Origin of the sequence: Paenibacillus sp. FSL M7-0420, assembly GCF_038002345.1 — a bacterium.
Classification (GTDB): Bacteria; Bacillota; Bacilli; order Paenibacillales; family Paenibacillaceae; genus Paenibacillus_AQ.
Window position 1 is genome coordinate 1095756 of record NZ_JBBOCJ010000001.1, and the last position, 114959, is coordinate 1210714.

Here is a 114959-nt window from a genome sequence, read left to right on the forward strand (position 1 = left end):
CAGATGAATATTTCGGCGGGCAGGATCTCGGCAAGTTCTGGGTAGAGAAGGTGTTCCCGAACATGAAGTCCAAAGCGGTGACCAAATACGACCAGGATATCTATAGCTCCTCTGAGCTGGTGCTGCAGGTTATGGCGCAGGATAACAGCTTCGATGCCAAGCAGGCCCTGGATAAGTGGGAAGAGCAGCTGAAGAAGAACCACCCTGAGCTGACATTTGAATAATGATGCAGAAATCTAAAGGAATCAGCAGTAAAAATAAATGGCCGTATCTGTTCATCACGCCTTATTTCTTATCCTACGCCGTACTGAGCTTGTTCCCAATCCTCTTCACTCTATATATCAGTCTTACAGACTGGGATTTGTACGGCAACCGGAATTTCATCGGATTCAGCAACTACACGCAGTTATTTTTCCATGATGCCTTCTTCTGGAAATCCCTGCTCAATGTCATGATCTTCATGGCGGTATACCTTCCGGCCCTTGTCCTTATGGGCATGCTGGTAGCCAGCCTCATCGAGAGCAAGCTGATCCGCCGCAAAACCTTGTTCCGGCTCAGCGTATTCAGTGCCTATATGACGACGCCGGTCGCGGTCGGGATTATCTTCTCCCTGTTGTTCGACTGGCAGGGCGGATTCTTCAATAATATGCTGATGGAGCTGGGCCTCATTCAGGAGAAGATCAATTGGCTGGGCTCGGCCAGTTCCTCCCGCTGGGTAGTCATTCTGATGGTCTTCTGGAAAAACCTCGGGTATTTCGTCATGTTCTACACGGCGGGGATGGCCAGTATTGATACTTCCATCTATGAGGCCGCAGTCATTGACGGAGCCTCTTCCAAAGATGTGTTCACGCGCATTACGATTCCGCTGCTGAAGCCGATCAACCTGTTCCTGATTATTACCTCTATTATCAGCGGCCTGCAGCTGGTGGAAGAACCGATGCTGCTGTTCAGCGGCTGGGCTTCCGGCTCCAGTATGGTAGGGGGGCCAGACGGGTCCACCTTCACACCGATCTGGTACATGTTCGATGCTTCCTTCAACGGCAGTGCGTTCAAGTATGGTAAAGGGGCAGCGATTGCTTACGGCACCTTCCTGTTCATCGCCTTGTTCTCAGTAGTTGGCATGAAATGGATCAACAGGGACGGTGACGACAAATGAGAGCGAAGAAATTTTTTACCGTATTGCTGCTTAGTCTGATCGCGATCGCGTTCCTGTTCCCGTTCTATATGATGATTGTGATGGGAACCTACTATTCCGAGGACCTGTTCAAGCAGCTTCCGATTCTGCCCAGCGGCTATCTGCTGGAGAATCTGCAGACGATCATGTCCGCCAGCTTCCTGCGGAATTATTGGAACAGCTTCTATGTTGCCGTGTTGTTCACCCTGGTGACGGTTGGGGTGGCCTCGATTACCGGGTTTGCTTTTGCCAAATATGAATTCAAGGGTAAAAATGCGCTGTACGGCTTCATTCTGCTGACGATGATGATTCCCGGACACCTGGGCCTGATTGCTTATGTCATGGAGATGAAGTGGTTCCACCTGAACAACACCCATGCGCCGCTGATTCTGGCCGGACTGAATAATGCCTTCGGCGTATTCTTCATGACCCAGTTCATCCGCTCCTCCGTCCCGACAGAAGTCATTGAGAGCGCGCGGATCGACGGCTGCTCGGAACCGGCTATTCTCACAAGAATTGTTGTTCCGTTCCTCATGCCGGCCATCAGCACCCTGGGACTGATCTCCTTCCTCGGGTCCTGGAACGGTTATCTGCTGCCGCTGGTCACGATCAACAAGCCGGAGCTGTACACGCTGCCGCTGGGCATTGCCAATCTGTCCACCGTCTTCCGCACGGATTATTCAGCCAGTATCTTGGGTCTGACCCTCGGTACGCTTCCGCTGATTATTCTCTTCCTGTTCGGCTCGAAGACCCTGGTCAGAGGACTTACCGGCGGAGCGGTTAAAGGTTGAACACAATGAATCGGTAATCAATCGGAAATAACAGGAAAGAAACCTCTCTAGTGGTGAAATGGAGTACACTCAGCCATTTCACCGGAGAGGTTTTTTTGTGTATGAATAGAGTGCGCGGGAAAAGAAGGATTTTGCCAAGATAAGGTAGAATAACAGTAGCTACAAGAAGAATAATTGCCGGTCGGCCTAAACATGGAGAACTGCTGCACCAACTGGAACTAAGATGGCGGCAGATTCAATAATTCAGCGACTTGACGGCGGTATCTGTCTGCCTTGCGTGTACCGTGAATCAGGTTGGACAGCCGATAGGGTGGGATGTCATGTAATTCACAGAATTTCTTCTGATCCAAGTGCAGTTCTGCCAGACGCTGCTTAATGGCCCAGCCGTAGGCAGTAATAGGGCGTTTGCTGTTCAGATTGCTCACCTCGTATCGACTATCCAGCCGGTATGATATAAAATAGGTAAAGATATAATAATAGTTAATTATATACTTTTTTACGTCATTTTTCAATAAAAAATAACGTTTTTGCGTATTATATTTTTTGGGGGAGGCAGTTGACTGATGCAATCCATCTATGAACGTATTGAACTATTGATTAAACGGCAAGGAATTACGAAGAAATCCTTCTGTGCACAGCTCGGAATCAGCACCGGCAATATGGGAGACTGGAAGCGTGGCAAATCTACGCCTGGCACACATAAGCTGATTGAGATTGCTGCATTTTTTCATGTGAGCTTAGATTGGCTGATCCTGGGCAAACAGCCCCAAACGATTCAGGAAAGCGGCGAGGATTATTTTTTTGGCCAAATGCGGCAATTGAATTGCCAAACCGAGGAATTGCTGCCGGAGGAAAAGAACTTTATTAAGGAATATCTGGCCTTCACCAAGTACCGCAAGGATCAGGACAAGGATCAGGATACGAAAGGCGAAAATTCTTAAGCGGGTATCTTTACTTTTGAGCGCAACCGATTTATAATATTGAATGTTGGCCTCAAACAATGCTTCAACGTTAGACACACCGCGCGGTAGTGGTGGAATGGCAGACACGCTATCTTGAGGGGGTAGTGGGTGTATACCCGTGGAGGTTCGAGTCCTCTCTACCGCATATTTTTTCATAAAAGCTGAGATCCTTGATCATTCAAGGGTTTCGGCTTTTTTTGAACACAAAAACACCCTTCGTACGGAGTTAATCCGGGTTAGAAGGGTGTTTTTGTTGAATCCGCTCTAGCGCAGCAGCTTCTCGATATCCTCTTCAATCTGATCCGGTGTTGTCTGCGGGGCGAACCGCTTCAGCACACGGCCTTCCTGGTCCACCAGGAACTTGGTGAAGTTCCATTTGATACTCTTCGAGCCGAGTACTCCCGGTGCCTCTTTGGACAGATACTTGAACAGGGGATGGGCGTCGGCGCCTTTGACGTTGATTTTCTCGTACATCGGGAAGGATACACCGTAATTAATCTCGCAGAACTCGGCAATATCCTCGCTCTCACCCGGCTCCTGTCCGGCAAACTGATTGCTGGGGAAGCCCAGAATCTCAAAACCACGGTCTTTGAATTTATCGTACACTTCCTGGAGACCCTTATATTGCGGGGTGAGTCCGCACTTGCTGGCTGTATTCACGACGAGCAGAACCTTGCCTTTGTACTTGGAGAGTGATTCTTCCTGGCCCCGCAGGGTGTTGGCTTCAAAATCATGGACATTCATGAATGATTCCTCCCGAACATTGATTTATCACAATTTAATTGTACACTATTCACCGCCGGAAGCAAGTTTTAAAAGGTAATAATGTGCCTGATCGTTTCAAAAATGTGAGGTTGTTTAAGTTAAGGATAAGTGTTCTTACAAAATTTGTGTTAAAAAAGGAGAAGATTAAAGATGAGTACAGTGAAACTGAAACCCCTATATACTGCTACAGCCAAGGTTCGCGGAGGCCGTGAAGGTTCGGTGGAATCGTCCGACGGAGCGCTGAAGCATGATCTCAAAATTCCGAAGGAGCTTGGAGGTCCTGGCGGTGCAGGGACAAATCCGGAGCAGCTGTTCGCGGCAGGTTATGGTGCATGCTATGAGAGTGCCCTTGCTAATATTGCCCGTAAAGAAGGCGTAAAGCTGCAGGATGTCGAGATTACCTCGAATGTGCTGATCGGCAAGGACGAGAGCGACGGAGGCTTCAAGCTGGCCGTGAAGCTTGATGTGAAGCTGCCGGGTATTGAGCGCTCTGTGGCAGAGGATCTGGCTAAGAAAGCCCATGATTTCTGCCCGTATTCCAAGGCGACCCGGGGAAATATCGAGGTTGAACTGAACGTTCTGTAGAGATAGATAGCAATGTTCGATTGAATAGCATGCTTATCTGAAAGACCAGACATTGGATGTCTGGTCTTTCATTATGTTGAGTGCAGAACCACGGGTAGGAATGGACAAAGCTGGGAATAATGGCTAAATAGAGTCTGAGAAGGCCGGAAGTGTTGTAAATAGCGTGCAGGAGCCTGTACTTTGGTTGACATCACCCCGGAAATTCTTTAATATGTCTAAGTATCTGTTAATGTCGCGCGTGCTATTAACTACCAAAAATTTAAATAATGGGTGATGAGATGTCTTACAAACCGAGTATTACGAATGTGACCAAAGCCAGCAGCAATGATAAGGAAGGATTGTACGAGTTCATTATCAAGCTTGCTGACGGAACGGAGTGCCGCGCGTTCTACAACCGGTTTCCGGAATGGAAAATGACGAACATCAGTCGCCTGCTCAAGACTCCTTGTCCGGTATGCCGCAAAGATTTCATCTGCAAATGCATGGAATCCTTCACTGCTGATTTCGAAGAGCAAATGACCGGGGACGAATGGATCAACAAGGCTATTGCTGAATAATTAGACGAACGGACGTTGTAGGCGCGGGAGCTATCCCGCGTTTTTTGTTTTTTTTTCAAAAGGGGATAGGAATGTTACACTATGCTTAAGAGGAAGGGGGCGGTGATGTGGCTGAGGAGCGTGGGGAAATGCAGGGCCAATCTATTGTGCTGATCGATGGGGTCTGTCATCTGTGCCAGAGAATTGTCCGGTTCATTATTCCGCGTGATCCCAAGGCGCACTTCAAATTCGCCTCCTTGCAGAGTGAAGCGGCCCGGGAACTGCTTAAGGCCGGTGGTCTGCCTGAGCAGCAATTAGACACTGTGGTGCTGATAGAGGACGGCAAGTATTATACGAAATCGGCTGCAGTGCTGCGGATTGCCCGCAGACTCCGGTTCCCGTGGCCCGCCGCCTATGTGTTCATCCTGATTCCGGGGCCGCTGCGTAATGCTATGTACAGGATTGTGGCCAGGAACCGCTACCGCTGGTTCGGCCGGGATGAGCAGTGTCTGCTGCCGACACCGGATATGAAGCGCAGATTTCTGTAGCCGGTAAGGGGGATTCTGAGGGATTCTCTCAAATAGTGGTGAAAAAGATATTGCTGACTTCTTATATATATGCTACTATAGCAGTAAATTACAGGAACAGTAACGGAAGCACCGTTCAATGACCGTATTCACGGTTATTGGCGGTGCTTTTTTGCTGTTCTTTTTCCCATGTATTTAAGAGAGGAGGAGGAATTCATGACGGCAAGAATCGTGCTTGCAGTCCGGGAGAGCCAGTATATTGAACCGCTGCTTCATTACCTGCATCATAGCGAATATGGGGAGATGCTGCGGATTACGGCTTTCAGCAGACTGGACGCTTTTATGGAATTTATGACAGGTGACGAGCTGCCGGATGCGGTTGCTGGTGACCCGTCCTTCATTGAAGCCTGGCTGGTGGAAGGGAGAAGTACGGTTCCTTGGGCTGTCTTAAGTGAAGGCGGAGAATTGCCGAATGGCCGGGACCTGGCTGGGGGAAGGCATATTGCCAAGTATCAGGCACTGCCATCGCTGCTGGAAGCGATTCTCCAGCTGAGTGATCTGAAGCGGGTCCGGACAGCTTCTCTGCCTAAGGAAGCAACGCTGCTGCTCGGGATCGTCTCAGCCAGCGGCGGCAGCGGCAAAACCACGGTAGCGTTGAACATGGCGAAGCAGCTTGGAGCGGTGGGCCTGTCCGTGTTCTATTTGAACCTGGAGAGTGTGGACAGCAGCGGCTTCATCCTGCGTATGCCGGGGAGCCATGTTCCCGGTCTGGAGCGGCTCTTGTATGAGCTTAAGGCCGGAGGGCCAGAGAATAAGGGGGGAAGAGGGCAACCGAAATGGACTGATTATGCGTTCAGACATGACAGTCTGCGGTGTGATGCCTTCCGGCCTGTGGAGAATTTCAAGGAGATGCTCCAGATGTCCCGGCAGGACACGCTGGATCTACTGGAGGGGCTGGCCGGAGCCGGAAGCTATGATGTGGTTATTGTAGACACCGGCGCTATTGAGGAAGAACGGGCCCAGGCTGTTCTGAACAGGTGCGGCATTCTGCTGTGGGTGCTGAAGAATGATCAGGCAAATATCCGCAAAACCGAACGCTGGCTCGATTATATTGCAAGTCCGCACTCCGGCATGCAGCCGGAGCTGGTGAACAGGAGCCGATTCGTCATGAACGGCTGCACCGGAGCTGAGAATGAAGGGCCGCTATCCGCAGCACTCAGGCTGGATGCTGTACTTCCGTATATTCCATCCTGGGGGTTACAGCACTATGGAGAACTCTGTCTAAGCTCTCCCCAATTCATCGACGGAATTCAGCAGCTCTCCAGAGCTATAGTAGAGCCTGAGTTGCCTGGGGTGTTCACCGGGATTCCTGTATGAATGAAGAGATGTTCCGCGCTCTGCGCAGCGACATCCGGGCAGGGCTGGATGTGACCTCGGTCATCGGGAATGATGAGCTGGCTGCTTATATCGAACGGATCATTCTGGAGCGGGAACAATTACGCCTCCTGACTGCTCAGGAGAAACACGAGCTGGTGAAGAAGCTGTTCGATTCCTTCCGGGGGCTGGATATTCTCCAGCCGCTGGTGGATAATCCGGCGATCACCGAGATTATGATCAACAGCCACGAGGAGATCTTTATTGAGGAAGAGGGGATGATCCGCAGGCTGCCGCTGGCTTTTGAATCGGGGAGTAGGCTGGAGGATATCATTCAGATTATTGTCTCCGGCGTCAACCGTGTGGTTAATGAATCCTCGCCGATTGTGGATGCGCGGCTGCAGGACGGCTCACGTGTCAATATCGTACTGCCGCCTGCGGCGCTGAAGGGCCCAGCCATGACCATCCGCAAATTTCCGGAGACACCGATGACGATGGCGGAGCTGGTGCGGCGTGAAGCGCTCTCGGAGGAAGCGGCTGAGCTGCTGCGGATTCTGGTTGCTGCCAAATACAATATTTTTATCAGCGGGGGTACAGGCTCGGGCAAAACAACCTTCCTGAATGCCCTGTCGCAGTTCATCCCGCCGCAGGAGCGTGTCATTACGGTGGAGGATTCGGCAGAGCTGCAGATCGTTACGGTTCCGAATCTGGTCTCCCTGGAGACCCGGAATGCTAACACAGAGAGGCGGGGTGAGATCACGATCCGTGATCTGATCCGCACTTCGCTGCGGATGCGCCCGAACCGTATTGTCGTCGGCGAGGTGCGGGGAGCGGAGTGTCTGGATATGCTTCAGGCGATGAACACCGGCCATGACGGGAGCTTGTCAACGGGGCATTCGAACAGTGCGCTGGACATGCTCAGCCGCCTGGAGACCATGGTGCTTAGCGCTGCTGATCTGCCAGTAACCGTCGTCCGTCAGCAGATCAGCTCAGCGATCAATATATTCGTGCATCTGTCGCGGCTGCGTGACCGTTCACGCCGGGTGATGGAGATCAGTGAAGTTGCTGGTATCCGCAGTGGTGAGGTCATCCTGAATCCTCTATATGAATTTCGGGAATCAGGCGAACAGGATGGCCGGGTGCAGGGGAGGCTTGAGGTGTGCGGCAACCCTCTTCTGCATACAGACAAGCTGCGGATGGCCGGAATCCTTGATTATCCGCTCAAGCAGTATGAGAGTAGAAGCTCTGCTGAGGAGGAGAATGTACCTTGAACGTCATGAAGAAGAGAGACCGGCATCCCCCTGTAAGGCAGAACAAAGGGTTCATGAAGAGGACACCGCCCGTGCTGCCGGTTAGCGCATCTCAAGGGGGAGAGCAGGTACTGTTGCCGGATTATACCGTATACGAGTTGACCTCCCTGCAAAGAATGCTGGTCATTCTGGGTGCCGGAGTCCTGTTGTTCGGTATTGGTTACCTGTTCTATCACCGGCTGCTCCTGGCGGCACTGCTTGTCCCCGGAAGCGCCTATGGGCCGCGGCTGCTGCACGAATATCTGCTGCAGCGCCGCCGGGCTGCGCTGAATCTGCAATTCAAGCAAATGCTATTCTCGCTCTCTTCGTCGCTCTCCGCCGGACGTTCGGTGGAGAATGCCTTCCGTGAGGCTGTGCAGGATCTGCGGATGCTTGACCCGGAGGGCGCAAGTGACATGATCTCCGAGCTGAATATTATCTGTGCCCGGATGGAGAACGGGGAGCCGATTGAAGATGCGCTCTATGAATTCAGCAAAAGAGCAGGAATGGAGGATGTGGAGCGCTTCGCAGATGTGTTCATGGTCTGCAAGCGTACCGGCGGGGATCTGGTTGAGATCGTACGCCGCACCTCATCGATCATCGGCGAGAAGCTGGATATCCAGCAGGATATAGCCGTCAGTATCTCCCAGAAGAAATTCGAGGCGAAGGCGCTGCTGGTCTCTCCGCTGATGATGGTGATGTTCATGAGTCTGAGCGCCGGAGACTATATGGAACCTATGTATACTGGTGCAGGAATAGCGGTGTCCACACTGGCGCTGATTGCACTATTCCTCTGTTACCTCTGGACCAACAAGATCATGGATATTCCGCTGTGAGGGAGGGGGAGTGAAGGGGATGTCATTGATCTGCGGTGCGATTCTGCTTCTGCTCGCAGCGGGCTGGCTCATTCTAAGGATGAGATGCGGCAGCCGCTACGCTGCACTGCGGGAGCTGCCTATGGAAGGCCTGCGGCTGCGGCGGCTGGGTGAGCCTCTATTGTTAGTAGTCGAGAAGGGAAGAATCGCCAGTTATCTCCCGTCCGTGATGTTCAGGATACAACGTTCGCTGCAGCGGATCTATGGTATGCGCTACAGTGCAGAACGGACCTTACTGTTCATGGGGGAGATGCTTAGCTACAGCTGGCTGCTTGCCGCAGGCGGAAGTGCACTGACAAGCTTTACGGGAGAGCAGGCGGGAATCATCCTCGGAGGGCTCTTGGCAGTTGCACTCCCGGTGGCGATGGTTAGCGATCTGCACAAAAAGGTGCGTGTACGGGAGCAGAATATTATGCTGGAGCTTCCTGAGCTGCTGAACAGTATTGTTCTGCTGGTCGGCGCAGGTGAGACCGTTCAGCGGGCGATTGTCCGCTGTGTGAACAGCCGTCATGGGGATAGCGCTCATCCGCTCTACGCTGAATTAATGAAGATGACAGCTGAATGGGACGGCGGTTACTCCTTCCAGCAGGCGTTCGAGAACTTCAGTAAACGTTGTGCTGTACAGGAGGTCTCCATCTTCACAACTACAGTGCTGCTTAATTACCGCAGAGGCGGGGCCGACTTTGTTCTGTCGCTGCGGGATCTGTCACGGATGCTCTGGGAGAAGCGCAAGGCGATCAGCCGCACACGCGGCGAACAGGCATCGTCGAAGCTGGTTTTTCCGATGGTGGTTATCTTCTTGATTGTGATTGTGCTGGTGGGAACACCGGCGATTATGATGTTAAAAATGTAGGAGGTAGAGGTGTATGTTAACACAGATGGCAGAAGGAGCAAAAAGCTTTTGGAGAGATGAGGAGGGGCTGGGGACGCTCGAGATGATCCTGATCATTGCTGTACTAATTGCGGTCGTTCTGGTATTCCGTGAGGAGATTGTAAAGGTGGTTAAGGATCTGATCGGTACTGCCGGAGATAAGAGCCAGGAAGTCTTTGAGTGATTCCGCTGCGGGAGGATGAGGGGAGCTTCACTATCGAGGCTTCGCTTCTGCTGCCGATTCTTATGGGGATTACGATGGTGCTGCTATTCTTCTCCCTGTACAGCTATCAGAAGTCGATGCTGCTGCAGATTGCCTCAGTTACTGCGGAGCGGGCTGCTTATAACTGGGAGAATAGTAACCGGGCGGTAAGCGGAGAATTCCAGACTGGAAATGTTGATCCGCTGTACTGGAGAATCGGTGAGGATGGACTGTTGGCTTCGCTATTTGGTTCAGAAGCAGACAATGGCAGTACGGCCATTACGCTGCCTGGTAATGCTGAAGAAGGAGGGCCCCTGCCGGTAGTGAAGCTGCGCCGGGCATCTCAGATGGTGCCTGCCGGATTACAGGGAGAAATGAGCTATGTCTACGGATTGACTGGCCGCAGAATCAGTACGGAGCTGAAGAAAGTGCTACATCTGCCTGTTCTGGACAATCTCCTGGCCGATAGAGCCGCACCTGAGGTATATGCCCGCTCCTACGTTACGGAGCCTGTTGAATTCATAAGAACAGTAGATCTTATGCGTTACTACGGGTCGAAGTTCAAACAGCATTCCTCCGCCGGTAAGGAGGGCAGCGGCATGGAGAAAAAGCAGGCAGCCCTTATGCTGGATAAGCTGAGGTAAGAGCTGCCGGTGAGAAGGCATCCAGTGCCGGGGGTGTTGAGGGAACGAGGGTAAGGGGGAAGTTCGGATGCGTATTTTCAGTCACAGCAGGTTCTTAAGCAAATCTCCTGGCGGGAGCCGCTGCATGGATTACAGTGGTGATCCTATTAGCAGTAGTACATCCCAAGGAATAGGCAAATGGTCACCGGAATATATTGTCAGATGTCTTCGCTCAGCGGAAGGTTCGGTATCGGTCTTTCTTATTATGGTGCTGGCGTTTGTGTTTCTGTTTAATGCTGTGCTGATCGATTACGCACGGATGGCGGCGGTGAATGTGCAAGAGGAACGTCTGGCGAGAGCCGCTATACGCTCTGTAATGTCGGCATATGACATTGAGCTGCGCGAGAACTACGGCTTATTCGCCTACGGCGGCGGGGACGGCAATCAGCTGCTGTCGAAGGTGCTTAACGACAATCTGTACGAGAGCGGACGGGGAGATGCCTTTAACCTGCTGCCCGTGATGGTGGATTCCTCTTCGCTGGACTGGAGCCGCCCGCTGGGCACCTATGAGGTCTTCCGGCGGCAGATTATAGAAGAGATGAAATACAAAGCGCCGGTTGATTTCGCCCTGGAGCTGGCAGGCAAGCTTAAGCCGTTATCGGCAGCGATGACTGAGGCTTCACGGACAACAGAGATACTGGGTGATTTGCAGCCTTTATATGATCAGCGTGAGGAAGCGCTGGATCTCATGCTGAAGAAGCGCAAGGAAGCTGCTGACAGTGCACAGAACCTGCAGAAGCTGCTGATGAGTCCTCCGGGTGACAGTATTCCGGCGCGTTCGCTTGCATCCTTGGCCGCAAGCTCCGATATCCCGGCGATGTACGGGGATTATGTGAACAAGTATTATGACGATTATTACCGTCCCCCCAAGACATGGCCAAAGTACACGGCAGTGCTATCACAGTATCAGGTTCAGATTGGCGAAATAACAGGCAAGATACCAGTAGTTCTGGCTGACTTCCAGGAGAAAAACAGCCGTCTGCTGGATGAAGCAGAGGCTGCCCTTAAGCAGGTGAATGCGCTGAATCTTCAGATGCAGAATGTCATTGATCAGGCAGAGGCGGATGCCAGTGCTGCGGGGGATGATCCTGCCCATAACTGGGACATTCCGGACACGGCCGGAGAGCTTAGCTCAGAACCTCTTAAGAAGCTGAGAGCACAGGTGGAGGGACTTATCCTTCCTCCAGCTGAGCTTAGCGGGCTGGGGAATAACATCGGGGTACAGCGAAGTGCCGCGCTTCCCTTGGAGCCGCTGGTCTCCGGCTTGCCGGCTTTATTAAGTACAGCATCCGGGCTGTATGCTGACTATTCTCTTATGAGCGCAGGGGTTCTTAATGCTTCCCGGGCAGTGCACGGCTATATAAGCAGCTACGGGCAACACGGTACTGTTATAACACAGGAAGCGGAACAGATTGAGAGCCGCCGCACTGCTGACAGCCAGCGCAAGCAGATAGAAGGGCAGGCAAAGAAGAAGCTTGGCGATGCGATGAAGCTGCTGGATCAGATCCGCGCGCTGGGAAGCAGCGCACAGGAAGCGATGGAGCAGTATGGTAGTCTGCGTCAATACTACCAGCAGACTGTCGTCTTTAACGAAGGTCTGGAGCAGGAGCCGGGGGCTGCTGTGAATACTGGCGATCAATACGCTGCAGGCAAGTCGTCCATGAAAGATATGGATGGGATCTATGCAGAAGTGGGCAGTGTGCTGGCAGGAGCAAGAGACCGGCTGTACCAGACGGAGTACTCTGCGATGTATTTCCGGCATTTCGATCTGTCTGCGCTAACCTCCTTGGCTTCCGGGTCTGCTGATGGATTCGGCGAGCAGCTGGGAGAGCAGCTGAAGCCGCAGGCGCAAGAGCTTGAATATATTTTGTACGGATTCTATAATCCTGCAGGCAACGTGGCAGCAGCTTATGGAGAGATCTTTGCTCTGCGGCTGGCTGTGCGGACGATGGAAGGCCTGATTGAGAAAGCCGGTATGGGTAATCCGCTTGTCGTCCTGGCTGCTGCACTGCTGTACGGCATTGAGCAGGCTATCCTGGATATGATACAGCTCTGCACCAAGGGGGAGATTCCCTTATCCAAATACATAACCGCACAGCTCAGCTATCGTGACTATCTTCGGCTGTTCCTTCTGCTGCATGGGGGAGGGGAAGAACAGTTGTCCCGGATGCTTGCGCTGATCCGTCTGAATACCGGAATCAATCCGGCAGAGAAATATACATATGCCTCTGCCGGGATCACGATGGGGATGCAGCTTTGGTTTCTGCCGGGTGTAGTGAAGCTGGTGAATTACAGTGCCGGACTGCCAGGAGATGTACGGGGCAAAGTTTATTTCAGACAAGCAGCGGCTGACTTTTCTTACTAAGGGGGAGGGTAGAATGAAGCGGTGGCTGAGGAAATCGCCGGACCCTAATGATGAAGGCAGCATGGTTGTGGAGGCGGCACTGATTCTGCCTGTGTTCCTGCTATTTGTCCTGTTCCTCATCTTTATTATTCAAATGACCTTGTATTCAACAGCGCTGCAGAGTACGGCTTCTGACACTGTCAAAATAATCTCAACCCATATGTATCCAGCAGCTCTGGCAATGCAGCAGCAGGAGGGGGGAGGTGGGGAGGAAGCCGGAGAAGCAGGTGAGGCTGAGCACTCAGATGATGCGGACTCCTCCACCATCTGGAGCATACCGCGCCTGTCGATAACGGAATGGAGTGAGGATTACGTGGAGAAGCTTCCGCAGCCGATGGAATCCTGGGTCAAGGCTGTGGTCCGGGAGGGAGAAGGGCCGCTGCAGAAGGTGCAGGCGGGAGCATCCGAGGCTGCACTGGATCTGGTGCTTAAGCCGATGCTCCGGCCATATCTATCATCGGATTGGCTTGAATATAGCAGAATTCATGTATCTAATGTCACTGTACCTGATCTGAGGCAAGGGATGCATCCGTATTTCGGTATGGTAGTCAGCTATGAGCTGCCCATGAGAGTCCCGTTCCTGAATGAAAAAATCGTGCTGGAGGCCAGCGCAGTTGAACGCTTATGGGTCGGCAACACCGATTCTTCCGGGGAAGGTGATCCGGCTGAGCCTGCTGAGGAGACCGGGACCATTATGATCCTGGAGAAGCCGAATCCGGGAGTAGCGAATCACCAGGGCATTATCAAGGTGAAGGTGCCTCCCGGGGCATCGGCCAATCTGTCGATCTTTTACAAGAGCGGCCAGAGTACTGCCAAGTATCTGGGCTGGAAGCAGGCAGATGAACAAGGGTACATCGAATGGGAATGGAAGATCGGTGTGAATACTACGCCGGGCACCTGGCCCTTTGTGGTTAGTCTGGCTGATGGAGCTACGCTTCAGGCGACTTTTACAGTGGTGAACAAATAATAGAGTAGAGAAAAGGGGAAGGCAGATGACGGAATGGGCGCTATGGGGCTGCATGCCGTTCCTGACAGCGGCATTATTCACAGATATACGCTGGATGAGAATTCCTAACTGGATTACACTGCCCGCGCTGATTGGCGGACTGCTCCTGCAGTGGATGATCAATGGCTGGCAGGGGCTGCTGTTTTCACTTTGCGGCAGCGGAGCAGGCTTCCTGCTCCTGCTGATTATGTATTTTATCGGAGCGGTGGGGGCTGGTGATGTGAAGCTCTTTGCGGCTATCGGCGCTTGGACAGGAGTGCTTTTCTCGCTTCAGGTTATTGTCTATTCGGTGCTCTTGGGGGCAGTTGTAGGCTGGATTATCATTCTCTACAGAAGGGAGACAGGGCGTAGGCTGCGCAGCATGATAAGCAGAACAGCGGGGTTCCTGCTGCTTCGTAATATGAGTCTGGCCAAGGGCCGGGAGGGGGAGTTGCTCCGGTTTCCCTTTATGCTGGCCGTATTCCCGGGCTTCATCTGTGCTTATATTTATTTCTGACTTGGAGCTTATCGTTGACGCTTAGGAGGTGAAGAGACTTGTATGGACTGGAACGGGATTTCATCCAGCAGGATGGAATAACGATGCTGCTGGGCAGATCCGGGGGACTGAGCGCAGGAGAGCTGAATATGGTGCAGGCCCGGATGCTGATGACCAGCGGGATACCGCATCATTTACGCTTGCTGCTTAGAGAAATAGATCTGAAGGTCACACTGGAATACACGGTGGCAAGACGTAAAATGCTGGGAGCCCTACTTAAGAGCGGGAAGCTGAGCATGACGGAATTCTTCGGGCTGATGCTGCAGATCGCTGCCGGGATGGAGGAGGGGCAGCTCTATATGCTGCGTACAGAGCAGTATGCGCTTCATGAGGACTTTATCTTTATCGAAGGTACGCTCAGCAGCGGCAAAGTCTTCCTCACTTATATTCCGTTGGAACTCACAGAGCCTGCACAGAAGCCGGGAGAAGCCTTGAAATCGCTGATCATGGTCTTCATGGGAGCCATTCAGGAGTTATCGGGTGACGGGATTCAGCGGCTGCTGCAATATTGCGGTGAAGACGCTTTTAGCCCGGCGGGGCTGAAGGCGCTGCTCGCAGAAATGCTTACGGAGGTTACACCCCATAAGGCCCATGCTGAAGGAGCGGAGCCTGCACATGTAAGTCCGGTTGCTGGCCCAGGCACTTCTGCCGCTGTACCAGGAACAAGGATAGACTGGGCGCAGTCTACGGCTCGCAGGCTGGAGGGCCCGGGCAGGGAAAGGTCCGCAGCCGCATCGTTCTCCCATGTAATTGGAGATAAGGAGGCGCAGCCTTCGGGTTCGATGCTTAATCCCACGCCTTGGATGGGTGCTTCACCACCGTTGAAGCGAAAGGATGGATTATCAGGGATTCAGACAACAATGGATGCAACACTTGGACCTGTTCAGGCTGAGGACAAGCAGAGTCCTTACAGGACATATATATTGCTGGGGGCATTATTAGGTGATGCGTTACTATGGAAGTTTCTCTATCTGAATGACCCCCGGACACTCTGGCTGGCGGTTTGTGCTGCGGTAACTCTGATACTTGCGGCTGTATGCTGGCTGGTATGGAGTGGAAGGCTGGCTTGGGGCGAAGCTGAGGAAGAGATGGACACTCTGGAGGAGGGGGCAGAGGATTATAACAGTACAGCCTGGAACCGTAAGCAGAGAAGCGATCTGGAGTGGGATTTCGGCAGGAATCCGGTAGATCGGCATTGTCCTCCTGCCCCGGTCTACACTCCTAAGCAACAAGAAGCAACTGCGGCAGTCAACGGCTTCACAGCCACACCGGCTGGCAGACAACAGGCTCAGCCGGGGATGGCCGCCAGCAGTCCGCAGAAGAAGGAAGCGGCGATGGCTACAGCGCTGCTGACCCGGGAACCCGTTCAGGCTACAGGCAGCAGTCTTCCCCAGGCCGGAAGGACAGTGCCTTATCTGGAAAGAAGCGACCCGGATGACGTTGGAGCTATTGAGAGAATTGAGCTGAACCGGCCCAGCTTCATTATTGGACGCTCCTCTGAAGTGGCCCAGTACATTGAGAAATCGGAGGGTGCTTCACGGGTTCATGCTGAAATCTCCAGAGCCTCAGGAGGATACATTCTGAAGGATCTGGATTCCAGGAACGGGACGCTGCTTGCAGGCGAAGCTATGGTTCCCTACAAAGAATACCCGCTGACCGAAGGCACCGTATTCACCATTGTTAAGGGTACCTACACCTTTCGCACAGCTTAGCAGAGACAGATGGGATGGATAGACGGGTGCGTTTCCAGCAGCCTACTGATTTTTCAGCTGCTCCAGTGCAGGCTGTAGGGTGGGATAGTTGAAGGTGAAGCCGTGGTTAATTGCTTTGGAAGGAAGCACACGCTGGCCTTCCAGCAGAATCTCTGACAGCTCGCCAACAGCGGTTTTTAGCAGAAACGCCGGAATCGGGAACCAATGCGGACGATGGTAGACTTTGCCGATCATCCGTCCGAACTGTTCATTGGTGACCGGCTGTGGAGCGGTGGCATTAACGGGACCCTCAATCTCAGGCTGAAGGATGCAGAATTCGATCAGGCGCACAATGTCTGTAAGGTGAATCCAGGACATCCACTGCTTGCCGGTGCCGATTTTGCCGCCGAAGCCAAGCGAGTAAGGCAGCTTCATTTTGGGAAAAGCACCGCTCTCATTGCCAAGCACAATCCCTGTGCGCAGCTTGACCATTCGGATACCGGCATAGGCCTCATCTGCAGCCTCCTCCCAGGTCTTGACCACCTCGGAAGGGAAATCGATCACCCGGGTCTCGGAAGCTTCGGTGTAGGTGTCCTGCACAGATGTACCATAAATGGCGACGGCTGAGGACTGGACGATCACGCTTGGCTTATGCTGGAGTGAATTTAGCAGCTTCCCGGCAGCGGTAACGGTTTCAAGACGCGATTCCATAATCGCCTGCTTCCCCTTAGGGGTCCAGCGCTGGCTAAGCGAAGCTCCGGCAAGATTAATCAGCGCATCTGCGCCTTCTGCCGCTTCAGGATGGGCTGCCAGGCTGTCCCAGGTGAGATAGCTAAGCCCCGGATGATCCAGCTTGTTCTCGGGGTTCTTGCGGCCGACACTGATGATCTGATGTCCGCTGTGCAGCCAATATCCGGTAAGCTCGCTGCCAATGAATCCGCTGCCTCCGCAAATGATATATTTCATAGGGCTTGCTCCTATTCTGGACGCCTGTGGCGGCGTGAGTAGATAAATTCATTTGACCAGGTGCTTGTAAGGCGCATAATCAATACCGTTCTTCTCCAGGAAGGTGATCAGGAACCTGTTGTCACGCCGGGGCGTGGCAATAATGTACCCTTGGATACAGTGCTCACGGGTAACCTCCGTTGCATGGCTCTCTACAGCCAGCTTGCCGATCTCGGCAGCGATAGAATGCTTGGCAATGTCGCGGAATGGACTAGGCACCGGCTGTACAAGCTGGTCCAGAAAAGACTTCATCTCGTCGCTCCACAGCGGACGGCTGCGTTCCACCCAGTAGTTCTGCCAGTCCAGCTTGGATTTGCCGTCAGCCTTGGGCAGCACCTTCAGAAATTTGCGGAACATAAAGTAGCCGCCGATACACATGCAGCCCAGCAGTAAAAAAGTCCAAAATGCGATGGAGTTCATAAACCAGTTGCTTGGAGACGTGGACAATAAGCTTGAGGGTAAATGGAAATGCATGAATACACCGCCTTTGACAATGATGATTGTCACTTTCCTTTTGCTCCTCTTGAGTATAGCGTATTTCCTTAGGTTTGCGAAGCGGAAGCGGCCTTTCGGGGCTTGCCTAGATTTATTCTTCCGATCACGGTAGAATAAGGGTTAATTCGTGAAGGAAAGAGGGAAATTAAGCATGCTGAAAATAGGTTCACATGTGTCCTGCGCGGACAAGGGTCTCCTGAGCGCGGCCAATGAAGCAAATGAGTACGGATCTACCTCGTTTATGATATATACGGGAGCGCCGCAAAATACGCGCCGGAAGCCGATTGAATCGATGTTCCCCGAGGAAGGCAAGCAGAAGATGCGGGAGAATGGCGTCGGAGAGATTGTGGTTCACGCCCCTTACATTATTAACCTGGGCTCCTATAAGGAGAATACCTACCAGCTGGCAGTAGATTTCCTGCAGGAGGAGATCCGCCGGACCCATGCGCTTGAGGTTAAGCATATCGTCCTGCATCCGGGTGCATTCACTGATAAGGATGCTGATTACGGCATTCAGCGTATTGCAGACGGCCTGAATGAGGTGCTGGGCGGTACGAATGAGACCGATGTGCATATCGCACTGGAGACGATGGCTGGTAAAGGCACAGAGATCGGCCGCACCTTCGAGGAGCTTGCCTCCATTATAGATAAGGTCGAATTTAATCAGCGGCTATCGATCTGTCTTGACACCTGTCACATTCATGATGCCGGATATGACATCGTGAACGATCTGGATGGGGTGCTGAAGAAGTTCGATGATACCATCGGCTTGGAGCGGCTCGGCGTGATCCATCTTAATGACAGCAAGAACCCGCGCGGAGCGGGCAAAGACCGTCATACACCGATTGGCTCCGGCTACATAGGATTCGAGACGATCAACAATGTAGTCCAGCATGAAGCACTCGCAGGTCTGCCGTTTATTCTGGAGACACCCTGGATCGGCAAGGATGCCAAGAAGCTCCGTCCCATGTATGAAGTAGAAATCGCCCTGCTGCGAGGCAATGTTGCTGAACGCTTCGGAGCGGAATTCCTGCAGGAGCTGGAAGAGCTGCATGCCTTTTTTGCCAAGCAGGAGCTGGATTCCCGCCGTTATGTGCTGGATGTGTGGGAGCTGCTCAAGAATGACGCCAAGGCTAAGAAGGCAGATCCCCGTGAACCGCTGGAGCGTCTCTATGATCAAGTCATAGCTGCCGGACTATTCCCTCAGCTTAGTGAGGAAGCCGTTAATCACCGGCTGATCGCCTGGCTGGCAGGCAAACAACTGCTCGTGAAGGCATAGACCCGCATAGATAACGCAAGCAGATGAGAGGATGAACCGAGAACTATGGAATTACATGTGAAGAGAGAGCATTCAACAGGCAGACCCTACCCGGAGCGGGCGCGTATGCTCATATCTTGTCCTGACGGACCTGGGATTGTAGCGGCGGTATCGCATTTTTTGTATCAGCATGGCGCGAACATTGTGCAGTCGGACCAATATACGATGGACCCGGACGGCGGAATGTTCTTCATGAGAGTAGAGTTTGATCTGCCTAAGCTGGATGAGCGGCTGGAAGAGGTACGTAACATCTTCGGCGGTGTTGCCGAACGCTTCAAGATGAACTGGCAGATTTTCAAGGTAAGCCATAAGAAGCGGCTGGCGATCTTCGTCTCCAAGGAGGACCATTGTCTGGTGGAGCTGCTCTGGCAGTGGCAGGCGGGTGACCTGGATGCAGATATCGCGCTTGTGGTCAGCAACCACACTGATATGCAGGGTTATGTGGAATCTTTCGGCATTCCGTTCCATCACATTCCGGTTACCGCAGAGACGAAGGCTGAAGCTGAAGCGCGTCAACTGGAGGTTATCGGTGAAGATATCGATGTCATTATACTGGCCCGGTACATGCAGATTATTTCCCCTTCATTCATCGAGCATTACCGGCACCGGATCATCAATATCCATCATTCGTTCCTGCCTGCCTTCGTCGGTGGTAAGCCGTACGCACAGGCCTATCAGCGCGGAGTCAAGATCATCGGGGCGACTGCCCATTACGTGACCGAGGAGCTGGACGGCGGGCCGATTATCGAGCAGGACGTTCAGCGGGTCAGCCACAGTGATGATGTGAATGAGCTGAAGCGCATTGGACGTACCATTGAGCGGGTGGTTCTGGCCCGTGCCGTCAAATGGCATATTGAGGACAGAATCCTCGTGCATCACAATAAAACAGTAGTATTTAATTAATCAGCTAATCTTGCCTTAACCATTACAACCACTCCGGTAAAAGTCAGCAATCCTGCGTAACGCAGGGGATATGGAACATCGTTCTGGCCTGGCTTTTACCGGCATTCATCTTCAGCGGGAGCTTCCCGCAGCCTCAGGCTTCACAACCTCACAAGGATAATCTAATACACTTCTCAACCACTAAGGTAAAAAAGCATTTTACCGGCATTTTGGACACACGCGCCAAAGTGTATTTTGCTATGTGCAGAAATCACATTCAAAGGGGGTAAAGGGCTTGTCAACAAAACGCGGACGTCTATTAAAACGCAATTATTTCTTCGCCGGACTCATCCTGCTCATCGGCTTCGGCGGACTACTCGGCTATGATCTGTATTTCAAGCCTTATGTACTGTCACAGACCGTCGTCAAAATCAAGGTGGAAGGCGGGGGCTTCCTGCCGAAGAACCATGAGCTGACAGCGGAGAATCTCTATCTGGATTCCGTACAGACCAAAGACATCCCGGCAGGGGTCGTCCGTAGGCTGGAGCAGGTGGAACAGAAGATTACGAATGTTAATCTGACGGATGGCAGCATTCTGACCGAGTCGCTGGTGGATGTAAGCGAGCTGGAGCCACAGCAGGACGAGGGGATTTTCCCGATTCCCAAAGACGCGATCTATGCCATCAACGGTTCTCTCCGCAGCAGGGATAAGGTAGATATCTATTTGGTAGAAGGAGACTTACGCGCAAAAGAACGCAGAGGATACAGTCCGGCTGCTGCTGCATCTGTAGCTACTCCCGGAGGGGAAAAGGCCACAGACGCTTCCTCCCTGTTGGAAGCAGAGGTTCCGCCCGAGGTACCTGCGCGCAAAGTATTCTTAAGCGGAGTGACCGTAAACTACGTGCGTACGGAAGATAACAACGACGTACTCGACTCGGAGAACGGCAATAACAATAACCGTTTTACTTCAACCGGGAAGGTGGCAGCCCCGGAGCTGAAGCTGAAGAAGAGCGACGGTGAGCTGCTGGGAGCTTATCTCGAGCAGGGCAAGAAGCTATGGATTGTCCGGGTGGAGTAGAAGAGCAGACAGAAAGGAGGAGGAATAAACTTGAGAATATTCAGTCTGGGTATAGATCAGTTGACGATTAATGAGATTAAGCTGGCAGGCTTCACCGTTATTGCCCAAAGTGTGCTGCCGGAGCCTGTGCATGCCGGAGGGCATCTGTTAATGGTAACGAGCGAGCAGGTGCCGGTAGCAGAATTAAGAGAGCTGAGAGGGAGGTATCCAGACTCTTCAATTTTGTACATCTATCTGCAAAAGGGGGTGCGGGGTTACCAGGCCATACATATGCAGTGTGAGAGTCTGGGCATATTCTTCATGCCTCCGCGCTGCACCTCAGCGGCAATCATCGATAAGCTGCGCTATATGCTTGAAGATGAGCACAAGGAGAGCGGTAATCTGGTAGGCTTCTTCGGCTCGGGGCCAGGGATTGGCTGCACGAGTATTGCCAAGCTGTTCGCCAGGAGGATTGCCGCTTCAGGGCTGCGGGTGATTATGCTCGGTCTCGACCTGTACGATCCGGGCTATGACCGGAAGGCAGCGGTTAGTCTGGACAGGCTGCGGCCGCGAATTACCGGTAAAATGCTGCATGATGAGGACTTCAGCGCGCTGGTGAAGCAGGAAGGCTATGCCTATCTGCCCGGGAACTTCGATTATCTAAGCGCCCAGGATTATCAGGAGGAGGAAATCGAATATCTGCTGGCGAGAGCAAGTGAAAGTGCTGATGTGGTGATCGCGGATTTCGGTTCGATTCCCGAGAGTGCCGCGTGGTATGTGGGGATGCAGAAGTCGGTGCTGCGCATGATCGTTACACACCCGCGGCATGAACACAGGCTGCAGCCCCTGATGGAGCTGGCCGGACATATGGACCTGCATCCGCAGGACTTCCAGTGGATAATCAACCGCAGCAATGTGGAGGAGCTAACATCACCGAAGAGCCTGGCCCTGCGTTTTGGCAGCGAGCTTCTGCTGGAGCTTCCGTATTATCCATCTTTTCCGGAGAGCCTGCCACTGGGCAAAAAAGAGCTTCAGCAAGTGGACGATAAGGTCCACGCATTGCTTGTATCACTGGGCCTCGCCCAGGAAACCCGCAAGAAGGGGATATTTCAATGATGAACAACAAGGATGACAGCTTGCCGTTACAGCAGAGGCGGGTGCTGTCCGGATGGACTCCGCTGGACCCTGAGCAGGGCAGGCGGCAGGAACAACAGGATGAGAGCTTACAGGCGGTGCCTGGACTCGCGGACGGAACGCAGAGCAGACGGCTATTCTCACTGAAGCAGAGTGTACTGCGTACCAGCAAGCCCGGCAAAGAGGACTTCTACAGCTTCCTGCACACCATGAAAAGTGAAATGAACGCCGGGCTGGAGCGTGAGGATGACGGCTATTTCGAACTGAATGCGAAGGCGCTGGTTGGTGATCCGCAGGCGGTCAGCTTTTTCATGAACGAGATTGAGAAATACCTGCGCCGGACCCCGTTTACCGGAAAAGTGCCGGAGGCTTACCGCACAGCCGCTGAAGCGCTGTTTCATGAATGGAAGGGCTTCGGCCCCGCCTACCGCTGGTTCACAGACCGAGCCTATAGCGAATCCACCGGACTGCAGATGATCGGGCGGCAAATTTTTTATAACCATCAAGGCAGGTTCGTGGCGTATCCCTATGAGATGCCTTCGCTGGACCGGGTGGAGCAGCTTAAGCGTTCTCTTCTCAAAAGTGATCCGGGCAAGAAGCTTAACAAGGATAATCCTTCTGTTGAATTCAAAATGGATGATCCTCTCTGGCCCGGCCGGTTCATTCGTCTAGCCATCTGGGTCTCCCCGCGGGTATGGGAGGGCTTCACTACTATCTCACTGCGGCGGCAGGTCGTTGAATTTCTGGATCTGGATGAGCAGGCTGGCACGGAATGTATTCCTGCGGAAGCGATTGAGCTGATCCGTGCACTTACCGGGACGTTTCGCAACACGATTATCGCGGGGGCGGTAGGCTCAGGCAAAACCACTTTTGCCAACACGATCGTCGGCGAGCAGCTGCTCGGCTCCTCTTCCTGCATGGGCGTCGTGATGATCGAGAAGCATCCGGAGTCGATTTTACCGTATCAGATCAAAGGTCACCGGATTATTCCCATCCAAGCTTCCAACGAAGAATTGATGGAGGTCGGAGTGGAATCGCTGCGGCATGACCCGAACATTCTCTATATGACGGAGATGCGTTATATCGAGTGGGAATTCTATCTGTGGAGCGGGGAGAAGGGCTATGACGGCATTACGGGTACCTTTCATACCGTAGATTCAGAGGATATTCCCTATCAGGGCGCGTTCGCTGTATCTACACGGATCGGCGGCAGCCTGAAAGGGCATTTAATCTCAGCGCTGAAATCCTGTGAGCTGGTATTCATTCTGGAGAGTGTCCCGGATGGGAAGAAACGGCTGGCGCGTATCTCCGAGGTCTTTTATGAAGAGGCCAGTAATTCAGTCTTCGCCAATGATCTGATGCGCTGGGAACCGGAGCAGGCGGACTGGACCTATAATGACAAGCTGACCCAGGCGCTGATCGATAAGATGAAGAAGAAGAATGCCAGAGCGGCACGGATGCTGCTGCAGGAGCTTGGACATCTCGCTGCGCAGAAGCCGATGATTGACCCGCTGAAGGAAAGTCTGAAGTCCAAAATCGTTTTGAACGAATGAGAGGAGGGAGAGCCTGTGGGGCTGCTGTTCTATATCATCCAGTTTGTGCTTCACTTACTCGTTGCAGGCGGACTCTGGCTGCTGGTCAAGCCGCTGATTGAGCGGCATCTATGGCAGTGGGGTCAGAAGCTGGATCTGCGGATGAATCTACGAATGAGCTTGTTCGGCCACAAGGTCAGCAGCGCGAAGAGGAAAATGTGGCTGTACCGCCATCTGGATGATCTGCTGTATTTTGCCCATAAGCGATATGAGCCGGGGATCAGTGTGCTGCGCTTCGTCACCCGTTCGGGGATGCTGTTCCTCGGGGTATTCCTATCGAGCCTGCTGACTCTTAAAGAGCTGCCGGGGCAGATGAGCTTCAGCAATCCTTTTCTGGAAGGCATGGTGTTGAATGACGGCGTACCTGTGGCGAATGCCTGGCGGCTTCCGCTGTTTCTGGCAGTGCTCTCCGCCTGTATTCCTTATCTGCGAATGAGATATTCCTATGCCCAGCGCAAGGTGCGGGGGAGCTACGATCTGCTCGATGTGATCAAAATCGCCACCAAATTCACGCATTTGTCTGCGGATTCCATTTTGTCCAAGACCAGTGACTTGCTGCCGGTGGAGAATGTGCTGAAGACGCCCTTGAGGCTGCTGGGGGCAGCGTTCGCTGGCTATAGCAATGAACGGGAGCTGAACGAGGAAGCCGGGCGTTTTGCCGGAGCGATTGGCACGACGTTTGCCGTAGAATTCGTATCGGACCTGCTCTATTGCGAGAAGGAGGGCACCCGTTATCTCAAAAGCTCGCTCATGACGCTTAACCGCTCCATGGAGCTGCAACGGGAGACTATTCTGACGGTGAAGGCCAGCAGCCGGGATACAATCAGCCTGGGACTGTACGGTAATCTGATAGTGCTGGTATCTTCTGTGGGAACGTTCATGTACATGCTGAAGCCGGATGTGTATTTCAAATTGCAGTTCGAGACAACGATTGGACTTACATTTATGATGGTGATCCTGACGGGCCTATTCATCTCGTTCATGATCAGTACCATCCTCGCCAGACCCAGACTGGACTACCATTAAGGTGATGAATGATGGATAGATTACTACTTTTGATAGCTGTAACAGGTATTGTGTATCTTGCCTTACTGGTCTTTGTCAGCAGCAGCAGCCGTCAGGAACGGTATGTGCTCCGTCTGGGCCAGCAGTGGAAGGCTTTAGGGGAACGTGTGCACAATGAGCGGCTGCAGCAATTGCTCAATCAGAGCGGACTCTCTATATCCGCAGCCAGAATCACCCTGTTCCGATATGCGGCGGCTTTCCTCTATCTGCTGGCCCAGGTAACGGGAGACTTCTTACGTTCAGAGCCGATGTCCATATACGATCCTCTGATTGCTCTGCTGATTCTCGTAATTACCAGCCCGCAGCGGGCGCTGCCGTTCGGTTGGGTGCTGAGCTGGCTGCATCAGAAGACACTGATTCAAAAAGACGGGGAGCTGATCTCCTTCATTCGTCTCTATGAGAACAACCGTCTGCGCAAGCGGGGGTATGTGGAATTTGGCGCCTTCTGCGCCGGGACGGCCAACCATTTCAGTTACATCCGCCAGGATCTGTATGAGTTGTCGGAGCGGGCGGTGGATGAGGGGACGGAGCGGGCCATTGAATGGTTTTGCAGCAAATTCCCGGAGAACCACATGTTTATCAACGATATCCGCTCGATTCTGCTTGCGACAGAAGGGATGGATGATGACCATGAAGCAGCGAAGTATCTGCAGGAGCAGGGCAAAATTATTACCAAAATCTCAAGTGATCAATATCTGAAGAAGTGGTCCTTTATCGGGGACATTTCCACGATCATCAATGTCATTCCGTCGATCGCCACCTTTCTGATGATTGTGTCGCTGGCGATGCAGTACATTATGCTGATCAAAGGGAATTTTAACGGCGTAGGGATGTTCCAATGATCAATTTAGGCAAGCTGGCAGCAAGAAAATGAACGAAGTGAAATTTTTGTTATATTCAAGAATCATTTTAAAATATACAATCAAAAGGGAGATATTAACAATGAAAAAAGACGCTATTTCTACCGGGTTATTTATCGCTATCGGATTTCTGTGTGTGGCTATCGTAATTGCCGTATTGATTCCTGTGGTACGGGACGTAATCGATAAAGCAGATGACAACAGACCTGATATTCCGGCGGTTAGTATGATTCAGCCCGCAGTTTCTGTGGAAGCGGCAGTAACGTATACGATCGCCAGTCCGTTGGTGTAACAGAGATGAAGAAGGACTCGATTTCCGTCGCGCTGTTTCTGGCTATTGGCTTTGTGGTTGCCGGAATTTTTATCGCTGGGGCTACAAGCATGATCGGCGGCAGCCAGGATGATATTATTACCCATGTCAAAGCTGTCGAGAAGTATTAAAAGGAGGCGCTGCGCTTGAAGGCAACCGTCCTCCGGGCCTTGTTCATGTGGCTGGTGTTGTTCATTATCCTGCAGCCGATTTTTACGTACATCGATTATTTGCTCGACCTGCAGGTCAAAGCCAACACCTCGTATATCACGCAAAAGGCAGCAACAGAAGGGATGGTCACTGCCTCCATGAAGGCTGAGGTCATCTCTAACCTGAAGGCTGTAGGATTTCCCGAAGGCTCGATCAAAATAACCAGTGGAACAGAAGTGATCCTAGAGCGCAAACAGCGGATTGATGTGTATGTAACCGCACCGCGGGTGAACCTGTTCCCCTACAATTTCTCCGGCGTATCCCAGCCGACACAGTACTATGGACATGGCTCGATCATGAGTGAATATCTCGATTAATTAAGGGATGAAGCTAACCTATGGATTATATTATCAAACTGGCCTTTGTCCTCTTGATCTTTATTTATTCCTGGTTTTTTCAGATTCAGAATCAGGAATGGGACCAGGTGCGCAGCATGCTTAAGGATGCCAATAATATGGCCGTCCATGACGCATCACAGGAGTTGAACGAAGCAGCGAAGGCCCAAGGCCGTCTGGTCATTGACCCCGCTGAGGCTTATGCCACCTTCCGCCACACCCTGCAGAGTAATCTGGGACTGGATGACGGCTTATCCCCCATAGCGGGGAGCCGGCTTCAGGCTCAAGTGAAGATCGTCAAGTTCGACATCGTGGATGAATCTACGGGCGATACTTTTCCGCTGCTCTATGAGGACAGTACTTACGGCATCACCAAATACATACAAGGTCCTTCGGTCATTGCCGTGATTCAAACGCAGCACCCGGTGCTGATCTCCAGAAGCAAGGTTCAAGAGGCGATCACGGTACCGGCGGTTCAGGAGTATAAATTTAATATGTAAATCAGGATAATTGCGGCCAGCCCTTAGGCGAACCTTAGCAGGCCGCACAAACTACTAAAGGAGAGATTTACATGAAAAAGATAATGATGAAAGCAATGTTAGCAACCACACTGTTGGCGGGTTCGATTCTAGGGCAAGTGGGATCTGCACAGGCAGCTGCTGCGGCGAAGCCGGCAGCCCCAATTATGAGAGACAACCTTTCTAAGTATGGGTTGGTGAAGGATGTGGAGCTGCCGGTTACAGTTACGGCCGGGGGGCTGAGCTATACGCTGGAGAAGATTATGATCTTTGATTCCAAGTCGAAGGATGCTCAGGCACTGGCTAAACAATATGGTTACAACTTAGATGGATTTCAGTATTTTGTTTGGACGAAAATCACTGTAGAGAATAAAAGCACGAAAGTTATTCAAAGAAACTCAAAGGATTTGAGTGAAAAGTGGCGTTTGAACTTCGGAGATCTTTCCACAGGAGAAGCATTTAGCATTTTGCCAGAAAGTAGTTACTACAGTGTGAACAATAAAAATGCGCTTTGGACATGGGTATTGAAACCAGGGGAAAAGTTGAGTTCGTACCAGGGGTATTTATACAGTGGCAAGTTCAACTATTTTAAATTGAGTGCAGATTACAATGGTCAATTTGTTTCAAAATACATTGTAGAGCCGGAAGCGTAAGGGGACAAGTAGATGAAAACTAAACAACTTTGGATTGCTGCATTGGCTATCCTGTTAGCTTTTGGGCTACTTGTGCCAACTCTCACCTATTCTGCAGAGAGTACAGGGGCCAAGCAAGGCAGCGTCAGCATACCGGTGACAACCGGGTTAACCGGCTCAGGAAATAGCGCGAAGACGTTCTATCTGGATATGCCCAGCGGGGTTACTGGCCCCGCGATTAAGGCAGGGACATTGAAATATTCAGGAAACAATAGTGTTGTAGGGGCCCTCACTATCGAGAACGGGAAGATCAAGGTTACGCTGAAGGGTAACGTGAAGGATGAGAGCTTTCCTGTGAAGGGGACAAAGAGTGGATTTGAAGATCCTTTTGTGAGCACCCCTGGCAATTCAATCTGGCGCTATGCAGATGGACGGCGTTGGCAGATCAATGATTACAAAGAGGACAAGGGGTACAACGAAAGCTACAACAAAAACGCAGAAGATTACGGAATGCCCTCTGCTAATCCACCTAAAACAACGGTTTCAACGAAGTCTGATCCCAAGAGTCCTAGTGCAGCAACTTGGTATAAGCTGGATCAAACTCCGGTTCCATATAGTAGTGTGATTCAATCTAGCATCAAGCTTCATCCTGGTGATCTTTTAGGCGATACTGGAAAAGTCAGTGTTAAGAACGGTAAATTCGTAGTTACGTATGAGGTTCCTTCTAGAAATAAAAATCCCGAACAAGTGTCTGATAACTTTCCTAAAGGACAGTGGGTAGAGGGACGGTTGTATTACGTAACCCTCCCGTATTACTTCGACGCCGAAGCCAAAGTCACATCCTACAGCTACGCCGGTTCGGTCACCTTCGATTACGCCCCACCAGACCAAGCAACTTTAAACGGCACGGCCACCCTAGAGAAGCCAAGCCCGAATCCAATCAAACTGGAGGGCAGCAAGGTCGATGTGAAGATCAACGTTAAAGGCGAGCTGCTGGGTTACACGAATTCCTCTAACATCGAGGAATGGGTATTCTATGCCCGTGAAAAGGATGGGTCCGCTAAAGCTGATATGAAGAAAGAATACGGTAAAATGCTCACCGCATCGAAAAGCTTTGACTTCCAGATCCCGGCCAGCCGGGTGACCGGTGACAGCTTCAAGCAGGATTACGCGCTGACAGTGATTATTCGGTTCAAGAATCCGGTGGTTACCAAGTCCGGTTCGATAACCTCCCTGGAACAGAAAATGGAAGTCTCGGCCGGGGTGTATAAGAAGGACAACCCCATTACCTATCCATCCATACCGGGCACACCGAGCAAGCCGGAAGGCAAACCACCGATTGCCCGCATCAGCGCACCCAAGTACGTCAAGGCTGGTTCTGACATGATGATCTACGGGGGAGCTTCCTCCGATCCGGACGGCTACATTACGGACTATGCCTGGGGAACTCCTGGAGCAGAGGGCGGGATTGAAAATACAGCCAGAGGCTATGTGTGGTACACACGGGATAAGGTTGGACAGACATTCCCCATAATGCTTACCGTTGTCGATAATGACGGGTTGATCGGGAGCACCAGCACCGAGGTAACGGTCATTGAGCCGACCCCATCCGCAAGCCTGGAGATCACCGGGGCGCTGAAGCAGAATCGCAAAACCACGCTCACCAACAGCAGTACCAGCCCGAACCGGTTCCCGATCATTAAGTCCAAAACCCAGGTCACGATCAGCGCCGTCAGCGGCGGAACCAATGCAGACATCAAATACAGTGGTAGTCTGGCCGAACTGGAGAGTAAGGATGTACTCTTCCGGAAGCCGGGCAAATACAAAGCGACCATTCACGTAGAGAATACAGCCGGCTATGGTGCAGATGGTGAAATCACGTTCGATATTGCACCGGATGAAGTACCAAGTGTGTATTTTGACATTCCCCAAAAAATGTATCGCGACCCGGAGAAGGGGAACAAAGCAATCCTACAAATTATGGACAGATCCTTCTCAACAGACAAGGACGACCTGAACCGGCGAATCTGGGAGTACCGTTATGACTCCAATAATGACGGGCGGTTTACCGATGAGAATTGGGAGATCTTCAATAATGGAAATGAGATTAATCCTAAGCTGGAATTGACTCAGGTAGGGAGATATGAAATCCGGCTGACGGTCTTTGAAGAGTTTGGCCAGCCGACCATTGAGGATTACGTGACGGAAGCGGACCGGCGCTCTGCAGATTCGTATACCGATCCCATCAAGCAAGCATTGGTGGAGCGGACGATAGAGATCGATAACCGCGCGCCGGAAGTCGATTGGGATTTGTAAGGGGGAGACACGCAGACCATGAAGAGGATTCATTTTTTCAAAAGAAGCATCATATTACTTATGACCTATCTGCTGCTGATTCCCGCACTTCCGCAGCCTGCAGTCGAAATGACAGGGCTGGTTAGTACAGTGCAGGCTGCAGAGGACAATTTCATTTATTACCGGGATATTATCTTTGAAGCCGGGCGAGGGGGACATGGCAATCAACAAGATAGGGTTGTTATCGACTTCCCTGCGCTGAAGGTGACCAATCTTAAATTTAATAAAACGACCAAAAGAATGACCTATGATATTGTTCCAGGATCTAACTTACATGTCACCTATACAACGGGAAGACCTGACGGTGGCGGATATACTGAGCCCATGGAAATCGAAATGTGTAGTTCCATTTATACCAAAGAGGCGTACCAGTATGAATTAAACAGAAATGCTTATGGTGATGATAATAACTGGAGCTGTAATGATCCTAGAACACCTGACTATTATGGTATGTATTATAACTGGTCAGCAGATTGGGGAAAGTTACACATCAATGCAGTAGCCTCTCCGGGATTTTACATGCCTGCAGTTCTCGATTTAGATATGTCCAACCTACGGAACTTAATGGCGAACCCCTATCCTAATGAATATGCACAAGGATATAACTATTATCAGCCAAGTGATTATACTCCAGGACTGGATAAAGATCCAGAAATGTTCCGCATTCGAGTGTTGGCTTGGACAAAAACCTATTGGTGGTCGCCGTACATGACTAGAGTAGCTCAATTGATACCCAATTATGCCCCTAGCCTGTCGGTAGGAACAGCAAATGGAATTACCCTGGTTAATGCTCCGGGCCTCAGCGGAATCAACATAGAGGGGTATGTCAGCGATCCAGATAACGAGGACGTTACCGTCACGGCTGAGATCCCTGGTGTCTTCTACAAGAAGACGGTGGTCCCTCAAGCCAAGATGTCCAAACCATTCAATATCCCGCTGGATGTGCTGCAAGACTCGATACCGCCGGGAACCTACACCATGAACATCACAGCCTCCGACCCGTCGGGGATGACCGCGAAGGCTGCGCTTACGATCAATGTCAGACAGCAGATGAGGAACAAGTCCTTTGTCCTGGTCAATACCCCTGTAGAAACCAGAACGAAATTCTTTGACTCGGAATGGGACCCTAAACGGGAAGAGCGGTACAGATTTGATCATGACCCCTACTTCTTTGACAATTCGATGGGGATCATTTGGGATTCCGGATTATGGCGAAGTTCATCCTACACGACCTTCCCGTTTAGCGGTTCCTACGTGGCCACGTTCCAGGGGCGTGACAATCCCAAGGATGACGACCGGTTCGATGTGTACCGGAAATGGAGCCGGAATAACCTGTCTTCGATGACCTTCCATGTACACCGGAAGCCGATTGCTTTGTTCAGTGCCAGGCTGTCAGGCGGATGGCTGCAGATCACGGACAGCTCCTACGACTTGGATCATGTCACCGCCTCTAATAAAGGGATCATGGACTGGCAATGGCAATATAAGAAGACGGAAGGGCAAGTCTGGACGGATGGATATCCGCCGGCACAGCTACCGACCAATGACCAGTACGATATCCGGCTAAGAGTGCGGGACATCGATGGCGAGAACGGGGTTGGCGTCTGGAGTGACTGGTCACAGCAAACGGTGGGTGCGGCCGGCAATCTGCCGCCGGTAGCGCTGTTTACCGTAGAGCCCAACATCGTATCGTACCGCAAAGTTACCACCATCACTGATAAGTCCTTCGACCCGGATAATGATCCACTCGATGTGTATAACTGGACGGTGATCAAAGATGGCTGGCAACAGGTATGGAGTCATTCGGGTGGTGCGGCGGTGCCGCCGAATATCGCAGCCTATGGCGTGGGGACGTATCAGTTAACCCTTCAGGTCCATGATAACCGCGGGCTATGGTCGCAGCCCTACAGCCAAACGGTACAAGTCCTGAATCACCCGCCAGCAGCTGCCTTCAATATGCCGGTGGAAGTGTACCGGGATACGGTCATTACGATGGAGAATATGACACCAGACCCGGATGAGGATGGGGATTGGCTAAGCTATGCCTGGAACGCCCGGATCAATAGCAGCCCGTACTATTATGCCGGAGGTAACCGAAACCAGGTGATGACCATCCGGGATCTGATCGCGCGTAGCGGCATTGCACCACAACAAGCTATTTCAGATGGCTGGGAAATGCGCCTGACAGCTTCAGACGGGTCGCTTTCCTCTAATGCGACACGGACGTTCAAAGTCCTAAACCATGTGCCTACGGCCGCCATTAATGGTCCTGCAACGGCGTATCAGTTTGATACGAAGCAGTTCACATCATCTGATAATGATGGAGATCCATCGGATATCGCCAGTCTTCAATATTTTTGGAAGGTGACAGACAGCGACAGCACCACCAAATTATATAAGACGCCCAGCATCGAAATCAGCTTCCCGGAACCGGGGATATATACCCTGGAGCATTGGGCGGTGGACCAGATCGGAGCGAAGTCCAACATCGACACGCTAAAAGTGAATGTAATCAAAAACGAAGCCCCGTCCATGACAATTACTTCTCCTCCAGGTACAGTCGCGAGCCCAACGGTCCTGGATGCAGAAAAGCAGGGGGACCCGTTGATTCAGTGGACCTACTCCGATCCGGAGAATGATCCTCAGGAAAAGTACAGGCTTGAATTTTTCACCAAAGAAGGGTTATCGGAAAAAACGGTAGAGAATGCAGATGGCAGCGGATCGATCCGTCAGTATCAAATGCCTAACCTGACATTTAATCGCTTCGAGTATTTTACAGTGTTGGGACGATCCTACTCCAAAGGCTCCTGGTCTGAAATCTCCAACGAAAAAGCCTTCATCATCGACAATCCGCCCCAGCCGGGATTCACCCTCATTACGGATACCGGAAAGGATGCGGCGAAGGTACCGATCTACCGGACGGATGTTCTGAACATTCAAAGCACAGCAACAGATGCAGATATTCCGAAAGGAGACACCATAAGTCATCAGTATTTCTTGAAACCGGCGGCTGGTGTAGAGGGGCTTGTGAGCACAGAAGGCGATTTTAACAAAAAGTTTACTACAAACGGTACCTTTACGTATCGGCAGCTTGTTACGGACTCTCTGGGACTGTTCAGAGAGCTGTCCCATAGCATTACCGTGTTGAACCGGTTGCCCAAGGTCTCAATTACCTATCCGACAAGTGACAGCCCCAACAAGCCTACTATTGCCAGCACGCTGACACCAATCATCAAGTGGGATTATCAGGATGAGGACGGGGATCAGCAGCAGCGCTTCCGGGTGCGGATAATTAATCTGGCCACAGGTGCGGTTAAGGTACAGTCCGGTGACCAGGGTTCAAGTTCAAAACAATGGAAGGTACCGGATGGAGCCTTAGCAGAGTACGAAAAATATGCTGTAGAAGTTGAGGTCTTCGATGGATTTGATTGGAGTGTTGTGTCCGCAAGAAAGTACTTTATGGTTAACCTGCTTAGCATCAAGGGGGCTGTCCGTCATACAGAGGAGTGGAATGGCAATCGTCAGGCGTACAATATGAAGCAGAGCGGCTCGCCTGAAAGTCCGCGGGGGTATAGTGTCTATTGGGCTGGCGAGAAATTTGTGCTGCAGGGGACAGCTACCGGACTGCCGGATACCGTGCAAGTCACAATGACTGGAGGATACACGGCTGCGCTGAGTCCGACCGGGAGTGACAAGACCTTATGGACGGGTGAGCTGGCCGACCCATCGTTCGAACAGCTGCCGGATGGTCCGGTTACTTTTACCTTTACCGCAACCAATGAGTATCAGACCAAGGTGGATACAGTGGCGGTAACGATTCTCGGAGATTGGACAGAATATTATCAGAGCCATCGTGTAAAATAACGCGGGACGCAATCCTTATGCCTTATGCGCTACTGTAATTTTGTTTTACTTGGCATCAAGCGGGCGGAGGGTGATCGTTCAGACGATTCCCTCGGTCCGTTCTTCATGCAGCCGCAGTCTCGGAGCCGCAAAATCTGCCGGATTAGTAGCTTGGGGGTTATGTAGACTGGAACCTCGGAGGGCCGCAGAATGACTCCGGTGCATATAGTAGGAGAGTTTGCCGCTGAATATTTTGTGAGCGCATAGAGATAAAGCGAAATCCTCCGGAGTTACGAAGCAGGAGGGCTTGGCTACCGGATGAACAGTAGTTTCCTCCAATACAGAGGCGACGAACTGGGAGCAGAAAAAGGCGTTCTCCCGGTCAATCCGGACGTTTAGCAGTACACCGACCAGACCGAGCAGATGATATTTATAACGCTCCTGATTCTGCATCATGCCCTGGACATGATTATACATGGTATTATATTCGTCTTCACTGACTCTGAGCTGGTAGATGGCACAGTCTGCACTGCTGTAGAACGGGTGAATGAAGTTCTCATGAATAAGTCCGGCGATGAACGGGTTGTACACTTTTTTCCGGCCGAAGCTGTAGACCTCACGCAGCTCACTGTCAAAGGCAATCGAGGCATGGTTCAGCTCTGCTTTGGTGAACCATTTAATAATTCCGCTGAAGGCCGTGCCTGTTCCGGTGAGCACAATATAAATATCTCTGTTTGCAGTCATCTTCTGAATTCCTTTCTGCTGGAAGTTATGGATAATCCGGCTAAAATTCCGCTGAGGTACCTCCATCTTACTGTATAAACCTGCTTTGTAAAACAAACTTTAGTCTTAATTAGAAACTAGACTTAAGGCTAAGTTTCTGGATTCCCCTCCGTATCTCCAAAAAGAACCTCCTGAAGCACCGTGAATCTGGCACAGGCGTGCATAGACCCGGCAGAAGCCGCTAAATATAAGCTGCGGCAAAAACAATTGGAAATGCTTCCACTTCCGTGATACAATAATAGTCAAAATGACATTCTTGATTCGAGGAGGATTATTGTAATGACTGAACAAGCAAAAGATCAAGCCATTCATAAAGCAGAAAACTCAACGGTGGACAACCTGGCCATCACTACAATCCGTACACTTGCCATTGATGCCATTGAAAAGGCAAACTCCGGACATCCGGGTATGCCGATGGGCTCCGCACCTATGGGATACCAATTGTTCGCCAAGACGATGAATCATAACCCGGACCACCCGACTTGGGTCAACCGTGACCGCTTCGTGTTGTCTGCCGGACATGGCTCCATGCTCCTCTACAGCCTGCTGCACCTCAGCGGCTATGATCTGCCTATGGAAGAATTGAAGCAGTTCCGCCAATGGGGCAGCTTAACTCCGGGACATCCGGAAGTCGGCCACACGGCCGGTGTAGATGCAACAACCGGACCGCTTGGACAAGGTATCGGTATGGCTGTAGGTATGGCAATGGCTGAAGCGCAGCTGGGTGCCACTTACAATAAAGATGAACATAACGTGATTGACCATTATACGTACGCCATCTGCGGCGACGGCGATTTGATGGAAGGGATCTCTTCCGAGTCTGCTTCACTTGCCGGACACCTGAAGCTGGGCAAGCTGATTGTAATGTACGATTCGAATGATATCTCCCTGGACGGCAAGCTGAACCTTGCATTCTCCGAGAATGTTGCTAAGCGTTTTGAAGCTTACGGCTGGCAGGTTCTGCGCGTAGAAGACGGTAACGATCTTCCTGCACTGGCTAAGGCTCTTGAAGAGGCTCAAGCAGACAGCAGCAAGCCTACGCTGATCGAAGTGAAGACGGTCATCGGCTACGGCAGCCCGAACAAGCAAGGTAAAGGCGGCCACGGCGGTACCCACGGCTCTCCGCTGGGTGCTGATGAAACGAAGCTGACGAAGGAATACTACAAATGGGTATATGAAGAAGATTTCTATGTACCGGATGAAGTCCGTGCCAGCTTCGCTGAAGTGAAGGCCAAAGGAATCGCCGCTAACAAAGCATGGGATGAGAAATTTGCAGCCTACAAAAAAGCATACCCTGAGCTTGCTGCACAGCTCGAAACTGCACTGAACGGTGAGCTTCCTGCAGGCTGGGATGCTAATCTGCCATTCTACAAAGCAGAAGACAAAGCTGTATCTACCCGTGTGGCTTCCGGTAATGCACTGAACGGCTTGACTGGCGGTATCCCGCAACTGGTTGGGGGTTCTGCCGACCTGGAGAGCTCGACCATGACGCACTTGAACGGTCTGTCCCAATTCACCTCCGAATCCTATGACGGCCGTAATATCTACTTCGGCGTACGTGAATTCGGAATGGCTGCAGCTATGAACGGGATTGCACTTCACACCGGTCTTAAGGTATTCGGCGGTACGTTCTTCGTCTTCACAGATTACTTGCGTCCGGCTGTCCGTCTGGCTTCCATCATGAAGCTGCCGGTAACCTATGTGCTTACCCATGACAGTATCGCTGTCGGGGAAGACGGTCCTACCCATGAGCCGATTGAACAGCTTGCTTCCCTGCGTATCATTCCGGGTCTTACGGTCATTCGTCCGGCTGATGCCAACGAAACCTCTGCAGCTTGGGCATACGCTATGGAGAATACCGCCAATCCGGTAGCACTGGTCCTGACCCGTCAGAACCTGCCGATCCTGGCTGGAACCGTAGACGGTGTACGCGATAACATCAAACGCGGCGGGTATGTGGTCTCCGACTCCAAGAACGGCACTCCACAGGCACAGATCATTGCTACAGGCTCTGAAGTACAGCTGGCGGTTAAGGCTCAGGCTGCGCTTGCCGAAGAAGGCATTGATGTTCGTGTCATCAGCTTGCCGAGCTGGGATCTGTTCGAGAAGCAGGATAAAGCATACCGCGATTCCGTTATCCTGCCTGAAGTGAAAGCCCGTCTGGCTATCGAAATGGCGCAAACCTTCGGCTGGGAACGTTATACAGGCGATCAGGGCGACATTCTGGGAATCACTACATTTGGCGCTTCCGCCCCTGGCGACACCGTAATCAGAGAATATGGCTTCACTGTAGAAAATGTAGTCAGCCGCGTAAAAGCGCTGCTATAATAGACGGATCTAACAAGTTTTGAACAAAGGGGAGAATAAGCATATGAGTCAGTTCACCAACGCGACAATTCAAAAAGCAGCCAATATTTATTACGACGGAAAAGTGACCAGCCGTACAGTTACACTGGAAGACGGCACTAAGGTGACACTCGGCATTATGCTGCCTGGCGTATACGAATTCGGCACCGATGGCCCCGAGACGATGGAGATTCTCTCCGGCAAGCTCAAGGTGCTGCTTCCCGGCACTGAAGTGTGGAAGGACATTGACGGAGCGGAAACTTTCCATGTTCCCGGCAACTCCAAGTTTGCCCTGGAAGTATTCGCTTTAACTGATTATTGCTGTTCTTACCCGATTGTGTAAAAAAAGTGATAGAAAAAAGCACCCCTGGAAGATTCATGGTCCCGGGGTGCTTTTTTTTTGTATTGTCAGCTTCAGCGGAGCTTAGCTCCCCGTGCTTTTGTAATGCCTCACGCCTATGCGCCATACCAGCAGAGACGCTCCGAGGAAGGCAGCTCCGGAGGGAAGCGAGAGGAAGCCCAGCCAGCGGGGATAATCCCAGCCGCAGACAGTGGCCGCCGGATAGAAGCTGATGAACAGCATGGGGAGCAGGAAGCTGAACACAGATTTCAGGACACGGGGCATATAGGGCTCCGGGCAGCGGGTAATCTGGTAGCTGGCGTTGGTCAGCAGAAAGATCCAGTCCAGCCCTTTAATCGTGAAAAAAGCAAGACCTGAGGTTAGCACGAACACTCCGCAGTACATCAGACAGCCTCCGGCCAGCGCCATCGCCAGAATGCCGAGTCTGCCGGGCGTCAAGGGAACGCCGAGCTGTCCCAGCGCCCAGCCCGCAGCACAGATCCCTGTAAACGGCCGGACCAGCCGGTGCAGATGGAATCTGGAAGCGGCGACCTGCACGAACAGGGACCGCGGGCGGAGCAGCAGCCGGTCGAAATCACCGGAGCGCAGCAGATGCCACGGGAAATAATCAAAGCCGCGGCATACGCTCTCGGCAAGTCCGAAGGAAGCCATCGCCAGCGAGTACACCAGAATGATATGGGCGACGGTCCATTCGCCGATATTGCCAAAGCGGGAGAACAGCAGGACGGTGGCTATGGGATCGGAGACCACCACAGTAAGCACCTGAATCAGCATCAGCCACCAGCCCTTGTATTCCATGCCGGACAGGAGATGCATCCGCAAGTATTTGCAATAAATTTTACCTTCAGCAAGCATACGGTACTCTCACCCTCCCTGGACGATAATGCTGTGCAATCTGCGTTTCATGATCATCCGGCCCGCCGAGATAAAGATAAGGCTCCAGAGGAGCTGTAAGCCGATACCGGGCAATGCGGCGGCAGGAGCTACGCTACCTATATATAGCTGCAGAGGGATGTCGGCGAATCCGCCAAACGGCTGCAGGTACAGGAAGGTCTGCATGAAATCAGGCCACAGCCGCAGGGGGAGGTAGGTGCCGGACAATATGCCGCTTAGCAGTAGAAGCATATAGGTCGGTCCGTCCCCCCAAGTGATATTCAGCCGGATCGCAGTTACAAGCATAGCGAAGGCCGAGCACAGCACAAACGCCATAACCGCCGACAGAAGGAAATAGAATAATGCAGGCAATGAGGCGGGGCCCCCTAGGGCATATCCGGCAGGCATCAGTAGCCCGGCGAGTACGGTGGCCAGCCCCCTGATCCAACTGGTGCCGAGCTTGCCGGCCGAGCTTTTGACAAACCAGTGGGTGTACAGGTTCATGGGCCGGCACAGCTCGATGCCGACGTCACCGTTGTTGATTTTGCCCATAATTTCGCTGTCGATGTTCATACTCTGGAGTACAAACAGCCCCTGAGCCAACCAAACATAGGATATGGCCTGAGGAAGGCTGAGTCCGTTATTGTTCCAGAAGCCATTCTCGCTGTATGTATAGAACACGGTGAACAGCACACATTCTATAAGCGCCCAGAACACACCGACCATCGTGCCAGATATGGCGGACACCCGGTACTGGAGCCCTTCTGCCATGCGGATTCGGAAGAGGGAGCTGCAGGCCCGCCATGTATTTCTAAAATTCATTGTGCACCTCCTGATAGGCTTAACCCAAAGCCAAGTCATTGTACATAGCCGCAATCATCGCATCCGTGTTCACTTTCTTGACGACCTCCGGCGCATATTTCTGCTGCAGACCTGAGAGCTGCCCGTCATAGAGCAGTTGGCCGTGCCCGATCACCATGACCCGCTGGCATAATGCCTCAATATCGTCCATATCATGTGTGGTCAGCAGCATCGTAATCCCGTACTTACGGTTCTCTTCCTTCAGAAAATTGCGCAGCGCGAGCTTGGATACCGCATCAAGTCCGATGGTTGGCTCATCCAGAAAGAGAAGCTTCGGCCGGTGCAGCAGCGCTGCTACCAGCTCACAGCGCATCCGCTGTCCGAGCGAAAGCTGTCTCACCGGGGTCCTTAAGAGGGCTTCCACACCAAGTGTTGCCGATAGCTCGGATAATCTTAAGCGGTAGTCGCCTGGAGGAATGGCATAAATATCCTTCAGCACGTCAAAAGAGTCTGCCACCGGAACATCCCACCATAACTGTGAGCGCTGGCCAAACACGACGCCGATCCGGGATACATGCTCTATGCGGTGCTTCCATGGAATCTTGCCCAAGATGGTGCATTCTCCGCTGTCGGGTGTCAGGATGCCGCTCATTACCTTGACGGAGGTGGATTTGCCGGCGCCGTTCGGGCCAATGTAACCTACCAGTTCACCCTCTTCAATATCAAAGCTGATGCCGCCGAGTGCGTCCACCTGGGTAACATTGCGCACGAACGCTCCTCTCAGCAGTCCCCATCTTCCTTCGGGCCGTTTGTACACCCTGAAGCTTTTGCGGATATCTCTCAGTCTAATTTGCATTTCAGTCGCCTCCTTCGCGCAGAAGATCATATCATCAGAGGAGGAGAGGGGGACAGCCGCGTCGGGCGCCTTGTTGATCCTTGCTGCCAGGCTGACAGGGGGAGAAGCATTTGTTTTCTTCATTTTCCATAAAAATGCTTGTTATGTTGACATTTCTGTGCTATATTAATTTTATAGTTAACGCAAGGAAAACGTATGTTTTTTTGTATACGTTCTGTAAAATAAACTTCTCGTACCGGTGATGAAATCACCGGTATTTTTGCGTTCTCACTCCTGACAAGAAGGCCGTGCTCGCATAGTAAAAGGGCGCAGCCGATACTGCCTGGCTGCGCCCTGATTACGAGTTACATATGCAGAAAGGTGCCCTGGAATTCCAGGGCACCTTATCTATGGGGTGAGGGCAGAGTGTATGCGAAAAACCGAACACAATAGGCTGTGCATCGGCACATGGCCCAAATGTATGCGAGTACATTCTTAGATGTGGCATAACATATCGGGTGGTTCACCCGATAGGCTAATTCTGCTCTAAACGGCCCGCTTCTGTGAGCGGACTTGTCCGCTCATATTCCCAAATGCTCTGGCTGCTCTCTGCATCATAGATCTCTCCGGTACGGATGAATCCGTGCTTCTCATAGAAGTGATGATTCCGGACGGCCCACGAAGGGGTATCCAGCGTCCAGCGCTTGGCCCTAGGGTACTTTGCCAATAATCATAAACAGATTCTGGAAAAGTCGCCGTTACATTAGTTACCTTCGCCGATCTTCCGGCCGATCCAGTCCTCGTAGGATTTGACCACAGCGGACAGGTCCTCGTCGCCATAGCCGTGGTTGAAGCCTGCCTGGAACATGCTCTTGGCTACGCCGAGCATAGGGGAAGGGACGCCGGTGGAATCACTGAGCGAGGACGCCAGCTTGAGATCCTTGAGCATCAGGGCAAGGGAGAACTGGTTGCTGAAGTCGTTATCAATGATCTTCTGGCCCTTCAGCTCGGCCTGTTTGCTGCCTGCTGATCCGTTCTTCACCAGCTCCAGGAACTTATCTGCGGGTACCCCGGACTTCACCGCAATGGAGAAGCCCTCGGCGAGCGCGACATTGTGAATGCCGACCATGGCATTGTGAGCCAGCTTGGCTACAGCGCCGCTGCCGTTAGCACCCATATGCAGCAGCAGACGGCCCATGGAGTCGAAGAGATCCCGGTGCTTCTCAATCACTTCGGCATGTCCGCCGACCATGAAGACCAGTGTGCCGTCGATAGCTGCCGGCTTGCTGCCGGTTACAGGAGCATCAAGGAAGCTGCCGCCCCGTGCTTCAACTTCAGCAGCGATCTCCTTGGCAAGGCCGGGGGAGATGGTGCTGGAATCGATTACGGTTGTTCCCGGCTGAAGGGTGGCGAGAAAGCCATGATCACCGTAGAAGACTTCACGGATCGAATCATCGTTGCTGATCATGGTAATAATAACATCCTTGCCTTCCGCTGCTGCCTGCGGTGTGGCGGCTGTCTTCGCACCTTCCTGTTCCAAAGGTTTGCATTTCTCTGCTGTACGGTTGTACACCGTAACCTCAAAGCCGCTTCGCAGCAGGTTCGACGCCATAGGTGCTCCCATTGTTCCGAGTCCGATAAAGCCGATGTGCTTCATTTCAATTCCACCTTTGCTTTCCTGAGATCATATTATAGAAACTAAGTTTGCCTTCATTCTATCAGAAGGTTACGGCCTGTTCCACAGAACAGGTCTGCTTGTCTGCTTAGTAACCGCTTTCAGTTATTTTTCATAAACAGGGCTCCAAAGCCGGGGATATGCCTTAAGACCTTGCCAGTCAAGGCAAATTAAAGTATTCTAGATTATAATGTTGCAACACACGGTGTCAAATCTAAAGAGATAAACAGGAGGCTACCATTACCGATGTCCAAGAAGATTAATTTTGACTACACCAAAGCCCTTTCCTTCTTCAGCCAGACCGAGATCGACTACTTCGCCGCTCCGGTGAAGCTGGCCCACGAACAATTGCATAACAAGAGCGGAGCAGGCTCCGATTACCTGGGCTGGATTGATCTCCCTACAGCGTATGACAAGGAAGAGTTCGCCCGCATTCAGCAGGCCGCCAAGAAGATTCAGAGTGATTCCGAAGTGCTGATCGTGATTGGTATCGGCGGCTCTTATCTGGGGGCACGCGCAGCTATTGAGGCGCTTTCGCATTCCTTCTACAATAACCTGTCCAAGGACAAGCGCAAGACACCGGAGGTTTATTTTGCCGGTAATAACATCAGCTCTACCTACATCACGCATCTGCTTGATCTGGTAGAAGGCAAAGACTTCTCCGTGAACGTAATCTCCAAATCTGGTACAACTACCGAGCCGGCTATTGCCTTCCGTATCTTCCGTGCAGCACTGGAGAAGAAATACGGTAAGGAAGAAGCACGCAAACGGATCTACGCTACAACAGACAAGGAGAAGGGCGCACTTAAGAAGCTGGCTAACGAAGAAGGCTATGAGTCGTTCATCATCCCTGATGATGTAGGCGGACGTTATTCCGTACTGACACCGGTAGGCCTTCTGCCTATCGCCGTAGCGGGAATTAACATTGAAGAAATGATGCAAGGGGCCGCAGCCGCAGCCGATGAGTTCAACAACCCCGATGTGGCTACGAACCAGAGCTATCAATATGCTGCAGTACGTAACGCGCTCTACCGCAAAGGCAAAACAACGGAAATCCTCGTGAACTACGAGCCGTCCCTGCACTTTGTCTCTGAATGGTGGAAGCAGCTGTACGGCGAAAGCGAAGGCAAGGACTTCAAGGGAATCTATCCGTCTTCGGTGGACTTCTCGACTGACCTGCACTCCATGGGCCAATTCATTCAGGAGGGTAACCGCAACATCTTCGAGACGGTTATTCAAGTGGAGAAGGTACAGCACCATGTAACGATCGAGAATGATCCGGACGATCTGGACGGCCTCAACTTCCTGACTGGCCAGACCATGGACTTCGTGAACAAGAAGGCGTTCCAGGGAACTATGCTGGCGCATACCGATGGACAGGTGCCGAACCTGATCGTTACCATTCCTGACCAGACGCCGTATACTTTCGGCTATCTGGTGTACTTCTTCGAGAAGGCTTGCGGGATCAGCGGATACCTGCTGGGTGTGAATCCGTTCGACCAGCCGGGTGTTGAAGCCTACAAGAAGAACATGTTCGCACTGCTGGGCAAACCAGGCTACGAGAAAGAAAAGGCAGAGCTTGAAGCAAGACTTACCGAATAGTCCCACTCTAACCGCAGATCATTCAACCTAATGTAAGTCATCAGGGAGCAGTCCATAGGTAACCACTACCAGGGCTGCTCCTAATATATATCAAGTCATCACATGTAGAGTAAGGAATGGACAACAATGCTGGAACAATACCGGACGGTACGTACCCCCGGCTCGCGGGAGGTCGTAATCCGTAAATCACGCTTTATCGGGCATGTTATGCCGGTGGAGAACGAGGAAGAAGCTGTGCAATTTATCGATTCGATCAAGAAGCAGCACTGGAATGCAACGCATAACTGCTCTGCTTATATGATCGGAGAGAGGGATGAGATCCAGAGACAGTCGGATGACGGGGAACCGAGTGGAACGGCCGGGAAACCGATTTTGGAAGTAATCCGCAGCCAACAGGTGAAGAATGTCGCTATTGTAGTTACCCGTTATTTCGGAGGCATTATGCTGGGTGCAGGCGGGCTGATCCGGGCTTATACCGATGGCGCTGTACTGGCGCTTGCGGCCGGAGAGGTCATTACACGTGTGCTGAGGCGGGAGGTATTCGTGGAAATCGAGTACACTTGGCTGGGCAAGGTGGAGAATGCACTGCGGGGCCGGAATATTCAGACCGGAGAGACTTTGTTTACGGATAAAGTTACACTGCTGTGTCTTCCGCGCAATGATGAAGGTGACGCATTTATCGCATGGATAACCGATCTTACGGAGGGGCAATCCCTGATTACGGAAGGGCGGCGGCTTTACTACAGCGAAGGGGAATAGATTATGGCAAGAAGAGCAGTGGAACAGGAGTTGTCGAGAGAAAGAATTCTGGAGGCGGCGAGGCATCTTTTCATCACCAAAGGGTACCGTGCCATTTCGATGCGCAGCATTGGCCAGCACCTGGGTTACAGCCACGGCTCCCTATATTACCATTTCAAAGAGAAGGCCGAACTTTTCTACGCCATTGTAGTTGAGGATTTCAATCATGTGGCTTCGCTGCTGAATCAAGCTATGACCACTCCGCCTGAAGAGGGAATGACCCGGGTGGAGCAGCTGATTATGGAGTTCATCCGGTTCGGGCTGAACCATCCGTATCAGTATGAGATCATGTTCATGATCCGCGACGAAGAGCTGCTGGCTTATTGCCGGGCAGAACAGGGCCGATGTTTCGAGTTATTTGCAAGCATTGTCCGCCGTCATATGAAGGAAGAGGGATATGTATCGGAGGACTGGCAGAACGTGCCGTTGACCTTATTCTTATCTGCTCACGGATTCATTTCGTATTATATTCAGGATAAAGTGTTGTTCGAGGATGTGAAGCAAGCTGCCCTGACACATGTCAAGGTATTAAGCCGCAGTTTATAAAAAGCTGTTTTTTTTAACAGCTCGTACTTTAGAGCGTTGCATTGGTATAACTTTGCATGGTGAAAGTGTTACAGGAACTATAAAATGTATAGAGAGCAGCTTCGCGGTTCATGCGCAGCTGCTCTTCTACAAGGGCAGGCAGTGCTAGCCTTCCATAATTTTGAGGTGGCACTGGCGTTGCCTTGGACCATCGAACTCGCAAAAATAGATGCCCTGCCAGCGGCCCAGCAGCACAGCTCCTTCATGAATTATAAGGGTCTGCGAAGGACCGGCCGTAATGGATTTCAGGTGGGAAGCCGTATTGCCCTCCGCATGGCGGTATTTAGGATGCTCCCAGGGATAGACCTCATCCAGACGCATCAACACATCACGCTTCACATCAGGATCGGCGTTCTCGTTAATCGCAATCCCTGCGGTGGTGTGCGGGCAATAGACAATCAGCAGTCCGTTAAGTACCCCGCTATTCTTCACATAAGCCTGAACCTCGCGGGTAATATCCCGCATTTCATCCCGTTTGCTGGTGGTGATCTCCATAGTATGCAGCATCATGAACAGCCCCTCTCTGATTTGGATGCAACGAGTGCTACTTATACTTTAACCCAAAAACTAACAAAGTAATTGACGGCAGCAAGCGGTATTTGGTAAAGTAGGAATAACTTTAAACCAAGTATATTAATAGGAATAATCAAACCTTAAAGTTGAGTATACCGACCGGTTATCCGGAGGTGGGAGGTTGACCATTGAATTCGCTGATCAGGCACAAGGGCTGGACCTGGGGATTTAGATCAACAGTTGTACTGTATTTTGTCATTCTGATTGTGCTGCCGATCCTCGGGGTCTATTACAATTCATTCTCATCCGGGCTGGGAAGCTTCACTGAAAGTGTGAGCGATCCGATTGCCTGGAAGTCGGTCCTGTTAACACTCAAGCTGGCGGTCATTGCGGCTCTTACGAATGTGCTGCTGGGCACGATGATCGCCTGGGTCCTTATCCGTTATAAGTTCCGGGGCAGGGCGCTGCTGAACAGCCTCGTCGATCTCCCCTTTGCCCTGCCTACTGCGGTGGGCGGACTGATGATTCTGCTGCTGCTGGGTCCGGGAAGCCTGATCGGGGATCTTGCGGAATCACTGGGATTCACAATTGTTTTTCACCAGCCTGCGATTGTGATTGCGATGGTCTTCGTCACATTCCCCTTCGTCATCCGGGCAGTGCAGCCGCTGCTGGAGGAGTTGGACGCTTCGGAAGAAGAGGCAGCCTATACGATGGGAGCGAAGCCGAGCAGAGTCTTCCTCCAGGTCATCTTACCGTCTATGGCACCTGGCATGATCGGCGGCGGGATGCTGGCCTTCTCGCGAGCGCTTGCTGAATTCGGTGCGGTTGTCCTCGTGGCAGGCAATATTCCGGGGCGCACGCTAGTGTCTTCTGTTTATATTTTCGGTGAGGTCGAAAGTGATAACCCGGCGGGAGCCGCTGCGGTGTCGATCATTCTGTTGACCTTATCCTTCCTGATCCTCTGGCTGATCAGCCTCATGCAGATGCGGGGGAAAAGATCATGAGAAGATTGTGGATTGGACTGACCTACCTCGTGTTCTTCGTCCTGATCGCAGCTCCGCTTGGCAGGATGACAATGGGGGCCTTCAGCGAAGGCTGGAGCGGCTTCTGGAACGCCCTGACCCGGCCCGAGGCACTGCATGCACTGCTGATGACCGGATACGTTGTAGTGGTTGTGACGCTGCTGAATACGCTGTTTGGGATCATGACGGCCCTGTATCTGGTACGGGCGAATTGGCTGGGCCGGCGCCTCAAAAGCCTGCTGAACAGCATCGTGGATCTGCCTTATGCGGTATCGCCGGTTATCGGCGGGCTGATGATCGTTCTGCTGCTCGGGCCGGACAGTGCGCTGGGTGCGTTGTTTGAGCAAATCGGAGTGAAGATTGTGTATGCTTTTCCGGGAATGGTGATTGCTACGCTGTTCGTGACGTTCCCGCTAATGGTGCGTGAGGTGATGCCGGTACTGCAAGAGATCGGGTCCCAGCAGGAAGAGGCCGCGTCCACACTCGGCGCATATGGCTGGACGACCTTCTGGAAGGTGACCTGGCCGTCTATCCGCTGGGCGGTCATCTATGGAGTGATTCTGACGGTGGCCCGTTCGCTGGGTGAGTTCGGTGCGGTGCTCGTCGTCTCAGGCAATATTATGAACCGGACCCAGACGGCTACCACACTGGTCTATCAGGATGTCGAGAATTTCAATGTTACGGCTGCGGGCGGGATAGCACTGGTGCTGGCCGCATTCTCCGCAGGACTGCTGCTGCTTATGGAATGGAGCAAGAGAAGAAAGGGAGGGCACTAATTATGCATGTAGAGGTCCGTGGACTCGATAAGCATTTTGGCGATTTTCATGCGGTGAAGGATGTCCATTTCGGCATTACCAAAGGCCATCTGATCGGGCTGCTCGGCCCAAGCGGCGGTGGCAAAACCTCCATCCTGCGGATGCTGGCGGGCCTTGAGACGCCGGATAGCGGCGAGATTATCTTCCACGGCCGGGCGGTGAACCATCTTCCGCCGCAGGAGCGTGAGATCGGCTTCGTCTTCCAGAATTATGCGCTGTTCAAGCATATGACGGTGTTCGAGAATATCGCCTTTGGCCTGAAAGTGAAGAAAGCCAGTAAGGCTGTCATCCGTGACCGTGTCACCGAGCTGGTGGAGCTGACCGGTCTGAAGGGCTTCGAGAACCGGTATCCGCATCAGCTGTCCGGGGGGCAGCGCCAGCGGGTGGCTTTTGCCCGGGCGCTGGCCCCTGAGCCGCAGCTGCTGCTGCTGGATGAACCGTTCGCCGCGATTGATGCGAAGATCCGCCAGGAGCTCCGTTCCTGGCTGCGGGAGCTGATCGAACGTGTCGGGATCACCTCGATCTTCGTCACCCACGACCAGGATGAGGCGATTGAAGTAGCGGATGAGATAATGATCATTAACCAGGGGCGGCTGGAGCAGAAGGGTACGCCTTGGGATATCTATAAAGAGCCGAAGACACCGTTCGTGGCCACCTTCATCGGGGAATCTACGCTGATCGAGAGTGCTTCCGAGCTGAAGGGCTTCGAGGGCGCAGGTGACGGTAAGCCGACCAAGGCGCTGATCCGTCCCGAGTACATTGAGGTAGGCCATCTGCATGAATTCAAAATGGCTTCCGCTACGGAGCAAGGTACGGTCAAGCATCTGCATTTCCGCGGAAGTGAATGGCTCGTGGAGGTTGAGGTAAAGGGACATAAGCTGGTCACCTACCGCTCCCTGGAAAAAGAAACGCTGACTCCGGGCCAGGAAATATCCGTGCTGGTACACCGTGCTTACCTGTTTAATGAGGAGCGGAGCTGGATTCAGGAGAATGGACTTAAGAAAGATCCGATGCCTGTATTTATCTAAAAAATAAATGATGTGGGATGTGTCGCCGGTATGAGGCTTATCAGAAGGAGCAGACAACTGCACGGATGGCTGACGGTCTTACTGCTGGTGGTGTTCACCCTGACCGCATCGGGCTGCGGGAATGAGCAGCCGGATGCAGGAGAGGCAGGTGCACCGCCGCAGGGAGATCTAACGCTTGTGGTGGGTGCCTACAGCGTGGTGAAGGATGCCATGGGCGAGATTCTCCCCAGGTTCGCGGAGAAGTGGAAGGCGGATACCGGTCAAACTATCGTATTCCAGCAGTCCTATGAGGCTTCCGGAACCCAGGCGCGGGCGATCGCCGGCGGCTTCGAGGCGGATGTCACGCTGCTTGCCATGGAAGGCGATGTCGGGAAGCTGGTCAAGGCGGGTCTTGTGGAGAAGGACTGGAAGCAGCGCGGCGGCGAGGCGGGCATGGTGACACGGTCGGTTGTGGCCCTGGGAACGCGGGAGGGCAATCCGAAGGGAATTCATGATTTTGCCGATCTGGCGAAGCCGGGGGTGAAGGTGCTCTACCCTAATCCGAAGACCTCCGGCGGTGCCCAGTGGGACATCAACGCGATCTACGGGGCCGGCCTGAAGCGTTCTGAGGAGCAGGAGGGGGCGAAGGACCCTGCGGCGGCCAAGGCATTCCTGGAGAGCATACACAGCAACGTCGAATCTCTGGATAAAAGCGGGCGGGCATCCATGGCTGCCTTCGAGTACGGGGTGGGCGATGTGATCGTCACTTATGAGAATGAGCTGCTGGCGCGGATTGCCGAGGGTGTGAAGTATGAGGTAGTCATCCCGAAGAATACGATTCTGATCGAGAATCCTGCGGCCGTAGTGGATAAATACGCGGATAAGCATGGTACCCGTGCGGCCGCAGAAGCGCTGGTCGATTATCTGACGACGCCTGAGGCACAGGAGATATTCGCCAAGTTCGGCTTCCGTCCCGTGAACCAGCAGGTCTATGCGGCACATGAGAGCCAGTATCCGGTTCCTGCCGGGCTGTTCGATATCAGCTATCTTGGCGGCTGGGAGGAAGTCCGCACCACGTTATACTCCAAGCGGGGCATATGGTATCAGGTGCTGGCCGGGATCTAGGCGGTAGATGAGGTGGAATAGGATTAGAAGACACTTGCTTAGTGTGGAGTGCGAAGGATTAAGGGAGCTGTTCTCCGGCCGGATGAGGCTGAAGGACGGCTTTTTGCCGTTCTTATGGGCCAGTATGCAAAGGGCCGGCTGCTGTTCTATAATGAACTGACGGATATTCGAGAAAAAAGACGATGAGGTGGGCATGCATATGGATACATTAGTGTTCCTCGGAACAGGGGATGCCATGGGCGTCCCCCGGGTCTACTGTGATTGTGAGACCTGTACGGAAGCAAGAACCACCGGGCGCAATAACCGCCTGCGTTCTTCTGTGCTTATAGATAACGGCAGCGGCTTCCTGGCGATTGACTGCGGACCGGACTGGCGGCGGCAGATGGAGCTGCAGGGGCACCGCACCATGAAGCGTCTGCTCGTGACACATGCGCATTTCGATCATATTGGCGGGCTGCCGGAATGGGCGGACAGCTGCCGCTGGATGGGCTTCCGGGGAGAGCTGTACGCTCCGGCGGAGGTCATTCCCGTCATCCAGCGGCAATACCCGTGGCTTACCGGGCATATCGACATGATCCCTTGCGATGACGGCATTACGCTGGATGGCTGGCAGATTAGCACATGGCGGGTGAACCATGGCAAGAATGGTTACTCCTATGCCTACAGGCTGGAGAAGGAGGAATATGTCTGGGTGTACTGCCCGGACTCGATCTCTCTGACCACGGAGGAAACCAGGCAGATGCATGGAGCGGACCTGCTGGTGCTGGGAACCAGCTTTTATTACGAGGCAGCTGAGTTGTCTACCCGCTCTGTGTATGATATGACCGAAGCCGCCGATCTGCTGGAGACCGTTCAGCCGAGCCGTGCGGTATACACGCATATGTCGCATGATATCAATCTGGACAAGGATTATATTCTGCCGGAGAAGGTTACGCTGGCCGTTACGGGCATGAGGCTTCCGCTGTGCCGGGAGGAGATCTGAGCAGCATAGTAGTCCGGGACTTGTGTGTGTCACTTAGGGTATGTGCAATTTGAAGCAGTGAGTTCGATTCCCGGGAGGAGCTGGTTGTGATGATCAAAGGTTTCGGAGGAATTTTCTGGAGAACCGGAAATCTTGAAGCGGTGAAGAAATGGTACAGTGAGGCACTGAAGCTTGAAATTGACAGTTGGAACGGGACTGTAATCAGACCCGGGTCAGGCAATGAGACGATCTTGTCCTTCTTCACTGAGGATGATCCTTATTTCCCGGCAGAGCAACAGATGATGTTGAATTTCCAGGTCCATGATCTGGACGAGGTTATCAAGCATCTGGAGCAGATAGGCGTACCGCTTGCCAAGAACAAAGAGAGCAGCGAATTCGGACAATTTGTTTGGATTACAGACCCTGACGGGCGGCTGGTTGAGCTTTGGGAGAAATAATGCCGAAATACGCTCCTCATAGAGCAGACAGGTTTGATTACTGCTGCTGTATGGGGAGTTTTTATTATGCTTTTCATTCCCAAGACCGATCCGGGAATCCGCCCCCCGGCGCTGGGTCCCTTGCCAGGGGGCTAGTAAACTATAGGCATTGGAGCCGCAGAGAGTGAGCCCACTACGAGCCCGACTTCCATTTTTATGTATATGATGCGTATTTTTCTTTATTTTCAAAAAGGGAAGGAGGTACTATACTATAACGATGTGCCGGTGGGGATGGTATTCTCCGCAAAAGCACCCGTGAGTCGGACGGGGAACTCCATGACTGCAAGGTATATGCCAAGGTACGGGGTGCGGAATTCTAAAGGGGAGCTGATGATGTGAAGAAGAAAGGTGCTTTTGCCAGATTAAGTACATATATGCTAAGACATAAGCTAATCTATGCTGTACTGCTCTTGGTGACGTTATTTAGTATTGTGCTGGATCTGACCATGGCCTGGTTCCTGGCCAGGATTACGGATGCAGCTGTACGTCTTGATGTGGAAGCGTTCAAGGGGCTTACCTGGTTCGGGATTCTATTCTTGCTGGTCACGGGATTGAATACCTTCGTCAGTGCGTATCTCAAGACCAATGTATCGGCCAAAATCAGAAATGAGCTGCGTCAGGACATGATGGGGCATACGCTGGCCTTGCCGCAGTCTTATTTCGACCGCAATCATTCCGGTGATTTGTTGTCCCGGTTCACGAATGACAATCAATCGGTCGGAGAAGCCTGCGGGCAGGTGATGCTGGATCTGCTGCGCAACCCGCTGCTGGCGATAGCCTCCTTCGGTTATCTGCTCTATATTAACTGGCTGCTGGCGCTGATCTGCCTGTCCATCGGGCCGCTGCTGTTCCTGACCGGTAAAATCTTCGGCAATGCGATGCGCATCAACAGTGTGCGGGTGCAGGAAAGTATGAGCCGGACTACGGCTTTTCTGAACGATATTCTGGGCAGCAGTATGGTGTTCAAGGCATTCTCCATGGAGCGCAGGCTGCAGAAGCAATATGTGGGCTACAGTGAGGATATTGCCTCAGGGGAGAAAAAGAAAGCGAGAATCGAAGGGGCAACCGGAGCGATCTCCTCCTTGCTGGGGAATCTGACCTTCCTGCTGGCTCTGGTGATTGCCGGGTGGTTCGTGGCGAATGGACGGCTTGAGGTCGGGGCGATGATTGCCTTCATTCAGCTGATGAATTATCTGGTTGGGCCGTTCTCGTCTCTGCCGGGCCTGGTCGCTTCCATGCAGCAGTCGCTGGGTGCGGCGGAGCGGATCTTCGAGGTGATGGATGCGCCTGCTGAGGTTGAGGTGCTGCCTGAGGTCCGGGCGGAGCTGCCGGGGTTCGGGGAGCTTCGGCTCGCAGAGGTGTCATTTAGCTATCCGGGCAGTGAGAAGCAGAGCCTTAACAAGGTCAGTCTGGAGCTGGCACGCGGCCAGCAAATGGCCGTAGTAGGTCCGAGCGGCGGCGGGAAATCCACCTTGTTCAAGCTGCTGCTGGGCTTCTACCAGACGGATGCAGGTGAGGCTGCGATCAACGGCCGTCCGATCAGCGGAATACCGCTGGCAGAGCTTCGTAGCTACTTTGCCTATGTGCCTCAGGAGTCGGGCCTATATTCCGGGAGCATCCGGGACAATATCGAGAGCGGCAAGCCCGGTGTGTCAGACGAGGAGATTGTTGAGGCGCTGCGGCAGGCGAATGCGTACGAGTTCGTGACGGAGCTGCCGGAAGGCATACACACGGACATTGGCGAGCATGGCTCCCGGTTGTCCGGCGGTCAGAGGCAGCGGCTGTCCATTGCCAGAGCGATGCTTAAGGATGCACCGATTCTGCTGCTGGATGAAGCTACGGCTGCCCTCGACAATGAGTCGGAGCGAATGGTCCAGCAGGCGATCCGTAAGCTGATGAAGGATAAGACAACGCTTGTGATTGCCCACCGGCTCTCGACCATCCAGAATGCCGATGTCATCCTGGTGATGGAGAACGGGGAGATTGTGGAGCGGGGCGGACATGAGGAGCTGCTTGCGGCGGAGGGGCGGTACTCGGATCTGTATCATTCACAGCTTGAGCAGGAGGCGGCGGAGGAATTGTTAGCCCCTATAGTCTAGCCTGCTAAAAACTATCCATGGCCTGGATCACCTGTCCCAGCGCCTGGAGTCTTCTTTCAAGAAGCGTCCGCTGCGGGCTGCCGGCCTTAGACTTGGCATAACTGGATTCTACGGATGGGGTTAACCCGAGCAGAACATGGCGGGCTTCTGCCAGCTCGGCAGGGGTATAAGAGAGCGGCTTCTGATTCCAGACGTTGTCCAGAACAGCTAACCCGATCTGCATGGCATTCAAGCGTTTCTGGACCAGAGTCGTATTGGAGCCGCTGCTTGTCATCTGGGTTAGGGCGCTCTCAAGCTTACGGATGGTCGATTGCATCGAGGCTATGGATTGCAGTTGTTCCTCATTTGATATCTCTTCCATGAAGGATCTTCCTCTCTATTTAGTATTCAAGGGTGGCGCACCGCAGTTCGTACCATGAACCTGCGGGGGGCCACCCTTTTTTGGAAAGATAATTTAGATGTTCTGGGGTCCCCGCAAAGTACCTGAATATACATCGAAGCTAAAGCCCCACTTTGTGGGGTTATTTAGCATAAGATGTTCTGCTGTTGTTGCAGCAGCTTATGCTTCTTGACCTGCGTTAAGAATGAACTTATCAATGGCGTATTTCACGCCGTCCTCATTGTTGCTAAGTGTAACGAAATCAGCGATTTCCTTCAGCGCAGGAATGGCATTCGCCATTGCTACACCGAGACCCGCAGCTTCAAGCATCTCATGATCATTCCAGGAATCGCCGACAGCCATCGTCTCGGACAGCTCGCAGCCAAAGTGTGCAGCCAGGAATTCCAGGGCCAGACCCTTGGTGCCTTCATGATGCATAATCTCCAGGAAATGCGGCTTGGACTTCGTGATATGAACCGAATCGCCGAGCAGGCTGCGCAGGATCGGGGACAGCTCATCGAGGAAGTCGGGATCGTCGATAATGAGCATTTTTGGTGTTTTTTGCGGAACCAGCTTGGCTTCCCAGTCCGGCTCGATATAGTACTGCGTTCCGTTCAGAGTCGAATAGTCAATCAGCTTCTGGTTCTCTTCCCGGGCGTACAGCTTGTCGTCAATATAAGTCTGCAGGTGCAGATCATGCTCTACACAATATTGGAAAAGCTTGCGCACCGCGTCCTGCGGCACATAACGCTCATACAGGACCTCTTCATCGAGCAGGTTCTTCACCAGCGCTCCCTGATAGGTGATGATTGGCACATTCAGTCCGGTCTGGCGGGCAATCGCCTGAGCGGAAGCATAAGCGCGTCCGGTAGCGAGGGTGACCACAACGCCTGCGGCTACAGCCTGCTCCAGCGCGGTCTGCGTGGCCGGGGTAACTTCCTTATCGTCGTTAATCAGGGTGTCGTCAATATCGATGGCAATCAATTTGTACATTTGGGTTCTCTCCTAAGCGTGGTTAGTAGTCCGGCTGTCCGCTGAATCCTCTATAGGAAGGGTAGCGGAAGCACGGCTCTCTGTCTGTAGCAATGGAACTTATTAACGTGAAGTCTGGCAAAAGGGGCCGCGGACTCCGGCTCAGCCCTCCGCCTGCGTCCCGGACGGCGCGGGGCTGAGCTCTGCCAGCAGCATAGCGGCCAGAATGCAGCCGCAGCCGAGCAGCGCGGATACGCCCAGCGTCTCTCCGCCGAAGAGCAGGCCGGTGACGGCAGCGAACACCGGCTCCATGGCATAGATGATCGCCACCCTGGACGGGGTGGTGTACTTCTGGCAAGCCGTCTGAATCCAGAAGGCGAAGGCGCTGGTCGGGCCGATGGAGATCAGCATAGCAGAGAGCACCTCCGGCTGGCGGAGCAGCTCTCCGCTATGCAGCAGCGGGCCGCTTCCGTCCACAAGCAGGGAGGCGGCGATGCTGAGCAGGCCTACGAAGCCGAGCTGAAGCGCCGCCAGCGGCAGGGCCGGATAACGCGGTGCGTATCTGCCGGTATACGCGATCTGCAGCGCAAAAGCCACGGCGCAGAGCAGAATCAGGCCATCGCCCTTATTCAGGGAGAAGGCAGAGCCGGTAAAGGTCAGCAGATACAAGCCCCCCGCTGCAAGCCCGGCACTCACCCAGGTATATCTGGAGATGGCCGTCTTCAGCAGTGCCAGAGACAGGAACGGGACCAGCACCACCGACAGCCCGGTGATAAATCCCGTGTTGGAGGTGGTGGTGTACAGCAGCCCCACGGTCTGGAAGCCGTAGCCAAGGAACAGGAAGAGGCCCAGCAGCAGGGCATGCATCACCATGCGCAAGCTTAGCTTGCGCCATTCCTGGCGGTAGAAGACAGCGGTAATCAAGGCCAGCAGCACGGCGGCACCTGTAAACCGGATGCTGTTAAAGGCAAGCGGCGGCAGCACCCGTACGGCGGACTGCACGATCAGAAACGTGCATCCCCACATCATCGCCACCAGTAGCAGACTTAGATCGGCGATTCGGGAGCGATTCACAGGGTTCATCCTTTCAGGGCCAGTTGAGTTGTCCAAATTGTATCCTAAAACAGGGGGCAGGACAAGCCGAAACTCTGCGGCATCCTTGGCCCCGTGGGCGTGAATAGCCTGGAAACTACATACAAGCTGGACAAAAAAGGAAAGCCTTGGTATACTTCGGTAACCGCACACCTGTTCTTATTTCGGGACATCCAGAAGCATTTATACTTTCATCTAAGGAGCGGATTCACCATGATGGGCAAATCCCATTTAGTTATCAGCACCGGGGTTACCCTGTCCGCCATGAGCCTGCTAGGGCATGCTATTACCCTTCCGGCTGTTGCCGTCGCTGTGGTCAGCTCGCTGCTGCCCGATATCGACGAGCCGAATTCCATGCTGGTACGCAAGGCCGTGCCGGAGTTTTTGCTGCGTATTCTGCAGGTAGCGCTGATTGGAGCGGGCATTTATCTTTATTTTGCCGGGATAGCGGAGCCGCCCTGGAATATCGCACTGGCGCTGCTGGTGGGCAGCGTATCCTTCCTGCCCAGCCGCAGGCTGCGGCATCTGGTGATGCTGCTGATTGCGCTGGCCTTGTTTGCTTTTGCCGATGCTTATGATCCATGGAACTATATCGCCGCCTGTGTGCTGGTCGTTGCTTCCATAGTTCCTCACCGGGGAATCACGCATACGCTATATGCCGTTGCCGGATGGGGCGCGCTGCTGTACTTCGTCTCCCTTGACATGAATGACGGCGGCAGTCTGTGGATTGCCGGGAGCCTGTCCTACGGACTGCATTTGCTCGCCGACTCCCTGACCCAGCGCGGGATCACCCCGCTGCCTCCGATTCCCTTCAAGCTGCGGCTGAAGCTGATGAGCACCGGCACGAAGAAGGGCAACGCGGTGGAGAAAGTATGCGTGATGCTTACGCTGGCGCTGGTGTTGTATGTGTTCGTGCTTGTATAGCAGCGAACCCGGCAAGCATACGGAGGCAAAGAACCCCACTAGCTCTGCGCAGGATGCGGCAGGTTAGCGGGGTTCTTTTTAAAATATAAAATTCGACTTGCTATAAAGCTATTCCTCAAGAAACACAAGTCCGATGAAATCCTCCGGCTCAATACGGCCGAAGTAATGCTTCAGATCGAGATCAGCCAGCGCCTGGCGGACCTCGGCTTCCTCATAACGCTTGCCGCGCAGCGCATTCTCCACATCTGCCACATCGCCGACGCCGAAGAAGTCGCCGTAGATTTTGATCTCCCGGATGACCGAATCTTCAATATCCATGCGGATATCCACGAGCCCTGCCGGGAATTTGCGGGTGTGCTTCACGTTGCTCTTCGGCGACAGACCATAGTTCCAGTCCCAATTCTGGTAATGCTCCTTGGAGATTTCATTGATCCGCACCCAGTCGTCCATGGTCAGCTTGTACTGCGGAACCTCGGAGGCTTCCATGCCGAAGATTGAGCGCAGCAGGCCCTCACGGAATTGTTCAATCGTCATGTCAGGATTGCCCAGCAGCTCCTTGATATTGGCGACACGGCTGCGCACGGACTTGGTGCTCTTCGACTTGAACTTCTCGGGATTCACGTTCAGGGAAGCCTGGACATCATCCAGATTCAGATCGAACATCAGGGTGCCGTGGCTGAACATGCGTCCGCGTGTGGAGAACTGGGCGTTGCCGGAGATTTTCTGCTCCCCGACCTGAAGATCATTGCGTCCGCTCAGCTCGGCGTTCACGCCCATAGATTGCAGATAGTCGATGACCGGCTGGGTGAATTTCAGGAAGTTATGGAAGGACTGGCCGTCATCCTTGGTAATGAAGCTGAAGTTGAGGTTGCCGAGATCATGATACACCGCGCCGCCGCCGGACAACCGCCGAACGACCTGGATATTGTGCTCCTTCACGTACTCCTGGTTGATCTCCTCAATCGTATTCTGATGCTTGCCAATAATGATTGACGGGCTGTTGATATAGAAGAGCAGGTAGCTCTCGTCCATCGGCAGGTTTTTGAGCGCAAACTCCTCAATGGCGAGATTGATCGATGCGTCTGTAATTCCGGTATTATCGATAAAAAGCATTCGTGATTCCTCCGCGTGACCATAGTAAACTGCTGTACTTATTCTAAACTAAAAGAGAGATTTCTTCAAAAAAGGGGGGAACGGCGGGGGAGGGGCTATTGGCGGATAGGATGAGGGAATAGGGTTAACTGGCGCGTGTGGCGGATAGAAACGATTGATGAGTGCGTGTGCAGCATGAACAGGTGCGGCATGTATAGAAAGTTTACGGGTTCAAGACCGGATGCATAGGCAATATGACGTTGACGTACTTCCGCCCTTAGGCCAATAATTGGGAGACAGATGTAACGTAAAGGGAGTGTACCTATGCTTGAAAAATACGGCCACGGCGGTGATCTGCTGACCGCAGCCGAGTTATACGGGGACAGCAGCGGCGGATTTCTGGATTTCAGCGCCAATATTAACCCGCTGGGGCCGCCGCCGGGCGTGCTGGCGCAGCTGCGGGATGCGGGCGCAGCGGTCACCGCTTACCCTGATCCGGGCCACCGCAGGCTCAAGGCGCTGCTGGCGGAGGAGCTGGGTCTCGGCACGGAGTGGATTACCGTGGCGAACGGGGCGGCAGAGTCGATGGCGCTGCTGCTGCTGGCGGTGGCTCCGCGCCGGGTGGGCATCGTGGAGCCGTGCTTCTCCGAGTACCGCCAGCTCGCGGAGCAGTTCGGCGCGGAGGTCTTGTCCGTTCAGGGGACCAGCCGGATGGATTACCGGGCTGCCGTGGACAGCGTCTCCGCCCTGCTGGAGCAGGTCGATCTGCTGTTCCTCGGCCAGCCGAATAATCCGAACGGCGTCCAGTATCCGCTGGACGAGCTGCGGCAGCTCGCGCAGCAGGCAGAGGCCTGCGGGACGGTACTGGCGGTGGATGAAGCGTTCATCGACTTCATCCCGGAGGCGGACCGGCAATCCCTGCTGCCGGAGCTGGGGGCTTACCGTCATACGGTGCTGGTGCGCTCGATGACGAAGTTCTTTGCCATTCCGGGGCTGCGGCTGGGCTTCACTGCCGCGCATCCGGCGCTTGCCGCAGCCATGACCGGCAAGCAGGTGACCTGGAGCGTGAACGGCCTGGCGCTGCTGGCCGGGGAAGCCTGCCTGCGCTGCGGCGACGGCTACAGGCAGGAGACGCGTGCGCTGATCGCAGCTGAGCGGCAGCGGCTGCGGGAGGGCTTGCTTGAGCTCGGCTGCGGCGTGCCGCCGGGCGAAGCGAACTTCCTGCTGCTGCGGCTGCCCGCTCCGTGGAGCGCGCAGGAGATGCAGCAGCGCTTGGGTGCGGGTGGCATCCTCGTCCGCAGCTGCGCGATGTACCCCGGCCTTGAGCCGGGACACATCCGCGTCGCGGTCAAGGGCCGTGCGGACAACGACCGTCTGCTGCGGCAGATGGGGGAGCTGCTGCGGGCGGGGATGTGAGCAAGAACGGCGGCAGTGCAGGCTGCGAGCGCGCGAATAGGGCTAATGGGAGCGAACGGAGAGGAGCGAAGGATATGAAGGAAGCAAAGGAAGTGCAGGAAGCGAAGGTAGCGAAGGTAAAGCTGCCCTTTAAGGCCGAAGACGGGGAGAAGACGTACCGCAGTAAGGTGTGGCCCGGGCTGACGCTGGAATGGCGGGAAGGCCATCTGCTGCTGGAATTTCCGGCTGAAGCGGACAGTATATCAAGTGCGGTATATGGCGGAGGCGTGGGACGTCTGAAGCGTGCGGTGAACCAATACGTCAGCCGGGACTACGAGTGCAGCAATCCGGTGCAGGATCTTGAAAACAAGCTTCAGGAGTGGGGCTACCCGCTGGAAGGCTGCGCCGGGCTAATGACGGCCGTTCCGCTGGAGCACGCTGCTGTTGCCGAGGAGGATACGGGATCAGCGGGCATATTCTGCTGCGTAACAGCGGCGGCGGGCAACGCGGCCCGGGCCGGGTCGGTGCGCAGTGTGCTGACGGCCTACCGTCCGGGCACAATCAATATTATGCTCGGCATCGATGGCTGGCTGTCCCAGTCGGCCATGGTCAATGCTGTGATGACGGCCACGGAAGCGAAGGCTGCGGCGCTGGCAGACCTCGGAATCACGGATTCCGAGAATGGGCTTGGCGCAACGGGAACCACTACGGATGCCATTGTGATTGCGGTGAGCGGGAGCCGCCGCTATGCTGCGGAGCATGTGTATGCCGGAACGGCGACTGACCTCGGCGGAGCCATCGGCAGACTGGTGTACAGCGCGGTGACGGAGAGCCTGCGCTCAGTGGAAGCAGCGAAATCCATGAGTAGAGCAGAGGCGGAAGCATCGCAGGCTGCGCGAGGAGTAGACGCGGAGTCGTTACGAGCTGTGCACGGGGTACACGCGGAAGAATCGCAGGCTGCGCGAGAAGTAGACGCGGAAGTGTCACATGTTGAGCACGGAGTAGACGCGGGAGCGTTACAGGCATCACATTCTCCACAGCCCCGTGTCTCTCAGGATGGCGGCCGGGAATGATGAACACGGACTGCTATACAGAGCGGCGGGGTGAGCAAAGGTGAAGCTTGCTATCATCCTGCTCTCTGCTTATATTGTGGACCGGGTGGTTGGTGATCCGCACAGCCTGCCCCATCCGGTTATTTACATAGGGAAGGTCATTAGTGCTCTGGAGCGGGGGATTCGCCGCTTCGCCGCAGCTCCCAGTGCTCTGAAGCGTGCCGGTATTCTTCTTCCGCTGCTGGTGGCGGGCGGCGCTTGGGCGCTGACCGCGCTGCTTGTTGTGTTGCTCGCCCGCCTGTCTCCCTGGCTTGCCGGGCTTGCCGAAGTCTGGCTGATCTCGACCACCATCGCCTCCAAGGGATTGAAGGATGCAGGTATGGCCGTATACGCCGAGCTGCGTTCTGGGGATATTCCCGCCGCACGCCGGGCGCTGGGGATGATCGTAGGCCGGGATACGGCTCATCTGGACAGCCCGGAGATTGTGCGCGGTACGGTGGAGACGGTTGCGGAGAATATCGTCGATGCGATCATCTCGCCGCTGTTCTTCGCCCTGCTGGGCGGGTCGCCGCTGGCCATGGCTTACCGTGCGGTGAACACGCTGGATTCCATGGTCGGCTACAAGAACGAGAAATACCGCGACCTCGGCTGGGCATCGGCCCGCTTGGACGATGTCGCCAACTACATACCGGCACGGTTGACCGCGCTGCTCTTAACCTTATGTGCTGCGCTTCTGCGGCTGGACTGGCGGAGATGCTGGCGCACCGTGCGCCGGGATGCCCGCCTTCATCCCAGTCCGAACAGCGGCTACCCGGAATCGGCAGTTGCCGGGGCCCTCGGCATCCGGCTGGGCGGCGAGAATGTATACCATGGCATCGTCTCCTTCCGCGCGTACATGGGTGATCCGCTGCGGACGATGGAGCCGGAGGATATTATTGTGACCTCGCGGATGATGATGTGGTCATCCGCAATATTTGTCTGCATCTGTGCAGCCGTTGCCCTGCTATGGCACGGGATCGGGGGCTAAAGCGGAATGGAGAGAGTTCAAGCAGGAGGGGCGGGGGATTCTTCTCCGGTTGACCAGAATGCGGAGGAAGCTCAAAAGTTGCAGGGGATACAGTCGCTTCTGACCCAGCCTGCGCAGCCGGAGCTTGAGGTGGTGTTAGTCCGCCATGGCTATACGCAGTGGAATCAGGAACGGCGTTATCTGGGGAGGACCGATGTGCCGCTTATGCCGGGGGAGGCGGAGCGGTTGAAGGAGCTCCGGACACAGCCGCCGCTCACCGGGGAATTCCGCCGTGTCTATTGCAGCGACCTGTGCCGATGCAGAGAGACTCTGGCAGCCTTGGTTCCGCACCTGATGCCGCAGGCCATCTATGATTCCCGGCTGCGGGAGATGGACTTCGGGGCGTGGGAAGGCTGCACGTATGAGCAACTTAAGGATCATGCGCTGTACCGGAGCTGGATTGACAACCCCGGGTCGGCCACGCCGCCGGGAGGGGAGGCGTGGGAGGAATTCGCCGCCCGGGTTGATCATTTCTGGACGCAGCTTCAGTGGGAGGCGCAGGCTCCCGAAGTATCTCGTATATTACTGGTGACCCACGGCGGTGTCATCCGGCAGCTGCTGGCGCAGATCATCGAAGACATGACCTTCTATACCGCTGTAGCACCAGCTCCAGGTGAGATTACAGTCCTGCATCTGCGGAAGGTTGGAGGAAGCTGGCGGATGGCAGCGGAGAATGCTGACGGGTGATTGCACTATGTACATCAGATTGATCTAAAAAACGTGCCAAAACCCGTTCTGCTGTATTTCCTGCAACAGAATATCAGCAATTGCCCCCATAATAGGCAAAATCCAAATTTCTGATGTACATAATGCAGCAGAACACGAAATAGGGCCAATATACTTTAATCTGACTGTACAAAATACAATAGAACCCTCACGGGGGCGCCCGAATGGTGTCTTGAGCTCACCCACAGAACCACGCCCGGAAGAAAATCCCGGGGCGGTGGTTCTTTTTTTACGGCAAAGTCTGTGCCATGATAGCTATGGAGGCGATCACAGGATGTTTAAGGATTTCAAGCTCATTGCCGGGCGTCCGGTATCGATCCAGGTGAAGGATTACATGAAGCATCTCATCATCAAAAGCGCGCTCCAAGGCGGGCAGAAGCTGCCCTCGACACGTGAGCTGAGCACCTTGCTGAAGGTCAGCCGGAACTCGGTAATCTCCGCTTATGAAGGTCTGGAAGACGATGGCTTCGCCTATACCGTACAGGGCCAGGGCAGTTACGTCGCACAGGGCGCAGCAGCGGGGCAGGGTGAACCGGAAGCGGCAACCTGGAGCATGGACTGGACAGAGCGGCTCAGCAGCCAGGCGCTGCTCGCGGAGGAGCTGGACATTATGAAGCGGGGGATACGCGCGGAGAAGGGCACGATTTCTTTTACCAGCATCGCCCCGGATGAGCGTCTCTTCGATCTGGACCATGTGCGTAGAGCGTTCCTGGAGCGTATGTCCGTAGAGGGCAATGTTCTGCTGAATTATGGATATGCCAAAGGCTATAAGCCATTAATAGACTATCTCAAACAATATATGGAGCATAAAGGAGTAGATCTGCGCGGCAAGGATCTGCTGATTACGAACGGGTTCACAGAGGGCTTCGACCTGGTGCTGTCGGCTCTCGGCAAGCGTCACGGCACAGTGGTCTGCGAGAATCCGACGCATCATACGGCGATCAAGAATCTGAGGCTGCACGGCTTCGGAATTCACGGAGTCACGATGGAGCGGGACGGCATCCACCTCGGGGAGCTGAAGCAGGCGCTGGAGGCGCAGCAATACGACTGTGCTTATCTGGTTCCCTCCTACCATAATCCCACCGGCATCGTCATGTCTCCCGAGAAAAGACAAGGGCTGATGAAGCTGATGCAGGACTACAACGTGCCGGTGATTGAGGACGGGTTCAACGAGGAGCTGCGGTATTCCGGCGCCCATGTGGCTCCGTTAATTGCGGCGGCGGGCGGCGGGAACGGCGTGGTGTATCTCGGCAGCTTTTCCAAGGTTCTGTTCCCCGGGCTGCGGGTGGGCTGGGTGCTGGCGGATCAGGAGCTGATCTATTATCTGGAGAGCGTCAAGCGGGCGCGGACCATTCATACCTCGACGCTGGACCAGTCCATTCTGTATCAATATCTGCTGGGCGGCAATCTGGAGAAGTATCTCAAAAAAGCCCGGCTGGAGTATAAACGCAAATACGAGCTGACCCTGGCCTGCTGTAAGGAGCATATTCCATATGCCACCTTGTCGGGTGATGGGGGGCTGCATCTGTTCGTAACGTTCGCGGAAGGCTTCAACACAAGGGAATTGCTGGCGGCTTGCCATGCGCAGGGGGTTATTTTTACGGCGGGAGACATCTTCTTCACCGACGGTGCAGGGCAGAACACGCTGCGGCTGGGCTTCTCCAGGGTGGAGGATGAAGATATCATGAGTGGCATTGCAATCATCGGGAAGACAGCACGGCAAATCATGGGAGAATGAGGTGCGGATATGCTTAGAGTAGGGGTTATTATGGGCGGGGTGTCGTCCGAATATGAGGTATCGCTGAAGACCGGCAGGGAGATGCTGAAGGCGCTTGATCCGGCAAAATACACAGCGGTTCCGGTACACATTACCTCGCGCAAAGAGCTGCTGGAACGGGTAGCGGGACTGGACTTCGCGCTGCTTGCCCTGCATGGGGCCTACGGGGAAGATGGTACGGTGCAGGGAGCCCTGGAGACGCTCGGAATTCCGTATTCCGGGAGCGGGGTGCTCGCAAGCAGCTTATGTATGGATAAAGGGCTGGCCAAGACGGTCATCCGCAGTAAAAGCATCCCCACACCCGATTGGCTGTGCTGGGACAGCATGGACGAATATGCCCCGGAAGCCGTGCAGCGGCTCGGTTATCCGGTGATGGTGAAGCCGAATTCCGGCGGGTCCAGCATCGGCATGACCAAGGTGAATCATCCGCAGGAGCTGGCGGGCGCGGTTGAGAAGGCTTTTGCCTGCGCTGAAGAAGGCTCTGTGCTCATTGAACACTATATCCCGGGACAGGAGATTACCTGCTCTATCCTGGGGGGAGAAATGCTGCCGGTCATCGGCATCCAATCGCTGAGTGCGGACTGGTTCGATTATGAGGCTAAATACGAGCGTGGCGGCGCGGAGGAGCGGATCATCCGGTTGCCGGATGCGTTGCAGGAACAGGTGCAGACGGCGGCGTTAACCAGCTACCGGGCGCTCAAATGCGCAGTGTATGCACGGGTGGATATGCTGTTGAAGGATGGCATCCCTTATGTGCTGGAGGTGAACACCTTGCCCGGAATGACAGCAACCAGTCTGTTGCCCCAGAGTGCAGCGGCAGCCGGGATGGACTTCAGCAGCCTGCTGGATGAGATTATTACCAGATCACTGCGGGAGCGCGGGGGGCTGCAAGGTGCATCTGGAGAGGGAGCGCGGATGGCTATGGATGCTGGAATGAAGCAGAAGGGGCAGGTTAAGGAGGCGCAGCAAGCCAATCATACCCATCAACCCCCTCAAGCGCAGACTGTAGAATATGGAGGTGTCAGGCTATGAACACGGTGAGAAGGGACAATGCCGTCCTGCCTGCGGCTAGAAGCAACAGCCCTCAGCACAGTCTTATCATTAATCCGCGGTTACAAGAGATTCCGCCTTCGGGCATCCGGGCTTTTTTTGATCTGGCTGCGGGTAACAACGATATTATCTCATTGGGAGTAGGCGAGCCGGACTTCGCAACACCCGCGCAGGTTCGGGCTGCCTGCATCCGTGCGCTGGATCGCGGGGAGACGGGGTACACCTCTAACAGCGGACTGCCGGAGCTGCGGGAGGAGATTGCGGGCTATATGCAGACCGGCTTCGGATTGCGTTACGATCCTGCGGATGAGATCTTGGTTACGGTGGGCAGCAGTGAAGCGGTGGATCTGGCGCTGCGGGCCTTCGTGGCTCCCGGGGATGAGATTCTGATTCCTTCTCCGGGTTATGTTGCTTACGCGCCTATCGCCTACCTGAACGGCGGGACACTGGCACCGGTGGAGACGAAGGTGGAGGAAGGGTTTAAGCTCACTGCCGAAGCACTGCGTAAGGCGGTAACGCCGCGTACGAAGCTGCTGATGGTGAATTTTCCAAGCAATCCTACGGGGGCGGTTATGACTTATGAAGACTGGCTGCCTGTGGCTGAAGTGGTGAAGGAGCTGGGCCTGATCGTCATTTCCGATGAGATCTATGCCGAGCTGACCTACGACAGCAAGCATGTGAGCATCGCTTCCCTGCCCGGGATGCAGGAGCGGACGGTGGTGATCAGCGGGTTCTCGAAGGCTTTTGCCATGACGGGCTGGCGGGTGGGTTATGCCTGCGGAAACCGTGAGCTGCTCTCGGCCATGCTCAAAATCCATCAATACACCGCCATGTGCGCCCCTGTACCGGGACAGATTGCTGCTGCCGAAGCCCTGCGCAGTGCGTTGCCGGATATGGAACGGATGAAGGCATGCTTCAAAGAACGACGCTCGCTGCTGGTGGAGGGCCTGCGTTCCGCCGGATTGTCCTGCCATATGCCGCAGGGGGCCTTCTATGCCTTCGCTTCAATCAGCCGCACCGGGCTCGGGTCAGAAGAGTTCGCCATGCGCCTGCTTCAGGAGGCAGGGGTTGCCGTGGTGCCGGGCCATGTGTTCGGAGCCGGAGGGGAAGGCTATATCCGCTGCTCCTACGCCGCTTCTACGGCGAAGCTGACCGAAGCGCTGGAGCGGCTCGAAGATTTCATGAGGGTGACAATGCTGCATAGTGTTGAAGGTAAAAATGTAATTGTAAGATGATTTCATATCACCTATAATCCTTAAAGGAAGAAATAGGGATATTGTAACAGCATTCCGGCCCGCCGCCGGATCAGGAAGCCCCCTTCTTCATTTGGAGGGGGGCTTTTGGGCTTGTATTAGGGGGAGGTTGGGGGGCCAGTGGGAGCTGGATGGTGCTGGAAGTTGTCGGGCGGAGAGACGGTTGGCAGGTAACTAGGTAATTATGGCGGGATGTAAGCTGGCAGGAGATAGCAAAGCAGGCGGGGGAGCAAAGAGAGGGAGAAATCCCTTTGATTGTGGTGGAAAGTAGGCTGGTGAAGGAGATGGGAGGAGGAAATCCCTTTGATCCTACAGTGCTGAGGTGCATAAGTGCACCTGAATTTGCTGAAATGGGGCTAGGCGGTCAAATGAGGTGCACAAGTGCACCTGATTTCGGCGAAATGGGGCCAGGCGGTCGAATGAGGGGTATTAGTGCACCTGATTTCAGCGAAATGGGGCTAGGCGGTCGAATGAGGGGTATTAGTGCACTTGATTTCAGCTAACTTGACCTGCCACACGCCGCACCACTCCACCACCCCGCACACCCGCACCCTGCAACTTTTACAGTGCATGCTTATACACTGCACCAACTCCATGGCAGCAATTGGACTAAATTTTCCTTCTTATACAGGCTTATACTCTTCAGTGCGCTAATGAGCGGCATGACCTGCAATACTTGCGAATTTAACTTCAACGAGTGTTACACAACTTCAACGTAACCTGATCAGCAGACACAGATGTATTCTTGCAGCGGGAGTCCGCTTCCGCACTATCTAATAGGAGGCATTATTAATGATCTCAGCCATTCAAGAAGTAACCGGACGGATCGCCCCGCCTGACGAAAAAGCTACGCTGCGCGCGGTACTCCGCCTGAACAGTCTGACCAAGCCGCCCGGAAGCCTCGGGCGGCTGGAGGCGCTGGCTGTCCGGCTGGCCGGAATCTCCAAAGTAGAGCAGCCCTGTTACAGCAAACGAACGGTAGTGGTTATGGCCGCAGACCATGGGGTCTGCTGTGAAGGCGTCAGTGCTTTTCCGCAGGAGGTCACCATGCAGATGGCCTATAACTTCCTCAGCGGCGGGGCGGCTGTGAATGTGCTGGCCCGCCAGGGCGGTGCAGAGGTGCAGTTCGTGGACATCGGGATTAACGGCGATATCAAGCATCCGCAGCTGATTAACCGTAAGGTCCGCCGGGGCACAGACAATATGGCAGCAGGCCCGGCGATGAGCCGGGAGGATGCGCTGCGCGCGATTCTGGCCGGAGTTCATGTGGCGCAGGAGGCGGTGAAGAACGGAACGGAGATTTTTATTACCGGGGAGATGGGCATCGGGAATACGACAGCCAGTGCGGCGGTCTTGTGCGCACTCGAAGGCATTCCGGCAGAGACGGCGGCTGGACGGGGGACAGGCATTAACGATGAGCGGCTCCAGCACAAAATCTCGGTAATCGAACGTGCCCTCCAGGTGAATAACCCCGACCCTGCAGATCCGGTTGATGTGCTCGCTAAGGTCGGGGGGCTTGAGATTGCCGGGCTGGCCGGGCTGATTCTCGGAGCGGCGGCCCTGCGGATTCCGGTCATTCTGGACGGCTTCATCTCCGGGGCGGCAGCCCTGATCGCCCGGGCACTGGCGCCGGAATCTACAGCTTACATGATCGCTTCCCATGTCTCTGGTGAGCAGGGGCATAAGCTGATGCTGGACCGCCTCGGTCTGGAAGCGCTGATTGATATGGGCCTGCGGCTGGGCGAAGGCACCGGGGGCGCGCTGTGTCTGCATTTCATCGAAGCGGTCTGCCGGATTATGCGTGAGATGGCAACCTTCGAGAGTGCGGGCGTCTCCGGATCGGAGAGCGTATGAGCATTCTGGTCACAGGCGGGGCACGCAGCGGCAAAAGCGGCTTCGCCGAGCGTCTGACCCGCAAGCTGGCTGACTCGCGGCAGGCGGTCTATGTGGCAACCGGACAGGCTTTTGATGCGGAGATGGAAGCGCGGATTGCGTTGCACCGGCAGCAGCGGCAGGCGGACGCGGACGGCTTCCAGTGGGAGACACTGGAGGAGCCGCTTAAGCTCGCAGCGCTGCTGGAGCAGCTCTCCGGCAGCGGCCAGACTGTGCTGGTGGACTGTCTCACGCTCTGGCTGTCGAATCAGCTGCTGGCTGTGGAGGAGAAGAGCGACAGGCAGGAATTAGCAGAGGCTGCAATTGCCGAACTGGAGCAAGCCGTCTCCGGCTTCGAGGGCACGCTGATCCTGGTTACCAATGAGGTCGGCGGCGGCATTGTGCCGGAGTATCCGTTGGGCCGGCTGTACCGTGATCTGGCCGGAAGGATGAACGCCCGGCTTGCTGCCCGGTGCGGGCAGGTATTTCTTGTTACCGCCGGAATCCCGGTTGAGCTGAGAAGCCGGGAGTATCTTCTGTGAGTGCGCGGGGAAATGCCGCGGCTGCGTTTCAGTTCCTGACGCGGTTTCCGGTTAGAAGCAGCGGGGAGTTCTCGCCGGAGCTGCTGCGCGCGAGCGTGGTCTATTATCCGCTCGTCGGGGCAGCCATCGGCCTTAGCACGGCGCTCGGTGCCGCAGCGGCAGGCTGGCTGCTGCCGGCTTGGCCTGCCGCTGTCGTCACCCTCATCCTGTGGGTGGGGCTGACCGGCGGGCTGCATTTGGACGGCTGGATGGACAGCGCCGATGCGCTGCTCAGCTACCGCTCCAGGGAGCGGATGCTGGAGATCATGAAGGACAGCCGTGTCGGCGCTATGGGTGTGCTGGCCTGCGTGCTGCTCCTGCTGCTGAAGGCCTCGCTGCTGGCGGCATGGCTCGAAGGCGGCAGCTTCAGCCTGCTGCCGCTGCTCCTGCTGCCGCCGGTCTGGGGCCGCTGGTACATGGTGCGGGCGATGGCCCGCTATCCCCTGGCCCGCGGCAATGAAGGGCTGGCCGCCACCTTCGGCGGGCTGCCTGCCCGGCAGGAGCGGCGCGCGGGCCTGAGCGCCGCACTGCTGACGCTGGCCGCTGCCGCTGCGCCTCTGGCGCTGGGCGCGGGCAGCGGGGCCTGGCCGCTGCTGGCGGCTGCGGCCATCCTGGCGCCGCTGGCTGCGGCGGCCTGCGGCCGGCTCGCGGCGCGGCGGATTGGCAGCCGGCTCGGCGGGCTCACCGGCGACGTCTACGGCGCGCTGGGCGAACTGCTGGAGACGGTGGTCCTGCTTGTGCTGGTGCTGGTCCAGCACAGCTTACCTTAGCGGGCTGCGCGGCAACTGCCCGTGTCCCTCTGAATGATGCGCCGTGCCTACGCAGCATTTATGCGCCGCTTCGCGCCGCGTTCGTAGCGAACAATCAGTGATACATGTATTCTGTGCAACTAAAAACAATGAAACGGCAGGCAGTCTTCTTCTAACTGTAGTCTATACAACTAAATTTGCCTGAATGGGCGAAAATCGAGATATAGAGGCGGTTTAATTGCACGAAATGCAGCTAACCGGAGATTCGGCGGCAGACAAGGCGATTTAGTTGTACAAATTGCAATTAAGCCACCCATGCACCCTAACCGGGGCACGGCGAATTCGCAGCCAGCGATAAGTTAAAGCGGTGCTCACAAGTATAAATCTGATGATTACTAATGCATAATCAGATTTACACTTGCGGGTGGGCATGATGAACCCTAAAAGGACTAGATGTGAAATCCTTGGGCCAATGTATGCGAATTACAGCATACAATTTGCAGGTTGGGGTATTTGTGGCTCGAATGTATGCGAAAAACAGCATACAATTTGGAGTTTGGGGTGTTTGTAGCCCGAATGTATGCGAAAAACAGCATACAATTTGGAGGTTGGGGTGTTTGTAGCCCGAATGTATACGAAAAACAGCATACAATTTGCAGGTAGAGGTGTGCGCGGCCTGGATGTATGCGGAAATCCGAACACAATGTGCTGGCGCGAAGGTAAGGGCCCCGATGTATGCGAAACACCGAATACATGAGCAGGTGCTGTACCAGTGGTCCTAGTTGCGGCGTCCAGCCCATGTGCGCCGCTTCGCCGGCGCAAGAACCGGCTGCGCCAGCCCTACACCTATACGCCGCAGCACGCCCGGCGACCAACACCTGCACCGCCGCCAAGCGCCGGGAGCAGCAAGAAAGCGAGGAAGATGAACATGGAAGATACAGCCGCACACACAAGCGCAGCCCGGGCAGCGGAAGCCGGGCTGCGGCGGCCCGGCGCCGTGCTGATGATCCAGGGGACGGCCTCCGATGTCGGCAAAAGCCTGGTCACCGCCGCCATCGGGCGGATTATGACCCGGGACGGCTACCGGACGGCCCCGTTCAAGTCGCAGAATATGGCGCTGAATTCCTATGTCACAGCGGACGGCAAGGAAATCGGCCGTGCCCAGGGGATGCAGGCGGAAGCCTTCGGTATTACGGCTACCAGCGATATGAATCCAATTCTGCTGAAGCCCTCCGGGGAGATGAGTGCGCAGATTGTCGTGCACGGGGTGCCGCATGCCGCCCTCAGCGCGAGGGAATACCGCGAGAAGTTCCTTCCCGAAGCTAAGGACACCGTAATGGATGCGCTCGGGAGGCTGCGGGAGGCTTATGATATTGTGCTGATGGAAGGTGCGGGCAGTCCGGCGGAGATCAATCTTAAGAGCCGGGATATCGTCAATATGAATCTGGCCGGCTGGGCAGATGCGCCGGTGCTGCTGGTCGCCGACATTGACCGGGGCGGCGTCTTCGCCTTCATCGTCGGCACCCTGGAGCTGCTGGAACCGCATGAACGCGCCCGGGTCAAGGGCATCATCATCAATAAATTCCGCGGGGATGTCTCCCTGTTACAGCCCGGACTGGACTGGCTGGAGGAGCGGACAGGCATTCCGGTGCTGGGAGTGCTGCCGTTCCTGCCGCAGCTGCGGATTGAGGCAGAGGATTCCGTAGTACTGGAAGGAACGTCCCGCCGCCAGCGGGAGGAGTCCGCGAAGGAGCTTGATATCGCGGTCATCCGTTATCCGCGGATCTCCAACTTCACCGACTTCGATCCGCTGGAGGAGGAGCCGGATACCGTCTTACGCTACGTGCAGTCGGCAGATGAGCTGGGAACGCCCGATGTAATTATCCTGCCGGGCACGAAGAACACCGCTGCTGACCTGCACTATCTGCGCGAGCAGGGTTTCCCTGCTGCAATCGAGCGTGCGCTGGAGCGGGGAACGCAACAGCTTGCCGGAATCTGCGGCGGGTATCAGATGCTGGGCTTGAAGCTGCTAGATCCCCATGCCGTAGAGAGTGCGGAGCCGGGAGAGAGCGAGGGGCTGGGCTATCTGCCGCTCTCGACAGCTTTTCTCCAGCACAAGACTACGGTGCGGGTGAGCGGCGGAATGGCTGCGGATCACCCCCTGCGGTTAAGCACCACAGCCACTGGTGTAACACCGGAAGCATTGCCTGTTGCCGGGTATGAGATACATATGGGAACAACCACGAACCACGATCCGTCTTCTGTACTCAGCCTGTTTACGCTGGCCGGACCGGAAGGACAGGCTGTGCCGGAGGGTTGGGGAACCCGGGACGGCAGAGTCTGGGGCAGCTATCTGCACGGGCTGTTCCATAACGATGCCCTGCGCCTGAGCTGGCTGAACGGACTGCGTAGCTCCAAGGGACTGGCACCGCTAAGCGCCACCTTCTCGGCGGCTGCACTTCGTGAGCAGGAATTCGACCGGCTGGCAGATGCCGTAGCGTCCCATTTGAATATGGCTGCGGTATATGCAATCATGGGCCTGCCGGGAGGGGGAGAATAGCGATGCTGCTTGCCGTGCTGCTGTTTGTCGTAGCTGGTCTCGCCGAGATCGGCGGCGGATACCTCGTCTGGCTCTGGCTGCGGGAATCGCGCCCGTTATGGTACGGATTAACAGGCTCGGTTATCCTGATCGCCTATGGCATCATCCCGACCCTGCAGAAGTTCCCTTCGTTTGGCCGGGTATACGCCGCTTATGGCGGAGTATTCATCGTGCTGGCTGTACTATGGGGCTGGCTGGTGGACCGCAAGACGCCGGATCTCTACGACTGGGTCGGAGCGGGCATCTGCGTCATCGGGGTATCCGTAATTTTATGGGCGCCAAGGCACTGAGCAACAACCTTCACTTTTCCAAAAAAAGCAGTTCCAAAGGCCGCATCGCCTCGGGAACTGCTTTTCTATTGTATTAGCTGGTCCGGCGGATCTTCAAGCTCTGTATCAGCATCAGTATCAGCGTCAAAAATAGTTGGATTTTCGGCACTTGTTCATGCACCACCGGCACCTTACCAAGCAATAGTTGGAAAAAAGGCACTTGAAAAAGCTGGAATTACCGAAAAAAGAGAATTCATCCGAATATAAGTTACACTTTTCCAACTAAAATCCTCTAACGTTCCAAAATTGCCGAATTAAGATACATTTATCCAACTAAATCCTGCATCACGCTAACGGCAGCAGCATTCACAGAGGTCGCAGGACCCCCCAATAGTCCCAGCACTCCCTTCCACTAAACAAGATAGCGTTTGAAAATCAATTCACACTATAAGCGCTCCCTCTATCTCCACGTAACTGTTGTCTCAGCCCCTCAAATCTTAAACTGCTGAGCGGCCTTCTGCAGCTTCACGGCCTGCTGGTAGAGGTGCTCGACAGTTAGGGCGTGGCCCTCCAGCTCTTCATGCTGGCGTGCCGAGTTGCCGGCAAGCGTGTCTGCGTTCTGCTGCGACTTGGCGGTAATCTGCGCCGTTTCTTCTACAGAGGCACTGACTTCCTCGGTGCCTGCCGAGATCTGCTGGGTTGCGGCAGAGACGGACTGGATGCTGTGATTGATGCTCTGAATGAGGATCAGCAGGTGGTTGAAGGCATTGCCGGCTTCGACTACCTTGTTCATCCCGGAGGCCACTTCAGCGTTGACATGATTCATTTCAGATACGGACTGGTTCATATCCTCCTGCAGACTCAGCAGGAATTCGCGGATCTGCTCATTGGATTCCTTAGACTGCTCGGACAGCTTGCGCACTTCACCGGCCACCACAGCGAATCCGCGGCCATGCTCCCCGGCACGGGCAGCCTCAATGGAAGCATTCAGCGACAGCATCTGAATCTGCTTGGTAATCTCGGTAATGCCCTGCACGACCTCACCGATCATCAGCGAGCGTTCGTTCATCAAGCGGAACTGCTCCAGCGACTGTTCGGAGGCCTGCTCTACCTGGCGCATCTGCTCCACTGCACTCTGGGCAATATCATTGCCGCTCTGGGCTTCGGTGGACGCCTCGCTGATCTGCTCGGTGACCTCACCGGCGGCGGAGGCAATATGCTGGATGCCCATATTGATCTCATCCATCGCGCGGGAGTTATCCATGGCACTGCTGGCGATCATGGTGCTGCCCTTGCCGATCTCCTCCACAGAGGCCGCTGAATGTTCAGCCATCTCATTAAGGATCTGGACACGCGTCTTCAGATCATTGGAATCGGCCACTACGGTCCCGGAGGTATCCAGCACATGTCCGATCATCTCCTTCAGGCGCTCACTCATGATGCGGAAGCTCTCGGAGAGCTGTCCGACTTCATCGGTACCCTTAAGCGTGAGCGCTTCGGTGAAGTCGCCGCCCGCCAGCTTGTTGCTGTAGGCTGCAAGCTTGGAGATCGGACGGGTGATTCTGCGGCTCATGAAGCCAGCGGCAGTGACGCCTACCACCAGCGCCAGCAGGGTGATTCCTGCGCTTGTCCACAGGATGCTGCTCATTTTGTCTTGGACGAAGTCCATATCTGCGCTTGCGGCTACAATCATGGTCGTTCCGGGAACGCCGACATAGGCACTTTTATGTATACCGTGGCTATCACTATAAATTTCACTAAGCCCTGTCTTTCCTTTGGAGGCCTGCTCCATGGCAGGGGATACTTCGATGGCTTCATCCGGCTGGAGCTTGGCGCCATGATCTGCAGTCAGGACAGTGGCCTGGCCATCCTTCAGATTGATGAGGAAAAGGGTATCCACATCCAGCTTTTTACGCTTGTCCTCCAAATAGAATTCGACATTGGTCCTGGCCTGCTCGTTCTTGTTCAGGGTCTGCTGCGCACTGGTAGCATTCAGGTTCTTATAGGTATCCTGGGCGGCGGCAGTCAGAGACTTGTCGATCTGCGGAATGACATAGCTGTTAATGGTGCCGATAGATATAATGTAGAAGCTGATACTCAACGTAAGAGAAGTGAGTAGCAGAACGACGAACAGCAACAGCGTAAACTTGCGACTAATTGATTTTTTGAAGCCAAACATGGCATTCGCTCCTTTTTACGTGAAATGCATCTTAATCTCATTATTCTATAGAATTAACCTCCGGTTGAATAGTGAAAATTTGCAATATGCTGCATTATTTTCAGAAATAACTGAATATTTAATGACTCTATCACCATTTCGCCAAAAAGATGCAAAGAAATGCCGTTTTTCTGAAAATTTAAAATTTCATAGCATGTTAGCTTTGCATGTGATAAAGTAATAATGTTTTGTTTTCATGACTACTGCGATCCGCGGTTCGTAACCATCCCGCGTAACCAAAACTAGGAGGAATACCAGGCATTATGTTTAATTTGTTGTGGGGCGTTTGTTTTGTCGTCGTTAATTTTGGTTTTTTTCTGCTGTGCTACCGCTTATTCGGTAAAAAAGGGCTCTACGCCTGGGTCGGCATGGCGACCGTAGTCGCTAATATCCAGGTCGCCAAGACCATTGCGATGCCGTTCGACATCGTGATGACGCTGGGCAATACGATGTATGTCACGCTTTATATGACCAGTGACCTGCTCAATGAGCGGTACGGCCGGGCTGAAGCGCGGAGCGCTGTGTGGTTCGGCTTTTTCACGCTGCTGATGACGACCGTCATTATGCAGATGGTGCTGGTGTTCAAGCCGCAGGAGACGGACATTGCCCAATCCGCGCTGCAGACGATATTCGGCCTGATGCCGAGACTGGCGCTGGGCAGTCTGACCGCTTATTTTATCAGCCAGTTCCTGGATGTACGGCTCTACGCCTGGATACGAAAATATTACGGCAGCTCTAAGCAGCTATGGATCCGCTCGAACGGCAGCACGATGATCAGCTCCTTTGTTGATACGCTGATCTTCTGCACGATTGCTTTTGCCGGAACCTATGACATGAAGGTGTGGACCGAGATTCTGCTGACCACCTACCTGTCCAAGTTCATCCTCACGGCCGCCGGCACGCCGGTGCTCTATCTGGGCCGTTCCTTCAAATTTGCCGAAGAAGAGCAGAAGCCTGTTAGCCGGGACTAAGCCTCCAGATGATTAAAGCCCCAGCCCCCGAAGATCCGGGAGCTGGGGCTTTTGTGTGCCGTGATGTATAGTGGGCTCGCGCGCTAAGTTTGAGGCTTCCTGAACGCTCAGCAGAATTACAGGTTAAGCACGGTCCATTCTTTAGGGAAGCTGGTCAGCGTCTGCGGACCTTCGGCGGTGACCCGCACATCGTCCTCAATGCGCACACCGCCGAGACCCGGCACATAAATTCCCGGCTCTACGGTGAAGACGTTGCCGTTCTGGATGATATCCGTATTCAGCCCGTGCAGCGAAGGATATTCATGGGTGTCCATGCCCAGCCCGTGTCCGACACGGTGCATGAAGTACTCCCCGTAACCTGCGGCTTCAATCACATCACGTGCCGCCTTGTCGACAGAACCGAAGGACGCTCCGGCCACGGAGGCGGCAATGCCCGCTTCATTGGCAGCAAGCACAGCATTGTATATATCACGCAGTCTGCTGTCCACTTCGCCTACCGCGAAGGTGCGGGTAATATCGGAAGCGTAGCCTCCGGCATACACACCGAGGTCGAACATCAGCAGATCGCCCGGCTGAATAAGGCGTTCGCCCGGTACGCCGTGCGGGAGGGCCGTTTTCGGACCGGACAGCACCATCGTGTCGAAGGAGGGGCCGGAGGCACCGACTTTTTTCATCAGATACTCCAGCTCCGCTACCAGTTCAATCTCGCTGACTCCGGCTTTGACATGCGCCAGACCCTGACGGAGAACTTCCTCCACCAGCTCGGCGGCATGCTGCATGCTGCGCACTTCCTCCGGGGTCTTGACCGCGCGCATCGCCCGTAGCAGATGGCCGATATCCTGGTAGGAACCGGCGGCGACCGCTTCTGTGAGGAGTTCATACCGGCTGACGGAGAAGTGTTCCTTCTCGATACCGATGTTGCCCGGACTAACACTGCCGAAGCGTGACTTCAGCAGAGCGTACGGGTTGTCCGTGTCGCTGTGTGTCAGAATCGTCTTCACCGAGGAGGCGGCATGCGCGGCTTCGGCGTCCAGCGCCGGAACGATCAGCACCGGGTTCTCGCCCCGGATCAGCAGCAGGCCCAGAAAACGTTCATGCGGGTTGCTGGCAAAGCCCGTCAAATAGTACACATGCTTGGGATCGGTTACGAGCAGGGCATCCAGCTTACTAGCTGCCATGTCCTGCTCCAGTTGTTGCAGAGCTGCATTCATTTCATTAGTTCCCCTTTCGTCTACACGCTTGAACAGCAATGTTCCCATTATAATTCATACAAATGGATGCTGCACCTCCTGTTATCGCTGCAGCCTCAGTCGTTTGAGGAAGAGAAGCACAGGGTAATAGTTGCCACAATCAGGATCTGATAATATCTGAAGGAGGTTAAGGAATATGACTGGAGCCAAAATAAGGCTGCTCTCCCGTACCTGTCTGCTGCGTGTAACACTGGTCTTGCTGATGACGTTGCTGTCAGCCTGCACTTCCGCTGCAAAGGAGGATAAGCTAGAGGAGAATGGAGCAGAAGGCAGTCCGCAGGTTAATGCGCAGCCTGACGAAGCTCCGGGTGCATCCCCGGACTTTCCCTATACTGCTCAGACGCTGGCCAGCGGGCTGGAGGTTCCCTGGGAGATGGCATTTGCACCGGACGGACGGATTTTCATTACGGAGCGTACCGGCAGCCTGCGTGTCATGGAGAACGGCAAGCTGCGCGATGCTCCGCTGCTGAAGCTCTCTGATTCTTTTGTCGGCAAGGGAGAAGGCGGGCTCTTGGGCCTCGCGCTTGATGCTGATTTTGAGCAGAATGGACGGGCATATGTCTATCACACATACCGCACCGAAGAGGGCGGGACGGCGAACCGGGTGCTGCGGATCGTGGTTGGAAGCAGCACAGCTGAGATCGACCGCGTCCTGCTGGATAACATACCGGGCGATACGAATCATAACGGCGGACGGATCAAGATCGGGCCGGACGGGAATTTGTACATCACCACAGGTGACCGCTATGAACCGGAGCTGGCGCAGGACAAGAATAGTCTGGGCGGCAAAATCCTGCGGATTATGCCTAGCGGCTCTATCCCCGAAGACAACCCGTGGCCCGGATCGCCGGTCTACAGCATGGGCCACCGCAATGCCCAGGGTCTGGCCTGGCAGCCGGAGAGCGGGGCGCTCTACAGCTCCGAGCATGGCCAGTCCAGTCACGATGAGCTGAACCTTATCGAGGCCGGAGCCAATTATGGCTGGCCGCTGATCGAAGGCGATGAGACCGAAGACAGCCAGCCCAAGCTTGTGACTCCGCTGGTTCACAGCGGGAAGGAGACCTGGGCTCCGTCAGGAATGACCTTCATTACGCAAGGGCCCTGGGCAGGTAAGCTGCTGGTTGCCAATCTGGCGGGACAGCAGCTCCTAAAGGTATCGCTGGCTCCTGCGGGCGGAACGCCTTCAATGACCAGCCTGTTCAAGGACAAGTACGGGCGAATCCGTAATGTGGCGGAAGGGCCGGATGGTACCCTGTACCTTATGACCAACAACCGCGACGGCAGAGGCGACCCGCAGGCGCAGGATGATCAGCTGATTGCGCTCCGGCCGGACTGGAAGTGAAGAATTGGCGGGTCTTTGACTATGTTAACCCTCGGAAATGATGTAACATGAGCTTATCGCATATACTCGGAGATGGAGTAAGGTTAGGCCGGTGCTTGAGCTGTACCGGCCGGCGAGGAAGGGGAGGATGTCCATGCAAGGCAAAACCGTGCTGGTCACCGGTGCAAACTCCGGGATGGGGCTGGCTACAACCGTGGAAATGGCCCGCAGGGGAGCAACTGTCATTATGGCCTGCCGCAGCCTTAAGCGGGGGGAAGAGGCTCTTGCCGAAGCGGTGCGGCAGAGCGGCTCCAGCCAGATCCGGCTGATGCTGTGCGATCTTGCTTCCTTCGATAGCATTCGCGCTTTTGCCGGGGAGTTCACTGCCGAATATCCTGTGCTGGATGTTCTGATCAATAATGCAGGGGTAGTCGCGCTGAAGCGTGAGCTGACAGCAGACGGCTACGAGCTGGATCTGGGCGTGAATCATCTGGGACACTTCCTGCTGACCCGCTTGCTGCTGGATAATCTCAAGGCTGCTGAACAGGGCCGGATTGTGGTTGTAGCTTCAGGAGCATATAAGCTCGGCAAGCTGTATCTGGAGGATCATACATTATCCCGCGGCTTCAATCCGGCGAAGGCGTATGCCCGCTCCAAGCTGGCGAATATTCTGTTCACCCGTGAGCTGGCTTCGCGTCTGAAGGACACCCGGGTTACTGTGAATTGTCTGCATCCGGGCGCGGTGGGAACGAGTATCGGGGTGAACCGGGAGACCGGCTTCGGGCGCGGAGTGCTGAAGCTGCTGTCCCGCTTTTTCCTGACGCCTGAGCAGGGGGCGGATACGGCCATCCTGCTGGCGACTGCGCCGGAGCTGGATGGGGTAAGCGGGCAATATTATTACCGCCGCAAGATCAAGGAACTGACGCCACGGGCGGAGGATGCTGAAGCGGCCGCACGATTATGGAAATGGAGTCTGGAGCAGACCGGGCTTGAATAATGCTGTTTCAGTGAGGTTGCTTCAGCTTTACTGAAACTGTAGAACTGCTGCGTAATAAGACCGGCTTGGAGTATAATCACTGTAACGGATGTTTATACCACAACTAGGGGGATACTTTGGATGGATTGGCAGGCTTACAGCATAGAGGATGCAGTAATTGAGGATTTGGAAGCGATTGTGGAGATTTATAATTCGACGGTTGCCGGAAGAGTGGTGACTGCGGATCTTGAACCGGTAAGCGTAGAGGAGCGGGTAGGGTGGTTCCATGAGCATAACAGCCATCACCGGCCGCTGTGGGTACTGAGACAGGGGGGCGAGATCGCCGCCTGGTTCAGCTTCCAGTCGTTCTACGGACGCCCGGCTTACAATGGAACAGCAGAGATTAGTGTCTATGTAAATGAGAAATTCCGTGGCAGCGGTGCGGGAAGCATTCTGCTGGCCAAGGCGGTGGAGGAATGTCCGCGCCTTGGGCTGCAGAATCTGGTCGGGTTCGTCTTCGGCCATAATGAGCCCAGCCTCGCCCTGCTGCGGAAGTTCGAATTCAAAGAATGGGGGCTTTTGCCGGGAGTCGCGGTGCTTGACGGCATCCCGCGCGATCTGGTCATCATCGGCCGCAAGCTGTAAATATATAAATCGACAGGCGTTATTGAGGTTGCGGAGGAGCGCTGAAGGCGGAACGGCATTCCTCTTCCGTAATCCATGATTCCGACCAGACCTGGAGATCGCGGATGACGGATTCCAGCGCCCGGCCTTTGCCTGTAAGCGAATACTGGATGCGGACGGGGGTCTCAGGGAATACCTCGCGCAGCACGATGCCTTCCTGCTCCAGCTCCTTCAGCCGTTCCGACAGCAGCCGGCCGCTGACAGGCAGCGAGGACTCGATTTCCCCGAAGCGCTGGGGGCCCTGCAAAAGCTGATAGATGATTAAGCCCGTCCAGCGTCTGCCGATAATATCCATGCTTTTTTGTAATCTTGGACATAACTCTGTGGATTTCATTAGGCTCACCTCTTACTGTACATTATAAACGAAAAGCCCTGTGCCTAAAACAAATTTGAACGAAAAGCACGGCTTGAAAGGATGATTTCTCTTGGCTAAAAAGAAGAAAAATACGCCGGCTCCGCGTCCTGCGCAGGCGGATGCTCCCGCAACCCTTAAAGACATGCTCAGCCGCGAGGTGCTGGATAAGCTGAAGGCGCAGTCCGATGCGCTGAAGGCTGAAGAGCAAGGTAAGAAGGACGCGGCTCTGAAGGCGGCGGAAGACAAGCGCAAGGCGGAGCAGAAGCGGCTGGAGAATGATTTCGGCCATCTGCTGGAGAACAGCAATCAGGACTGGTCCAAATTTAAATAAAATAAATCTTTACCAGAAAAAGGGTTGACAATCTGCTGCAAGGCCATATATTATTGGGTTTATCATTTAGAGAAGGGAGGCTGACGGGTCATGATTGGAACAAATGAACGGAACAGACAGCAGGATCACATGACAACCGCATATGTACGATCTGATCTCATCGCCTTCGTCCGGAAGACATAATGCGCAGGGTATTGCTGCTGATGTCTGAACTGAATACGGGTGTGCTTTGAACGGGTGCAAGCTTCAACGGGAAGCTGCACTAAGCGCGCCGGGAGCCGCATGATCAGAACTGGTCTGCGGCTCTTTTTTGTGTACCTGGAAACTCGAAATTCACTGAACCCCCTATGGAACCGAACCAGAAACCCAACCTGAGAGGAAATGAAAATAGACATGAATAGCATGAAGCAACAAGCGGAAGAGATGTCCCGCTATAAACACGAGGTGGCCCTTCCGGGCGGCGATCTCAAAATCTACGCCAGTGAGCAATTATTCGGCACGCTGGATTACAAGGTCTTGGAGATGGCTAACAATAATCTGCAGATTCCCGGCATCGAATATATGAGCTACACGCCCGATGTGCATGTAGGCGTCGGAACCTGCATCGGCACTACCGCCGTCTGGGATGCCGAATCCGGTTACGTCTCGCCGTCCATTGTCGGCAGCGATATCGGCTGCGGGATGCGAGTGCATCTGACCAACCTGCATATGGATGATCTGCGTGAAGTGAAGCTGCGCCGCAAGCTGGTCCGCGCTATTGAGAAGTATCTGCCGATGGAGGCCCAGCAGCGCGGCCATTACAGTGATATCCGGCTGGAGAATGTTGTGCGTAAAGGGTTGCACGGCCTGCCGAATAAATATATCCCGGACAGCTACACGCCGAAGAAGTCAAGTGCGCTATCCCACGTTGAGATCAGCAAGCTGGGCTTCGACGAGGAGATTCTGAATGAGCTGCCGGACATGGCCTGGCACCGGGGCCACCGCCAGCTCGGGACCCTTGGGGGCGGCAACCATTTCGTCGAGATTCAGGCGATTGAGATCGCGGAGGAGCAGCGGGAGGTGGCGGAAGCCTGGGGGCTTCAGGACGGGCAGATTGCTGTCATGATCCACTCCGGCTCACGGGCCTGGGGCGGCATGGTCAATCAGTTCTGCACCCCGGCCTTCGCCAAGGTCATGGGCCAGCTGGGGCTGGGCAGCGCTGATCCGCGCCTGATCTATGCGCCTCTGGCGCATCCGCAGGCTCAGCGTTACGTCAATCTGATGTATTCGGCACTGAACTATGCGGTCGTGAACCGCCATTTAATTGCTTATGGGGTCCGCGAGGGCTTCCGTGACGTCTTCGGCACGAAGTGCGAATTGCGCACTCTCTACGATCTGATGCACAATTACGCCTGGGAAGAGAAGACTTCCTCAGGCAGCAAGTTCGTACACCGTAAGGGGGCTACCCGCGCTCTGCCGGCAGAGCATGCGGATAATCCGCGTCCTTATGCAGCGACCGGACATCCGGCGCTGATTCCCGGCTCGATGGGCACCGCTTCCTATATCATGGTCGGCCAGCCCGGAGGGGAAGAGAATTATTATTCCATCTGCCATGGTGCAGGACGTATCCGCTCCCGCTCGGCCACGAAGCGGCTGGTGAGTGTCCAGGAGTTCTCCCGGTCGATGAAGGTGGGAACAGAAGACGAGATTGTCGTGAACCAGCATTCCCTGGAATCTATCATTGACGAATCCCCCCAAGCCTATAAGAATGTAGATGAGATCATAGAAAGCGTTACGGGCGCCGGCCTGGCTGCCGTGGTGGCCAAATGCAAGCCGCTCGCAGCGATAAAGGGGACGAAATAAGGATGGAGCAGGAGAACAAGAAACCGGCTGTAATCTATGAATATGATGAAGAGAGAGCCGGCATTATCAAAGGCTATGATGTGTACGCCCGTCTGGTGGACGGCATCCTTGAAGCCCTCTACACCCGCTACGGTGTCCGTTACGAGCTGTATGCCAGCGATGATCCCAACAGTGAGTATTGGAAGCTGCTGGAGAACGATGTGCAGAGCGGGAATGCCGGAGTGGAGCATGTGGCGCGGATTTTTGACCGTCTGGAGGACCGGACCTTCGTGTTCGATGATGAGAAGGAGCAGCCGGAGTATCATATCCATCTGTCGGTCCGTAATAATGTGCTCGCTTATCCGGCGATGGGTATTGCGCTGGCGCGGGTTCCGGTGTTTCAGGAGAACGGGATTAACTTCCAGGATTATGTGTTTGCCGCATCGGATCAGCAATTGCAGTTCTTCCTTGGTAATGTGCGTAAGCGTCAGCGGGAGCAGAATATCAACAAGGTGACAGTGTTCACCGACCGGCGCAACGGAATTTCCCGGGAGGATGAGCCGATTACGCGTGCGGTTAGGCGCGAAGAGGTGATTTTGGACGCTGCGATCAAAAAAGAGATCTACCGCTCGCTCGACCAGTTCTTCGACAGCGACCGCAGCTTCTATGTCACCTACGATATCCCGTACAAGCGGGGGATTCTGCTCTACGGGCATCCGGGCAACGGCAAGACCACCCTGGTCAAATCCATTGCCGGAAGCGTGCCGGGACCGGTGCTCTATTGGCAGATTACGGAGTATACGAGCAGCGAATCGGTGAATGAGGTGTTCGAGGCTGCGGCCCGGCTGGCGCCGATGGTGCTGGTGATTGAGGATATCGACTCCATGCCGCAGGAGGTGCGCTCCTTCTTCCTGAACACGCTGGACGGGGCCACCTCCAAGGAGGGGATCTTCCTGATCGGCACGACCAATTATCCGGATAAAATCGACCCGGGTCTCATGAACCGCGCCGGGCGCTTCGACCGGGCCTATGAGATCAAGATGCCAAGCGAGGCGCTGCGCCTTGAATATCTGCAGCTGCGCGGCTTCTCCGCCTTCGCAGGTGAGGAAGGCACGGCCACCGCTGCGCGTCTGACCGGGGATTTCTCCCTGACCCAGCTCGGCGAGCTGTATGTCAGTGCCGCACTGGAATGGCATGAGAACGGCACGGCAGATGTGGAGCTGCTTGTGCGCGGCATGCGCGGCGAGCTGGACAAGGGCCGCAAACGGGAATGGATGAAGGATGCTTCGGCCAGTATCGGTTTTTATTGAATAAAATACGTGGAGAGCAGGCTGCCAGCGCGAATGAGGCTGGGGAATGAATCGCCAGAGTTAGCATGCAGGGAGCCGGGAGGCTCCCTTTGTGCTGAATTTGGGCTCCTCCGCCGTTGCTGGCTGCTAGCCTTCGGTGTTTACAAATTAGAGGTTTCGGGGTCATCTGGGGAGTTCTGCGGACACAGAGGACGTTATTTGGCGAAAAAGACGCCTTTTCTGCTCGTATCGGACTCAGGAGCCCCTATATTGTATTGTGGAGCGTAAACGGAGGCCGGAGAGGGGACTTAACGACATCTGAGTCCGCCAGGCATGCGAAATGCTGTGTTCCGGCCAAATAAGGGATCTCCAGTCCGCAACGGGAGTGGCGGGGTTCGCTCCCCCGCACATCGCACCCCGCACCATCGCATCTCGGCCCATTGCACCCTAGCGGATCCCGCCCCACCGCCCCTCCGGGGAAGAAGGACTTTGCTTGCGAACAAAATGGATGGTTTCAGGAAATTTCGTACAGAGGTGTAACTTTTCGCATTCTCATACGTGGATGCAGTAAGGGGGGAGGAGATGGAGCCGAATTCGCTGGATGAACTATATGAACAATATGTGGACGACATCTACCGTTATCTGCGCTCCCTCTGCCAGGACCATCATGCGGCCGAAGATTTGATGCAGGATACCTTTTACCGGGCGTATCTGTATCTAGAGGATTGCCGGGAGGAACGGGTGAAGCCGTGGCTGTTCCGGGTCGCGTATAATGCATTCGTGGATTATACGCGCAAGGAGAAGCGGAGTGTGGCGAAGGAGGGTGCTTATTTCAGCAGCCTGCCCCACCCGGAGACAACGGAGGGCACTCTGCTGAAGCAGGAACGCTGGGAGGAAGCGGCGCGGGCACTTAGCCTGTTGCCGGAGGGGCAGCGCCATGCCCTGCTGCTGCACGATGTGCACGGGCTGAGCTATAAGGAAGCCGCTGACATTATGGAAGTGGGCTTGTCTCAATACAAGATACTCGTATTCCGCGCCAGGCAGAAGCTGCGTGAGGCGGATCGGAGGAGGAATGAGCATGAGTGAGGAATTCAAAGAGAAGCTGCGCCAATATAGCGAGGGCACCCTCCCGGAGGAAGAGCGTGAGGAGCTTGAGAGCGAGCTTGTGAAGCTTGAGGCGTATCAGCAGTATCTGGAGGAGCAGATGGAACGGGAGGAGCAGGACGGGCAGGCTACCGGGAGTTGGACCAAGACGGATGCGCAAGGAAGCGCAGCTCCAGGGTTCAAAAAGGCGAAGAAGAAGCGAAGAGAGAAGTCCGTTATTCGCCGGGGTAAATGGAAGGCGCGGATTAACAATACACTTACTGTATTTTCGGCGTTCCTGATCTTTACGGTCATTAGCAGCATTATCACAATAGTCTTCTACAACACCGGAGACCGCGGCGACACTTACCGTGATGTGGTAGAATCAGCGATTGCCGTTACCCGCCCTAACACCACGGTGCGCCTTTCATCGGATGCGCATTATTTTTTCCGGTTGGAGTTATCCGGGAATCTGCTGAAGCAGGTGGGCAGCGAGAGCATTCAGGTGGGCAGCTATACCCAGGATCTCCATCTGGGCCTGGCCAATATTGGTGAGTTTAATTGGACGGATGAGCGGAATGGGTCTGGAAAAGTGTTCTATTATCCGTCTGAGGAGGGCGGCGCCGTTGGAGGGGATGATAATGACCAGTGGAAGAGGCTGGCGAAGCTTCCTGAAGGTACGGTTGCTGAGGCGTTTCTGTCACTCGGCCATTTATATACCACAGATGAACTCCTGAAGCAGTTGGAGCCGCTGAACCTTCAGCCTGTCTGGTTCGGTGCCGATACCGGACCTTCAACGAGGAATGACGATGTGGTTGTATATCCGCTTGGCTTCCCCTATCAGCCCATTTGGCACAAGGACGATATGAAGACAACCCAAGTTACCAAGGAAAAAACAGGCTGGTTCAGCTCCGTATCAAGCTACAGCAGTGTATCGCCTTCTGTTGAAGAATACGGGAGCGGTGCGCTGCGGGATGCCAACTTTATCAAGACTCTTAAGCTGTTGCAGCAGCATCAGACACTCGCGGGCAGAGCGGTGCATATCAACCAGTTAGATACCTCCGTGGCCTATCTGGAGCACAACGGAGTGAAGCTCTATGGAGCCGTTGTCACCGGACCGGTCAAGGAGCTGCTGAAGCTGCGCGAGGCTTCATGGGTAAGCCACCTCCAGGTAGGGGAAGTACGGCTGTGGAACTGGAGGGAGTGAGGACTACAATAGGAGATTGGGCAGGAGCCGCCGTTTACTTGCAAGGTTCGCGTATGCAGAAGAAAAGCCGCCTAGCCGGCCAAGGGGAAGAGGCAGCGGAAGCCGGGCCTCCCGCTTGCATTCCCTCTTTAGGGCATCGTACAATGAAAGAACGTAAACCTGGGCTTTGAACATGAAATGGCTGAGAGTCGCAGTTTACAGCGCTTCTCGGCCATTTGCGGTTTGGAATGCCGGTTAGGGTGACAATAGGAACAGGGAGTGGATGCAGATGAAGATTGGAGTGGTCTCGGATACACATCTCTCAAGCCGGGCCAAAGGGCTGCCGTCCGTGCTTATAGAAGAATTCCGTCAGGTGGATATCATTCTGCATTTGGGTGACTGGGTGTCGCCGGAGATTTACGATATGCTCGCCGAGCTTGCTCCGGTAGAGGGGATTGCCGGGAACAACGATGGCTATGAGATTATTGAGCGCTTCGGCGAGAGCAAGATCCTTACGCTGGAAGGCATGCGCATCGGAATGATTCACGGACACGCTCCGTATTCCCGCAAGGGTACGGATGGTAATGCGCTGCTCGCTTTTGAAGGCCAGGACGTAGATTGCATCCTCTTCGGGCATTCCCATCAGCCGCTGATGCGCCGGGAGAACGGGATTCTGCTGTTCAACCCCGGATCGCCAACGGACAAACGCCGGGAGAAGCAGTATTCCTTCGGCCTGATGGATATTGAAGATGGTAAAATCACGGCCCGTCATGTCTTTTACGATTCCAGGGAATAAGGGGGCGCAGCTATGCTGAATTTTCGCTTTGAACGGGCGGGTCTTGAGGATGTGGAGGAGCTTGCGCCGGTATTTGATGAATATCGCAGCTTCTACGGGCAAGCCTCGGACCTGGAAGCTGCCCGGGAGTTCCTGACGGCAAGGCTGCAACATGACGAATCGGTTGTCTTCATGGCCGTTGCCGGTGAGGGAGAGGACAGACGGATCTATGGGCTGGCGCAGCTGTATCCCTCGTTCTCTTCCATCACGGTTCAGCCCGTATGGATTCTGAACGATCTGTTCGTGACGCAGGAGCAGCGCGGGCAAGGATTGGGTTCGCTACTGCTTGAAGGCGTGAAGGGCTTCGCGCAGGGGACAGGCGCCAAGGGTTTGACGCTGTCCACCATGATCACCAATACCGGTGCACAGCGACTATACGAAGCCCAAGGTTATGAGCGGGACGAGAGCTTTTATACTTATCATTTATATTTCTGAAGATATAGTTAGGAGAGTTATAGTGGTGGAGACAAGCAGTAAGCTGGCTGTATTTTTTGATCTGGATGATACGCTGTATGACCATCTGGTCCCGTTCAGGGAAGCCGTTCGTGAGGTACTGGCACCTGATGAGGGCAAGCTGGATTATGCGGAGCTGTTCTATACTGTACGGCATCACAGTGACCTGCTGTGGCCGAAGTATCTGCGCGGGGAAATGGAGCTGGAGGAGACGCGGGTGCTGCGGCTGGAGCTGGCTTTTGTCGAGTACGGGTTGCCGCTCAACCGGGAGCAGGCGGTGCAGATACAGGCCTCCTATATTGCCCGCCAGTACACGATTGAGATGATTGAAGGCGTAGCGGAGCAGCTGCAGCGCTTCATTAGCCAGGGCCATCCGGTAGGCATTATCACCAACGGCCCGCAGGATCACCAGATGGGCAAGCTGCGCGGGCTGGGCATCGACCGGATCATTCCCCCGGAGATGATCTTCATCTCGGATGCAGTCGGTCTGGCGAAGCCGGACCCGGCCATCTTCGCTCATGTCAACAGGGTGACGGGAACGGCACCGGAGAACAGCCTTTATGTGGGCGATACCTGGGCCAACGATGTGGTCGGCGCGCTTACGGCAGGCTGGCAGGTGTGCTGGTACAATCCGCGCGGGCGGAAGCCGGGCACGGCTCATGCGCCGAGCTATATTTTCACGAATTATAAGGAGTTCAGCGAGCTGCCGCTGGTGTGATATTCATACAGAAAAGGTGCCCTCCGTGAGTGGAAGGCACCTTGTTTTGTATTTTACCTGGAAGCTACTTAGCCGCATCAGCACTAAGCTCTGCTAATTAGCGAAGCTATAAGTCGAATCGGTCAGATTCAGCCGTTTCTTCAGCTCAGAGGTGGCGTAGATCTTGTTGTCGTCTGTAATGAAGAAGGCCTCCACCTTCTCCGGCAGTGCCTCAAGATACTTCATGCCGTCTTCAAGGCCCATCAGGAACACACCGGTAGACAGTGCATCCGCATCGGTTGCATTCGGGCTCATGATGGTGATGCTCTTCAATCCGTTCTGGGAAGGGAAGCCTGTACGCGGATCGAGGATATGGTGGTAACGCACCCCGTCCTGCATGAAGAAGCGCTCATACACCCCGGAAGCATCAATGACCTCATCGGTAATCTTAATCGTGCCCAGCTGGGTGCCCCGGCTCTGATCGGGGTCCTGCAGGCCGATATTCCACTGGGAGCCGTTTGGCTTGTTGCCAAGGGCGATAATGCTGCTGCCGCCGAGATTGATCATCGCGCTGTTCAGGCCCTGAGCCTTGAGATAGTCGGCGATCCGGTCAGCCGCATAGCCTTTGCCGATTCCGCCCATGTCCAGCACCATACCCTCTTTGGCCAGCTTGACCGTCTTCGCAGCCTCATCGACAATTACATCCTTGTAATTGACCAGACTCCGGGCCTTGTCGATCGCCGCCTGGTCAGGCACATGCTCCCCGCCTTCGCCGATCGCCCATAGATCCACAAGCGGGCCAACCGTCGGATCATACAGCCCGTCCATTTCCTCAGCATATTTGAGGGAGAGCTTCACGATATCCAGCGTTTCATCAGACACAGCAACGGCTTCTTTGCCGGCGGCTTGATTCACCGCGTACAATTCCCCGTTCGTCTTGGTGCGGCTGAACTCGATATCCATCCGTTCCAGCATAGCCTGAATGTCGTCCATATTCTTCTGTTCCACCGTATCGCCGAACACCTTGATAGTGACGACCGTATCATAAATATAAAACGTCTGCTCCAGGGATTTCGTATCGCCGTCTTTGGAGGCAGCAGCGCCAGGGGTTCCGGTAGCAGCAGGGCTGTCTTCACTCTTGTTGCCCATTGTAAGCCAGATTACCACAGCCGCAGCGATAACAACGACTAGAGCGGCCAGAATGACAAGGGTTTTTTTGTTCTTAGATTTTTTTTTGATTTCAGACATATTCCACCATCCATACAATTAGTTTCGTGGTTGCATCTTTACTATCATACCCCAGAAAGAACGGCAATGGATACTCATTTGGTGACATTTTGTGCAGAAGAGCAGCTTGCCGAGTGCCGAATCCGGTGATATTTTGATGAAAATATTGTCTTCTTCCCGGTGGCGTGGTAAATTGGGTGATAATTAATGACCGGAAATAAATTCTAGTCAATATGTATTCTAGAGAATGGAGTGTTACCCATGTCCATTGACCGTAAAGCATTAATCCTGCAGGCAGCCACCCTGTCCTTTGTTCAATTTGGCTATAAGGCTACGACGATGGATCAGGTATCCAGAATTGCCAATGTGGGCAAAGGCACGATCTATACCTTTTTCAAAACCAAGGAAGAACTGTTCGAGGAAATTCTGGACAAGGCCACCTCCGAATTAACATCGGTGCTGAACCGTGTGGCTGCGCAGCGAACTTCCTTCGTGCATAAGCTGCTTAATCTGCTGGACTCCATTCTGGAATTCCGCCTGGACCATGAGCTGTTCGTCAAGCTGGCCCAGGAGGTACGGGACATCGGTACGGCCCAGGCGCTCGAAGGAGTGAAGCGGATGGAGGGCTACGCGCTGGACTTCCTGCAGCAGCAGATCGGAGAGGCCATCGGGAGTGGAGAAGTGAAGCCCTGCGATGCCAGTGTGGCGGCGTTTATGATTCTGCGGATGTATCTGGCGCTGACCACGGAATGGAACAAATCCCATGAGCCGCTGGATCAGGACAAGATCAAAGAGCATATGATTCTGTTCATCTCCACCGGAATGCTGCAATAGAGGCAAACTAGCGAATTGTTGTAATGACTAAACAGAGCTTCAGATTGTACGTTGAGCTGTTCCGGCACCCCGGGCTATAATGAAAGCGTTAATGAAGACGATTATGGCGCAGCTGAAGTCTAGAGCTGGCATGGCGGCGGGGGACTGCTGTCCTGTTCCAGATGGATGAGAGCGCCTTCAGACAAAGTGAGGCTGATGGTTATGGAAGAGTATAACAGCGGTATCGGGCTTGGCGGGCAGGAGGGTCCGGCGGCACCCCAAGATCCAGTGGAGCGCCGTAACGGCTTCTTCGTCATGTTCGAGACGGCGGTTGAGGCAACCGCCCGGGCGGAGGGCAAGCCCTCGCAGGAGGTCTATCTGGAAGGCAATTATCTGATCGATAAGGCCAAATACATAGGCGGGGTCACGGATGAGCAGATGCTGGCGATGCTTAGAGACTGGAGCGGCTTCCGCAAGCTGGTGCACAGCATTGGAGTGTCCGTGAAGACGGCGGAAGAGGGGGCAGCAGTCACTTTTCTTATGCAGAATTGGGGCAGAACCAGCAAGTATGAGACCGGCACGCAGCTGCGGGTCCCCTGCCCGGGCGACGGAACGGAAATCCTAGTGAAGCTGGAGGAGCATGAGTGGTCTGAGGAGGATGTGGCTCCCGGCAAATATGCCTTTGAATTCAACAATGAGGGGGAACTGGGGACAGCGAGCATCGTTCTCTACCTGAATGACGGGTACACCGCGCCTGAGCTGACAGCGGAACCTTCCGTAGACTTCGATTCGTCTGCTTACCGCGCGATGATTGCGAAGTCTCTGTTATATTCGGGCAATAACCGGCGGCTGAAGCGGGCTATGGACAAGGCTGCTAGCGGCGAAGATGTGACGATTGCTTATATTGGCGGGTCCATCACTCAGGGGGCTGGAGCTAAACCCATTCATACAGAATGCTATGCCTATCAGTCGTACTTGAGATTTAAGGAGCTATTCGGCAAGGAGGGTGGAGAGAATATTCATTTCATCAAGGCCGGGGTTGGCGGGACGCCCTCTGAGCTTGGGATGATCCGCTATGAGCGGGATGTGCTGAGGGATGGTGCAGCCGCTCCCGACATCGTAGTGGTGGAATTTGCCGTGAATGATGAAGGGGACGAGACGAAGGGCAACTGCTTCGAGAGTCTTTGTCTCAAAATCCTGTCTGCGCCGAATCAGCCTGCCGTCATTCTGCTGTTCAGTGTCTTCGTGAATGACTGGAACCTGCAGGACCGCCTCTCCCCGGTAGGCAGACGCTATAATCTCCCTATGGTTAGTGTCAAAGATGCAGTAACAGAGCAGTTCCGGCTGAGCAAGGCCGAAGGGAATATCATCTCCAAACGGCAATTTTTCTACGATATCTATCACCCCACGAATGACGGGCACCGCGTAATGGCGGACTCCCTGGGCTACCTTTTCTCCGAGACCGCCCGGATGGGATTGGATGAAAAGGAGCAGGATACTCTGGCGGGACCGCCTGTGCTCGGCAATGATTTTGCCCATGTCCGGCTGCTGGACCGTATAAGTGATCTGGGCAGCGCAGGTACTGCGGTTGCTATTGAAGCAGGCGGCTTCCACGGTACGGATGAGGAGCTGCAGCAGGTGGAGCTGGATGCCAATCCGTTCGGCACTCCGCAATTCCCGCATAACTGGATGCACACGGCTGCGTCCGGTGAGGATCGCTTCAGGCTGACAATCACCAGCAAGAATCTGATCCTGGTCTTCAAGGATTCGGGCAGCCCGGATGTAGGCAAGGCGGAGGTTCATGTGGACGGCAAGCTGGTTCTGACGGCAGATCCGCATGTGAATAGCTGGACGCACTGCAACGCTGTGATTCTATACAACAATGAGCAGAGCGAGGAGCATGTGGTGGAGATCCGGATGGTGCCTGAGGATCAGGAGAAGAGCTTCACCATCCTGGGCTTTGGCTATACGGCTTAAGAATCGAGCGGGTAGAAAAGGGTGTCACCGTGGCAGCACGAAGCTGCTTCCGGTGACACCCTTTTTGTACCGTTCATGAACAGGACGGCGTTTCAGCTTGTGGCTCAGGACTTCTGGGTAGCGCGGAATTCTGTGCTTAGTCAAGCATGAATTCCCTGTATTTATTCTTGCGGGGATTAAGCACGAACAGAATGCCGCTGGTGTAGCCTGAGACGGCATTGAAATTCCGTTTCAGGGTAGCTTTTGCCGTCAGATAGGTCAGTGTCCAGAGCAGCGCCGCATAATTCTTCACGGGTGCTTTGCGCAGATTCAGCAGATAATAATGATTGACTGCTGTCGCCCGGGCAACCCGGCCTGCCTTGTCGCGCGAGCTGGGCGATTCATGGTGCATGATTTTCAGCTCCGGGTTAATCACCAGCTTGCCGTATCTGCTTGCCAGATGGCACATATAGATATCGTCCGCCACCGCGTAGCTGGTCATCCAGGGGTACGGCTTCATGTCCTGCAGCGCTGAGCTGCGGAAGGACATGTTGCAGCCATGGAAGAAATCCGTCTCAAAAATATCCTCCGTCTCCCCCCACAAAAGAAGAGACCCAGCCAGTGTGCTTGCCGACAGTCTACCTGGCGAAGCCGACATTTGGCAGGTCAGCCGGCCAAGCAGCTTGCCTGATTTACTGCTGGAGAGACCCTTGGCGATTCCGCCTACTCCGACAATGGACGGATCTGAGGCGTAGGTATCGAGCATCCGGCGGATATAGAGCGGATCGTCCAGCTCCGCATCGTCATCGAAGCTGAGCAGAATCTCTCCGTCGATGAGCCCGAGGGCCTCATAGCGGGAGAGCCAGACGCCGGGCTTGGTTTTGCGGTAATAGCGCAGGCTGGCATCCGGAAGACGCCCGAGCACCTCGCGGAAATCATCCAGCACCTGTTCTTCGATCTCACCGTCGTCCACGATCAGCAGTTCGATGGAGACATTCTCCAGCCCGGTCTGGGCACCGATGGATTCAATGCAGAGAGTCAGATCGCTGATCCGGTTACGAGTGGGAATGACTATAGACAGGTCATGCATGCCGCTGACTCCTTTCGGGACGCCATAGACCGTCCGCTTTGAATTAGTTGCTCTAATTTTACCTGCCCGGCCGGGCATACGTATATACCTCTTTCGTTTACTTTTCTCAAGGAAGCCAGCAGGGAAGAGAGTGTACGGGACATTCAATGGGAAGGGGCCGTTCAGAAAGTTTGTTTGTAATTTTCGGTTTTTAACTATATAATAGTAAGTAAATTGCAATACCAATAACATTACCATTCAGGAGGAATTCCCATGAGAATAGATATATGGTCTGATTATGCCTGCCCGTTCTGCTATATCGGCAAAAGACGGCTGGAGCACGCGCTGAGCCAATTCCCCGGCCGTGACCAGGTGGAGGTCGTGTTCCGCAGCTTCCAGCTGGACCCGAATGCACGCACCGATGAGACGAGAGATATCCATGAGCTGCTGGCCGGCAAATACGGCATGACCCGTGACAAGGCCAAGGAGATGAACGCACAGCTGGCCGAGCAGGCGCAGGGTGTAGGTCTGGAGTTCAATTTCGATACGATTCAGTCCACGAATACCTTTGACGCTCACCGCTTGAGCCACTATGCCGCTACTCAGGGCAAGGCTCCGCAGATGACCGAACGGCTGCTGCGTGCTTATTTCACCGATTCACTGAATGTGGGTGACCGTAAAGTGCTGGCTGAGCTGGCTGCGGAGGCCGGACTGGATCAGGCTGAAGTGGCTGCAGTGCTCGACAGTGAGACTTACGGCGACCGGGTCGAGGCTGACATTGAAGCTGCCCGGCAGCTGAACATCACCGGCGTTCCGTTCTTCGTCTTCAATAATAAGTACGCCGTATCCGGTGCGCAGCCGGGTCCGGTCTTTACTGAAGTGCTGGACACGGTATGGGCGGAGGAACAGAAGGGTCCAGAGCTTCAGGTGGTCGGCCAGCCGAAGTCCGGGGCTGCACCGTCTGCTGACGGCTGCGATGACGGTTCTTGCAGCATCTGATTATTATCAGTGGCAGACTTGAGATAAGCGTTGCAGCATGCTGTGCCTGGACGGGACGTACGATTCATTCTGGTTACGGACTACAGTTCCGCTAATTGCGCCAAAAGGCCATTTGGAGCGGCGCGGCGGACTGGCAAGTCTGCAACAAATGGACGCACCAAACCCCCGCCGCATGAAATTCCTGCAGCGGGGGTTTTTGTTCCTTACAGAGACCACTGGCCTGGAGCGGGAAACCGAATCGTTCCGTTACCGGAACGAGGTCACCAGACTGGAGAACAGTGTGCGGACATCGTTCTGGTACGCATTGATCGGCTCCACCGGACGGTTCAGGCCGAACAGGGTGTAGACAGCGATGCGGGCGGCACGGACTGAATATTCTTCCGTGAAAACGATATCGTCCGGGATCTCGCAGTATTGGCCGATAAAGGCCAGGTTGGTTGAGCCTTCAGGCACCACCTGCGGCCGGTCGCTGTTCAGGCGCGGCATGAACTGGGAGGTGATATACGGCATCATGCAAGGAATACAGTTGGCGGTAGCCATGATCTCTTCCTTATGCGCCTCGAAGTGCAGATGTCCGATCAGCTCCTCCATAATCTCCTCGCCGGTACAGTCGCACATTTTTTTGTGTACATAATCGCCGAGCTTGTCCGGGTAGAGGCCATATCCCCAGAAGACCCTGACATGCTCCGGCTGGTTGCGGAAATGCGGCTGGAAGGCCAGCACGACAGACATCAGCCAGCTGGAATCCTTGAAGGTGACGAGTGCGCCGGTTCCGGCCCGGTTGCGGGTGAACTTCTCCATAAGGTCGAAGAACTTCGAGTCCTGGAAGGTTACCGTGAAGGATTCCCATTTGGATTCATCCACATGATCATCGAAGGAGGAGGGATTGCCGAGACCCGGCTTCTTCGCGGCGATATTCTCCCACAGCTTCCACGAGCTGCCCTTACCGTTCAGCCCGGGAGCGGAGGTCATTGATCCGAGGCTTGCGCCTTCGGTCATCGAGCCGTTAGTCACAATGACGCGGTCACCTTCATGAACCTGGATCGTGTCCTCCACGCCATCGCGGATGACCTTCATCCCGGTCACTGTGATGCCGTCGCCTTCTTTGAATTCCAGATCAGTGACCGTACATTTCAAGTTGAAATCTACGCCCAGCGGCTCCAGATATTGATGCAGCGGCAGAATAATGGAATCATATTGGTTATATGGGGTGCGGGTTACGCCTTCAAGCGTTTGAATTCTCGGGAATTCGTGCATGAAGCGGAGCATATAACGCTTGAACTCAACCGCACTATGCCAAGGCTGGAAAGCAAAGGTCGTTGCCCACATGTACCAGAAGTTCGTCGTGAAGAAATGCGGCCCGAACCAGTCGTTAATCCGCAAGGTGCCCATGGCTGATTCCGGGGTAATGACCAGCTTGCCCAGGGCCAGGCGGTCTGCCATATCGAAGCCCATTGAGGTTACATCCTGAACCTCACCCTTGCTGTTGATCAGCCGGGCCTGGCCGCGGGTCGGATTGGATTCGTCGAATTGAATGATTTCTTCCCGCAGCGTCAGCCCCGGCTGGTCAATGGACGGAATGGTATTTAATAGCTCCCACAGATTCTCATAGGTCTCATCGTTCAGCATCCGGCCGCCGCGAATGACATACCCGTGCTCTGCATCGCCGGCTCCGTCATTGCTGCCGCCAAGGATCTTCATTTCTTCAATAATGTGAATGTTCTGTCCGGGAAAACCACAGTCTCTAACCAGATAGGCTGCACCCGCAAGGGAAGCAATGCCACCGCCTACGAAATATACCTGCTCGTTACCGTACTCTTTTTTCACTGATTACCGCCTCCATAGGTTTGCTTGAATACTGGACCTGACCCGAGTGTAATCCAGTCCCGCCCTGGAGGGTATCATCAAAGCACTTGATCTGTATAAAATTTGGACATATGGAACAAAGTGTAACATTTTCGAGCAGAAAAAAAGCCGCAGCCCCTAAGGCTACGACACAATGTTCTCATATTTATGCAGTGCCTTCAGAAAGTTCCCTTCAATCAGGACGCTCAGCTTCCCGATCATCTGCTCCGGCGGCTCCTTCATCCCGTCCTGCATCCATTGAATGACCAGTCCGGTGAAGGCCAGCGTGTAAAAGTTAGCGATGAACTGCTTATCCGGCGTTCCGACATCCAGTCCGGCGGCCAGCTCGTTGATGACGCCCATGACGAGATCATTCGTCACCTCATACAGATAAGCATCCAGATGCGTCCGTCCGAGGGAGTCCAGCGTATTGCAGCAGAACGCCTTATTATTCTCAATATAGCAGAATATCCGGTAGAATCCGTCTGTCCACGTGCTGTAGCTGCGGTACTCGGCAATGCTCTCGACAGCCTCCGTCCTGTAGATCCAGCCCAGCAGATCATAGATATCCTGAAAATGATAATAAAAGGTCTGCCGGTTCACGCCGCAATCCTCGACCAGATGCCGGACGGAGATTTTGTTCAGCGGATGATGGGCCATCAGGTCTTTGAGCGAGCGGGCGAGCGCATTTTTGGTGAGCAGGGAATTGGACATAAGGGTCATCAGCTCCTAACAGGAATCAGCGTGTGCGCCAATAGTGTATCAGCAGCCGGCCGCCCTCGGCGATCAGACCCAGAGCGAAGCCGCCTGCTGTAAACAGGCCGAAGGACAGAAAGCCCGCAAGATCCTCGAAGCCCGACATCTCACGGTAAGTGTACAGGTACATCAGGAAGAGCCCCGCCACAGTTCCAGCGGTTGAGAAGATCCACACAAGCTGCGCACCCAGCCAGCCGAACCCGTTGACAATACCGGAGATGACAAGGGCAAGGATGGCCCAGCGTAGGGCAAGAATAAAGTTGAAAGGCTCACCTAACCACATATACCGGTGCAGAATCAGCAATAGCCACAGCAGCAGCGCGTAACCGGCAGACCATGCCAGCCAGCGGCCCGTCCGGGCAGGAGGCAGGAAATTCATTATCAGCTCACCCCATGTATAGCGTTATACCTCTTCCAGTTCCTCTGCGCTCTGCAGCATGAACTTCAGGAGGTTCGGAAGGTCTTCCATTTGCTCCTCGGTAATTTGTCGTTTGAATTGCAGTTCAACACAGTTATTGTACGTATCGTCCGTCTGTCCATAGCGGAAGCTGAGCGATTGCACAGGCTGGAATTCGGGTCCCCAGATTCGGGTCAGAATCTCTTCAATCGCCGGGCACTGCACATTCACATCTTCTATCTCCATATAAAAGCGTAAGAAAAGACTGCACCCCGGATCGCTGCCCGGTGTCTCCAGAATCTCATCGCTGAGGTCCTTCACTGTGGATTGCAGCAGAATCTCGGACGTTACGTTAAAGCCTTCGGTCAGCTTGAACGCAAGGCTGAATTCACGCGACATCAGCGCGAGATTGAGAGAATCGGACCGGTCTGTTACAACCAGAACCCCATCCAGATTATCGTAGTCGTAGATCTGGTTCTCCAGGGCGATTTTAATATTGTCAAAAACAGTAGGGTGGAACAAGAGCAACACCTTCTATTCGTTTCTCTATATTATATTATGATCTGCTGTCGGCACGCACAGCTTAGGAATTAGTTCGTAGGTGCCGGTGCCGTGTATTTCAGAAAAGTCTTCGGAATCGCGCTCTCAAACGTCAGGATTTCGCCTGTGGTTGGATGAACGAACGAGAGCACTCGGGCATGCAGGCCGAGACGGCCGACCGCCTTGGTCTCTGCGCCGTACTTCTTGTCTCCGGCAATCGGATGGCCGATGTCGGCCATGTGGACACGGATCTGATTCTTCCGTCCGGTCTCCAGATGCACCTCCAGCAGGGAGAAGTGGCGGTTCGCCTGGATCAGCTTATAGCGGGTTACGGCATGCAGCCCGTCTCCCTCATGCGGACTGGAGTACATCTTCAGCGTGGAGGTCTCCTTCAGCCAGGAGCTGATCGTGCCTTCGGATTTCTTAACGGCACCTTCCACCAGAGCCACGTAGGAGCGTTCCTTGACGGTCTCCTTCCAGCTGTTCTGAAGGGACTGCTGAATCGCCTCGCTGCGGGCAAACATCATGACACCCGAGGTATCACGGTCCAGCCGGTGCACGACATAGACGCGGTTCTTCGGGTTGCTCAGGCGGACATGCTCCATCAGCTGGCGGTAAGCCGTCAGTTCATTATCTTCTCCGGTTGCGATGGACAGGAGCCCCGCATCCTTCTGAATCACGATAATATCGTCATCCTCATGGACAATGGTCAGCCCGAGCAGCTCCTTGGCTTCGGCAGGCTTCTCCTGGTCAATCGTTACGGTCTGGCCGGGATGGAGCTGATGGTTATGCTTCGTCACCGGCTTGCCGTTCACAGCAACCTGCCCGCGGGAGAGCATGGATTTGATCGAGTTGCGCCCCTTGTTCGTAATCGTCTTCAGCAGCCAAGCAAGCAGCTCCGCCGGCTCGGCCACCGTATAGGATTTGGGTGCAGCTGCCGGCTTGGCAGGGGCCCCGGATCTTGTTCCCTGTTTATGGTTAGAGGTTCTGTTCCCCTGATTTCTGGTTCTTCTTGTATTCATGCTGCATTCTCCGTCCTTTAAGTAGGTTACTCCTCAATATACCATGGGCCGTGAAGAAATACTACGGAAGGGAAGCGGGCAGCTAGATATAGAGGAGCAGGCCGATACAGATCATCAGGGAGAGCAGGATATAGCTCCAGGCTATGACCTTTGCGTACTTTTTCTCCCGGAGCCAGCCCCGGTTACTGTAAATTCGGATATCCACCACCAGCAGAAGCAGGGCCGAGAACAACAGTATCCCGGCTAGACTTCCCAGCAATCGGATCATACGCTTCCTCCTCCATAGGCGGTTACCTGCACAGGCTGGTACTTAATCATGCTTGAGGCCCACTCTGCGGATATGCAGGGTCAGTCTGATATCTACACCAACACTGCTGTACAGGCTCTCCCAGTCGTTTTTGCCGCGGATATGCTCCCTCCAGTAGGCGGGATGATGGCTTCGGATCTGTTCGCCCATGCCAAAAATATCAGAGTGGTCCTGCTGGGTCTGCTTCACCAGTCCGGTCAGCACCGTCTGAATCTGCTGCTCGAACTCCCGCTCGATCTCATGCAGCTTCTGTGGGGAATTGACGGGAACATCGCTGCTGTAATGCTCGTCCAAATCCCCCTCCAGGAAGATCTCATAGGACAAACAGGGCTTGCCGTCCTTGATATAGCTCCGGGTCCGGGTGAATCGTTCATTGATCTTGGTCATGACAATCCCGAGCTCCTGCGTAGGGAGCAGAGTGGAATAGCCGCCGGGGTCCATCCCTTGCATCGCCATGAACCCGCCGATTTCTATAGGGGCAGTCTTGCCCGCCATCTTGCCGCCGCTGAAATAAGCCAGCCCTTTGATCAGAATATTGTCCCTGTTGCGCAGTGCGACATAAGGCAGATAGGCGCTTTGTCCCCACTTGGAGTCCGCTGACCAGAAGGTGCCGATATAGTCGCGGGGGAACTTGCCGGAAGAGACCGATTTCTCCATCATGGACAAAATATAGAGCGTAGGCACGCGCTGCAGCGGCGGATTCACATCCATAAATGCCGAAGCACGGCCCTCGGAGACGAGCAGCCAGGTTCTGCGCCGGATTTCCGGGTTGCGCCGCAGATAATCATTCAGCTCGGCAAGGCTGCCCCGGGCAATCTCCTCGCTGATGATGATGATCCGCAGGTGAACCAGATAACGCGGGTCGGCAATCTGCTGCTGCAGATTATTCATGGCGTCATCGAGCGAGATGCCGCGCACGCTGACTACCCAGACAGGACTGGTCTTGCCTTCCCCTGCGCTGCCGCCGGTGCCAGGGCCCAGCGGGACTCTGCCCGGAACGGCAATCTGAGCGGTGACACTGATCATCTCCGTAGGCAGAGAGTTATCATGGATGTGAGTCACCCGGTCTTCATTTTGCGTATCGTCTGCAGGGATCTTGTCAATGGATAGGCCGAGAACCAGCGCGCGGTCCTCAATCTCCACCTGATCCCAGCATCCGCTGAGCAGCGGGGCAGCTATAGTGAGCAGCAGGAGCAGGGCGAGCGTGCGCGGAAGCTGTATTTTCATGAGGTCACCTTCTTCTTGTGGCGTCTGAGCAGATAGACCGTCCATAACAGCAGAGGATAGCCGAACATCAGCATCATGCCGGCATTGCCGAGGTGAAGGGCCCACTGGTAAGATTCGAACACATTGGAGGGCAGCATGGCCAGGATGAACATCACCGGCAGCAGGACCGTGGAGGCCATCCGCTGGTCGCGGAATCGCAGCAGCTTGTGCAGCAGATAGGCAGAGATGTAATAAGTAGTGTAAATCGTCGTGTAGACAGAGATGACCCAGATAATAATGAAGATAGCATCCAGCCGCTCCAGGAATCCTTCGCCAAAGGCCGCCGAACGGGCCATCTCCAGAGTAGGGTAGATCAGCAGCTTGGTCTCCTCGGCACCGAATATCCCTACAGAGGCAATGACGATCAGCACGTAGATTGCACCCGACAGGAAGATGGCCCAGGCCCCCGCACGGACGGCATGCCCAGGCTTCTCCATGAATGGAATCAGCAGCACGATGACGAAGGAGCTTTGGAACAGATAGGTGGCCTCCCGCGTCCCTTTCCAGAACTGGAGGCCGGGAGCCATCAGGACAGGCTGCAGATTGAGCATCTCCACATTTTTGAGCGAGAGCAGAATGGTAACCAGAATAGAGCCGACAATCAGCGGCAGATAGAAGAAGTGGATATAGGAGAACTTCACAACGTTGCGCCTGGAGGACAGCAGACTGATGAGCAGCATCAGGAAGATGGTTGCTTCGATCGGTGTTTTTTTGTACAGCACGGTTGTGGCGACATCCCCGAACTGGCGTACAGTGAGGCCGGTGAGTACAATGAACAGCAGCATAATCACCACAGTGAAAATAGCAGCAAGCGGGCGTCCGATCAGGCGGCGGCTGAACACAAACAGGGTCTCCTGCGGAAACCGCTGGCACAGGGAGGCCAGCAGCCAGTAGCTGATGAAGGAGAAAAGTACGCCGCAGAATGCAACAAGCGGAGCGCTGCTGTTGCCTGCTTCGGTCATATAGCGCGGGAAGCTGAGGATGCCCACTCCGATAATGGTGCTGCTGATCACGGCTGCTGCGCGCAGACTCGTAATCTGGCGCGGATTATTCATCGGTCTCATCTCCCTGCCTGAGAATCTGATCAATCTCTGCGGCTGGCACGCTGCGGGGCAGTCTGTCCGTATCCCGGGCATGCAGGAAGCTGGGGCGGCGGCGCATCCACCAGAGCGGCACCCGCACCAGCGTATCCTTCAGATCACGCCACTTGCCGGGAATGTAGGGGGACATATAGGGAACTCCGAAGGACTCCAGGTAGAGCAGATGGTTCAGAATCAGAATCGTACCTGTCATCACGCCGTAGAGGCCGAACATGCCCGCCAGAAGGATCAGCGGAAACCGCAGCATCCGCAGGGCGATTGCCGCATTATAGGCCGGAGTGGCGAACGAGCCGATGGTCGTCAGAGCCACAATGACAACAGTGATCGGGCTGGCAAGTCCCGCGCCCACTGCCGCCTGTCCGATGACGAGGACGCCTACAATAGATAATGCCCCGCCGATCATCTGCGGCAGCCGGATCGTCGCTTCCCGCAGCACCTCCATAGATACCTCCATGATCAGCACCTCCAGCACAGCCGGAAACGGCACACCCGCCCGGCCGCCCGAGATTGCCACAGCGAAATCTGTAGGCAGCAGCTCGGGGTTGTACGAGATGACAGACACATATAACGCCGGGAAAAACAGCGAGCAGGCCAAAGCAATCAGCCGGATGATCCGGATTAGGCTGCCCATAATGAAGCGTTCCGTATAGTCATCCACCGTCTGGAAGAACTGGTTGAAGAGGGCGGGAACAATCAGGGCAAACGGGGAGCCATCCACAAGAATGGCGACCCGTCCTTCCAGAAGGGCGGCCACAGTTTTGTCCGGCCGCTCAGTGCTCTGAACCTGAGGGAAGGGTGACAGCGGCTGGTCTTCGATGAACTGCTCGATGTATCCCGCATCAAGGATGCCGTCCGTATGAATCAGCGAGATTCTGCGCATGACTTCAGCGACCAGACTGCTGTCAGTGACGCTGTCAATGTAACATAGAGCCACCCTCGACTGAGTACGTGCACCGAGCGGGCTAATTTCAATCCGGAAGTCCGTGCTCTGCAGCCGGTAGCGCAGCAGGGAGAGGTTGTTCTCCAGCTTCTCCACATAGCCTTCACGCGGCCCGCGGATAACCTGCTCCGTCTGCGGCTGCTCGACCCCACGCATCTCAATCTGGCGCATCTCCATGCGTAGCGCCTCGGGAATCCCGTCGATCAGCAGAATCAGGTCACCCTTCACAGCCGCTTGAGGGAGAGCGGACAGATCGGCAGTTGTGGTGCCTTGAGTGACCTGGACGGCAGTACTCCAGATGTAATGAATCATTCCGCCCGCATTCTCCAGGATTTCGGGCTGGCCTGAAGGCGGGGCCATTAACGGTTTCAATACATGCTCACGCACCTGCTCCATATTCACGAGTGAGGAGAAGAAGAGCATTACGGCAGGATAAGCCCCGAAGAGCAGGAAGTCGCGCACGACCAGGTCGCCGTTCTCCCCGAGCCTGGCCTGAAGCTCCGGCAGATCGGTCTTCAGCTCTCCTGTCAGCCTGCTGCCGCTGGCCGGCTTCGGCTCTGGAGGAGAAGACTGTTGCTTATCTATGTAGGAGGCATATTTATCTTTCCAATCTTGCAAACGGGCGATCTCCTTCATGGGCAGATGGATGAATCTATCTAAAGTGTTGCTTGATCGTAAGGTTTTTATGTAATTTCTATGTGTAAGGCCCGGAAGGAGTGCTATGATATCTGCTTCAGGCGGTTGCTTGGCAGCCGGTTGCCCGGTAAACTAAAAGGTAGAAAGCCTTAAGGAGTATGAAGAGATATGGAGATGCAAGGATCATTAATGGAGCAGGCCCAGGCCGAGCTGCAAAAATATTACGGTTATCCCGATTTCCGGGACGGCCAGAAAAAAATTGTGAACAATCTGCTGGAAGGCCGCGATACGCTGGGCATTCTGCCTACCGGAGGCGGCAAATCCATCTGCTATCAGGTTCCGGCGCTGCTGCAGCCGGGGCTTACCCTGGTCGTCTCACCGCTGATCTCCCTGATGAAGGACCAGGTGGATGCTCTGACGACCGCAGGGATTCCCGCTGCTTATATCAACAGCACCCTGAGCGGCAAGGAAGTGAATGAGCGCATCCGCGCGGCCCGCCGCGGCGATTTGAAGCTGCTCTATGTAGCTCCCGAGCGTCTGGAGCTGGACTGGTTCCGCCTGGAGATGGCCGGACTGAATATCTCTTGCGTGGCTGTCGATGAGGCACACTGCGTCTCGCAGTGGGGCCATGACTTCCGCACCAGTTATCTGGCAGTGTCCCCGTTCGTGGAGCAGCTGCCGCAGCGTCCGATTCTGGCGGCCTTCACCGCTACGGCTACCCCGGAGGTCATGGAGGATATGGTCCGGCTGCTGCGCCTGCGCGAGCCGGGCGTCTTCATGACCGGACTTGGCCGCGACAACCTGGCGATGTCCGTGCTGCGCGGAGAGAACAAGCGCGAGTTCGTGCTGGATTACGCGGCTCAGCATGCCCATCAGCCGGGTATCGTGTATGCCGCCACCCGCAAGGAGGTGGATGATCTCTATCAGCGCCTCCAGGCCGCAGGCATCACCGCCGGGCGCTATCATGCCGGAATGAACGATCAGGAGCGGGCGGACAGCCAGGAAGGCTTCCTCTATGACGATATCCGTGTCATGGTCGCCACTAATGCCTTCGGGATGGGGATCGACAAGTCTAACGTGCGTTATGTCATCCATTACAATATGCCGAAGAACATGGAGGCCTATGTTCAAGAGGCGGGCCGTGCCGGGCGTGACGGGGAGCCGAGCGATTGTATCCTGCTGTTCAGTGCGCAGGATATCATGACCCAGAAATTCCTGATTGAGCAGAACCCGCAGGACCCGGAACGCAAAGCCAACGAATACCGCAAGCTCCAGCAGATGATTGAATACTGCTACACTACCCGCTGCCTGCGCAGTGCGCAGCTCGACTATTTCGGCGAGAGCCATGACGATGATCACTGCGGGATTTGCAGCTCCTGTACCGACGAGCGTGAGCTGGTCGATATCACGGTTGAAGCGCAGAAGATCTTCTCCTGCATCCACCGGATGCGTGAGCGTTACGGCGTGGCGCTGGTCTCATCCGTGCTGAAAGGCTCGCGTAACCAGAAGGTGCTGCAATACGGCTTCGAGAAGCTGCCGACCCACGGCGCTATGTCCAGCCGCAGCGAGAAGGAGATTACCGAGATCATCAATATGCTGATCTCGGAAGGATATCTGGCCTTGTCCGAAGGCCAGTATCCGGTGGTCCGGCTGCAGCCGCTGGCAGCCGAGGTGCTGCGCGGCCAGCGCCAGGTGCATCAGCGCGTGGCCCGCACGCTGGTCACCTCCGGCACGCGGGACCGCAGCCGTTCGCGCGACACTTCGCCGTCTGCGGTCAACGAGACGGTGTTCGAGCAGCTGCGCCTGATCCGCCGCGAGCTGGCGGGGCGCGAGCATGTGCCGTCATACATCATTTTCAATGATGCAACGCTGCGCGAGATGAGCGTGGTCTGTCCGCAGACGGAAAGCGAGATGCTGAGGGTGAAGGGTGTCGGGGAAGTGAAGTACCGGAAGTACGGCAAGGCCTTCCTGGAGTTTTTTCAAAATGACATGTAAAGAAGGTTATAAGGCATGAGAATCATCCTGGCCACATTAAATGCCAAATATATTCACACGTCGCTTGCGATCCGGCTGCTGAAGGCGTATAGCGAGCATGAGTTCAAGGATATCCTTTTGGCGGAATATACCATCAAAGACCCTGCGATGAACATCGTGTCTGACCTTTTTCAGAAGCAGCCGGATGTGATTGGCTTCTCCTGTTACATCTGGAACATCGAGGAGACCATCAAGCTGGTCGGCATTCTCAAGCAGGTCATGCCGGAGGTCAAGATTGTGCTGGGCGGGCCGGAGGTATCTTATGAGCCGCTCTACTGGATGAAGCGGGAGGCCGGAGTGGACTTTGTCGTGAACGGTGACGGGGAAGAGACCTTTCACCATCTGCTGCAGGAGATCCGGGATGAACACAAGTACCATTTCGTATACGGTGCGGCTTACCGCAAGGGCGAAGAGCTGATCGTTAACCCTCCCCGTCCCAAAAGCGATCTTAACACCCTGCCGACCCCGCACCGCTTCGCGGAGGATCTGCCGGAGCTGAGCAAGCGGATTGTGTATTTTGAGACGAGCCGGGGCTGTCCCTTCAACTGCCAATTCTGCCTGTCCAGCATTGAGGTGGGCGTGCGTTATTATGATATTGAACGGGTGAAGTCTGATCTGCTCTATCTGATTGAGGGCGGAGCCAAGGTGATCAAGTTCCTGGACCGCACGTTCAATATCAACCGCAATTATGCGATGGAGATGTTCCAGTTCCTGATCGACAATCATCAGGGCTGCGTGTTCCAGTTCGAGATTACCGCCGATATTATGCGTCCCGAGGTGCTGGATTTCCTGGCGCAGAACGCCCCTCCGGGCGTCTTCCGCTTCGAGATCGGCGTCCAGTCGACGAATGATGAGACGAATGAGCTGGTCAAGCGCCGCCAGAACTTCACCAAGCTGTCCCGCACCGTGATGAAGATCAAGGCCAGCGGCAATATCGACCAGCATCTCGATCTGATCGCCGGACTGCCGATGGAGGATTACGCGACCTTCCGCAAGACCTTCAATGACGTCTTCGCCATGGAGCCGGAGGAGCTGCAATTAGGGTTCCTCAAAATGCTGCGCGGCACCGGGCTGCGCGCCCAGGCAGCCAAATATGACTACACGTACATGGAGCATGCGCCGTACGAGATTCTCAGCAGCCATGTCATGCCGTTCGCCGATATCATCCGGCTCAAGCGGCTGGAGGATGTGCTGGAGAAGTACTGGAACAGCCAGCGGCTGGTTCATTCGGTCAAGTATCTGATCCGCCATGTGTTCCCGTCCCCGTTCGACTTCTTCCAGGAGTTCGGCGACTACTGGGAAGCGCGGGGCTGGCAGAAGATCGGGCATCAGCTGGAGGATCTGTTCACCCGGCTGCATGACTTCCTGACGGACCGGGGCACGGCCTCCATGGACATTGTCACCGGCCTGATGAAGCTGGACTATTTCCTCGCCCACAAGTACAAGCCCCGCAAAATCTGGTGGGATGACGTCCTTGATAAAGCAGAGTGGGCGAAGCATCTGAAGCAGATCGCCAGTCAGCCGGAGCGGATCTCGGCCAAGCTGGCGGAGGCCGGACTTAGCGAGCGGGAGCTCCAGAAGTTCATCGTGCTCGACGAGCTGCCGTTCCGGCTTGCGCCGGTGCTGGAGTCGATCAGTGGGCTGCGCTATGACGGGGAGCTTGGCGCTGAGGCGGGGGCACAGCCTGAGGCTGGTGCCGATGCCGGGGACGGCCGGGAGCTTCGTGGAACGGTAGCCGAAGGAGAACCGGCGGAGCTTGCGGTGGCTGTAGCCGAGGCTGGGGCTGGGGAGCTCCATAACAATCCGCACCCTGGTGCAAGGGACGGCCGAACGCTGCTGGTCGTCCTGTATCAGCAGGATGAGAGCCAGCGGGCGCAGTATTACGCTTTGTCTTTATAGAGACGAGTAAACCTATTCTCACCGGACACAGGCCTATGCGGAATGTATGCCAAAAACTGAACACAATAAGCGGCCGCATTACGGATCTAACCTGCACAATCTGAACTTTTGCGGGAAATAAGGACTTCCGAGTCAGTTACCTAATGGGGGATACAGATGAGTCTGAATCAGCACATATCATTGTTGAGGTACGCAGACCAGCATGTGGAACAATTCAGGGACCAGTTACTTGGCTTTCAGCTTCCGGCGGAGCAGTTGCAGTTCACCGGAATGCCGGAGGAGACGCTTCAGGATATCAAGGAGGATGCCGGTAAGGAGGGAGTGGTTATTGCTCATGGAGAAAGGGCGGTGGGCTTCTTCATCCTCCATACCGGTGAAGGCATATCCGATTTCTTTCCAGACTATGGCGATGCAGTTCTGCTGCGCGCTTTCCTGATGGACTACGCCAGCCAGGGCCGTGGGTTCGCTATAGCAGCGATGTTGCAGCTGCCGGATTTTGTCCGCCGCCACTACCCTGAAGCCCGGCAGATTGTGCTTGCTGTGAATGAACGCAATACCGCCGCCAGTCAGCTATATCTCCGCACCGGATTTCAGGATCACGGCCTGCGGCGGAGCGGAAGCAAGGGACTGCAGCTGATTTTGCAGTATGAGCTGTCTTCCAGATCTGCGGGTTCATCAGTCCATGGATAATGGGGATGTATTACAGAAGCGTTTGACAGAGGTCTTCTCCCGCAGTACGTTGCTGATGGATATTTTCAGGCGTGCTCAAGGTCTTTCCCTGATTCCTTATTACATAGGTGCCGGTTGTCTAGTCCAGACGGTGTGGAACGAGCTGACCGGGCGGACGCCAGGGTATGGAATCAGTGACATCGATATTATTTACTACGATGCGTCGGATCTGAGCTATGCTGCTGAGGATGAGGTGGTTGCCAAGGGCAGGGAGCTTTTTGATGGTATTGCCCTTCCGGTCGACCTCAAGAATCAGGCCAGAGTTCATCTGTGGTACCCCCAAAAGTTCGGTGTGGAGATCAGCCCCTACCTCTCCCTGGAAGCTGCAATCGACAGCTGGCCGACTACAGTAACCTCGCTGGGAGCAAGGCTTGAGCTGAACGGTGAATGGAAGATTTATGCTCCATTTGGTCTGGAGGATTTGTTTCAACTGGTTCTGCGGCCCAACAAAGCGCTGATTACCGAAGAGGTATACCGTACCAAAACGCAGAAATGGAAGCGTAAATGGCCGGAGCTTACGGTGGTCCCTTGGTCTTTCACAACACCTAATTGTATTTACACATCCTAAGTGTTACGATCAGTCATAAGATGCAAATAAAGGAGCCTACACCTTATCATGTGGATTACTCTGTAAGGATTAATTAACCGGAAGAATGCCAGCAATAGTGCAGAACACTATGCTATTCGGCATGTCTTTCTTTAATCTTACAGGGTATGCAGGGTAAGCTTGGTTCATAGACCGGCTTCTGCGGATACCTTAGGGTATCCTTTTTTGTTGCCGGGACACCGCATCTCTATGGCTCCTTGCCTGCTTATCCTCCTAAATCATGAATGGGGGAACTACTATATGTATCCAAAACTGATTTTAATCGAGGGCTTACCCGGCTTCGGAAAATCCACTACGGCACAGCTGGTTTATGACATTCTTACGGAGACGGGCATTAGAGCTCAGCTATTCCTGGAGGGGAATCTGAATCATCCGGCGGATTATGACGGCGTCGCTTGTCTTGCGGAAGCAGAGTACGATGAGCTGCTGGGGATGTGGGCCGATTCAAGGCATATATTAAGTCCGCGGACTACTGTTCATGACAGCCATTACCTGGTGGAATACCGCAAAATCATAGATGAACACGGGCCCCTTATTCCAAAGGAAGCGCTGGATTTGCTTACCCGGAACGATGTGTATGAATTGCCGCTCGCGCAGAACAGGGAGCTGATTACAGCAAGATGGAGACAGTTCGCGGAGAAGGCCTTGCAGGGGGCGGACACGTATGTGTTTGATTGCTGCTTTATCCAGAACCCGGTAACTGTGGGGATGATCAAGCATGGTGCAGCTGAGGAAGACATTGTAAGCTACACGTTGGAGCTGGAGGCCATTACGGCCAGATTGAATCCGCTGCTGATGTATATTGATCAGGACGATCTGGAGCGTTCTTTCCGCAAAGCTGTCCGCGACAGACCCCTGGAGTGGTCAGAGGGGTTCATTGAATATTACACCAAACAGGGGTATGGCTTTAAACAGGGGCACCAGGGCTTAGACGGAACTCTGAGGGTGCTTGAGGCCAGACTGAAATTGGAGAAAATCATATATAACCGCATAAACATGCACAAGATCAAAGTCAATAATTCTTCGTATGATCTTCCGGCGTATAAGCAAGATTTAGCGGGGAGACTGGCAGGATATTTAGAGCGTGAATAACGCGTCTTTGTAGAGTTACTGTTAATAGCTGCGGAATACCTGATATGATCATTAGGATGTTGGCGCGGAAAGTGGGGCCTAAGAAGAAGCCTGGAAATCCTGCATAAATTACAACATTCGCTGCTTCTGGAGCGTCAATATGGCGAAATCCTGTACAAAGTGCAACAACTGGTGCTCCAAAGAGTGTTAATTTGTTAAAAATAATGCCTAAAGTGCAACAATTGTTACTGAGACGGTGCCGATAGGGTGGAGATCCTGCAAAAATTACAACAATTGCTGCTGCCGGATCAGCGGCATACCTTACGTTGCAGCTAAGAGGAGAATTTTAACTTACTGTTACGGCAAAATAATCGAAAGAGAGGCACTCCGTCCGGGCGGAGTGCCTCTCTTTTTGTAACGTACCTGCGGATCACAGCGCAGTGGCGACATAGGTCTGCACTGTGCTACACCACCGTAAGCATCAGACCAACGTCAGCACCAGACCAGTACGTGCGTCTGCATCAATAGGCTAATCCGCCGTAGGCTGAAGCCGCATGGATTCGGCAGGCAGGTGGCGGGCGAGCCAGTCCAGCACATCGGCCGTGACCTCGTCCCGGTTGACCTCGTTCAGCATCTCATGCCGACCTCCCGGATAGAGCTTGCATTCTACATCCTGAAGCCCCTGCTTCCGGTATAACTCAGCCAGACGCATCACCCCTTGACCGTTCATCCCCACAGGGTCCTTCTCGCCCGCGAACAGATAGATCGGCTTGTCGCTGCATAAGTGCTGAAGAGTAGACCTGGTATGAAGCTCACGCAGCATATGGAAGAAATCACGGAAGAAGCGGGTAGTGCAAATCGCCCCGCAGTAGGGGTCGGAAATGAAGTGATCGACCTCTTCAGGGTCGCTACTGAGCCAGTCAAAAGCCGTCCGGACCGGAGAAAAGGAGCGGTTGTATGCGCCAAACACAATTCCGTTCAGCAGCACGCTGCGGTGATGGTCTCCCTGTAGTCTTAACTGCATTGCGGAGAGGGACTCCGCCAGCCGCAGCATGCCCCTGGGACCATTGGTGCCGCTGAGGATGAAGCCGCTGTAGATCTCATTACCCTCCTCGCACATCAGCTTCTGAGCCAGAAATGAGCCCATGCTGTGCGCGAACAGGAAGATAGGCTTATGCTTATGCCGGGAGCAGGCAAGGTCTGCAAGCTGAAGGAGATTGCGCCGCATCCAGTAGAAGCCGTTCTCCCCGCTGTCACCGAGCAGGTTGACTCTGCCGGCGGTAAGCCCATGCCCCCGGTGGTCATTGGCATACACGGCATAACCGGCTGCGGTGAGCGCCGAAGCGAACCGGGCATACCGCGCAGCCGTCTCACACATACCGTGAGCAATCTGCACAATCCCCCGGATCTCCGTTCCCGCGTCCGGCAGCCATTCATAGACATGAATTTTGACATCTAAGGGATCAGTCATGGAAAAAGTGTTCTCAGTCATCGCCTGTCCTCCTGAAAGTGAAATTCAGCATTCCTAGCGTAAAGAGTACCTGGTGCTACCCTGATCCAAGTGAGATACAGTCCGGCTGCTTAAGGCAGATAAGAGCGCAGTACGGTAGATTGTCCTTCAATGCTGTAAGCGCCCAGGCTGGAAGGGAGCAGATAACATTCGCCAGCCGCATAAGGCTGGGAGCCGCCGTCCCAGATCAGGTGGCCGCTGCCCTCGCAGATCACCAGGATGGTGAAGCTGTCACTCGTGGTGGCGAGCTGCCATTCGCCGGAGACGATTCCTTTTTCCACAATAAAATAAGGAGAGGAGGCGATTCTAAGCCATTCTCCGGCCACAGCACCATCTGTCTTCATCGAAGTCGCGCCTGCTCCCTCATAGGCGGTAACATTCAGGGAATCCTCGATATGCAGCTCCCGCGGCTTCCCGTCCAGACCCGGACGGTCGTAATCATAAATCCGGTATGTAGTGTCAGAGTTCTGCTGAATCTCCGCTACAACGACACCTGCACACAACGCATGTACAGTCCCGGCAGGGATATAGAAGGAGTCACCTGCAGCTACAGTCACTTCCTGCAGGCTGTCCATCACCGTTCCGTTCTCCAGCGCGGCCTTCAGCATCTCGCGGGTGACGCCTTCCTTCAGGCCGTAGATGATTTTGGCTCCTGGCTTGGCGTCCAGCACGTACCACATTTCGGTTTTGCCCAGCTCGCCCTTAGGCAGTCCGGCATAATCATCCGTAGGGTGCACCTGCACAGAGAGGTTGTCGTTGCAATCCAGCAGCTTGATCAGCAGCGGGAATCTTCCGCCTTCTTCCGTGATGCCCTTGCTGCCGAACCACTCGTGCCCGAACTGCTCACGGATGGCATCCAGGCCTTGTCCGGCCAGCTCGCCGTTGACTACAGAGGAGGTGCCGTTCGGATGATCGGCAATCATCCAGCCTTCACCGATGTGGCCTTCCGGCAGATCCAGGCCGAATTTCTCCAGCGCCCGGCCTCCCCAGACACGTTCTTTGAATTCCGGCTGAAATTTCAGAGGATATGGTTTCGTCATTACAACATCTTCCTTCCTGATAATAGAATGATCCTTCGATTGAAGGTGTGAACAAGTGGCGGCTGCCATCATCTGTGCTCAGCTTCTTCTCTTCTCTACAGCTACAACATACGGGGCAGACCCGCGCTGAAGCTGCCGGTACACGATGGTCTGCGCGTCCTGCTGGGCCAGGCTGGCGGCCCAGGCTTCGACAGCGGCGGCTTCGCGGCCGCCGCCTTCGTGGCCGGGATACAGCACGGCCGTGATGATCCCGCCCGGGCGAAGCAGCAGCAGCGCCGCCTCCAGCGCGGCCAGCGTGCTTCCCGGCTCGGTGATGATGGTCTTATCGGCATCGCCTGCGGGCAGATAGCCGAGGTTGAACATCACCGCCGAGACCGTTCCGCGCCAAGCGGGCGGAACGGCTTCAGCCATGGCTGCATGGCTCTGCTGCAGCAGCGTCACGGGAGCCAGCGCAGCAGGCGCTTCCTCCCGGGCCAGCCGCAGGCGCTCGCCGGCAAGAGCCAGCGCCTGCGGCTGAATGTCGAACCCGTACACCCCGCCGCGCGGCCCGGCCGCCTTGGCGAGGAACAGAGTGTCGGCGCCGGTCCCCACGGTGGCGTCGATAGCCAGTCCGCCCGGCGGGAGCCGCTCAGCGGTCAGCTTATGGGCGAAGCTAAGGACAGACAGGAAGCCCATCAGCCCTTCCTCCAGTACTTACCCTGCCAGGTGTCCCTGGCAACCAGCTCCTGGTCAATGGCATTCAGCACTTCCCACTTCTTGAGGCTCCACATCGGGCCGATCAGGGCATCGCGCGGGGCATCGCCGGTCAGGCGGTGGACGATCATGTCCGGCGGCAGAATTTCCAGCGAGTCGGCAATGAGCTTCACATATTCATCCTGCTCCAGGAACCGCAGCAGCCCGGCTTCATACTGCTTCACCATCGGCGTTTTGCGCATGAGATGAAGCAGGTGGATTTTGATCCCCTGAACCCCCATATTCGCTACAGCAGCTACAGTCTCCAGCATCATCTCATGCGTTTCCTGCGGAAGCCCGTGAATGATATGGGTACACACCCGGATGCCGTGACGGCGGAGCTTCGCAACAGCTTCAGTATAGCAGGCGGTATCATGCGCGCGGTTAATCAGATCCGAAGTGGACTGATGAATGGTCTGAAGCCCCATTTCCACCCATAGATAGGTGCGCTGGTTCAACTCCGCGAGATACTCCACTACATCATCCGGCAGGCAGTCGGGGCGGGTGGCAATGGCGAGGCCGACAACCCCGGGCTGCTGCAAAATGACTTCATAATATTCCCTTAGCTCCTCGACAGGAGCATACGTATTGGTATAGGCCTGGAAATAGCCGATATATTTGGCATTCGGCCATTTCTGATGCTGGCGGTCGCGGATATGGTTGAACTGGGTGACCAGATCATCCCGGCGGCTTCCGGCGAAATCGCCTGACCCTCTGGCACTGCAGAATGTACAGCCTCCTTTGGCGATGGAACCGTCACGGTTCGGACAGGTGAAGCCCGCATCGAGCATGACCTTGAACACCTTGGTATCCATCTGCCCGCGCATTTCGTAGTTCCAGGTATGGAACCGTTTATCCCCCCACAGAAGCGGAGAGGAGGCCTGTAAAAGATTAGACATGTGCAGCTCCTTTCATTAACCTTCCCATTGTATCAAAAATCCGTGATGAACGTAACAATCCCTCCCGGAAATCCGCCGAAAAAAAACTAAAAATAGGCTGTGAATTACCGCCATTCGGCTTGAAAATGCTTACACATTATGTTATATTTAAAGTGTTAAAAAAGCCGCTGCAGCAACCACAATCTTATGCTTGAATTCATAATTTCGTGTCGTCTGGTCCATACTAAACCTTAGAGGTGATAACGATGAATTCTCCAACGGTATTTGCTGATAACAAAGGTTCGATTGATGTGCAGCTGACTCCCGATGAAGCTCTCGCCCTGACAGGCGTAGAATTCAACGGCAACCACAAGATCAAGACAGAAGCGCAGCGGAAGATCCGCAATGCGTTCGAGAAGACCTTCGAGTTCGATAAATAAATGGCAGTCCGCTGAATGGCGGGCCGGTATTACAGATACAACACGCACGGAACTTTCGACCAGTCCAACAGGGGCAGGATGGAGGTTCCTTTTCTTTTGCTGAAATCCCTTTACTTTTGCCGGTAAGTTCGGCACAATATTGCAAGTGGCATTTATCCTATTCACAGATAAGGCAATAAAGAGATAAGCGGAGGAGTACCTATGCGTTTACGCGGAAGAAAAGGAATACGTGAAAGTCTTGAGGAGCAGACCGATCTGGTCATCCTGGAACCACGCAGCCTGAAGGGGCGCTGGTCCGAATTGTTCGGCAATGATCATCCGATTCATGTGGAGTTCGGAATGGGCAAGGGACAGTTTATCAGTCAAATGAGCTTCAAATACCCGGAGATTAATTTCATCGGCGTGGATATGTATGACGAGCTGGTGCGGCGCGCAGCCGAGAAGGCCCGGAATGTATGGGAGCCGGCAGGTGAAGAGACACCGCCCAACGTGAGAGTTGCCCTGGCCAATATCGATTACGCGGAGGAAGTGTTCGCTCCAGGGGAGCTGGAACGGATCTATCTCAACTTCAGTGATCCCTGGCCGAAAAGTAAGCATGCCCGCCGCCGTCTGACGCATCCGCGTTTTCTTGATAAATACCGCGGACTGCTCAGTCCGCTGGGCGAGATCCATTTGAAGACGGATTCCCGCAGCCTGTTTGAATTTTCGCTTAATGCATTTGCGGACTATGGCCTGCAGATGAAGAATATTTCGCTTGACCTGCATGAGGGCGGCGTGATCAACGAAGAGCATGTAATGACCGAATACGAGACCAAGTTCTATGGACGGGGCGTGAACATTCACCGCTGCGAGGCAATTGTCGGAGATGAGGCGCTGAAGCAATATCAGGCCATCCGTCTGGACAAGTACCGCCTCTAGGCTGCATTACCGGCAATTACAGCAAAAGGCAGTCCGGTTCATTCATACCGGACTGCCTTTTGCGTTCTAACCTGGTTCTCTACTGTCCATGTTCTGCGCGCGGTTTATCCAGCATATCAATAATGCTTTGGGCGCTTTGCAGCGGGTTGTACCTGGAGATGGCCTCCAGATGGGCCTTGCGCGCCGCACGGACATTTCCGTAATCATTCAGCAGCCGCTCCATCCACCGGTCAACTACATCGAGGGAGCTGATCGGCTCTCCCAGTCCGGCGGCAGTGAAGTACCGGCAGTTCTCTTCTTCCTGGCCCGGCAGCGGAGAGTGGAAGAGCATCGGAATGCCCTTGGCCAAGCCTTCGCTGCAGGTCATGCCGCCCGGCTTGGTGACCAGCAGGTCGGACACCTCCATCAGCTTGTCAATCTCCCGGGTGAAGCCCAGCAGCCGGATGTTGGGATGCCTGAACCGCGGGTCTTGCATCATCTCCTGCAGCAGCTTGTCATTCTGGCCGAGGCAGAACACAATCTGCACCTTGTCCCGCCATCCGGCCAGAGCCGCATTCACTACTTCGTCATTCATCATGCCCCATCCACCGCCCATGACCATGACCGTCGGAACACCAAGCAGCTTGAACTGCTCTTGAATGTCTTCCCGGCCGTGCTGCTCCCAGAAGCTCGGGTGGACAGGAATGCCGGTTACCCGGATCTTGAAGGCGGCAACGCCCCGGCGGCGCAGCTTCGCCTTGACCTCAGGGGTGGATACCAGATAGCGGTCCACCTGCGGGCTGATCCAGCTGGCATGGGCGTCATAATCTGTAATGACCGTAATCAACGGAGCCTTCAGCGACGGGTGAAGCCGCTTCAGGCGTGAGATAACAGCACCGGGAATGAAGTGGGTACAGACGATAATGTCCGGCTTCAGCTGCTTCACAATATTTTGGGCATGCGTATAAAACAAGCGGTGCAGGGCAAGTGTGGTAAGACGATTGAATGATTTCTGGTGACGGTACACATAGCCCATCAGCCGGGGCTGGGAGGTAACCGTCTTGCGGTATGCCGAGACAATGAGCGGGGCCACCTTGGGATTCAGGAAGCTCCCCAGCTCCAGCACCTTGGTCTGCACCTCCGGAGACAGCTTCCGCAGGCTGCTCGACAGCGCATATGCAGCCTGGGTATGCCCGGCACCGAAGCCCTCTGACAGCAATAATATTCTTTTTTTGCGCAATGTATAGTTCACCTGTTCCCTAGAGGTATTGACCGGCCGGCGCCCCTCAGGCATCATATCCAGAGGGCAAGCGTACCGGCTGCGACTCCTGACCCAATGACCGCTCCTGCGA

Annotated in this window: 113 protein-coding genes and 1 tRNA gene (2 of these 114 cut by a window edge); 79 read left to right on the forward strand and 35 right to left on the reverse strand. The window is 54.5% G+C overall.

Going from position 1 to position 114959, the window contains the following annotated elements:
- The 3 genes in view from MKX51_RS04720 to MKX51_RS04730 are tightly spaced (each overlapping or abutting the next) and all read left to right on the forward strand, a layout consistent with a single transcriptional unit that may run on beyond the window.
- Positions 1-224, forward strand: the end of a protein-coding gene (locus MKX51_RS04720; protein WP_340991385.1) for an ABC transporter substrate-binding protein. 1123 nt of this gene lie to the left of the window's left edge; 224 of the gene's 1347 nt are visible here — the last part of the coding sequence; its start codon lies beyond the left edge, outside the window; its stop codon occupies positions 222-224.
- Positions 224-1156 carry a carbohydrate ABC transporter permease gene (locus MKX51_RS04725; protein ID WP_340991386.1) on the forward strand — a complete coding sequence of 311 codons (933 nt, stop codon included), beginning with the start codon at positions 224-226 and terminating at the stop codon, positions 1154-1156. The genes MKX51_RS04720 and MKX51_RS04725 overlap by 1 nt, the downstream gene beginning before the upstream one ends.
- Positions 1153-1965: a carbohydrate ABC transporter permease gene (locus MKX51_RS04730; RefSeq protein WP_076082389.1), complete on the forward strand. Its 813-nt coding sequence runs from the start codon at positions 1153-1155 to the stop codon at positions 1963-1965. The genes MKX51_RS04725 and MKX51_RS04730 overlap by 4 nt, the downstream gene beginning before the upstream one ends.
- 218 nt (positions 1966-2183) lie before the next feature.
- On the opposite strand, the gene MKX51_RS04735 is transcribed toward MKX51_RS04730, so the two are convergent.
- Positions 2184-2381, reverse strand: coding sequence for a hypothetical protein (locus MKX51_RS04735; protein ID WP_036697411.1), 198 nt, complete (start codon positions 2379-2381; stop codon positions 2184-2186).
- A gap of 147 nt (positions 2382-2528) precedes the next feature.
- On the opposite strand from MKX51_RS04735, the gene MKX51_RS04740 reads away from it, so the two are divergent.
- On the forward strand, positions 2529-2906 hold the full coding sequence (locus MKX51_RS04740; RefSeq protein ID WP_209876496.1) for a helix-turn-helix domain-containing protein: 378 nt from the start codon (positions 2529-2531) through the stop codon (positions 2904-2906).
- 83 nt (positions 2907-2989) lie between these two features.
- Positions 2990-3072 (forward strand) — tRNA-Leu (locus tag MKX51_RS04745).
- Positions 3073-3191: 119 nt separating this feature from the next.
- Here MKX51_RS04745 and MKX51_RS04750 read toward each other — a convergent pair.
- Positions 3192-3671, reverse strand: coding sequence for a glutathione peroxidase (locus tag MKX51_RS04750; protein WP_036727508.1), 480 nt, complete (start codon positions 3669-3671; stop codon positions 3192-3194).
- Between the two features lie 186 nt (positions 3672-3857).
- Here MKX51_RS04750 and MKX51_RS04755 point away from each other — a divergent pair, with 186 nt between their 5' ends.
- The 13 genes from MKX51_RS04755 (at position 3858) to MKX51_RS04815 (ending at position 16291) form a co-directional block, all read left to right on the forward strand.
- Positions 3858-4277 carry an organic hydroperoxide resistance protein gene (locus MKX51_RS04755; RefSeq protein WP_076082511.1) on the forward strand — a complete coding sequence of 140 codons (420 nt, stop codon included), beginning with the start codon at positions 3858-3860 and terminating at the stop codon, positions 4275-4277.
- A 278-nt stretch (positions 4278-4555) separates the two neighbouring features.
- Entirely contained in the window at positions 4556-4834 is a 279-nt protein-coding gene (locus MKX51_RS04760) for a hypothetical protein (RefSeq protein WP_036727511.1), read from the forward strand.
- 128 nt (positions 4835-4962) lie between these two features.
- The gene (locus MKX51_RS04765) at positions 4963-5361 is read left to right on the forward strand and encodes a thiol-disulfide oxidoreductase DCC family protein (protein WP_340995502.1); all 399 of its coding nucleotides are present in this window, start codon (positions 4963-4965) and stop codon (positions 5359-5361) included.
- Positions 5362-5556: 195 nt separating this feature from the next.
- Positions 5557-6717, forward strand: coding sequence for a hypothetical protein (locus tag MKX51_RS04770; protein WP_340991387.1), 1161 nt, complete (start codon positions 5557-5559; stop codon positions 6715-6717).
- Positions 6714-7985 (forward strand): CpaF family protein, encoded by a 1272-nt coding sequence (locus tag MKX51_RS04775; RefSeq protein ID WP_340991388.1) that lies wholly within the window; start codon positions 6714-6716, stop codon positions 7983-7985. Before MKX51_RS04770 ends, MKX51_RS04775 begins: the two co-directional genes overlap by 4 nt.
- A gap of 53 nt (positions 7986-8038) precedes the next feature.
- Positions 8039-8839, forward strand: a complete 801-nt coding sequence (locus tag MKX51_RS04780; protein ID WP_340995503.1) for a type II secretion system F family protein — start codon at positions 8039-8041, stop codon at positions 8837-8839.
- 19 nt (positions 8840-8858) lie between these two features.
- The gene (locus MKX51_RS04785; RefSeq protein WP_340991389.1) at positions 8859-9731 is read left to right on the forward strand and encodes a type II secretion system F family protein; all 873 of its coding nucleotides are present in this window, start codon (positions 8859-8861) and stop codon (positions 9729-9731) included.
- A 13-nt stretch (positions 9732-9744) separates the two neighbouring features.
- Positions 9745-9933 (forward strand): Flp1 family type IVb pilin, encoded by a 189-nt coding sequence (locus tag MKX51_RS04790; RefSeq protein ID WP_340943436.1) that lies wholly within the window; start codon positions 9745-9747, stop codon positions 9931-9933.
- Positions 9930-10595, forward strand: a complete 666-nt coding sequence (locus MKX51_RS04795) for a TadE/TadG family type IV pilus assembly protein (RefSeq protein WP_340991390.1) — start codon at positions 9930-9932, stop codon at positions 10593-10595. The genes MKX51_RS04790 and MKX51_RS04795 overlap by 4 nt, the downstream gene beginning before the upstream one ends.
- Before the next feature lie 67 nt (positions 10596-10662).
- On the forward strand, positions 10663-12999 hold the full coding sequence (locus tag MKX51_RS04800) for a hypothetical protein (RefSeq protein ID WP_340991391.1): 2337 nt from the start codon (positions 10663-10665) through the stop codon (positions 12997-12999).
- Positions 13000-13012: 13 nt separating this feature from the next.
- Positions 13013-14005: a TadE/TadG family type IV pilus assembly protein gene (locus MKX51_RS04805; protein WP_340991392.1), complete on the forward strand. Its 993-nt coding sequence runs from the start codon at positions 13013-13015 to the stop codon at positions 14003-14005.
- A gap of 25 nt (positions 14006-14030) precedes the next feature.
- Positions 14031-14540, forward strand: a complete 510-nt coding sequence (locus MKX51_RS04810) for an A24 family peptidase (RefSeq protein ID WP_340991393.1) — start codon at positions 14031-14033, stop codon at positions 14538-14540.
- Between the two features lie 38 nt (positions 14541-14578).
- A complete protein-coding gene (locus tag MKX51_RS04815; protein ID WP_340991394.1) occupies positions 14579-16291 on the forward strand; it encodes a DUF6382 domain-containing protein in 1713 nt (570 codons plus the stop codon).
- A gap of 42 nt (positions 16292-16333) precedes the next feature.
- Here the strand turns inward: MKX51_RS04815 and MKX51_RS04820 are convergent, their stop codons facing one another.
- Together MKX51_RS04820 and MKX51_RS04825 are read right to left on the reverse strand one after the other, a co-directional pair.
- Positions 16334-17236 (reverse strand): TIGR01777 family oxidoreductase, encoded by a 903-nt coding sequence (locus tag MKX51_RS04820; RefSeq protein WP_340991395.1) that lies wholly within the window; start codon positions 17234-17236, stop codon positions 16334-16336.
- Positions 17237-17284: 48 nt separating this feature from the next.
- On the reverse strand, positions 17285-17749 hold the full coding sequence (locus MKX51_RS04825; RefSeq protein ID WP_036727891.1) for a DUF2621 family protein: 465 nt from the start codon (positions 17747-17749) through the stop codon (positions 17285-17287).
- 172 nt (positions 17750-17921) lie between these two features.
- Between MKX51_RS04825 and MKX51_RS04830 the strand changes: the two genes are divergently transcribed.
- The 14 genes from MKX51_RS04830 to MKX51_RS04895 all read left to right on the forward strand — a co-directional run bounded on the left by MKX51_RS04830 (position 17922) and on the right by MKX51_RS04895 (position 33902).
- Positions 17922-19049, forward strand: coding sequence for a deoxyribonuclease IV (locus tag MKX51_RS04830; protein WP_340991396.1), 1128 nt, complete (start codon positions 17922-17924; stop codon positions 19047-19049).
- Between the two features lie 45 nt (positions 19050-19094).
- Positions 19095-19991: a formyltetrahydrofolate deformylase gene (gene purU, locus MKX51_RS04835; RefSeq protein WP_340991398.1), complete on the forward strand. Its 897-nt coding sequence runs from the start codon at positions 19095-19097 to the stop codon at positions 19989-19991.
- A gap of 274 nt (positions 19992-20265) precedes the next feature.
- A complete protein-coding gene (locus MKX51_RS04840) occupies positions 20266-21048 on the forward strand; it encodes an SAF domain-containing protein (protein WP_340991399.1) in 783 nt (260 codons plus the stop codon).
- Positions 21049-21078: 30 nt separating this feature from the next.
- Complete coding sequence (locus MKX51_RS04845) at positions 21079-22143, forward strand: hypothetical protein (RefSeq protein ID WP_340991400.1); 1065 nt, start codon at positions 21079-21081, stop codon at positions 22141-22143.
- A complete protein-coding gene (locus MKX51_RS04850) occupies positions 22140-23714 on the forward strand; it encodes an ATPase, T2SS/T4P/T4SS family (RefSeq protein WP_340991401.1) in 1575 nt (524 codons plus the stop codon). The genes MKX51_RS04845 and MKX51_RS04850 overlap by 4 nt, the downstream gene beginning before the upstream one ends.
- 15 nt (positions 23715-23729) lie before the next feature.
- Complete coding sequence (locus MKX51_RS04855; RefSeq protein ID WP_340991402.1) at positions 23730-24779, forward strand: hypothetical protein; 1050 nt, start codon at positions 23730-23732, stop codon at positions 24777-24779.
- A gap of 11 nt (positions 24780-24790) precedes the next feature.
- Entirely contained in the window at positions 24791-25660 is an 870-nt protein-coding gene (locus MKX51_RS04860) for a hypothetical protein (RefSeq protein ID WP_340991403.1), read from the forward strand.
- Positions 25661-25760: 100 nt separating this feature from the next.
- Positions 25761-25970: a hypothetical protein gene (locus tag MKX51_RS04865; protein ID WP_339313071.1), complete on the forward strand. Its 210-nt coding sequence runs from the start codon at positions 25761-25763 to the stop codon at positions 25968-25970.
- A gap of 5 nt (positions 25971-25975) precedes the next feature.
- Entirely contained in the window at positions 25976-26119 is a 144-nt protein-coding gene (locus MKX51_RS04870; RefSeq protein WP_340991404.1) for a hypothetical protein, read from the forward strand.
- A gap of 15 nt (positions 26120-26134) precedes the next feature.
- Positions 26135-26515, forward strand: coding sequence for a hypothetical protein (locus MKX51_RS04875; protein ID WP_339254249.1), 381 nt, complete (start codon positions 26135-26137; stop codon positions 26513-26515).
- Between the two features lie 20 nt (positions 26516-26535).
- Positions 26536-27033 carry a hypothetical protein gene (locus tag MKX51_RS04880; protein ID WP_340991405.1) on the forward strand — a complete coding sequence of 166 codons (498 nt, stop codon included), beginning with the start codon at positions 26536-26538 and terminating at the stop codon, positions 27031-27033.
- Between the two features lie 71 nt (positions 27034-27104).
- Positions 27105-27704 carry a hypothetical protein gene (locus tag MKX51_RS04885; RefSeq protein ID WP_340991406.1) on the forward strand — a complete coding sequence of 200 codons (600 nt, stop codon included), beginning with the start codon at positions 27105-27107 and terminating at the stop codon, positions 27702-27704.
- A gap of 12 nt (positions 27705-27716) precedes the next feature.
- Entirely contained in the window at positions 27717-29999 is a 2283-nt protein-coding gene (locus tag MKX51_RS04890) for a hypothetical protein (RefSeq protein ID WP_340991407.1), read from the forward strand.
- A gap of 747 nt (positions 30000-30746) precedes the next feature.
- Positions 30747-33902, forward strand: a complete 3156-nt coding sequence (locus tag MKX51_RS04895; protein ID WP_340991408.1) for a hypothetical protein — start codon at positions 30747-30749, stop codon at positions 33900-33902.
- Between the two features lie 78 nt (positions 33903-33980).
- Here MKX51_RS04895 and MKX51_RS04900 read toward each other — a convergent pair whose 3' ends face one another.
- Positions 33981-34625 carry a hypothetical protein gene (locus MKX51_RS04900; RefSeq protein WP_340991409.1) on the reverse strand — a complete coding sequence of 215 codons (645 nt, stop codon included), beginning with the start codon at positions 34623-34625 and terminating at the stop codon, positions 33981-33983.
- A 318-nt stretch (positions 34626-34943) separates the two neighbouring features.
- Between MKX51_RS04900 and tkt the strand changes: the two genes are divergently transcribed.
- Positions 34944-36992, forward strand: a complete 2049-nt coding sequence (tkt, locus tag MKX51_RS04905; protein WP_340991410.1) for a transketolase — start codon at positions 34944-34946, stop codon at positions 36990-36992.
- 43 nt (positions 36993-37035) lie between these two features.
- The gene (gene ppnP, locus MKX51_RS04910; RefSeq protein WP_036727552.1) at positions 37036-37353 is read left to right on the forward strand and encodes a pyrimidine/purine nucleoside phosphorylase; all 318 of its coding nucleotides are present in this window, start codon (positions 37036-37038) and stop codon (positions 37351-37353) included.
- Between the two features lie 81 nt (positions 37354-37434).
- Here the strand turns inward: ppnP and MKX51_RS04915 are convergent, their stop codons facing one another.
- The 5 genes from MKX51_RS04915 to MKX51_RS04935 all read right to left on the reverse strand — a co-directional run bounded on the left by MKX51_RS04915 (position 37435) and on the right by MKX51_RS04935 (position 41543).
- Positions 37435-38226, reverse strand: coding sequence for an ABC transporter permease (locus MKX51_RS04915; RefSeq protein ID WP_340991411.1), 792 nt, complete (start codon positions 38224-38226; stop codon positions 37435-37437).
- A 9-nt stretch (positions 38227-38235) separates the two neighbouring features.
- Positions 38236-39066 (reverse strand): ABC transporter permease, encoded by an 831-nt coding sequence (locus tag MKX51_RS04920; protein WP_340991412.1) that lies wholly within the window; start codon positions 39064-39066, stop codon positions 38236-38238.
- 19 nt (positions 39067-39085) lie between these two features.
- Positions 39086-39901 (reverse strand): ABC transporter ATP-binding protein, encoded by an 816-nt coding sequence (locus MKX51_RS04925; protein WP_340943397.1) that lies wholly within the window; start codon positions 39899-39901, stop codon positions 39086-39088.
- Positions 39902-40415: 514 nt separating this feature from the next.
- Positions 40416-40607 carry a hypothetical protein gene (locus MKX51_RS04930; protein WP_340991413.1) on the reverse strand — a complete coding sequence of 64 codons (192 nt, stop codon included), beginning with the start codon at positions 40605-40607 and terminating at the stop codon, positions 40416-40418.
- 36 nt (positions 40608-40643) lie between these two features.
- The gene (locus MKX51_RS04935) at positions 40644-41543 is read right to left on the reverse strand and encodes an NAD(P)-dependent oxidoreductase (protein ID WP_340995504.1); all 900 of its coding nucleotides are present in this window, start codon (positions 41541-41543) and stop codon (positions 40644-40646) included.
- 258 nt (positions 41544-41801) lie between these two features.
- Between MKX51_RS04935 and MKX51_RS04940 the strand changes: the two genes are divergently transcribed.
- The 3 genes from MKX51_RS04940 to MKX51_RS04950 all read left to right on the forward strand — a co-directional run bounded on the left by MKX51_RS04940 (position 41802) and on the right by MKX51_RS04950 (position 44501).
- The gene (locus MKX51_RS04940) at positions 41802-43157 is read left to right on the forward strand and encodes a glucose-6-phosphate isomerase (RefSeq protein WP_036700477.1); all 1356 of its coding nucleotides are present in this window, start codon (positions 41802-41804) and stop codon (positions 43155-43157) included.
- Positions 43158-43283: 126 nt separating this feature from the next.
- Positions 43284-43916: a YigZ family protein gene (locus MKX51_RS04945; RefSeq protein ID WP_340943395.1), complete on the forward strand. Its 633-nt coding sequence runs from the start codon at positions 43284-43286 to the stop codon at positions 43914-43916.
- A gap of 3 nt (positions 43917-43919) precedes the next feature.
- Positions 43920-44501, forward strand: coding sequence for a TetR/AcrR family transcriptional regulator (locus MKX51_RS04950; RefSeq protein WP_340943394.1), 582 nt, complete (start codon positions 43920-43922; stop codon positions 44499-44501).
- Positions 44502-44645: 144 nt separating this feature from the next.
- Here the strand turns inward: MKX51_RS04950 and MKX51_RS04955 are convergent, their stop codons facing one another.
- Positions 44646-45047: a secondary thiamine-phosphate synthase enzyme YjbQ gene (locus tag MKX51_RS04955; protein WP_036727896.1), complete on the reverse strand. Its 402-nt coding sequence runs from the start codon at positions 45045-45047 to the stop codon at positions 44646-44648.
- Positions 45048-45241: 194 nt separating this feature from the next.
- On the opposite strand from MKX51_RS04955, the gene cysT reads away from it, so the two are divergent.
- The 7 genes from cysT to MKX51_RS04990 all read left to right on the forward strand — a co-directional run bounded on the left by cysT (position 45242) and on the right by MKX51_RS04990 (position 52579).
- Positions 45242-46057, forward strand: a complete 816-nt coding sequence (gene cysT, locus MKX51_RS04960) for a sulfate ABC transporter permease subunit CysT (protein ID WP_340991414.1) — start codon at positions 45242-45244, stop codon at positions 46055-46057.
- A complete protein-coding gene (locus MKX51_RS04965; RefSeq protein WP_076082476.1) occupies positions 46054-46851 on the forward strand; it encodes a sulfate ABC transporter permease subunit in 798 nt (265 codons plus the stop codon). Before cysT ends, MKX51_RS04965 begins: the two co-directional genes overlap by 4 nt.
- 2 nt (positions 46852-46853) lie before the next feature.
- On the forward strand, positions 46854-47918 hold the full coding sequence (locus MKX51_RS04970; RefSeq protein ID WP_340991415.1) for a sulfate/molybdate ABC transporter ATP-binding protein: 1065 nt from the start codon (positions 46854-46856) through the stop codon (positions 47916-47918).
- Between the two features lie 30 nt (positions 47919-47948).
- Positions 47949-49022 (forward strand): sulfate ABC transporter substrate-binding protein, encoded by a 1074-nt coding sequence (locus MKX51_RS04975; protein ID WP_340991416.1) that lies wholly within the window; start codon positions 47949-47951, stop codon positions 49020-49022.
- Positions 49023-49221: 199 nt separating this feature from the next.
- A complete protein-coding gene (locus MKX51_RS04980; protein WP_340991417.1) occupies positions 49222-50004 on the forward strand; it encodes an MBL fold metallo-hydrolase in 783 nt (260 codons plus the stop codon).
- Between the two features lie 89 nt (positions 50005-50093).
- On the forward strand, positions 50094-50441 hold the full coding sequence (locus MKX51_RS04985) for a VOC family protein (RefSeq protein WP_340995506.1): 348 nt from the start codon (positions 50094-50096) through the stop codon (positions 50439-50441).
- Between the two features lie 374 nt (positions 50442-50815).
- Positions 50816-52579: an ABC transporter ATP-binding protein gene (locus MKX51_RS04990; RefSeq protein WP_340991418.1), complete on the forward strand. Its 1764-nt coding sequence runs from the start codon at positions 50816-50818 to the stop codon at positions 52577-52579.
- A 4-nt stretch (positions 52580-52583) separates the two neighbouring features.
- On the opposite strand, the gene MKX51_RS04995 is transcribed toward MKX51_RS04990, so the two are convergent.
- From MKX51_RS04995 to MKX51_RS05005, 3 genes are all read right to left on the reverse strand, one after another.
- On the reverse strand, positions 52584-52940 hold the full coding sequence (locus MKX51_RS04995; protein ID WP_340991419.1) for a hypothetical protein: 357 nt from the start codon (positions 52938-52940) through the stop codon (positions 52584-52586).
- 198 nt (positions 52941-53138) lie between these two features.
- Positions 53139-53951 (reverse strand): Cof-type HAD-IIB family hydrolase, encoded by an 813-nt coding sequence (locus tag MKX51_RS05000; protein WP_340991420.1) that lies wholly within the window; start codon positions 53949-53951, stop codon positions 53139-53141.
- 141 nt (positions 53952-54092) lie between these two features.
- Positions 54093-55004: a DMT family transporter gene (locus MKX51_RS05005; protein ID WP_340991421.1), complete on the reverse strand. Its 912-nt coding sequence runs from the start codon at positions 55002-55004 to the stop codon at positions 54093-54095.
- A gap of 231 nt (positions 55005-55235) precedes the next feature.
- On the opposite strand from MKX51_RS05005, the gene MKX51_RS05010 reads away from it, so the two are divergent.
- Positions 55236-55946 carry a metal-dependent hydrolase gene (locus MKX51_RS05010; protein WP_076082502.1) on the forward strand — a complete coding sequence of 237 codons (711 nt, stop codon included), beginning with the start codon at positions 55236-55238 and terminating at the stop codon, positions 55944-55946.
- A gap of 108 nt (positions 55947-56054) precedes the next feature.
- Here MKX51_RS05010 and MKX51_RS05015 read toward each other — a convergent pair whose 3' ends face one another.
- Positions 56055-57059 (reverse strand): lipoate--protein ligase, encoded by a 1005-nt coding sequence (locus tag MKX51_RS05015; RefSeq protein ID WP_340943377.1) that lies wholly within the window; start codon positions 57057-57059, stop codon positions 56055-56057.
- 303 nt (positions 57060-57362) lie between these two features.
- Between MKX51_RS05015 and cobD the strand changes: the two genes are divergently transcribed.
- The 12 genes from cobD (at position 57363) to MKX51_RS05075 (ending at position 71448) form a co-directional block, all read left to right on the forward strand.
- Positions 57363-58454 carry a threonine-phosphate decarboxylase CobD gene (gene cobD, locus MKX51_RS05020; RefSeq protein ID WP_340991422.1) on the forward strand — a complete coding sequence of 364 codons (1092 nt, stop codon included), beginning with the start codon at positions 57363-57365 and terminating at the stop codon, positions 58452-58454.
- 74 nt (positions 58455-58528) lie between these two features.
- A complete protein-coding gene (locus MKX51_RS05025; RefSeq protein WP_340991423.1) occupies positions 58529-59506 on the forward strand; it encodes an adenosylcobinamide amidohydrolase in 978 nt (325 codons plus the stop codon).
- Between the two features lie 40 nt (positions 59507-59546).
- Complete coding sequence (gene cbiB, locus MKX51_RS05030) at positions 59547-60512, forward strand: adenosylcobinamide-phosphate synthase CbiB (protein ID WP_340991424.1); 966 nt, start codon at positions 59547-59549, stop codon at positions 60510-60512.
- 6 nt (positions 60513-60518) lie between these two features.
- The gene (locus MKX51_RS05035; RefSeq protein ID WP_340991425.1) at positions 60519-61238 is read left to right on the forward strand and encodes a histidine phosphatase family protein; all 720 of its coding nucleotides are present in this window, start codon (positions 60519-60521) and stop codon (positions 61236-61238) included.
- A gap of 313 nt (positions 61239-61551) precedes the next feature.
- Positions 61552-63015 (forward strand): aminotransferase-like domain-containing protein, encoded by a 1464-nt coding sequence (locus MKX51_RS05040; RefSeq protein WP_340991427.1) that lies wholly within the window; start codon positions 61552-61554, stop codon positions 63013-63015.
- 9 nt (positions 63016-63024) lie between these two features.
- Positions 63025-64086, forward strand: coding sequence for a D-alanine--D-alanine ligase (locus tag MKX51_RS05045; RefSeq protein ID WP_340943369.1), 1062 nt, complete (start codon positions 63025-63027; stop codon positions 64084-64086).
- Positions 64083-65339, forward strand: a complete 1257-nt coding sequence (locus tag MKX51_RS05050) for a pyridoxal phosphate-dependent aminotransferase (protein ID WP_340991428.1) — start codon at positions 64083-64085, stop codon at positions 65337-65339. Before MKX51_RS05045 ends, MKX51_RS05050 begins: the two co-directional genes overlap by 4 nt.
- Before the next feature lie 810 nt (positions 65340-66149).
- Positions 66150-67211 carry a nicotinate-nucleotide--dimethylbenzimidazole phosphoribosyltransferase gene (cobT, locus tag MKX51_RS05055; RefSeq protein ID WP_340943367.1) on the forward strand — a complete coding sequence of 354 codons (1062 nt, stop codon included), beginning with the start codon at positions 66150-66152 and terminating at the stop codon, positions 67209-67211.
- A complete protein-coding gene (gene cobU, locus MKX51_RS05060; protein ID WP_340943366.1) occupies positions 67208-67771 on the forward strand; it encodes a bifunctional adenosylcobinamide kinase/adenosylcobinamide-phosphate guanylyltransferase in 564 nt (187 codons plus the stop codon). Before cobT ends, cobU begins: the two co-directional genes overlap by 4 nt.
- Positions 67768-68580: an adenosylcobinamide-GDP ribazoletransferase gene (cobS, locus tag MKX51_RS05065; RefSeq protein WP_340991429.1), complete on the forward strand. Its 813-nt coding sequence runs from the start codon at positions 67768-67770 to the stop codon at positions 68578-68580. Before cobU ends, cobS begins: the two co-directional genes overlap by 4 nt.
- A gap of 907 nt (positions 68581-69487) precedes the next feature.
- Positions 69488-71119 (forward strand): cobyric acid synthase, encoded by a 1632-nt coding sequence (locus tag MKX51_RS05070; RefSeq protein WP_445322058.1) that lies wholly within the window; start codon positions 69488-69490, stop codon positions 71117-71119.
- Between the two features lie 2 nt (positions 71120-71121).
- Positions 71122-71448, forward strand: a complete 327-nt coding sequence (locus MKX51_RS05075) for a YnfA family protein (RefSeq protein ID WP_340943361.1) — start codon at positions 71122-71124, stop codon at positions 71446-71448.
- Between the two features lie 469 nt (positions 71449-71917).
- On the opposite strand, the gene MKX51_RS05080 is transcribed toward MKX51_RS05075, so the two are convergent.
- The gene (locus MKX51_RS05080; protein WP_340943359.1) at positions 71918-73606 is read right to left on the reverse strand and encodes a methyl-accepting chemotaxis protein; all 1689 of its coding nucleotides are present in this window, start codon (positions 73604-73606) and stop codon (positions 71918-71920) included.
- Between the two features lie 302 nt (positions 73607-73908).
- On the opposite strand from MKX51_RS05080, the gene MKX51_RS05085 reads away from it, so the two are divergent.
- Positions 73909-74616: a queuosine precursor transporter gene (locus MKX51_RS05085; protein ID WP_076081866.1), complete on the forward strand. Its 708-nt coding sequence runs from the start codon at positions 73909-73911 to the stop codon at positions 74614-74616.
- Positions 74617-74732: 116 nt separating this feature from the next.
- On the opposite strand, the gene MKX51_RS05090 is transcribed toward MKX51_RS05085, so the two are convergent.
- Positions 74733-75827: a M24 family metallopeptidase gene (locus tag MKX51_RS05090; protein ID WP_340944707.1), complete on the reverse strand. Its 1095-nt coding sequence runs from the start codon at positions 75825-75827 to the stop codon at positions 74733-74735.
- A 175-nt stretch (positions 75828-76002) separates the two neighbouring features.
- Between MKX51_RS05090 and MKX51_RS05095 the strand changes: the two genes are divergently transcribed.
- The 3 genes from MKX51_RS05095 to MKX51_RS05105 all read left to right on the forward strand — a co-directional run bounded on the left by MKX51_RS05095 (position 76003) and on the right by MKX51_RS05105 (position 78808).
- Positions 76003-77208, forward strand: a complete 1206-nt coding sequence (locus MKX51_RS05095) for a PQQ-dependent sugar dehydrogenase (RefSeq protein WP_340943358.1) — start codon at positions 76003-76005, stop codon at positions 77206-77208.
- A 133-nt stretch (positions 77209-77341) separates the two neighbouring features.
- Positions 77342-78184 (forward strand): SDR family oxidoreductase, encoded by an 843-nt coding sequence (locus tag MKX51_RS05100; protein WP_076081885.1) that lies wholly within the window; start codon positions 77342-77344, stop codon positions 78182-78184.
- A gap of 120 nt (positions 78185-78304) precedes the next feature.
- On the forward strand, positions 78305-78808 hold the full coding sequence (locus MKX51_RS05105) for a GNAT family N-acetyltransferase (RefSeq protein ID WP_339254306.1): 504 nt from the start codon (positions 78305-78307) through the stop codon (positions 78806-78808).
- A gap of 19 nt (positions 78809-78827) precedes the next feature.
- Here MKX51_RS05105 and MKX51_RS05110 read toward each other — a convergent pair whose 3' ends face one another.
- Entirely contained in the window at positions 78828-79181 is a 354-nt protein-coding gene (locus MKX51_RS05110) for a winged helix-turn-helix transcriptional regulator (RefSeq protein WP_036727611.1), read from the reverse strand.
- 91 nt (positions 79182-79272) lie between these two features.
- Between MKX51_RS05110 and MKX51_RS05115 the strand changes: the two genes are divergently transcribed.
- From MKX51_RS05115 to MKX51_RS05150, 8 genes are all read left to right on the forward strand, one after another.
- A complete protein-coding gene (locus tag MKX51_RS05115) occupies positions 79273-79533 on the forward strand; it encodes a YqkE family protein (RefSeq protein WP_340943357.1) in 261 nt (86 codons plus the stop codon).
- 393 nt (positions 79534-79926) lie between these two features.
- Positions 79927-81375, forward strand: a complete 1449-nt coding sequence (locus MKX51_RS05120) for an RtcB family protein (RefSeq protein ID WP_340991430.1) — start codon at positions 79927-79929, stop codon at positions 81373-81375.
- A 2-nt stretch (positions 81376-81377) separates the two neighbouring features.
- A complete protein-coding gene (locus tag MKX51_RS05125) occupies positions 81378-82664 on the forward strand; it encodes an ATP-binding protein (protein WP_340991432.1) in 1287 nt (428 codons plus the stop codon).
- Between the two features lie 561 nt (positions 82665-83225).
- The gene (locus tag MKX51_RS05130; RefSeq protein ID WP_340943351.1) at positions 83226-83729 is read left to right on the forward strand and encodes a sigma-70 family RNA polymerase sigma factor; all 504 of its coding nucleotides are present in this window, start codon (positions 83226-83228) and stop codon (positions 83727-83729) included.
- Complete coding sequence (locus MKX51_RS05135; RefSeq protein ID WP_340991433.1) at positions 83722-84933, forward strand: anti-sigma factor; 1212 nt, start codon at positions 83722-83724, stop codon at positions 84931-84933. Before MKX51_RS05130 ends, MKX51_RS05135 begins: the two co-directional genes overlap by 8 nt.
- A 268-nt stretch (positions 84934-85201) precedes the next feature.
- Entirely contained in the window at positions 85202-85708 is a 507-nt protein-coding gene (locus MKX51_RS05140) for a metallophosphoesterase family protein (protein ID WP_340943346.1), read from the forward strand.
- A gap of 12 nt (positions 85709-85720) precedes the next feature.
- The gene (locus MKX51_RS05145; RefSeq protein WP_340991434.1) at positions 85721-86182 is read left to right on the forward strand and encodes a GNAT family N-acetyltransferase; all 462 of its coding nucleotides are present in this window, start codon (positions 85721-85723) and stop codon (positions 86180-86182) included.
- Positions 86183-86207: 25 nt separating this feature from the next.
- Entirely contained in the window at positions 86208-86918 is a 711-nt protein-coding gene (locus tag MKX51_RS05150; protein ID WP_340991435.1) for an HAD family hydrolase, read from the forward strand.
- A gap of 93 nt (positions 86919-87011) precedes the next feature.
- Here the strand turns inward: MKX51_RS05150 and MKX51_RS05155 are convergent, their stop codons facing one another.
- Complete coding sequence (locus MKX51_RS05155; RefSeq protein WP_340991437.1) at positions 87012-88145, reverse strand: FAD:protein FMN transferase; 1134 nt, start codon at positions 88143-88145, stop codon at positions 87012-87014.
- A gap of 240 nt (positions 88146-88385) precedes the next feature.
- Between MKX51_RS05155 and MKX51_RS05160 the strand changes: the two genes are divergently transcribed.
- Positions 88386-88958, forward strand: coding sequence for a TetR/AcrR family transcriptional regulator (locus tag MKX51_RS05160; protein WP_340991439.1), 573 nt, complete (start codon positions 88386-88388; stop codon positions 88956-88958).
- Positions 88959-89159: 201 nt separating this feature from the next.
- On the forward strand, positions 89160-90914 hold the full coding sequence (locus MKX51_RS05165) for an SGNH/GDSL hydrolase family protein (protein WP_340991440.1): 1755 nt from the start codon (positions 89160-89162) through the stop codon (positions 90912-90914).
- Between the two features lie 136 nt (positions 90915-91050).
- Here the strand turns inward: MKX51_RS05165 and MKX51_RS05170 are convergent, their stop codons facing one another.
- Positions 91051-91983, reverse strand: coding sequence for a glycosyltransferase family 2 protein (locus MKX51_RS05170; protein ID WP_340991442.1), 933 nt, complete (start codon positions 91981-91983; stop codon positions 91051-91053).
- 252 nt (positions 91984-92235) lie between these two features.
- Here MKX51_RS05170 and MKX51_RS05175 point away from each other — a divergent pair, with 252 nt between their 5' ends.
- A complete protein-coding gene (locus MKX51_RS05175; protein ID WP_340991443.1) occupies positions 92236-92961 on the forward strand; it encodes a DsbA family oxidoreductase in 726 nt (241 codons plus the stop codon).
- Positions 92962-93207: 246 nt separating this feature from the next.
- On the opposite strand, the gene MKX51_RS05180 is transcribed toward MKX51_RS05175, so the two are convergent.
- The 9 genes from MKX51_RS05180 to MKX51_RS05220 form a co-directional block, all read right to left on the reverse strand.
- Positions 93208-94788, reverse strand: coding sequence for an oleate hydratase (locus tag MKX51_RS05180; protein ID WP_340991445.1), 1581 nt, complete (start codon positions 94786-94788; stop codon positions 93208-93210).
- A 162-nt stretch (positions 94789-94950) separates the two neighbouring features.
- On the reverse strand, positions 94951-95520 hold the full coding sequence (locus tag MKX51_RS05185) for a TetR/AcrR family transcriptional regulator (RefSeq protein ID WP_340943331.1): 570 nt from the start codon (positions 95518-95520) through the stop codon (positions 94951-94953).
- A 25-nt stretch (positions 95521-95545) separates the two neighbouring features.
- Entirely contained in the window at positions 95546-95941 is a 396-nt protein-coding gene (locus MKX51_RS05190; RefSeq protein WP_340943330.1) for a hypothetical protein, read from the reverse strand.
- A 24-nt stretch (positions 95942-95965) separates the two neighbouring features.
- Entirely contained in the window at positions 95966-96481 is a 516-nt protein-coding gene (locus MKX51_RS05195) for a hypothetical protein (RefSeq protein ID WP_445321985.1), read from the reverse strand.
- Positions 96482-96549: 68 nt separating this feature from the next.
- Positions 96550-97521, reverse strand: a complete 972-nt coding sequence (locus MKX51_RS05200) for an RluA family pseudouridine synthase (protein ID WP_340991447.1) — start codon at positions 97519-97521, stop codon at positions 96550-96552.
- A gap of 82 nt (positions 97522-97603) precedes the next feature.
- A complete protein-coding gene (locus MKX51_RS05205) occupies positions 97604-97789 on the reverse strand; it encodes a CLC_0170 family protein (RefSeq protein WP_340991448.1) in 186 nt (61 codons plus the stop codon).
- A 42-nt stretch (positions 97790-97831) separates the two neighbouring features.
- Positions 97832-99055 carry a Ger(x)C family spore germination protein gene (locus MKX51_RS05210; RefSeq protein WP_340991449.1) on the reverse strand — a complete coding sequence of 408 codons (1224 nt, stop codon included), beginning with the start codon at positions 99053-99055 and terminating at the stop codon, positions 97832-97834.
- Positions 99052-100149: a GerAB/ArcD/ProY family transporter gene (locus MKX51_RS05215; RefSeq protein WP_340991451.1), complete on the reverse strand. Its 1098-nt coding sequence runs from the start codon at positions 100147-100149 to the stop codon at positions 99052-99054. Before MKX51_RS05215 ends, MKX51_RS05210 begins: the two co-directional genes overlap by 4 nt.
- Complete coding sequence (locus tag MKX51_RS05220; protein ID WP_340991453.1) at positions 100142-101752, reverse strand: spore germination protein; 1611 nt, start codon at positions 101750-101752, stop codon at positions 100142-100144. Before MKX51_RS05220 ends, MKX51_RS05215 begins: the two co-directional genes overlap by 8 nt.
- 186 nt (positions 101753-101938) lie before the next feature.
- Between MKX51_RS05220 and recQ the strand changes: the two genes are divergently transcribed.
- From recQ to MKX51_RS05245, 5 genes are all read left to right on the forward strand, one after another.
- On the forward strand, positions 101939-103765 hold the full coding sequence (gene recQ, locus MKX51_RS05225; protein WP_076081844.1) for a DNA helicase RecQ: 1827 nt from the start codon (positions 101939-101941) through the stop codon (positions 103763-103765).
- A 15-nt stretch (positions 103766-103780) separates the two neighbouring features.
- The gene (locus tag MKX51_RS05230) at positions 103781-105703 is read left to right on the forward strand and encodes a B12-binding domain-containing radical SAM protein (RefSeq protein WP_340991454.1); all 1923 of its coding nucleotides are present in this window, start codon (positions 103781-103783) and stop codon (positions 105701-105703) included.
- A 156-nt stretch (positions 105704-105859) separates the two neighbouring features.
- Positions 105860-106393, forward strand: coding sequence for a GNAT family N-acetyltransferase (locus MKX51_RS05235; protein WP_340991455.1), 534 nt, complete (start codon positions 105860-105862; stop codon positions 106391-106393).
- The gene (locus MKX51_RS05240) at positions 106386-107000 is read left to right on the forward strand and encodes a nucleotidyltransferase family protein (protein WP_340991456.1); all 615 of its coding nucleotides are present in this window, start codon (positions 106386-106388) and stop codon (positions 106998-107000) included. Before MKX51_RS05235 ends, MKX51_RS05240 begins: the two co-directional genes overlap by 8 nt.
- 279 nt (positions 107001-107279) lie before the next feature.
- On the forward strand, positions 107280-108131 hold the full coding sequence (locus MKX51_RS05245; RefSeq protein ID WP_340991457.1) for a hypothetical protein: 852 nt from the start codon (positions 107280-107282) through the stop codon (positions 108129-108131).
- A 508-nt stretch (positions 108132-108639) separates the two neighbouring features.
- Here the strand turns inward: MKX51_RS05245 and MKX51_RS05250 are convergent.
- From MKX51_RS05250 to MKX51_RS05265, 4 genes are all read right to left on the reverse strand, one after another.
- Positions 108640-109602 carry an alpha/beta hydrolase gene (locus MKX51_RS05250; RefSeq protein WP_340991458.1) on the reverse strand — a complete coding sequence of 321 codons (963 nt, stop codon included), beginning with the start codon at positions 109600-109602 and terminating at the stop codon, positions 108640-108642.
- An 89-nt stretch (positions 109603-109691) separates the two neighbouring features.
- Positions 109692-110660: a type I phosphomannose isomerase catalytic subunit gene (locus MKX51_RS05255; protein WP_340991459.1), complete on the reverse strand. Its 969-nt coding sequence runs from the start codon at positions 110658-110660 to the stop codon at positions 109692-109694.
- 78 nt (positions 110661-110738) lie between these two features.
- The gene (locus MKX51_RS05260) at positions 110739-111335 is read right to left on the reverse strand and encodes a tRNA (mnm(5)s(2)U34)-methyltransferase (RefSeq protein ID WP_340991461.1); all 597 of its coding nucleotides are present in this window, start codon (positions 111333-111335) and stop codon (positions 110739-110741) included.
- The gene (locus tag MKX51_RS05265) at positions 111335-112291 is read right to left on the reverse strand and encodes a TIGR01212 family radical SAM protein (protein ID WP_209879751.1); all 957 of its coding nucleotides are present in this window, start codon (positions 112289-112291) and stop codon (positions 111335-111337) included. The genes MKX51_RS05260 and MKX51_RS05265 overlap by 1 nt, the downstream gene beginning before the upstream one ends.
- Before the next feature lie 245 nt (positions 112292-112536).
- Here MKX51_RS05265 and MKX51_RS05270 point away from each other — a divergent pair, with 245 nt between their 5' ends.
- Entirely contained in the window at positions 112537-112710 is a 174-nt protein-coding gene (locus tag MKX51_RS05270) for a hypothetical protein (RefSeq protein ID WP_179090500.1), read from the forward strand.
- Between the two features lie 201 nt (positions 112711-112911).
- Positions 112912-113628: a tRNA (guanosine(46)-N7)-methyltransferase TrmB gene (trmB, locus tag MKX51_RS05275; RefSeq protein WP_340991462.1), complete on the forward strand. Its 717-nt coding sequence runs from the start codon at positions 112912-112914 to the stop codon at positions 113626-113628.
- A 79-nt stretch (positions 113629-113707) separates the two neighbouring features.
- Here trmB and MKX51_RS05280 read toward each other — a convergent pair whose 3' ends face one another.
- Together MKX51_RS05280 and MKX51_RS05285 are read right to left on the reverse strand one after the other, a co-directional pair.
- On the reverse strand, positions 113708-114847 hold the full coding sequence (locus tag MKX51_RS05280; RefSeq protein WP_076081881.1) for an MGDG synthase family glycosyltransferase: 1140 nt from the start codon (positions 114845-114847) through the stop codon (positions 113708-113710).
- A gap of 53 nt (positions 114848-114900) precedes the next feature.
- Positions 114901-114959 carry the final stretch of a phosphatase PAP2 family protein gene (locus MKX51_RS05285; RefSeq protein WP_076081835.1) on the reverse strand. It continues 469 nt past the right edge of the window, so the window shows 59 of its 528 coding nt (coding positions 470-528); its start codon lies beyond the right edge, outside the window; the stop codon is at positions 114901-114903.

Coding starts and splice junctions, on each gene's coding strand:
- MKX51_RS04725 (WP_340991386.1), top strand. CDS start 224: ATGATGCAGAAATCTAAAGGAATCAGCAGTAAAAATAAATGGCCGTAT.
- MKX51_RS04730 (WP_076082389.1), top strand. CDS start 1,153: ATGAGAGCGAAGAAATTTTTTACCGTATTGCTGCTTAGTCTGATCGCG.
- MKX51_RS04740 (WP_209876496.1), top strand. CDS start 2,529: ATGCAATCCATCTATGAACGTATTGAACTATTGATTAAACGGCAAGGA.
- MKX51_RS04750 (WP_036727508.1), bottom strand. CDS start 3,671: ATGAATGTCCATGATTTTGAAGCCAACACCCTGCGGGGCCAGGAAGAA.
- MKX51_RS04760 (WP_036727511.1), top strand. CDS start 4,556: ATGTCTTACAAACCGAGTATTACGAATGTGACCAAAGCCAGCAGCAAT.
- MKX51_RS04765 (WP_340995502.1), top strand. CDS start 4,963: ATGCAGGGCCAATCTATTGTGCTGATCGATGGGGTCTGTCATCTGTGC.
- MKX51_RS04770 (WP_340991387.1), top strand. CDS start 5,557: ATGACGGCAAGAATCGTGCTTGCAGTCCGGGAGAGCCAGTATATTGAA.
- MKX51_RS04775 (WP_340991388.1), top strand. CDS start 6,714: ATGAATGAAGAGATGTTCCGCGCTCTGCGCAGCGACATCCGGGCAGGG.
- MKX51_RS04780 (WP_340995503.1), top strand. CDS start 8,039: ATGAAGAGGACACCGCCCGTGCTGCCGGTTAGCGCATCTCAAGGGGGA.
- MKX51_RS04785 (WP_340991389.1), top strand. CDS start 8,859: ATGTCATTGATCTGCGGTGCGATTCTGCTTCTGCTCGCAGCGGGCTGG.
- MKX51_RS04790 (WP_340943436.1), top strand. CDS start 9,745: ATGTTAACACAGATGGCAGAAGGAGCAAAAAGCTTTTGGAGAGATGAG.
- MKX51_RS04800 (WP_340991391.1), top strand. CDS start 10,663: ATGCGTATTTTCAGTCACAGCAGGTTCTTAAGCAAATCTCCTGGCGGG.
- MKX51_RS04805 (WP_340991392.1), top strand. CDS start 13,013: ATGAAGCGGTGGCTGAGGAAATCGCCGGACCCTAATGATGAAGGCAGC.
- MKX51_RS04810 (WP_340991393.1), top strand. CDS start 14,031: ATGACGGAATGGGCGCTATGGGGCTGCATGCCGTTCCTGACAGCGGCA.
- MKX51_RS04820 (WP_340991395.1), bottom strand. CDS start 17,236: ATGAAATATATCATTTGCGGAGGCAGCGGATTCATTGGCAGCGAGCTT.
- MKX51_RS04825 (WP_036727891.1), bottom strand. CDS start 17,749: ATGCATTTCCATTTACCCTCAAGCTTATTGTCCACGTCTCCAAGCAAC.
- MKX51_RS04830 (WP_340991396.1), top strand. CDS start 17,922: ATGCTGAAAATAGGTTCACATGTGTCCTGCGCGGACAAGGGTCTCCTG.
- purU (WP_340991398.1), top strand. CDS start 19,095: ATGGAATTACATGTGAAGAGAGAGCATTCAACAGGCAGACCCTACCCG.
- MKX51_RS04850 (WP_340991401.1), top strand. CDS start 22,140: ATGATGAACAACAAGGATGACAGCTTGCCGTTACAGCAGAGGCGGGTG.
- MKX51_RS04860 (WP_340991403.1), top strand. CDS start 24,791: ATGGATAGATTACTACTTTTGATAGCTGTAACAGGTATTGTGTATCTT.
- MKX51_RS04865 (WP_339313071.1), top strand. CDS start 25,761: ATGAAAAAAGACGCTATTTCTACCGGGTTATTTATCGCTATCGGATTT.
- MKX51_RS04870 (WP_340991404.1), top strand. CDS start 25,976: ATGAAGAAGGACTCGATTTCCGTCGCGCTGTTTCTGGCTATTGGCTTT.
- MKX51_RS04880 (WP_340991405.1), top strand. CDS start 26,536: ATGGATTATATTATCAAACTGGCCTTTGTCCTCTTGATCTTTATTTAT.
- MKX51_RS04885 (WP_340991406.1), top strand. CDS start 27,105: ATGAAAAAGATAATGATGAAAGCAATGTTAGCAACCACACTGTTGGCG.
- MKX51_RS04890 (WP_340991407.1), top strand. CDS start 27,717: ATGAAAACTAAACAACTTTGGATTGCTGCATTGGCTATCCTGTTAGCT.
- MKX51_RS04895 (WP_340991408.1), top strand. CDS start 30,747: ATGACTAGAGTAGCTCAATTGATACCCAATTATGCCCCTAGCCTGTCG.
- MKX51_RS04900 (WP_340991409.1), bottom strand. CDS start 34,625: ATGACTGCAAACAGAGATATTTATATTGTGCTCACCGGAACAGGCACG.
- tkt (WP_340991410.1), top strand. CDS start 34,944: ATGACTGAACAAGCAAAAGATCAAGCCATTCATAAAGCAGAAAACTCA.
- ppnP (WP_036727552.1), top strand. CDS start 37,036: ATGAGTCAGTTCACCAACGCGACAATTCAAAAAGCAGCCAATATTTAT.
- MKX51_RS04915 (WP_340991411.1), bottom strand. CDS start 38,226: ATGCTTGCTGAAGGTAAAATTTATTGCAAATACTTGCGGATGCATCTC.
- MKX51_RS04920 (WP_340991412.1), bottom strand. CDS start 39,066: ATGAATTTTAGAAATACATGGCGGGCCTGCAGCTCCCTCTTCCGAATC.
- MKX51_RS04925 (WP_340943397.1), bottom strand. CDS start 39,901: ATGCAAATTAGACTGAGAGATATCCGCAAAAGCTTCAGGGTGTACAAA.
- MKX51_RS04940 (WP_036700477.1), top strand. CDS start 41,802: ATGTCCAAGAAGATTAATTTTGACTACACCAAAGCCCTTTCCTTCTTC.
- MKX51_RS04945 (WP_340943395.1), top strand. CDS start 43,284: ATGCTGGAACAATACCGGACGGTACGTACCCCCGGCTCGCGGGAGGTC.
- MKX51_RS04950 (WP_340943394.1), top strand. CDS start 43,920: ATGGCAAGAAGAGCAGTGGAACAGGAGTTGTCGAGAGAAAGAATTCTG.
- MKX51_RS04955 (WP_036727896.1), bottom strand. CDS start 45,047: ATGCTGCATACTATGGAGATCACCACCAGCAAACGGGATGAAATGCGG.
- MKX51_RS04965 (WP_076082476.1), top strand. CDS start 46,054: ATGAGAAGATTGTGGATTGGACTGACCTACCTCGTGTTCTTCGTCCTG.
- MKX51_RS04970 (WP_340991415.1), top strand. CDS start 46,854: ATGCATGTAGAGGTCCGTGGACTCGATAAGCATTTTGGCGATTTTCAT.
- MKX51_RS04975 (WP_340991416.1), top strand. CDS start 47,949: ATGAGGCTTATCAGAAGGAGCAGACAACTGCACGGATGGCTGACGGTC.
- MKX51_RS04980 (WP_340991417.1), top strand. CDS start 49,222: ATGGATACATTAGTGTTCCTCGGAACAGGGGATGCCATGGGCGTCCCC.
- MKX51_RS04985 (WP_340995506.1), top strand. CDS start 50,094: ATGATCAAAGGTTTCGGAGGAATTTTCTGGAGAACCGGAAATCTTGAA.
- MKX51_RS04995 (WP_340991419.1), bottom strand. CDS start 52,940: ATGGAAGAGATATCAAATGAGGAACAACTGCAATCCATAGCCTCGATG.
- MKX51_RS05000 (WP_340991420.1), bottom strand. CDS start 53,951: ATGTACAAATTGATTGCCATCGATATTGACGACACCCTGATTAACGAC.
- MKX51_RS05010 (WP_076082502.1), top strand. CDS start 55,236: ATGATGGGCAAATCCCATTTAGTTATCAGCACCGGGGTTACCCTGTCC.
- MKX51_RS05015 (WP_340943377.1), bottom strand. CDS start 57,059: ATGCTTTTTATCGATAATACCGGAATTACAGACGCATCGATCAATCTC.
- cobD (WP_340991422.1), top strand. CDS start 57,363: ATGCTTGAAAAATACGGCCACGGCGGTGATCTGCTGACCGCAGCCGAG.
- MKX51_RS05025 (WP_340991423.1), top strand. CDS start 58,529: ATGAAGGAAGCAAAGGAAGTGCAGGAAGCGAAGGTAGCGAAGGTAAAG.
- MKX51_RS05035 (WP_340991425.1), top strand. CDS start 60,519: ATGGAGAGAGTTCAAGCAGGAGGGGCGGGGGATTCTTCTCCGGTTGAC.
- MKX51_RS05040 (WP_340991427.1), top strand. CDS start 61,552: ATGTTTAAGGATTTCAAGCTCATTGCCGGGCGTCCGGTATCGATCCAG.
- MKX51_RS05045 (WP_340943369.1), top strand. CDS start 63,025: ATGCTTAGAGTAGGGGTTATTATGGGCGGGGTGTCGTCCGAATATGAG.
- MKX51_RS05050 (WP_340991428.1), top strand. CDS start 64,083: ATGAACACGGTGAGAAGGGACAATGCCGTCCTGCCTGCGGCTAGAAGC.
- cobT (WP_340943367.1), top strand. CDS start 66,150: ATGATCTCAGCCATTCAAGAAGTAACCGGACGGATCGCCCCGCCTGAC.
- cobU (WP_340943366.1), top strand. CDS start 67,208: ATGAGCATTCTGGTCACAGGCGGGGCACGCAGCGGCAAAAGCGGCTTC.
- MKX51_RS05070 (WP_445322058.1), top strand. CDS start 69,488: ATGGAAGATACAGCCGCACACACAAGCGCAGCCCGGGCAGCGGAAGCC.
- MKX51_RS05075 (WP_340943361.1), top strand. CDS start 71,122: ATGCTGCTTGCCGTGCTGCTGTTTGTCGTAGCTGGTCTCGCCGAGATC.
- MKX51_RS05080 (WP_340943359.1), bottom strand. CDS start 73,606: ATGTTTGGCTTCAAAAAATCAATTAGTCGCAAGTTTACGCTGTTGCTG.
- MKX51_RS05085 (WP_076081866.1), top strand. CDS start 73,909: ATGTTTAATTTGTTGTGGGGCGTTTGTTTTGTCGTCGTTAATTTTGGT.
- MKX51_RS05090 (WP_340944707.1), bottom strand. CDS start 75,827: ATGAATGCAGCTCTGCAACAACTGGAGCAGGACATGGCAGCTAGTAAG.
- MKX51_RS05095 (WP_340943358.1), top strand. CDS start 76,003: ATGACTGGAGCCAAAATAAGGCTGCTCTCCCGTACCTGTCTGCTGCGT.
- MKX51_RS05100 (WP_076081885.1), top strand. CDS start 77,342: ATGCAAGGCAAAACCGTGCTGGTCACCGGTGCAAACTCCGGGATGGGG.
- MKX51_RS05105 (WP_339254306.1), top strand. CDS start 78,305: ATGGATTGGCAGGCTTACAGCATAGAGGATGCAGTAATTGAGGATTTG.
- MKX51_RS05110 (WP_036727611.1), bottom strand. CDS start 79,181: ATGAAATCCACAGAGTTATGTCCAAGATTACAAAAAAGCATGGATATT.
- MKX51_RS05120 (WP_340991430.1), top strand. CDS start 79,927: ATGAATAGCATGAAGCAACAAGCGGAAGAGATGTCCCGCTATAAACAC.
- MKX51_RS05125 (WP_340991432.1), top strand. CDS start 81,378: ATGGAGCAGGAGAACAAGAAACCGGCTGTAATCTATGAATATGATGAA.
- MKX51_RS05130 (WP_340943351.1), top strand. CDS start 83,226: ATGGAGCCGAATTCGCTGGATGAACTATATGAACAATATGTGGACGAC.
- MKX51_RS05135 (WP_340991433.1), top strand. CDS start 83,722: ATGAGTGAGGAATTCAAAGAGAAGCTGCGCCAATATAGCGAGGGCACC.
- MKX51_RS05140 (WP_340943346.1), top strand. CDS start 85,202: ATGAAGATTGGAGTGGTCTCGGATACACATCTCTCAAGCCGGGCCAAA.
- MKX51_RS05145 (WP_340991434.1), top strand. CDS start 85,721: ATGCTGAATTTTCGCTTTGAACGGGCGGGTCTTGAGGATGTGGAGGAG.
- MKX51_RS05155 (WP_340991437.1), bottom strand. CDS start 88,145: ATGTCTGAAATCAAAAAAAAATCTAAGAACAAAAAAACCCTTGTCATT.
- MKX51_RS05160 (WP_340991439.1), top strand. CDS start 88,386: ATGTCCATTGACCGTAAAGCATTAATCCTGCAGGCAGCCACCCTGTCC.
- MKX51_RS05165 (WP_340991440.1), top strand. CDS start 89,160: ATGGAAGAGTATAACAGCGGTATCGGGCTTGGCGGGCAGGAGGGTCCG.
- MKX51_RS05170 (WP_340991442.1), bottom strand. CDS start 91,983: ATGCATGACCTGTCTATAGTCATTCCCACTCGTAACCGGATCAGCGAT.
- MKX51_RS05175 (WP_340991443.1), top strand. CDS start 92,236: ATGAGAATAGATATATGGTCTGATTATGCCTGCCCGTTCTGCTATATC.
- MKX51_RS05185 (WP_340943331.1), bottom strand. CDS start 95,520: ATGTCCAATTCCCTGCTCACCAAAAATGCGCTCGCCCGCTCGCTCAAA.
- MKX51_RS05190 (WP_340943330.1), bottom strand. CDS start 95,941: ATGAATTTCCTGCCTCCTGCCCGGACGGGCCGCTGGCTGGCATGGTCT.
- MKX51_RS05200 (WP_340991447.1), bottom strand. CDS start 97,521: ATGAATACAAGAAGAACCAGAAATCAGGGGAACAGAACCTCTAACCAT.
- MKX51_RS05205 (WP_340991448.1), bottom strand. CDS start 97,789: ATGATCCGATTGCTGGGAAGTCTAGCCGGGATACTGTTGTTCTCGGCC.
- MKX51_RS05210 (WP_340991449.1), bottom strand. CDS start 99,055: ATGAAAATACAGCTTCCGCGCACGCTCGCCCTGCTCCTGCTGCTCACT.
- MKX51_RS05215 (WP_340991451.1), bottom strand. CDS start 100,149: ATGAATAATCCGCGCCAGATTACGAGTCTGCGCGCAGCAGCCGTGATC.
- recQ (WP_076081844.1), top strand. CDS start 101,939: ATGGAGATGCAAGGATCATTAATGGAGCAGGCCCAGGCCGAGCTGCAA.
- MKX51_RS05230 (WP_340991454.1), top strand. CDS start 103,781: ATGAGAATCATCCTGGCCACATTAAATGCCAAATATATTCACACGTCG.
- MKX51_RS05235 (WP_340991455.1), top strand. CDS start 105,860: ATGAGTCTGAATCAGCACATATCATTGTTGAGGTACGCAGACCAGCAT.
- MKX51_RS05240 (WP_340991456.1), top strand. CDS start 106,386: ATGGATAATGGGGATGTATTACAGAAGCGTTTGACAGAGGTCTTCTCC.
- MKX51_RS05245 (WP_340991457.1), top strand. CDS start 107,280: ATGTATCCAAAACTGATTTTAATCGAGGGCTTACCCGGCTTCGGAAAA.
- MKX51_RS05250 (WP_340991458.1), bottom strand. CDS start 109,602: ATGACTGAGAACACTTTTTCCATGACTGATCCCTTAGATGTCAAAATT.
- MKX51_RS05255 (WP_340991459.1), bottom strand. CDS start 110,660: ATGACGAAACCATATCCTCTGAAATTTCAGCCGGAATTCAAAGAACGT.
- MKX51_RS05260 (WP_340991461.1), bottom strand. CDS start 111,335: ATGGGCTTCCTGTCTGTCCTTAGCTTCGCCCATAAGCTGACCGCTGAG.
- MKX51_RS05265 (WP_209879751.1), bottom strand. CDS start 112,291: ATGTCTAATCTTTTACAGGCCTCCTCTCCGCTTCTGTGGGGGGATAAA.
- MKX51_RS05270 (WP_179090500.1), top strand. CDS start 112,537: ATGAATTCTCCAACGGTATTTGCTGATAACAAAGGTTCGATTGATGTG.
- trmB (WP_340991462.1), top strand. CDS start 112,912: ATGCGTTTACGCGGAAGAAAAGGAATACGTGAAAGTCTTGAGGAGCAG.